This is a genomic window from Pseudomonas sp. SK, assembly GCF_012975065.1.
Classification (GTDB): domain Bacteria; phylum Pseudomonadota; class Gammaproteobacteria; order Pseudomonadales; family Pseudomonadaceae; genus Aquipseudomonas; species Aquipseudomonas anuradhapurensis.
Genome location: NZ_CP051857.1, coordinates 516162 through 631504, shown reverse-complemented (window position 1 = coordinate 631504; position 115343 = coordinate 516162). Strand labels below are relative to the sequence as shown.

At 62.1% G+C, this 115343-nt stretch carries 105 protein-coding genes, 1 tRNA gene and 2 pseudogenes (2 of these 108 cut by a window edge); 15 read left to right on the top strand and 93 right to left on the bottom strand.

Annotation, left to right across the window (positions count from 1 at the left end; genetic code table 11):
* The 9 genes from HG549_RS02830 to nrdR form a co-directional block, all read right to left on the bottom strand.
* On the bottom strand, nucleotides 1–625 hold the 5' portion of the coding sequence (locus HG549_RS02830) for an ABC transporter substrate-binding protein (RefSeq protein WP_170034014.1). It extends 92 nt beyond the left edge of the window; the window shows 625 of its 717 coding nt (coding positions 1–625); it begins with the start codon at nucleotides 623–625; its stop codon lies beyond the left edge, outside the window.
* Nucleotides 626–657: 32 nt separating this feature from the next.
* Nucleotides 658–1161 carry a phosphatidylglycerophosphatase A gene (locus HG549_RS02825; RefSeq protein WP_170028059.1) on the bottom strand — a complete coding sequence of 168 codons (504 nt, stop codon included), beginning with the start codon at nucleotides 1159–1161 and terminating at the stop codon, nucleotides 658–660.
* Nucleotides 1158–2126 carry a thiamine-phosphate kinase gene (thiL, locus tag HG549_RS02820; protein ID WP_170028058.1) on the bottom strand — a complete coding sequence of 323 codons (969 nt, stop codon included), beginning with the start codon at nucleotides 2124–2126 and terminating at the stop codon, nucleotides 1158–1160. The genes HG549_RS02825 and thiL overlap by 4 nt, the downstream gene beginning before the upstream one ends.
* A gap of 18 nt (nucleotides 2127–2144) precedes the next feature.
* Nucleotides 2145–2645, bottom strand: a complete 501-nt coding sequence (gene nusB, locus HG549_RS02815; RefSeq protein ID WP_170028057.1) for a transcription antitermination factor NusB — start codon at nucleotides 2643–2645, stop codon at nucleotides 2145–2147.
* Nucleotides 2642–3118, bottom strand: coding sequence for a 6,7-dimethyl-8-ribityllumazine synthase (gene ribE, locus HG549_RS02810; protein ID WP_003255395.1), 477 nt, complete (start codon nucleotides 3116–3118; stop codon nucleotides 2642–2644). Before ribE ends, nusB begins: the two co-directional genes overlap by 4 nt.
* A 92-nt stretch (nucleotides 3119–3210) precedes the next feature.
* The gene (gene ribBA, locus HG549_RS02805; RefSeq protein ID WP_170028056.1) at nucleotides 3211–4302 is read right to left on the bottom strand and encodes a bifunctional 3,4-dihydroxy-2-butanone-4-phosphate synthase/GTP cyclohydrolase II; all 1092 of its coding nucleotides are present in this window, start codon (nucleotides 4300–4302) and stop codon (nucleotides 3211–3213) included.
* Nucleotides 4303–4320: 18 nt separating this feature from the next.
* Nucleotides 4321–4986, bottom strand: coding sequence for a riboflavin synthase (locus HG549_RS02800; RefSeq protein WP_170028055.1), 666 nt, complete (start codon nucleotides 4984–4986; stop codon nucleotides 4321–4323).
* A gap of 42 nt (nucleotides 4987–5028) precedes the next feature.
* Nucleotides 5029–6159, bottom strand: coding sequence for a bifunctional diaminohydroxyphosphoribosylaminopyrimidine deaminase/5-amino-6-(5-phosphoribosylamino)uracil reductase RibD (gene ribD / locus HG549_RS02795; protein ID WP_170028054.1), 1131 nt, complete (start codon nucleotides 6157–6159; stop codon nucleotides 5029–5031).
* Nucleotides 6160–6161: 2 nt separating this feature from the next.
* Entirely contained in the window at nucleotides 6162–6626 is a 465-nt protein-coding gene (gene nrdR / locus HG549_RS02790; protein WP_003255402.1) for a transcriptional regulator NrdR, read from the bottom strand.
* Nucleotides 6627–6732: 106 nt separating this feature from the next.
* Between nrdR and HG549_RS02785 the strand changes: the two genes are divergently transcribed.
* The 3 genes from HG549_RS02785 to trxA are packed head-to-tail and all read left to right on the top strand — an operon-like array spanning nucleotide 6733 to nucleotide 8749.
* The gene (locus HG549_RS02785) at nucleotides 6733–7185 is read left to right on the top strand and encodes a YbaY family lipoprotein (RefSeq protein ID WP_170028053.1); all 453 of its coding nucleotides are present in this window, start codon (nucleotides 6733–6735) and stop codon (nucleotides 7183–7185) included.
* On the top strand, nucleotides 7186–7845 hold the full coding sequence (locus tag HG549_RS02780; protein ID WP_170028052.1) for a methyltransferase: 660 nt from the start codon (nucleotides 7186–7188) through the stop codon (nucleotides 7843–7845).
* Nucleotides 7846–7876: 31 nt separating this feature from the next.
* Entirely contained in the window at nucleotides 7877–8749 is an 873-nt protein-coding gene (gene trxA, locus HG549_RS02775; RefSeq protein ID WP_170028051.1) for a thioredoxin, read from the top strand.
* A gap of 137 nt (nucleotides 8750–8886) precedes the next feature.
* On the opposite strand, the gene HG549_RS02770 is transcribed toward trxA, so the two are convergent.
* Entirely contained in the window at nucleotides 8887–9228 is a 342-nt protein-coding gene (locus HG549_RS02770) for a hypothetical protein (protein WP_170028050.1), read from the bottom strand.
* Between the two features lie 129 nt (nucleotides 9229–9357).
* Between HG549_RS02770 and HG549_RS02765 the strand changes: the two genes are divergently transcribed.
* The 5 genes from HG549_RS02765 to HG549_RS02745 all read left to right on the top strand — a co-directional run bounded on the left by HG549_RS02765 (nucleotide 9358) and on the right by HG549_RS02745 (nucleotide 13280).
* Nucleotides 9358–9936, top strand: a complete 579-nt coding sequence (locus tag HG549_RS02765; RefSeq protein WP_170028049.1) for a DUF2796 domain-containing protein — start codon at nucleotides 9358–9360, stop codon at nucleotides 9934–9936.
* Complete coding sequence (locus tag HG549_RS02760) at nucleotides 9937–10647, top strand: ABC transporter ATP-binding protein (protein WP_170028048.1); 711 nt, start codon at nucleotides 9937–9939, stop codon at nucleotides 10645–10647.
* Nucleotides 10647–11912 (top strand): ABC transporter permease, encoded by a 1266-nt coding sequence (locus HG549_RS02755; protein ID WP_170028047.1) that lies wholly within the window; start codon nucleotides 10647–10649, stop codon nucleotides 11910–11912. Before HG549_RS02760 ends, HG549_RS02755 begins: the two co-directional genes overlap by 1 nt.
* Before the next feature lie 8 nt (nucleotides 11913–11920).
* Nucleotides 11921–12487 (top strand): DUF3299 domain-containing protein, encoded by a 567-nt coding sequence (locus tag HG549_RS02750; protein WP_256666050.1) that lies wholly within the window; start codon nucleotides 11921–11923, stop codon nucleotides 12485–12487.
* Nucleotides 12488–12596: 109 nt separating this feature from the next.
* Complete coding sequence (locus HG549_RS02745; protein ID WP_170028046.1) at nucleotides 12597–13280, top strand: OmpW family protein; 684 nt, start codon at nucleotides 12597–12599, stop codon at nucleotides 13278–13280.
* Here the strand turns inward: HG549_RS02745 and HG549_RS02740 are convergent.
* Nucleotides 13268–14473: an MFS transporter gene (locus HG549_RS02740; RefSeq protein WP_170028045.1), complete on the bottom strand. Its 1206-nt coding sequence runs from the start codon at nucleotides 14471–14473 to the stop codon at nucleotides 13268–13270. The genes HG549_RS02745 and HG549_RS02740 overlap by 13 nt on opposite strands.
* 103 nt (nucleotides 14474–14576) lie before the next feature.
* Between HG549_RS02740 and HG549_RS02735 the strand changes: the two genes are divergently transcribed.
* A complete protein-coding gene (locus HG549_RS02735) occupies nucleotides 14577–15020 on the top strand; it encodes a helix-turn-helix domain-containing protein (RefSeq protein ID WP_170028044.1) in 444 nt (147 codons plus the stop codon).
* Nucleotides 15021–15168: 148 nt separating this feature from the next.
* Here the strand turns inward: HG549_RS02735 and HG549_RS02730 are convergent, their stop codons facing one another.
* Nucleotides 15169–16101 carry an NAD-dependent epimerase/dehydratase family protein gene (locus HG549_RS02730; RefSeq protein ID WP_170028043.1) on the bottom strand — a complete coding sequence of 311 codons (933 nt, stop codon included), beginning with the start codon at nucleotides 16099–16101 and terminating at the stop codon, nucleotides 15169–15171.
* Nucleotides 16094–16978, bottom strand: a complete 885-nt coding sequence (locus tag HG549_RS02725) for a sugar nucleotide-binding protein (protein ID WP_170028042.1) — start codon at nucleotides 16976–16978, stop codon at nucleotides 16094–16096. Before HG549_RS02725 ends, HG549_RS02730 begins: the two co-directional genes overlap by 8 nt.
* Before the next feature lie 335 nt (nucleotides 16979–17313).
* Here HG549_RS02725 and HG549_RS02720 point away from each other — a divergent pair, with 335 nt between their 5' ends.
* Nucleotides 17314–18159: an alpha/beta hydrolase gene (locus tag HG549_RS02720; protein ID WP_170028041.1), complete on the top strand. Its 846-nt coding sequence runs from the start codon at nucleotides 17314–17316 to the stop codon at nucleotides 18157–18159.
* 11 nt (nucleotides 18160–18170) lie between these two features.
* Here the strand turns inward: HG549_RS02720 and HG549_RS02715 are convergent, their stop codons facing one another.
* Nucleotides 18171–18980 (bottom strand): helix-turn-helix transcriptional regulator, encoded by an 810-nt coding sequence (locus HG549_RS02715; protein WP_170028040.1) that lies wholly within the window; start codon nucleotides 18978–18980, stop codon nucleotides 18171–18173.
* Between the two features lie 179 nt (nucleotides 18981–19159).
* On the opposite strand from HG549_RS02715, the gene HG549_RS02710 reads away from it, so the two are divergent.
* A complete protein-coding gene (locus HG549_RS02710) occupies nucleotides 19160–20602 on the top strand; it encodes a sodium:alanine symporter family protein (RefSeq protein WP_170028039.1) in 1443 nt (480 codons plus the stop codon).
* 72 nt (nucleotides 20603–20674) lie between these two features.
* Nucleotides 20675–21661 carry an asparaginase gene (locus HG549_RS02705; RefSeq protein ID WP_372241537.1) on the top strand — a complete coding sequence of 329 codons (987 nt, stop codon included), beginning with the start codon at nucleotides 20675–20677 and terminating at the stop codon, nucleotides 21659–21661.
* 185 nt (nucleotides 21662–21846) lie between these two features.
* Here HG549_RS02705 and HG549_RS02700 read toward each other — a convergent pair.
* From HG549_RS02700 to HG549_RS02625, 16 genes and pseudogenes are all read right to left on the bottom strand, one after another.
* Nucleotides 21847–21942: transfer RNA gene (locus HG549_RS02700), tRNA-Sec, on the bottom strand.
* A 6-nt stretch (nucleotides 21943–21948) separates the two neighbouring features.
* A complete protein-coding gene (gene selB, locus HG549_RS02695) occupies nucleotides 21949–23871 on the bottom strand; it encodes a selenocysteine-specific translation elongation factor (RefSeq protein WP_170028037.1) in 1923 nt (640 codons plus the stop codon).
* Nucleotides 23868–25295, bottom strand: coding sequence for an L-seryl-tRNA(Sec) selenium transferase (gene selA / locus HG549_RS02690; RefSeq protein ID WP_170028036.1), 1428 nt, complete (start codon nucleotides 25293–25295; stop codon nucleotides 23868–23870). Before selA ends, selB begins: the two co-directional genes overlap by 4 nt.
* 145 nt (nucleotides 25296–25440) lie before the next feature.
* A complete protein-coding gene (fdhE, locus tag HG549_RS02685) occupies nucleotides 25441–26361 on the bottom strand; it encodes a formate dehydrogenase accessory protein FdhE (protein ID WP_170028035.1) in 921 nt (306 codons plus the stop codon).
* 4 nt (nucleotides 26362–26365) lie between these two features.
* A complete protein-coding gene (locus HG549_RS02680) occupies nucleotides 26366–27022 on the bottom strand; it encodes a formate dehydrogenase subunit gamma (protein ID WP_170028034.1) in 657 nt (218 codons plus the stop codon).
* On the bottom strand, nucleotides 27019–27969 hold the full coding sequence (gene fdxH, locus HG549_RS02675; protein WP_170028033.1) for a formate dehydrogenase subunit beta: 951 nt from the start codon (nucleotides 27967–27969) through the stop codon (nucleotides 27019–27021). The genes HG549_RS02680 and fdxH overlap by 4 nt, the downstream gene beginning before the upstream one ends.
* Nucleotides 27969–31037, bottom strand: a complete 3069-nt coding sequence (fdnG, locus tag HG549_RS02670) for a formate dehydrogenase-N subunit alpha (RefSeq protein WP_170028032.1) — start codon at nucleotides 31035–31037, stop codon at nucleotides 27969–27971. The genes fdxH and fdnG overlap by 1 nt, the downstream gene beginning before the upstream one ends.
* Nucleotides 31038–31236: 199 nt before the next feature.
* Complete coding sequence (locus tag HG549_RS02665; RefSeq protein ID WP_170028031.1) at nucleotides 31237–31500, bottom strand: PAAR domain-containing protein; 264 nt, start codon at nucleotides 31498–31500, stop codon at nucleotides 31237–31239.
* A 149-nt stretch (nucleotides 31501–31649) separates the two neighbouring features.
* Nucleotides 31650–32027, bottom strand: coding sequence for a DUF2750 domain-containing protein (locus HG549_RS02660; protein ID WP_218576022.1), 378 nt, complete (start codon nucleotides 32025–32027; stop codon nucleotides 31650–31652).
* Nucleotides 32028–32269: 242 nt separating this feature from the next.
* A complete protein-coding gene (locus tag HG549_RS02655; protein WP_170028029.1) occupies nucleotides 32270–32662 on the bottom strand; it encodes a hypothetical protein in 393 nt (130 codons plus the stop codon).
* Nucleotides 32663–32754: 92 nt separating this feature from the next.
* A pseudogene (locus HG549_RS02650) lies at nucleotides 32755–33118 on the bottom strand (hypothetical protein); the annotation flags it as partial.
* A 141-nt stretch (nucleotides 33119–33259) separates the two neighbouring features.
* Nucleotides 33260–33712 carry a hypothetical protein gene (locus HG549_RS02645; RefSeq protein WP_170028027.1) on the bottom strand — a complete coding sequence of 151 codons (453 nt, stop codon included), beginning with the start codon at nucleotides 33710–33712 and terminating at the stop codon, nucleotides 33260–33262.
* A 671-nt stretch (nucleotides 33713–34383) separates the two neighbouring features.
* Nucleotides 34384–34710, bottom strand: coding sequence for a hypothetical protein (locus HG549_RS02640; protein ID WP_170028026.1), 327 nt, complete (start codon nucleotides 34708–34710; stop codon nucleotides 34384–34386).
* The gene (locus HG549_RS02635) at nucleotides 34710–39392 is read right to left on the bottom strand and encodes an RHS repeat-associated core domain-containing protein (protein ID WP_256666049.1); all 4683 of its coding nucleotides are present in this window, start codon (nucleotides 39390–39392) and stop codon (nucleotides 34710–34712) included. The genes HG549_RS02640 and HG549_RS02635 overlap by 1 nt, the downstream gene beginning before the upstream one ends.
* Nucleotides 39389–42409 (bottom strand): type VI secretion system tip protein VgrG, encoded by a 3021-nt coding sequence (locus tag HG549_RS02630; RefSeq protein WP_170028025.1) that lies wholly within the window; start codon nucleotides 42407–42409, stop codon nucleotides 39389–39391. Before HG549_RS02630 ends, HG549_RS02635 begins: the two co-directional genes overlap by 4 nt.
* Before the next feature lie 270 nt (nucleotides 42410–42679).
* On the bottom strand, nucleotides 42680–43198 hold the full coding sequence (locus HG549_RS02625; RefSeq protein ID WP_011531920.1) for an Hcp family type VI secretion system effector: 519 nt from the start codon (nucleotides 43196–43198) through the stop codon (nucleotides 42680–42682).
* A 494-nt stretch (nucleotides 43199–43692) separates the two neighbouring features.
* On the opposite strand from HG549_RS02625, the gene HG549_RS02620 reads away from it, so the two are divergent.
* Complete coding sequence (locus tag HG549_RS02620; protein WP_170028024.1) at nucleotides 43693–45324, top strand: hypothetical protein; 1632 nt, start codon at nucleotides 43693–43695, stop codon at nucleotides 45322–45324.
* 377 nt (nucleotides 45325–45701) lie between these two features.
* On the opposite strand, the gene HG549_RS02615 is transcribed toward HG549_RS02620, so the two are convergent.
* From HG549_RS02615 to HG549_RS02500, 24 genes and pseudogenes are all read right to left on the bottom strand, one after another.
* Nucleotides 45702–46124, bottom strand: a complete 423-nt coding sequence (locus HG549_RS02615) for a hypothetical protein (protein ID WP_170028023.1) — start codon at nucleotides 46122–46124, stop codon at nucleotides 45702–45704.
* 383 nt (nucleotides 46125–46507) lie between these two features.
* Nucleotides 46508–47146: pseudogene (locus HG549_RS02610) on the bottom strand (RHS repeat-associated core domain-containing protein); the annotation flags it as partial.
* Between the two features lie 217 nt (nucleotides 47147–47363).
* Nucleotides 47364–47711: an Imm50 family immunity protein gene (locus HG549_RS26170; RefSeq protein WP_170028022.1), complete on the bottom strand. Its 348-nt coding sequence runs from the start codon at nucleotides 47709–47711 to the stop codon at nucleotides 47364–47366.
* Nucleotides 47712–47761: 50 nt separating this feature from the next.
* Entirely contained in the window at nucleotides 47762–52447 is a 4686-nt protein-coding gene (locus HG549_RS02600; RefSeq protein WP_170028021.1) for an RHS repeat-associated core domain-containing protein, read from the bottom strand.
* Nucleotides 52444–55419 carry a type VI secretion system tip protein VgrG gene (locus HG549_RS02595; RefSeq protein ID WP_170028020.1) on the bottom strand — a complete coding sequence of 992 codons (2976 nt, stop codon included), beginning with the start codon at nucleotides 55417–55419 and terminating at the stop codon, nucleotides 52444–52446. The genes HG549_RS02600 and HG549_RS02595 overlap by 4 nt, the downstream gene beginning before the upstream one ends.
* A gap of 100 nt (nucleotides 55420–55519) precedes the next feature.
* Nucleotides 55520–56572 carry a serine/threonine-protein kinase gene (locus HG549_RS02590; RefSeq protein ID WP_170028019.1) on the bottom strand — a complete coding sequence of 351 codons (1053 nt, stop codon included), beginning with the start codon at nucleotides 56570–56572 and terminating at the stop codon, nucleotides 55520–55522.
* Nucleotides 56569–57297, bottom strand: coding sequence for a PP2C family serine/threonine-protein phosphatase (locus HG549_RS02585; protein ID WP_170028018.1), 729 nt, complete (start codon nucleotides 57295–57297; stop codon nucleotides 56569–56571). Before HG549_RS02585 ends, HG549_RS02590 begins: the two co-directional genes overlap by 4 nt.
* Nucleotides 57297–60812: a type VI secretion system membrane subunit TssM gene (tssM, locus tag HG549_RS02580; protein ID WP_170028017.1), complete on the bottom strand. Its 3516-nt coding sequence runs from the start codon at nucleotides 60810–60812 to the stop codon at nucleotides 57297–57299. The genes HG549_RS02585 and tssM overlap by 1 nt, the downstream gene beginning before the upstream one ends.
* Nucleotides 60813–60826: 14 nt before the next feature.
* Complete coding sequence (gene icmH, locus HG549_RS02575) at nucleotides 60827–61696, bottom strand: type IVB secretion system protein IcmH/DotU (protein WP_170028016.1); 870 nt, start codon at nucleotides 61694–61696, stop codon at nucleotides 60827–60829.
* Nucleotides 61697–61698: 2 nt separating this feature from the next.
* A complete protein-coding gene (gene tssK, locus HG549_RS02570; RefSeq protein ID WP_170028015.1) occupies nucleotides 61699–63030 on the bottom strand; it encodes a type VI secretion system baseplate subunit TssK in 1332 nt (443 codons plus the stop codon).
* Nucleotides 63027–63533 carry a type VI secretion system lipoprotein TssJ gene (tssJ, locus tag HG549_RS02565; protein ID WP_170028014.1) on the bottom strand — a complete coding sequence of 169 codons (507 nt, stop codon included), beginning with the start codon at nucleotides 63531–63533 and terminating at the stop codon, nucleotides 63027–63029. Before tssJ ends, tssK begins: the two co-directional genes overlap by 4 nt.
* 5 nt (nucleotides 63534–63538) lie before the next feature.
* The gene (tagH, locus tag HG549_RS02560) at nucleotides 63539–64720 is read right to left on the bottom strand and encodes a type VI secretion system-associated FHA domain protein TagH (RefSeq protein ID WP_170028013.1); all 1182 of its coding nucleotides are present in this window, start codon (nucleotides 64718–64720) and stop codon (nucleotides 63539–63541) included.
* A gap of 18 nt (nucleotides 64721–64738) precedes the next feature.
* Entirely contained in the window at nucleotides 64739–64879 is a 141-nt protein-coding gene (locus tag HG549_RS02555; protein WP_170028012.1) for a type VI secretion protein, read from the bottom strand.
* A gap of 83 nt (nucleotides 64880–64962) precedes the next feature.
* A complete protein-coding gene (locus tag HG549_RS02550; protein ID WP_170028011.1) occupies nucleotides 64963–66483 on the bottom strand; it encodes a sigma 54-interacting transcriptional regulator in 1521 nt (506 codons plus the stop codon).
* Nucleotides 66484–66493: 10 nt separating this feature from the next.
* Nucleotides 66494–69118, bottom strand: coding sequence for a type VI secretion system ATPase TssH (gene tssH, locus HG549_RS02545; protein ID WP_170028010.1), 2625 nt, complete (start codon nucleotides 69116–69118; stop codon nucleotides 66494–66496).
* A 6-nt stretch (nucleotides 69119–69124) separates the two neighbouring features.
* The gene (gene tssG / locus HG549_RS02540) at nucleotides 69125–70132 is read right to left on the bottom strand and encodes a type VI secretion system baseplate subunit TssG (RefSeq protein WP_170028009.1); all 1008 of its coding nucleotides are present in this window, start codon (nucleotides 70130–70132) and stop codon (nucleotides 69125–69127) included.
* Nucleotides 70096–71883: a type VI secretion system baseplate subunit TssF gene (gene tssF, locus HG549_RS02535; RefSeq protein WP_170028008.1), complete on the bottom strand. Its 1788-nt coding sequence runs from the start codon at nucleotides 71881–71883 to the stop codon at nucleotides 70096–70098. The genes tssG and tssF overlap by 37 nt, the downstream gene beginning before the upstream one ends.
* Nucleotides 71884–71968: 85 nt before the next feature.
* Nucleotides 71969–72385, bottom strand: a complete 417-nt coding sequence (gene tssE, locus HG549_RS02530; protein WP_170028007.1) for a type VI secretion system baseplate subunit TssE — start codon at nucleotides 72383–72385, stop codon at nucleotides 71969–71971.
* A 9-nt stretch (nucleotides 72386–72394) separates the two neighbouring features.
* Nucleotides 72395–73867 carry a type VI secretion system contractile sheath large subunit gene (gene tssC / locus HG549_RS02525; RefSeq protein ID WP_170028006.1) on the bottom strand — a complete coding sequence of 491 codons (1473 nt, stop codon included), beginning with the start codon at nucleotides 73865–73867 and terminating at the stop codon, nucleotides 72395–72397.
* 27 nt (nucleotides 73868–73894) lie between these two features.
* Entirely contained in the window at nucleotides 73895–74395 is a 501-nt protein-coding gene (tssB, locus tag HG549_RS02520) for a type VI secretion system contractile sheath small subunit (RefSeq protein ID WP_170028005.1), read from the bottom strand.
* 33 nt (nucleotides 74396–74428) lie between these two features.
* Entirely contained in the window at nucleotides 74429–75985 is a 1557-nt protein-coding gene (gene tssA, locus HG549_RS02515) for a type VI secretion system protein TssA (RefSeq protein WP_170028004.1), read from the bottom strand.
* A 331-nt stretch (nucleotides 75986–76316) separates the two neighbouring features.
* Complete coding sequence (locus HG549_RS02510) at nucleotides 76317–77078, bottom strand: SDR family NAD(P)-dependent oxidoreductase (protein ID WP_170028003.1); 762 nt, start codon at nucleotides 77076–77078, stop codon at nucleotides 76317–76319.
* Nucleotides 77079–77101: 23 nt separating this feature from the next.
* Nucleotides 77102–77887 carry a TSUP family transporter gene (locus HG549_RS02505; protein ID WP_170028002.1) on the bottom strand — a complete coding sequence of 262 codons (786 nt, stop codon included), beginning with the start codon at nucleotides 77885–77887 and terminating at the stop codon, nucleotides 77102–77104.
* A 31-nt stretch (nucleotides 77888–77918) separates the two neighbouring features.
* Nucleotides 77919–78944 carry a TauD/TfdA family dioxygenase gene (locus tag HG549_RS02500; protein ID WP_170028001.1) on the bottom strand — a complete coding sequence of 342 codons (1026 nt, stop codon included), beginning with the start codon at nucleotides 78942–78944 and terminating at the stop codon, nucleotides 77919–77921.
* A 413-nt stretch (nucleotides 78945–79357) separates the two neighbouring features.
* On the opposite strand from HG549_RS02500, the gene HG549_RS02495 reads away from it, so the two are divergent.
* Complete coding sequence (locus HG549_RS02495) at nucleotides 79358–80758, top strand: PLP-dependent aminotransferase family protein (protein WP_170028000.1); 1401 nt, start codon at nucleotides 79358–79360, stop codon at nucleotides 80756–80758.
* A gap of 222 nt (nucleotides 80759–80980) precedes the next feature.
* On the opposite strand, the gene HG549_RS02490 is transcribed toward HG549_RS02495, so the two are convergent.
* The 3 genes from HG549_RS02490 to HG549_RS02480 form a co-directional block, all read right to left on the bottom strand.
* Nucleotides 80981–81439: a hypothetical protein gene (locus HG549_RS02490; protein WP_170027999.1), complete on the bottom strand. Its 459-nt coding sequence runs from the start codon at nucleotides 81437–81439 to the stop codon at nucleotides 80981–80983.
* 183 nt (nucleotides 81440–81622) lie between these two features.
* A complete protein-coding gene (locus HG549_RS02485) occupies nucleotides 81623–82162 on the bottom strand; it encodes a single-stranded DNA-binding protein (protein ID WP_170027998.1) in 540 nt (179 codons plus the stop codon).
* A 9-nt stretch (nucleotides 82163–82171) separates the two neighbouring features.
* Nucleotides 82172–83566, bottom strand: a complete 1395-nt coding sequence (locus HG549_RS02480; RefSeq protein ID WP_170027997.1) for an MFS transporter — start codon at nucleotides 83564–83566, stop codon at nucleotides 82172–82174.
* Between the two features lie 129 nt (nucleotides 83567–83695).
* On the opposite strand from HG549_RS02480, the gene uvrA reads away from it, so the two are divergent.
* The gene (gene uvrA / locus HG549_RS02475; RefSeq protein WP_170027996.1) at nucleotides 83696–86530 is read left to right on the top strand and encodes an excinuclease ABC subunit UvrA; all 2835 of its coding nucleotides are present in this window, start codon (nucleotides 83696–83698) and stop codon (nucleotides 86528–86530) included.
* Nucleotides 86531–86666: 136 nt separating this feature from the next.
* Here the strand turns inward: uvrA and bfr are convergent, their stop codons facing one another.
* From bfr to rpoB, 36 genes are all read right to left on the bottom strand, one after another.
* On the bottom strand, nucleotides 86667–87131 hold the full coding sequence (gene bfr, locus HG549_RS02470; RefSeq protein ID WP_084857331.1) for a bacterioferritin: 465 nt from the start codon (nucleotides 87129–87131) through the stop codon (nucleotides 86667–86669).
* Between the two features lie 163 nt (nucleotides 87132–87294).
* Nucleotides 87295–88734, bottom strand: coding sequence for a catalase (locus HG549_RS02465; protein ID WP_170027995.1), 1440 nt, complete (start codon nucleotides 88732–88734; stop codon nucleotides 87295–87297).
* Between the two features lie 172 nt (nucleotides 88735–88906).
* Nucleotides 88907–89293: a 50S ribosomal protein L17 gene (rplQ, locus tag HG549_RS02460; RefSeq protein ID WP_003255451.1), complete on the bottom strand. Its 387-nt coding sequence runs from the start codon at nucleotides 89291–89293 to the stop codon at nucleotides 88907–88909.
* A gap of 42 nt (nucleotides 89294–89335) precedes the next feature.
* The gene (gene rpoA / locus HG549_RS02455; protein WP_003255452.1) at nucleotides 89336–90337 is read right to left on the bottom strand and encodes a DNA-directed RNA polymerase subunit alpha; all 1002 of its coding nucleotides are present in this window, start codon (nucleotides 90335–90337) and stop codon (nucleotides 89336–89338) included.
* 22 nt (nucleotides 90338–90359) lie between these two features.
* Nucleotides 90360–90980: a 30S ribosomal protein S4 gene (rpsD, locus tag HG549_RS02450; protein WP_087503320.1), complete on the bottom strand. Its 621-nt coding sequence runs from the start codon at nucleotides 90978–90980 to the stop codon at nucleotides 90360–90362.
* Between the two features lie 15 nt (nucleotides 90981–90995).
* Nucleotides 90996–91385 carry a 30S ribosomal protein S11 gene (rpsK, locus tag HG549_RS02445; protein ID WP_003255454.1) on the bottom strand — a complete coding sequence of 130 codons (390 nt, stop codon included), beginning with the start codon at nucleotides 91383–91385 and terminating at the stop codon, nucleotides 90996–90998.
* Between the two features lie 18 nt (nucleotides 91386–91403).
* Entirely contained in the window at nucleotides 91404–91760 is a 357-nt protein-coding gene (gene rpsM / locus HG549_RS02440) for a 30S ribosomal protein S13 (protein ID WP_003257112.1), read from the bottom strand.
* 131 nt (nucleotides 91761–91891) lie between these two features.
* Nucleotides 91892–92008: a 50S ribosomal protein L36 gene (gene rpmJ / locus HG549_RS02435; protein ID WP_002555468.1), complete on the bottom strand. Its 117-nt coding sequence runs from the start codon at nucleotides 92006–92008 to the stop codon at nucleotides 91892–91894.
* Nucleotides 92009–92036: 28 nt separating this feature from the next.
* Nucleotides 92037–93368, bottom strand: coding sequence for a preprotein translocase subunit SecY (gene secY / locus HG549_RS02430; RefSeq protein ID WP_003257108.1), 1332 nt, complete (start codon nucleotides 93366–93368; stop codon nucleotides 92037–92039).
* The gene (rplO, locus tag HG549_RS02425) at nucleotides 93369–93803 is read right to left on the bottom strand and encodes a 50S ribosomal protein L15 (RefSeq protein ID WP_170027994.1); all 435 of its coding nucleotides are present in this window, start codon (nucleotides 93801–93803) and stop codon (nucleotides 93369–93371) included.
* Nucleotides 93804–93806: 3 nt separating this feature from the next.
* A complete protein-coding gene (gene rpmD, locus HG549_RS02420; protein ID WP_028690238.1) occupies nucleotides 93807–93983 on the bottom strand; it encodes a 50S ribosomal protein L30 in 177 nt (58 codons plus the stop codon).
* A 2-nt stretch (nucleotides 93984–93985) separates the two neighbouring features.
* Nucleotides 93986–94486 (bottom strand): 30S ribosomal protein S5, encoded by a 501-nt coding sequence (gene rpsE, locus HG549_RS02415; RefSeq protein ID WP_003255465.1) that lies wholly within the window; start codon nucleotides 94484–94486, stop codon nucleotides 93986–93988.
* 3 nt (nucleotides 94487–94489) lie between these two features.
* On the bottom strand, nucleotides 94490–94840 hold the full coding sequence (gene rplR, locus HG549_RS02410) for a 50S ribosomal protein L18 (RefSeq protein ID WP_009397496.1): 351 nt from the start codon (nucleotides 94838–94840) through the stop codon (nucleotides 94490–94492).
* Nucleotides 94841–94850: 10 nt separating this feature from the next.
* Complete coding sequence (gene rplF, locus HG549_RS02405; protein WP_170027993.1) at nucleotides 94851–95384, bottom strand: 50S ribosomal protein L6; 534 nt, start codon at nucleotides 95382–95384, stop codon at nucleotides 94851–94853.
* Nucleotides 95385–95396: 12 nt separating this feature from the next.
* Complete coding sequence (rpsH, locus tag HG549_RS02400; protein WP_009681971.1) at nucleotides 95397–95789, bottom strand: 30S ribosomal protein S8; 393 nt, start codon at nucleotides 95787–95789, stop codon at nucleotides 95397–95399.
* 209 nt (nucleotides 95790–95998) lie between these two features.
* Nucleotides 95999–96304, bottom strand: coding sequence for a 30S ribosomal protein S14 (gene rpsN, locus HG549_RS02395; RefSeq protein ID WP_003255472.1), 306 nt, complete (start codon nucleotides 96302–96304; stop codon nucleotides 95999–96001).
* Nucleotides 96305–96317: 13 nt separating this feature from the next.
* Nucleotides 96318–96857 (bottom strand): 50S ribosomal protein L5, encoded by a 540-nt coding sequence (gene rplE / locus HG549_RS02390; RefSeq protein ID WP_003257095.1) that lies wholly within the window; start codon nucleotides 96855–96857, stop codon nucleotides 96318–96320.
* Between the two features lie 20 nt (nucleotides 96858–96877).
* The gene (gene rplX / locus HG549_RS02385; RefSeq protein ID WP_013970637.1) at nucleotides 96878–97192 is read right to left on the bottom strand and encodes a 50S ribosomal protein L24; all 315 of its coding nucleotides are present in this window, start codon (nucleotides 97190–97192) and stop codon (nucleotides 96878–96880) included.
* Between the two features lie 11 nt (nucleotides 97193–97203).
* The gene (gene rplN / locus HG549_RS02380; protein WP_003243907.1) at nucleotides 97204–97572 is read right to left on the bottom strand and encodes a 50S ribosomal protein L14; all 369 of its coding nucleotides are present in this window, start codon (nucleotides 97570–97572) and stop codon (nucleotides 97204–97206) included.
* A 23-nt stretch (nucleotides 97573–97595) separates the two neighbouring features.
* Nucleotides 97596–97862 (bottom strand): 30S ribosomal protein S17, encoded by a 267-nt coding sequence (rpsQ, locus tag HG549_RS02375; protein ID WP_008089812.1) that lies wholly within the window; start codon nucleotides 97860–97862, stop codon nucleotides 97596–97598.
* 2 nt (nucleotides 97863–97864) lie between these two features.
* Complete coding sequence (rpmC, locus tag HG549_RS02370) at nucleotides 97865–98056, bottom strand: 50S ribosomal protein L29 (protein WP_002555481.1); 192 nt, start codon at nucleotides 98054–98056, stop codon at nucleotides 97865–97867.
* Complete coding sequence (rplP, locus tag HG549_RS02365; protein WP_003255479.1) at nucleotides 98056–98469, bottom strand: 50S ribosomal protein L16; 414 nt, start codon at nucleotides 98467–98469, stop codon at nucleotides 98056–98058. The genes rpmC and rplP overlap by 1 nt, the downstream gene beginning before the upstream one ends.
* Before the next feature lie 12 nt (nucleotides 98470–98481).
* Nucleotides 98482–99168 (bottom strand): 30S ribosomal protein S3, encoded by a 687-nt coding sequence (gene rpsC / locus HG549_RS02360; RefSeq protein WP_003255481.1) that lies wholly within the window; start codon nucleotides 99166–99168, stop codon nucleotides 98482–98484.
* Between the two features lie 13 nt (nucleotides 99169–99181).
* On the bottom strand, nucleotides 99182–99514 hold the full coding sequence (gene rplV, locus HG549_RS02355) for a 50S ribosomal protein L22 (protein ID WP_003103908.1): 333 nt from the start codon (nucleotides 99512–99514) through the stop codon (nucleotides 99182–99184).
* Nucleotides 99515–99525: 11 nt separating this feature from the next.
* Nucleotides 99526–99801: a 30S ribosomal protein S19 gene (gene rpsS / locus HG549_RS02350; protein WP_003255482.1), complete on the bottom strand. Its 276-nt coding sequence runs from the start codon at nucleotides 99799–99801 to the stop codon at nucleotides 99526–99528.
* 16 nt (nucleotides 99802–99817) lie between these two features.
* Nucleotides 99818–100642, bottom strand: coding sequence for a 50S ribosomal protein L2 (gene rplB, locus HG549_RS02345; protein WP_170027992.1), 825 nt, complete (start codon nucleotides 100640–100642; stop codon nucleotides 99818–99820).
* 14 nt (nucleotides 100643–100656) lie between these two features.
* The gene (rplW, locus tag HG549_RS02340; RefSeq protein ID WP_003255484.1) at nucleotides 100657–100956 is read right to left on the bottom strand and encodes a 50S ribosomal protein L23; all 300 of its coding nucleotides are present in this window, start codon (nucleotides 100954–100956) and stop codon (nucleotides 100657–100659) included.
* Nucleotides 100953–101555, bottom strand: a complete 603-nt coding sequence (rplD, locus tag HG549_RS02335; protein WP_008089819.1) for a 50S ribosomal protein L4 — start codon at nucleotides 101553–101555, stop codon at nucleotides 100953–100955. Before rplD ends, rplW begins: the two co-directional genes overlap by 4 nt.
* 12 nt (nucleotides 101556–101567) lie before the next feature.
* On the bottom strand, nucleotides 101568–102203 hold the full coding sequence (rplC, locus tag HG549_RS02330) for a 50S ribosomal protein L3 (RefSeq protein WP_003257089.1): 636 nt from the start codon (nucleotides 102201–102203) through the stop codon (nucleotides 101568–101570).
* A gap of 80 nt (nucleotides 102204–102283) precedes the next feature.
* The gene (gene rpsJ / locus HG549_RS02325; protein WP_003186070.1) at nucleotides 102284–102595 is read right to left on the bottom strand and encodes a 30S ribosomal protein S10; all 312 of its coding nucleotides are present in this window, start codon (nucleotides 102593–102595) and stop codon (nucleotides 102284–102286) included.
* 141 nt (nucleotides 102596–102736) lie between these two features.
* Nucleotides 102737–103930, bottom strand: coding sequence for an elongation factor Tu (gene tuf, locus HG549_RS02320; RefSeq protein WP_170027986.1), 1194 nt, complete (start codon nucleotides 103928–103930; stop codon nucleotides 102737–102739).
* Nucleotides 103931–103957: 27 nt separating this feature from the next.
* Nucleotides 103958–106105: an elongation factor G gene (fusA, locus tag HG549_RS02315; protein ID WP_170027991.1), complete on the bottom strand. Its 2148-nt coding sequence runs from the start codon at nucleotides 106103–106105 to the stop codon at nucleotides 103958–103960.
* A 30-nt stretch (nucleotides 106106–106135) separates the two neighbouring features.
* The gene (rpsG, locus tag HG549_RS02310; RefSeq protein WP_003246741.1) at nucleotides 106136–106606 is read right to left on the bottom strand and encodes a 30S ribosomal protein S7; all 471 of its coding nucleotides are present in this window, start codon (nucleotides 106604–106606) and stop codon (nucleotides 106136–106138) included.
* A gap of 106 nt (nucleotides 106607–106712) precedes the next feature.
* Nucleotides 106713–107084, bottom strand: a complete 372-nt coding sequence (rpsL, locus tag HG549_RS02305) for a 30S ribosomal protein S12 (RefSeq protein ID WP_003257088.1) — start codon at nucleotides 107082–107084, stop codon at nucleotides 106713–106715.
* Between the two features lie 211 nt (nucleotides 107085–107295).
* The gene (gene rpoC / locus HG549_RS02300; protein WP_170027990.1) at nucleotides 107296–111495 is read right to left on the bottom strand and encodes a DNA-directed RNA polymerase subunit beta'; all 4200 of its coding nucleotides are present in this window, start codon (nucleotides 111493–111495) and stop codon (nucleotides 107296–107298) included.
* A 64-nt stretch (nucleotides 111496–111559) separates the two neighbouring features.
* Nucleotides 111560–115343: the 3' portion of a DNA-directed RNA polymerase subunit beta gene (gene rpoB, locus HG549_RS02295; RefSeq protein ID WP_170027989.1), read on the bottom strand. Its footprint extends 290 nt past the window's final position; only the last 3784 of its 4074 coding nucleotides appear in the window; its start codon lies off the right edge, out of view; it ends in the stop codon at nucleotides 111560–111562.

Below are 115343 nucleotides of genomic sequence, written 5' to 3'. Positions count from 1 at the left end.
TGCGCTTGTCGAACAGCTCACGCAGGGCCTTGGCCTTGTCGCTGCGGGCAAAAGCCAGGTACAGCGGCAGTTCGGCGATGTGGGTGCGGCGGAAACGCTCGGGCTGGGAAGCCCGGCCGAGCACGTTATCGACTTCCGCCGCCGCATCGATGTAGAAGTCCACCCGGTCATGTTCGAGCATCGGCAGAATGCTTTCGCGGCGCTGCACTTCGCGGGAATCCTGAATATTGGGCAGGTAGCTGCCGAAGTCGTAGCCACGCACCCAGGCCAGACGGTACTGGCCTATGGTCTCCAGGGTAGGTACGGGCTTGCTGGCCAGGCCCAGGGCGTAGATGTGGTCCATGTCGAAGTGCCAACGCGGATACAGGTTGTCGGCGTTCTCTTCCTTGTAAGACCCCACCCAGGCATCCGCCTCGCCGCGTTTGACCAGCCCGACCGCCCGGCTATAGGGCACGCTCTGGGCTAGCACCTTGACCCCGGCCGGCTCGAACACCTTGCGCAGCACATCCCAGGCCACCCCGGTACCGTCGGCGTTGGTGTAGTCGAGCCACTGCTCGCTGACCAGGTGAATTTGAGCGGGTACGCGCTCGGCAGCCGCTAGCCACGGCGGAAAGCTGAGCAGCATGGCCAGCAGCAGCGTCGGCAACCGCCGGCGAATCAGGCAACCGCCCACACCAGCACCTGCATGCCCAGCCAGGCGAACACACCGGCCAGGATATCGTCGAGCATGATCCCGACACCACCGTGCACGTGGCGGTCGACCCAGCGGATCGGCCACGGCTTGAGGATGTCGAAGAAGCGGAACATCAGGAACCCTGCCAGCAGCCACTGCCAGCCTTCCGGCACCAGCCAGAGGGTTATCCACATGCCGACGATTTCGTCCCAGACGATGCCTTCATGGTCATGCACACGCAGGTCAGTGGCAACCTTGCCGCACAGCCAGAAGCCGAACAGCATGCTCACGCCGAGCAGCAGCCAGTAGCCCCAGTCGGGCAGCATCTGCCACAGCGGGATGAACGGGATGGCGACCAGCGAGCCCCAGGTACCCGGGGCCTTGGGCAAGGTGCCGGAGCCGAAACCAAAGGCAATGAAGTGCCATGGGTTGCGCCAGACCGAGGGCGGAACGAACTCCGCAGGCACCTGGTTGGGGTGATCGGTCACGGTGTCTCCCTGAAATGTTGGTATCCGCGTTGTGCGGGGGTGATGTCCCGGCCCTGCGCATCGCGCAAGGTCACGCCCTGCCCTTCGACCACACGGCCAATGACATGCACTTCGATGAAACCCAGGCCCGTCAGCGGCGCAAGTGCTTCACGCGGCAGGGTAAAGGCCAGCACGTAGTCATCGCCGCCGCTAAGCGCCGCCTGCAGTGCGGCCTCACGACCCAGTAGTGCCTCCACCTCAGCAGACACTGGTACCTGGGCCAGGTTCACCTCGAGGGCGACCCCGGATGCCTTGGCGATATGGCCACAATCGGCAAGCAGGCCGTCGGAGATATCCAGCGCAGCCGTAGCGCGGCCTCGCAGCCAGGTGCCGAGGGTCAACTGCGGCATCGGCGCCCAGTAATGGCGCAGCAGCGGCTTGGCCTGCTCGGCAGGCGCCTGTCGCTCACCCAGCACCAGCGGCAACGCACCGGCGGCCTTGCCCAGCGAACCGCCCACGCACAGCAGGTCGCCAGGCCTTGCGCCACTGCGGCGCAAGGCCTGGCCGACGGGCACACGGCCGAATACGGTCACGGTGATGCTCAACGGGCCACGGGTGGTGTCACCGCCGATCAGGCTCATGCGGCAGCGATGGGCCATGCGGCTGAGGCCGTTGGCGTATGCCTCGAGCCAGTCGGGGCCGACCTCGGGCAAGGTCAGCGCAAGGGTGAAGCCTATGGCCGTCGCGCCCATGGCCGCCAGGTCACTGGCCGCCACGGCCAACGACCGCTGGCCCAGCAGAAGCGGATCGCACACTGCAGGGAAATGCACGCCGGCCACCAGGGTGTCGGTGGACACCGCCAGTTGCTCGCCAGGGGGAAGGTCCAGCAGGGCACAGTCGTCGCCGATACCCAGCGCCACGCCCTTGCCACCTTGCGCACAAGGCGCGGCGGCGAAGTAATGGTTGATCAGTTCGAACTCACCCATGGGCTAGCGGCGCCAGGATCAGCGCTTGTTCGCCTTGACTTCTGCTTCGCGCAGGTTCGGCGCCAGCTTGTCCAGCACACCGTTGACGAACTTGTGGCCGTCGGTGGCACCGAACACCTTGGCCAGCTCGACACCCTCGTTGATCACCACGCGGTAGGGTACGTCGACGCGCTTGATGAACTCCCAGGTGGACAGGCGCAGCACGGCCAGCTCGACCGGGTCGAGCTCTTCCAGCGGCAGGTCGAGGCATGGCTTCAGGGCGCTGTCGATTTCGCTCTTGATCGCCGGGACCCCATGCAGGATCTCGCGGAAATAGGCGCCATCGACATCGGAAAAATCGTTATCGACCCGGAACTGCGCTTCGATCTCGTTCAGCGAATGCTGCGCCATGTGCCACTGGTACAGCGCCTGGGTCGCGAGCTTGCGGGCTTCGCGGCGCTTGGCGCTCTTCGACGGCTTGCCGGCATCCGCAGGTTTTGGATCGCGCGGGTTGAAACGATCGCTTTCGTCGCTAATCACTTGGCCTCCAACTGCGCCAGCAGGCTGACCATTTCCAGAGCGGACAGGGCAGCTTCAGCACCTTTGTTACCGGCCTTGGTGCCGGAACGCTCGATGGCTTGCTCGATGGAGTCGACGGTCAGCACGCCGAAGGCCACCGGAACACCGAACTCCATGGACACCTGGGCCAGGCCCTTGGTGCATTCGCCCGCTACGTATTCGAAGTGCGGGGTACCGCCACGGATCACTGCGCCCAGGGCGATGATCGCGTCATAGGCACCTTGCTGGGCGACTTTCTGTGCCACCAGCGGGATTTCGAACGCGCCCGGGGCACGGATAATGGTGATGTCGCTTTCGCTGACACCGTGGCGTACCAGGGCATCAACGGCACCGCTTACCAGGCTTTCGACTACGAAGCTGTTGAAGCGGCCAACCACCAAAGCATAGCGACCTTTGGGGGCGATGAAGGTACCTTCGATGGTCTTCAGGGTCATTCCGATATTCTCATCTTCAAGAGCGAGGCCGCTTGCTGGCGGCCTCGACAGGGGTATGGACTCGAGCTGGAGGGCGCAAATGCCGCCTCAAGTCACTCGGAGGGCACGTATTCTACAACTTCCAGATCGAATCCGGATATCGCGTTGAACTTCATCGGCGAACTCATCAGGCGCATCTTGCGCACACCCAGGTCACGCAGGATCTGCGAACCGGCACCCACGGTGCTGTAGGTGGTCGGCGCCTTGACCGGCGCTTCGCCTGCGCTTTCGCGGATGTGCGCCAGCAGTACGTCGCCGTCCAGCGGGTGGCCCAGCAGCAGTACCACGCCGCTGCCAGCCTCGGCCACCGCGGCCATTGCGGCGCGCAGGCTCCAGCGGCCCGGCTGCTTGACCAGCAGCAGGTCGCGCAGCGGGTCCATGTTGTGCACGCGCACCAGGGTCGGCTCTTCGGCGCAGATCTTGCCCAGGGTCAGCGCCATGTGCACGTCGCCTTCGACCGCGTCACGGTAGGTGACCAGGTTGAATTCGCCCAGCTCGCTCTCGATCAGTTGCTCGGAAACGCGCTGCACGGTGCGCTCGTGGATCATGCGGTAGTGGATCAAGTCGGCGATGGTACCGATCTTCAGGCCATGTTCGGCGGCAAACACCTCCAGCTCGGCGCGGCGCGACATGGTGCCGTCGTCGTTCATCACCTCGCAGATCACCCCGCTCGGCTCGAAACCGGCCATGCGCGCCAGGTCGCAGGCCGCCTCGGTATGGCCGGCGCGGGCCAGGGTGCCGCCGGGCTGGGCCATCAGCGGGAAGATGTGGCCAGGGCTGACGATGTCTTCGGCCTTGGCATCCTTGGCGGCGGCGGCCTGCACGGTACGTGCACGGTCGGCGGCGGAAATGCCGGTGGTGACGCCTTCGGCGGCTTCGATCGACACGGTGAACTTGGTGCCGAAGCCGGAGCCGTTGCGCGGCGCCATCAGCGGCAGCTTCAGCGTTTCGCAACGCTCGCGGGTCATCGGCATGCAGATCAGGCCGCGGGCGTGCTTGGCCATGAAGTTGATGTGCTCAGGCTGGCAGCACTCGGCGGCCATGATGATGTCGCCTTCGTTTTCACGATCTTCGTCATCCATGAGGATGACCATTTTGCCCTGGCGGATGTCTTCGACCAGTTCTTCGATGCTGTTGAGCGCCACGCGGCACCCCCTTCTCAATCAGGATTTCAAGAAGCCGTTGGCGGCCAGGAAGCTTTCGGTAATGCCACTGCCCTTGCTCGGTTCGGCGGCCTTGTCACCCAGCAGCAAACGCTCCAGGTAACGGGCCAGCAAGTCGACCTCAAGGTTTACCCGACGCCCTGCACGGTAGTCGGCCATGATGGTTTCGGACAGGGTGTGCGGGACAATGGTCAGCTCGAACTCGGCGCCATTGACCTCGTTGACCGTCAGGCTGGTGCCGTCGACGGTGATCGAACCCTTGTGGGCGATGTACTTGGCCAGTTCCTTCGGTGCACGCACACGGAACTGGATGGCGCGGGCGTTATCGCTGCGCGAGATGATTTCGCCAACCCCGTCGACGTGGCCGCTGACCAGGTGCCCGCCCAGGCGGGTGGTGGGGGTCAGGGCCTTTTCCAGGTTGACCTTGCTGCCGCTCTTGAGGTCGATGAAAGCGGTGCGCTTGAGGGTCTCGACGCTGACGTCGGCCCAGAAGCCGTCGCCCGGCAATTCGACGGCCGTCAGGCACACGCCATTGACGGCGATGCTGTCGCCGAGCTTGACGTCAGCCAGGTCGAGCTTGCCGGTTTCGACGTAGACGCGCACGTCCCCCCCCTTGGGGGTCAGGCTGCGGATGGTGCCGATGGATTCGATGATGCCGGTGAACATTGGGTCTTCCTCAAAAACGGTTTGCGCAGGGCAAGCCGGGCATTATACGCCGGGCGCCGGCAGGGGTACGGCCGTGACCCGCCAGTCATCGCCCACTGCGCGCATTCCGGTAATTTTCAGCCGCGGCGCTTCGCTCATCTTGTCCATTGGCCAGTCCAGCAGCGGGCGGGCATGGCAGCCGAGGAAGGTGCCGGCGACGAACAACTGGTACTCGTCGATCAGGCCCTGCCGGGCAAAGGCACCGACCAGGCCGGCCCCGGCTTCCAGCAGGATTTCGTTGACGCCACGGGCGGCCAGGGCCTGCAGCAGCGCGGGCAAGTCGACCTGGCCATTATTGCCCGGCAGGCTGAGCAGTTCGTGGCCGGCAGCGGCATAGCGCGGGTCATCCGCGACAGCGCACACCACCAGCGCCGGGCCGGCCTGGAAGAACGGTGCATCCAGCGGCAGGCGCAGGCGGCCATCGACCAGCACGCGCAGCGGTGCACGGCTGAGCGCCAGGGCGGTGGCTTCGGCATCCAGGCCCAGCTCGGCACCGCGTACGGTCATGCGCGCATGGTCGGCCAGTACGCTGGCGGCGCTGGTCAGTACCACGCTGGAGCGGGCGCGCAGGCGCTGCACGGCAGAACGGGCGGCCGGGCCGGTGATCCACTGGCTTTCACCGCTGGCCATGGCCGTGCGCCCGTCCAGGCTCATCGCCAGTTTGGCGCGAACGAACGGCAGGCCATGCTCCATGCGCTTGAGAAAGCCCGGGTTGAGCGCGCGGGCCTCGCCCTCGAGCACCCCGCTGGCCACTTCGATGCCGGCCTCGGCCAGGCGTCGCAGGCCTTGCCCTGCCACTTGCGGGTTAGGGTCCTGCATGGCGGCGACCACCCGCGCCACGCCGGCCTTGACCAACGCTTCGGCGCACGGCGGTGTGCGCCCATGGTGGCTGCACGGCTCCAGGGTGACGTAGGCACAGGCACCCCGGGCACGTTCACCGGCCTGGCGCAGGGCATGCACTTCGGCGTGCGGCTCGCCGGCACGCACGTGCCAGCCCTCGCCGACCACTTCGCCATCGCGCACGATCACGCAGCCGACACGCGGGTTCGGATGAGTGCTGTACAGGCCCTTGCGCGCCAGCTGCAGCGCGCGGGCCATGTAGTGGGCATCAAGGATGGCAGTCTGGCTGGGCATGGTCACTCTTTGGCCGGCTCACGCGCCAGACGGTCGATTTCTTCGCGGAACTCGTCGAGGTCCTGGAAGCGCCGGTAAACCGAGGCAAAACGGATGTAGGCCACTTCGTCGAGCTTGCGCAGCTCGGCCATGACCATTTCACCCACCACCAGCGACTTGACTTCACGCTCGCCGGTGGCGCGCAGGCGGCTCTTGATGTGGGCAAGCGCGGCTTCCAGGCGCTCGACGCTGACCGGGCGCTTTTCCAGTGCCCGTTGCATGCCGGCGCGCAGTTTTTCTTCGTCGAAAGGCTGGCGCGTGCCGTCCTGCTTGATCAGCCGGGGCAGCACCAGTTCGGCCGTTTCGAAGGTGGTGAAGCGCTCGCCACAGGCCACGCATTCGCGGCGGCGGCGCACCTGCTCGCCCTCGGCAACGAGGCGAGAGTCGATGACCTTGGTGTCGTTGGCACCGCAAAAGGGACAGTGCATGGTGGCAGGCAACAAAAAAAGGGAGGGCCATGGTAGCGCATCCCACTGGCAAGACAAGCCAAAGGGGTTAACATCCATGGGAAATCTGCCCGTGAAGGACAACCCCATGCACTACCGAGCGCTCGTCGTGCTGTGCGCCGCCGCCTTGCTCGCCGCCTGTGGCAGCGACAGGCCGAAGCCCGATACCCCTGCGGCGCCCACGCCGGCCCGGGTGGCCAAACCGGCCAACGTACCGGGCCCGCTGCCAGCCTATCAGCGCGAGCTGAGCGGCACCTTGCTGGAAATCCCGGCCGGGGCCGAGGTCGAACTGGCCTTGCTGGTCATCGACGAGCGCGACCGCCCGCAGCGCCTGCTGGCCAGCAGCAACCTGACCGGCACCGGCCAGGCCCTGCCCTACCAGCTGCGCTTCAACCCCGAGGCCTTCCCCGCCGGTGCCCGGGTCGAACTGCGCGGCCGCGCCAGCCGCTCCGGGCAACTGATCCTGCACCTGCCGCCCGTGCGTATTACCCAGGCCCAGACCCAGGCCACCGGCCCGCTGCGTTTCGAGAAGGCGCCATAAGTGGCGCCGCTTGCCCTGCAACAGGCGCTCAGCAGCCTGATCGGCGAAGCGCGCCTGGTCGTCAGCGAGCTGCCCGGCTGCGAGCTGAAGCTGTGGCTGGTCGATGATCAGAACATGGACCGCGCCTTCAGCAGCGAAGAGACCCGGCGTATTCTCGAAGACCCGCCCTACTGGAGCTTCTGCTGGGCCAGCGGCCTGGCCATGGCCCGTTACCTGGCCGAGCGCCCGCAGTGGGTAGCTGGCAAGCGCGTGCTGGACTTTGGCGCCGGCTCCGGTATCGCCGGCATTGCCGCCGCCCGCGCCGGTGCGCTGGAGGTGGTGGCCTGCGACCTCGACCCGCTGGCCCTCGATGCCTGCCGGGCGAATGCCGCGCTGAACGGGGTGGAGCTGGGTTACAGCAGCGATTTCTTCGCCGAAGACGACCGCTTCGACCTGATTCTGGTCGCCGATGTGCTGTATGACCGCGCCAACCTGCCGCTGCTGGACGCCTTCCTCGACCGCGGCCGCCAGGCGCTGGTGGCCGACTCGCGGGTGCGCGACTTCAGCCACCCGCTCTACCAGCAACTGGGGGTGCTCGAAGCCCTGACCCTGCCGGACCTGGCCGAGCCACACGAATTCCGCCGGGTCAGCCTGTACCACGCCAGCCGCGACACCTTATAGTGGTGCCATTGATGAGTTTGCGAGAGTCGCGATGAGCCAAGACACGCCGTACATTTTCGACGCCACCGATGCCACCTTCCAGCAGCTGGTGATCGAGAACTCCTTCCACAAGCCGGTACTGGTCGACTTCTGGGCCGAGTGGTGCGCGCCCTGCAAGGCGCTGATGCCGCTGCTGGCGAAGATCGCCGAGGGCTACCAGGGCGAGCTGCTGCTGGCCAAGATCAACTGCGACGTGGAGCAACAGGTGGTTGCCCAGTTCGGCATCCGCAGCCTGCCGACCGTGGTGCTGTTCAAGGATGGCCAGCCGGTGGACGGTTTTGCCGGTGCCCAGCCGGAGTCGGCGATCCGCGCCATGCTCGAGCCGCATGTGCAGCTGCCTGCCGCACCTACCGCCTCGCCGCTGGAGCAGGCCAAGGCGCTATTCGCCGAAAGCCGCTTTGCCGAGGCCGAGGCGCTGCTGCAGGCATTGCTCGGAGAGGACAACAGCAATGCCGAGGCGTTGATCCTGTACGCTCGCTGCCTGGCCGAACGCGGTGAGCTGGGTGAAGCCCAGGTGGTGCTGGACGCGGTCAAGACCGACGAGCACAAGGCTGCATTGGCCGGTGCCAAGGCCCAGCTGACTTTCCTGCGCCAGGCCGCCAGCCTGCCGGAAGTGGCTGACCTGAAGAGCCGCCTGGCGCAGAACCCGCAGGATGACGAGGCCGCCTACCAGCTGAGCGTGCAGCAGCTGGCGCGCCAGCAGTATGAGGCGGCGCTGGAGGGGTTGCTGAAGCTGTTCCAGCGCAACCGTGGTTATGAAAACGGCTTGCCACAAAAGGCGATGCTGCAGGTGTTCGAGTTGCTCGGTGGCGACCACCCGCTGGTCAGCGTGTACCGTCGCAAGCTTTCGGCGGCAATGTTCTAAGCATGTTGGGGTTGCTTTGCGGCCCATCGCGACACAAGGCCGCTCCTACAGGGACGGCCTACGCAGATGATTCGCCGCACACTTGCAGGGGCGTGGTCGCGATGGGCTGCAAAGCAGCCCCGAATTCCCGAAAAACCTCACCCCACCCAGTGATAAACCGGCGCATCCACGCCACTTTCCACCTTAACCTCGCTGCTGTGCCGCAAGCGCACCAGCAGCCGTTTACCTGCTGCCGTACTCCCGGCCAACCCTTCCAGGCGGTCGAGCAACTCCGGCCCGCTCATCTGCCCCGCCAGGCGCAACACGTCGCGCGCCGCCGTCCATTGCCCGTCATCCTGGCGCGGCGGTGCCACCGTTGCCGCCGCAGCCGTCTGCGCCAGCGCCGGCTCCTCTTGGCGCCGCAGTTGCGCCCACTCTTCTGGCGCCAGCTCGATGGTCAGGTCCACCGGCCAGTCACCGATCTGTCCACGAATTCTCATGATGCATTCCTTGAACCCAGGTCAATGCAACCATGCTACCCGAACATGAAACCTGCGCCACGCAGGCTGGCAGCGCGCAGAAAAGTTGTTATAACATAACCACATCTTCCAGCCGTCCCGGAGTCGTCCATGCGCCGCCTGCTGCTCGCCCTGCCCTTCGCCTTGTTACCACTGGCCGTGGCCCAAGCCCACGACGATGACCACGATCATGACCACGCCCACGGCACCCTTGGGGCCCACGAGCATGGCGTGGCCAGGCTCAATGCCGTGATCGATGGCAACACCCTTGAACTGGAGCTGGACAGCCCGGCCATGAACCTGGTCGGTTTCGAACACGCCGCCAGCAGCGATGCCGACAAAGCCAAGGTCGCGGCAGTGCGTCAGCAACTCGAACAGCCGCTGAAACTGTTCGGCCTGGCGGCTGCCGCCGGTTGCAAGGAAGACCAGCAAGAGCTGGAAAGCCCGCTGTTCGGTGACGCCCCGAAAGCCGACGACGAAGGCGATGAACATGACCACGAGCACTCGCACAGCGACATCGGCGCCCATTACCAGCTGACTTGCGCCAGCCCGGACAAACTGGCGCAACTGGACCTCGCGCCGCTGTTCAAGGCCTTCCCGGCCACGCAGAAAATCAACGTGCAGCTGATCGGCCGCAACGGCCAGAAGGGCGTGGAAGCCACGCCGGCCAAGGCAGCGGTCGCGTTCTGAATGCGCCAGCCGTTGATCGAACTGCATGACCTGGTGTTCGCCTGGCCAGGCCAGCCAGCGCTGCTGGACATACCGGCGTTCCACCTGGAAGCTGGCGAGGCCCTGTTCCTCAAGGGCCCCAGCGGCAGCGGCAAAACCACCTTGCTCGGTTTGCTGGGTGGGGTGAATGTGCCAGCCGAGGGCCGCATCCAGTTGCTCGGCCAGGACCTCGGCAGCCTGGGCCAAGGCGCCCGTGACCGCTTCCGGGTTGACCACACCGGCTATATCTTCCAGCAGTTCAACCTGCTGCCATTCCTCTCGGTACGTGAGAACGTCGAGCTGCCCTGCCGCTTCTCGCGCAGCCGCAAGGCCCGTGCCGAGCAGCGCCATGGCAGTGTCGACCAGGCGGCCAGCACGTTGCTGGCCCATCTTGGCCTGGGCGACCCGATGCTGCTCGCCCGCCGCGCCGACAGCCTGTCGATCGGCCAGCAGCAACGGGTGGCCGCCGCCCGCGCGCTGATCGGCCAGCCCGAGCTGGTGATCGCCGACGAACCGACCTCGGCGCTGGACGCCGACACCCGCGAAGCCTTCATCCGCCTGCTGTTCGATGAATGCCGCGCCGCCGGTGCCAGCCTGCTGTTCGTCAGCCATGACCAGAGCCTGGCGCCGCTGTTCGACCGCCACCTGTCGCTGGCCGAACTCAACCGTGCCGCCAAGCCCCGGGAGGCCTGATGTACCTGCTTCGCCTTGCCTTGGCCAGCCTGGCCAACCGCCGCTTCACCGCGTTGCTCACCGCCTTTGCCATCGCCCTCTCGGTATGCCTGTTGCTGGCCGTGGAGCGGGTGCGTACCGAGGCCCGCGCCAGCTTCGCCAGCACCATCAGCGGCACCGACCTGATCGTCGGTGCCCGCTCCGGCTCGGTGAACCTGCTGCTGTACTCGGTGTTTCGCATCGGCAACGCCACCAACAACATCCGCTGGGACAGCTACCAGCACTACGCCAAGGACCCGCGGGTGAAATGGGCCATCCCCATCTCGCTGGGCGACTCGCACCGTGGCTATCGGGTAATGGGCACCACCGCTGACTACTTCAGCCATTACCAGTACGGCCGTCGCCAGCACCTGGAGCTCAGCCAGGGCCGCGCATTTGCCGATGACCCGTTCGAGGTGGTACTGGGTGCCGAAGTGGCTGATGCGTTGCACTACAAGCTTGGCGACAAGCTGGTACTGGCCCATGGCGTGGCCGCGGTCAGCCTGGTCAAGCACGACGACAAACCGTTCACCGTGGTCGGCGTGCTCAAGCGCACCGGCACGCCGGTTGACCGTACCCTGCATATCAGCCTGGGCGGCATGGAAGCCATCCACATCGACTGGCACAACGGCGTACCAGCCCGTGGTGCCGGGCGCATCAGCGCCGAGCAAGCACGCACGATGGACCTGCAACCTGCCGCCATCACTGCATTCATGCTTGGCCTGAACAACAAGATCGCCACCTTCAGCCTGCAGCGGGAGATCAACGAATACCGCAACGAGCCATTGCTGGCGATCCTGCCCGGGGTGGCCCTGCAGGAATTGTGGAGCCTGATGGGGACTGCCGAGCAGGCGTTGTTCGTGGTGTCGCTGTTCGTCGTGCTGACCGGTTTGATCGGCATGCTCACGGCGATCCTCACCAGCCTGAACGAGCGTCGGCGGGAAATGGCGATCTTGCGCTCGGTTGGTGCCAGGCCGTGGCACATCGCCGGGCTGCTGGTGCTGGAGGCCCTGTCGCTGGCAGCGGTCGGGATCGTCGCCGGGCTTGGCTTGCTGTATGCCGGTATCGCCCTGGCGCAGGGCTATGTGCAGGCCAACTATGGTTTATACCTGCCGCTGGCCCTGCCCAGTGCCCATGAGTGGACATTGCTGGCTATCATCCTGGGGGCTGCGCTGCTGATGGGCAGCGTGCCGGCGTGGCGGGCCTATCGGCAGTCGCTGGCCGATGGCCTGTCGATACATTTGTGAGAGCCGTAATGATCCGAAACCTCACGGCCTTGTTCGCGGGCACGCCCGCGAAGAAGCCGGCACTGCACACACTGCTGATGCTGCTGCTGACAGTCGCAATGCCGCTGTGGGCCGCCGAACCGCGCGAGCTGGACTGGCCTTCGCTGATCCCCGAAGGCGCCCCGGTCATCCCGCCGCAACTCGCGCCGCTGCACGACATGTCGCAGCTCGGCAACGCGCTGTCCGCCGAATCGGCACCTGCGGCGCGCCAGCAGGCCCCCGATGCACCGGTGGTAAAAAGCCTCGACGGCCAGCAGATCAAGCTGCCCGGCTACATCGTGCCGCTGGAGGTAAGCGAAGAAGGCCGCACCACCGAGTTCCTGCTGGTCCCCTACTACGGCGCGTGCATTCATGTGCCGCCGCCGCCGTCGAACCAGATCGTACACATCTTCAGCGAAATGGGCGTGCGCATCGAAGACCTCTACCAGCCTTACTGGATCGAGGGAAAGCTGCAGGTTAGAGCCTCCACCAGCGAACTGGCGGATGCCGGCTACCAGATGGAAGCCGAGAAAATATACGCTTATGAGCTGAAGTGAGAACTGTTTCGAATTCGTGACGACGCTTCTTTGAGCTGGGTCAAACTTTCTGTTCAAACGCATCCGTACCATTGGGCCACTCGATTACTCACGTCCTCTGGGAGCTTCCATGAACAAGACCTTGCTCGGCGCCTCACTCGTGGCCCTTGCGCTCGCCGCACCCGCCGCCCACGCCTATCAGGCAGGCGATATGATCCTGCGCGCCGGCGCCATCACCACCGCTCCCAACGAAAGCAGTGGCGACCTCAAGTTTGATGGCAACAAGGTTTCGGGTACCAAGGCTACCCTGGACAGCGACACCCAGCTGGGCCTGACCTTCGCCTACATGCTCACCGACCACGTCGGCCTGGAGCTGCTGGCTGCCACCCCGTTCAAGCACACCGTCGGCGTCAAGGGCCTGGGCGGCGGCCTGGATGGCAAGCTGGCAGACATCAAGCAACTGCCACCGACCCTGTCGCTGCAGTACTACCCGATGGAGCCCAGCTCCAAATTCCAGCCGTATGCTGGCGTGGGCATCAACTACACCCTGTTCTTCGATGAAGACCTCAGCAGCGCTCGCAAGCAGCAGGGCTTCAGCAACCTGAAACTGCAGGATTCGGTCGGTATCGCCGGCCAGCTGGGCATGGACTACATGCTCACCGACAACCTGCTGGTCAACGCCGCGGTCTGGTACGTCGACATCGACACCAAAGCCACCGTCGACGGCCCATCCGCCCTGGGCTTCAGCAAGACCAAGGTCGACGTCGACGTCGACCCATGGGTGTACATGGTCGGCCTTGGCTACAAGTTCTGACCCGAACACTGCAGGGCGGCTTCGGCCGCCCTCGCCCGTCGTAGCCACAGCCAATACCCCAGCGCGAGCGTGCTGATGGCCATGCCCAGGCCACACACCGCAGCCCACCCCCAATGGGCAAACACCCAGCTCGCCAGCACCGCCCCCAGCCCACTGCCCAGCGAATAGCAACCCATGTAGGCGCCGATCAAGCGGCTGGCCATAGCGCTGCGCCCAGCCAGCAACAGGCTCTGGTTGGTGACATGCACCGCCTGCACGGCAACATCCAGCATCAGCACACCCAACACGAACAGCGTCAGCGACTGCCCGACCAAGGCCGTTGGCAGCCACGACAGTGTCAGCAGGGCCAGCGCCACCCCGGTGGTGCGCTCCCCCAGCCCCTGGTCGGCCAGGCGGCCAGCGCGCGCTGCCGCCAGCGTGCCGGCCACACCGGCGATACCGAACAGGCCGATCTCGGTGTGGCTCAGTGCCAATGGCGCGGCACTCAGGGGCATGACCATGGCGCTCCACAGCACGCTGAACGCGGCGAAGATCAACACACCGAACATTCCGCGCTGGCGTAGCAGCCGGTCATGCCGATACAAGCTGAACTGGGCCACGATCAGCGCTCGGTAGCCAGACCGCAGCGCCACCGGCGGCGCCGAAGGCAAGCTGCGCCACAGCACCAGGGCCAGCACCAGCAGCAGCCCTGCGGCTATAAGGTACACACTGCGCCACCCGGCCAGATCGGCAAGCCCGCCCGAGGCCAACCGCGCCAGCAATATCCCCAGCACTACCCCACTGGTGACCGTGCCCACGGCTTGCCCTTGCTGGCCGGCTGCGGCAAGGCTCGCGGCATGCGCCACCATGACCTGCACCATGACCGCCATCAGCCCGGTAATGGCCAGCGCCAGCAACAGCAGCGGCCAGTTGGGAGCCAGGCTTACACCGACCAATGCCAAGGCCGAGAACATTAGCTGCCCAAGCAACAAGCGCTTGCGGTCGATCAGGTCGGCCAATGGCACGATCATCAGCAGCCCCAGCGCGTAGCCCGCCTGCGTTGCGCCAACGACCCAACCGATTCGCTGCTGCGCCACGCCCAGGTCGTTGGCCATCGATTCGAGCAACGGCTGGGCGAAATACACGGTCGCCACGGCCATGGCGCTGGTAATGGCGAGCAGCAGTGTTGTCCAGCGTGTCAGCACAGGGGGCATAGGATGGGTCTCGCCAATCTGGTTTCGAATTGAAACCACATGCTGGCTTTCTAGCAAATGTGGTTTTAATCTGCAACCAGACGATCAGGACAGGTTGGCCACAATGCTCGATGAAAATAACGCACGCTGCCCGGTGGCACGGGCCCTGGCGGTGCTGGGTGATCGCTGGGCGCTGATGATTCTGCGCGATGCCTTCGATGGCCTGCGGCGCTTCAGTGAATTCCAGAAAAACCTGGGATTGGCGAAGAACATCCTTGCGTCACGCCTGAAGCTGCTGGTGGAGAGCGGGCTGCTGACACTGCAACCGGCATCGGATGGCAGTGCCTACAAGGAGTACGTGCTGACCGAAAAAGGCCGATCAGTGTTTCCGGTGGTGGTCGGCTTGAGGCAATGGGGCGAGCGGTTTCTGTTCGAACCCGGTGAGGCGCGTTCGGCGTTGGTGGAGGGTGTTACCGGGCAGGCGCTGGAGATATTGCAGGTTCGAAGCCGCGATGGGCGAGTGCTGGCGGCCGAGGATTGCCAGCGCAAAGTGGTGCAGCATCCGTGATTATCGGGGGCTGCTGCGCAGCCCATCGCGACGCAAGGCCGCTCCTACAGGCGCGTGCGGGGCCGAGGGGCACGCAAGCCGAAGTTTCGCGCTCGCGGTAGGAGCGGCCTTGCGTCGCGATAGGGGCGCATAGCGCCCCCGGAGATGTTCAGCCCTTACCCAGAAGCCGCGCCAAGCCCTCGACGATCGGCGTCGCCTGCGGGAAGTCGAAGCGCGCCAGCAAGCGCTGGTTATCCGCCCGCGAATGGCGAATGTCACCCGAACGCGCCGCCGCGTAGCTGATCGGCGGCAAGCTTCCGACCACCGTCTTCAGCGCCGCCAGCAACTGGTTCAGCGAGGTGGCCTGGTTGAGGCCGATGTTCACCGCGCCCTCCTCGACCTGGGCCTGCTCCAGCGCCTGCACCATCACCTGTACCAGGTCACCCACGTAGAGGAAGTCCCGCGTCTGCTCGCCGTCGCCGAACACCGTGATCGGCAAGCCCTGCACCGCGCGCTCGGAAAAGATGCTGATCACTCCGGAGTAAGGCGAGGACGGGTCCTGACGCGGCCCGAAGATATTGAAGAAGCGGAACACCACCGGCTCCAGGCCATGCTGGCGACGGTAGAAGTCCAGGTACTGCTCACTGGCCAGCTTGTCCACGGCATAGGGCGTCAGCGGCGCCTTGGGGGTGTCTTCGGCAATCGATTCGCCTTCGCCATTGTTGCCATATACCGCTGCGCTGGAGGCGAACAACACCCGGCGCAGGCCGTGCACGCGCATGGCTTCGCAGACGTTGAGGGTGCCGATGAAATTGCTCTGGTGGGTCCGCACCGGGTCCTCGACCGAGGCCTGCACCGAGGCCACCGCTGCCAGGTGTACCACGGCACCGCAGCCGGCCGCCGCCTGGGTCACCAGCGCGGCATCGGCAACATCGCCTTCGATCAGCTGCAGCCGTGGGTGATCGACCTGCAGGTTGTCGCGCCGGCCGGTGGAGAAGTCGTCGAGAATGCGTACGGCGTAGCCTTTGTCCAACAACGCATCGCACAGGTGGGAGCCAATGAAGCCGGCACCGCCGGTGATCAGGATGGGGGCGTCAGCCATGGCGGTAGAACCGGTCCAGTAGGGGCGGCAAGCCAGCGCGCCAGGCACGCGGCTTGATGCCGAAGGTGTGAAGGATTTTCTTGCAGGCCAGCACGGCGTGCTGCGGCTCTTCGCTGGCATCCGGCCGCGCGGCATGTGCCTGTGGCGTCGGCGCCTGTACCGCCAGCTGGCGATAATGGCCGGCCTCGGCGAGGATCGCCTGGCCCAGCGCCAGCGGCGTGGTCGCCTCGTTGCCGGCGTAATGGTAGGTGCCCCACAGCGGCGCATTGCAATCCAGCTGCTTGAGCACCGACAGGATGACCCGGGCGGCATCGTCGACCGGTGTCGGGTTGCCGCGCCGGTCATCGGCCAGCAGCAATTCCTGCGGTTGCTCGGCGCGGGTCAGGAAGCGGCCCAGGGCGCCGTCGATGCTTTCATCGAGCAACCAGCCAAAGCGCAGCAGCACATGTTGCGGGCAAGCCGCACGCACGCTCTGTTCGATGCGCCACAGTGCCTGGCCGCGCAGGCCCAGCGGCACCGGTTCGTCCTTTTCGCTATAGGCCGTGGCCCGCGAACCATCGAATACCCGGTAGCTGGAAGGCTGCACCAGGGTGATCTGGTGGTGCTGGCACAGTTCTGCCAGGCGCTCCACCGCCCGCTCCTGCAGGGCCAGGCGTTGCTCGCTGACCGTCTCGGCCTGGAACCAGTCGAAGTAGTAGGCCAGGTTGACCAGCGCATCGGGCCGATGGTCATCGAGCAACTGGGTAAGGCTGGCCGGGGTCCAGCCATTTTCGGGCGGGCGCGGCGCCAGGAAAGCGATGTCCTCCTCGGCCCCAAGACGAATCAGCGCTTGCCCGAGGGCATTGCCACCACCCAACAGCATTAGGCGCATACGCATAGAGTCAGCAGATCCGGAGAGGTTGATCAAGGGAAAGGGGTCATTTTGCGGTTTCCCGCCCGGGAAGTCCAACACCGGGCCTGTTCACTGCCACAGCGTGGGTAATTCCAGTCAAAAACCGCCACAGGCAGCAATCCCCTGCAACGGAGCAGGAATGAGCTGACTTCCACGCCACAGCAAAACTGCATTGAATAACTGGCTCGCCACTTGCCAGCCAGGCGTTTCACACTTTGCCTTCAATCCAAAAGCAAAGGACAATCGCGCGAGGTAACGATATCGACTAGCCTGTTCTGCGTGACCGTGGCACCGATCATTGGCTCTTCCAGAAAACTACCATGCACTTCCAAAAGAGTTCTTCTCAACGGCTGCAATGGCAGTTCGACGAGCCCGCACCGGGTACAGAATTATTCATCGATGAAGTTTTTGGAAACTACCAGCAACAGGCGCGGTTGCTGGTACCTGATGTCGAGCGCGCAGCCCCAGCATTCGTCCTGGGAGGCGCGCGCTCCGACTTTACCCGGCTCAACCCCCTGCTCTACCGCCTGCAAGCCGCAGGCGTTGGTTCACTTACCGGTAATCTGTCAGGCCATAGCCTCGCCGCCGAGCCAGGCGCAGTATGGCCATCATTGGCGACCAACCTTGATGAAGCACTGCGCTTCCACGCGCATATTGCACCGCGATGTCGAACGCTCATAGGCCATAGTCTTGGCGCGGCAATCACGCTCAAGCTTGCAGCGAAGATGCCTCAAGTGGACAAAATCGTACTGATCTGCCCGGCAGTCTATCCAGACCAAGCCCACCATGCGCCGTTCGGCCCGGCATTTACAGCAGCCATCAGCCAGCCTTTTGGTTTTCTGCTGAGCGACAGCTATGCCTTCCTCAACCAGTTTCAAGGGAAGGTAATGTTGGTGATCGGCGAGTACGACGGCCTCAATTCACAGAAATTCGGCAAAACACCCGGAACCAGCGCTGGCAACCTGTGGCTTGCCGGCACTGAACGCTACAGCCCGATCCCGGAAGAAGTTACCCTCGCCTTGATCAGGGCCGTTTCACCGTCGCGTTTGCAATGCCTGTTTCTGACAGACTGCGACCATGGCATCGCGGCGCATCTGCGCAGTACACCAGCCATCGCAGACCAGGTGGCCGATGCGGTAGCCACGTTCATCCTCGACACTGCTTGAGGCGTTGAGCGTTACTCGATCTCGAACAGGCTGTTACGCAACGGCCGCTCACTCAACCGCTCACGTATATCGTCATCTATACGCGGATCATCCGGCTGGTACAGTTTCACCTGGCGGAAGATGCTGGCGCGATTGATCTGCTCGCCCAGGTACTCCCACACCACCCGGGTGCACGCCGGGTTGCGCCGGTCACCACTGGATACGCCCGCCTTCAAGCCGTTAAGGCGAGTGATGCGGCTTTTGAAACTGGGGATGAGGATGGTGTGGCTCATCTCATTGAAGGTCAGCGACTCGTAGTCGACCAGGAACATCCGGTCCTGCAGCTGGAACGCCGCGCCCAGGTAACGGCAACGCACCTCGGCATGGTGGTCGATGGTGCTGGAGCGCTCCTGGCGCTCCTCACGCTCGAACAGGAAACGCCCACGCTCCTCCCACAAGTGCACCAGCGACACCAGGACGGTGCCCGGCACCGACAGGCAGTTGGAATACTCCAGGTAATAGCCGCAATAGCGCGACAGGTTGCCGCCGTGATCGTGCAACGGGCGGAACAGCTCGCTGATCGGGTCGCCAGGTTGTTCCACCAACGCAGGTGCGCGGGCTCCGATCAGCTGGCTGAACTGCTCGGGCGGCAAATTCAGCTCGTATTCTTCGACGCCGAAGAAATCGCTGATGCGCTTGAGGTTGAAAGCCGTCGGACGGCTCTGCCCGCTCAGGTACTTGTTGAACTGGGCGCGATTGATCGAGAGCTGGCGGCAAACTTCGGAGATAGAGCGGTAATGACTGCAGGCAAATTTGAGGTTGGTAGCGAAATTATCGCTCATGACACGGAACCCAGGTGACGCGAATGACGCCAGTGTAGCAGCAATTCGCACCAAATTGGAGCAACCCGCGAAATTGTAACCGCTCTTGTCATAGCCAACCATGCGCGCCAACGAATAGCGGTGTGCCTGCCATCCGCTGGTCATTCCACACGAACAATAAGAATCGAGGTCATTTTCCAATGCTCGAAGTACTCAACGATTTCCTCTCGGGGAAACTGCTCATCGTGCTGATCGTGGGGCTGGGTAGCTACTTCACCATCCGTTCCCGGTTCGTCCAGTTCCGTCACTTCGCTCACATGTTCAGTGTGTTCAAAGAATCGCTGCGTGGCCAGGCAGGCCAGCTGAGCTCGTTCCAGGCCCTGATGCTGAGCCTGGCCGGCCGTGTTGGCGCCGGTAACATCGCCGGTGTCGGTATTGCCGTGACCCTGGGTGGCCCAGGCGCGGTGTTCTGGATGTGGGTTACCGCACTGGTAGGCATGTCCAGCAGCTTCTTCGAATGCACCCTGGCCCAGGTCTACAAGCGCGCCGACGGCGACGGCCTGTACCGTGGCGGCCCGGCCTACTACATCGAGCACGGCCTGAAACTGAAAAGCATGGCCATCGTGTTCTCGATCCTGCTGCTGGTCACCTACGGCTTCGCCTTCATCGGCCTGCAGTCGTACACCGTGACCCACTCGCTGCAGAACGCCTTCGCCTTCGACCCCAAGCACACCGGCATCGTCCTCGCCGTGCTGCTGGCCATCACCTTCATCGGCGGCATCAAGCGCATCGCCGCGGTGTCGGACCTGCTGGTACCGGTCAAGACCCTGGCCTACATCGGCGTGACCCTGTACGTGATCGGTACCCAGATCGAGCACGTGCCAGCCATGCTGGAAACCATCTTCAAGAGCGCCTTCGGCCTCGACCCGGCGTTTGGCGGCCTGCTCGGCAGTGCCATCGTCATGGGCGTGAAGCGTGGCGTGTTCGCCAACGAAGCGGGCCTGGGCAGTGCGCCGAACGTCGCCGCCGTGGCTGCGGTGAAACACCCGGGTGCCCAGGGCGTGGTCCAGGCCTTCAGCGTGTTCCTCGACACCTTCGTGATCTGCACCTGCACCGCCCTGCTGATCCTGCTGTCGGGCTTCTACACCCCAGGCTTCGAAGGTGACGGCATCGTCCTGACCCAGAACTCGCTGGCCGCCGTGGTCGGTGACTGGGGCCGCGTGTTCGTCAGCGTTGCACTGTCGCTGTTCGTCTTCACCTGCATCCTCTACAACTACTACCTGGGCGAGAACAGCCTGCAGTTCCTCAGCCGCAACCGCGTGGTGCTGATGGTGTTCCGCGGCCTGGTGCTGGCGCTGGTGGTATGGGGTTCGCTGCAAGACCTGTCGACCGTGTTCGCTTTCGCCGACATCACCATGACCTGCCTGGCATTCGTCAACCTGGTGGCCCTGGCCCTGCTGTTCAAGGTCGGCCTGCGAGTCATGCGCGACTACGACGAACAGCGCAAGGCGGGTGTCGACCAGCCGGTGTTCGATTCGGCCAAATTCGCCGACCTCGACCTGGACCGCAACGCCTGGCCTGCCAATCCGCAGGTGGAAAGCGCCACTGACAAAGCAGTTGGCCAAGCGCAAACCCAGCGCTGATATCCTGGCCTGCCAAGCCGCCCCATCCGCGGGCGGCTTTTCTTTTTCCGCTCACCGCTACGGATGCTTTCCATGCGTGCAGTAAAGAATCTCCTCGTACTTTATACCGGGGGCACCATCGGCATGCTCGAAACCCCCGAAGGCCTGGCGCCGGCAGGTGGTTTCGAAGCGCGGATGCGCGAGCATTTCGCCTTGATGGCCGATGCGCCGAAGGTAAATTGGGCCCTGCAGGAAATGAACCCGCTGCTCGACAGCGCCAACATGCAACAGCACAACTGGCTGGCGATGCGCGATGCCATCGTCGCAGCCGTGGACGCTGGCCACGACGGTGTGCTGGTACTGCACGGCACCGACAGCCTGGCCTACAGTGCTGCTGCCTTGTCGTTCCTGTTGCTGGGCCTGCCGGTGCCGGTGCTGCTGACCGGCTCGATGCTGCCGGCAGGTGCGGCTGGCAGCGATGCCTGGGATAACCTGTGTGGCGCGCTGCGCCAGTTCGAACACGGCCTGCAGGATGGCGTGCAGTTGTACTTCCACGGCCAGTTGTTGCATGGCTGCCGCGCATCGAAGCAGCGCAGCGAGGCCTTCGATGCCTTTGCCGCGCTGCCGCGTCATCGCGACGGCGAGCGGGCGGCGGCGATTCCCGCCGAGCTGGGTTACCGCCACCCGCGCCAGGCGGTCAACCTGGCCGTAATGCCGGTGTTCCCAGGCCTGCAGGCCTGCCATCTGCAAGCCGTGCTGGACAGTGGCGTGCAAGGCTTGCTGCTGGAGTGCTATGGCAGTGGTACCGGGCCGTCGGACGACCAGGCACTGCTGGATGTGCTGAGCGCGGCGCGCCAGCGCGGCGTGTTGCTGGCGGCGATCAGCCAGTGCCCAGAGGGCTCGGTGGTGTTCGATACCTATGCGGCCGGTAACCGCTTGCGCGGGGCCGGGCTGGTCAGCGGTGGCGGCATGACCCGCGAGGCAGCCCTGGGCAAGATGCTGGCGCTGCTGGGCGCGGGGTTGGACGTGGATGCAGCCGAACAGTGGTTCGCGCTGGATCTGTGTGGGGAGCGGGCTTAGGTTCTTCCTTCGCTGCCGCTTCGCGGATAAATCCGCTCCTACGGGGGCTGGACAAGCCTCAATGGCCGTGAAGCCCCTTGTGGGTGTGGGTAACCCCAACCCGCAGGACGGTACCGGTCTCAGGGCTATGTAGCCTTTGTGGGAGCGGTTTTAGCCGTTAAAGGGCCCTGACAGGCAACGGAAAATGGCGGAAGGCAGCGGGAGTCGAACCTGCCCGGGAACGGCTGCCGTCCCCAACCGGGTTTGAAGCCCGGCCGCGCCACCGGGCGCGATTGCCTTCCTTGAACTCAGTGCCTGGCCTGCTGTTGGGCCAGGGCGCTGTCGGCGCGAATGTGACGCTGATCGGCCACCCTCCGGGTCAGGCCAATGCGGTCGAAATACTCCAGAATCTGCACACTGCGTTTACGACCGATGCCCAACATATCGCGAAACGCGGCAACCTGCACTATCGGCGTTTCCCTGGCCTGCCCCAGCAGCAGCTCTGCCATGCGCCGTAGCGTCGCCTCGGGGTAGAACAGGTCGCGCACCACCTGGTGCACCAGGCCCAGCCGGGCCAGCTTGCGCAGCAACAGGCGCACATCGGCTTCGGCACAATTTTCTTCGCTCGCCAGTGTCCTGACCCACGGCGGATCGTATTGCCCGGCCAGCAACCTGGGCTGCAAGCGGGCCCACAATGCACTGTCGGCTTCGCTCAGCTGCACCTTGTGCTCCGGCAGGTGCAGCCAGGGGCCGCTGCTGGCGATGGCGCCCTCATCGAGCAGCTCTTCCACCAGGCTGACGAAAGCGGGCCGTTCCAGCGGCAACGCGGCAAAACGGCGCAGGCGATCACGGTCCGGGCCCAGCTGGTCGGGCTCCTGCTCGTGGAACAGCGCCAACTGCCCCAGCACCAGGCGCTTGAGCGCCTGCCACTGGTCACTGGCAAACAGCAATTGACCCTGCCGGGTGGCTACCACCCGCGCATCATCTGGCAACTGCCAGGTATCGCGCAGGCGGTTGAACTGCCGCTCCAGGCGCTGCGGGTCGATGCCTCCCGGGGCGCTGGCGAGCAGAGCCGGCAGGGCCTGCTCCAGGTCCTCGGCATCGCGCAGCACTTGTAACTGGCGCAGGCGCTGTTCGCTGCGGCGCTGACGGCTTGGCGCAAACGGGTCGAGTACCCTGCCACCGCCCAAGGTACGCTGGGCGCGCTGGTCGCGCAGTACCAGGCGGTCGCTGTGCACCGCTTGCAGCGGCGCGTTGAGCAGCAACTGGGCGAACATGCGCTGGCCCGCCAGCAGGGTTTCCCCTTCGAGCAATGCCACCCGGGCGGTGACATCCTGGGTACCGAGGTGCACGTGCACGGCGCTGAAATGTTCAAAGGTGCGGGTTTCGCCCGGCAACAGGTTCAGCTCGATATCGACCCGCATGCTGGGCGTATGCAGCCACTCGGGCACCAGCCAGTCACCTCGATGCAGCTGCTCTACCGCCAAGCGTTCGGCAGCAATGTTCAGTGCCACCCGCTGGCCCGCTTCGGCGACCAGTGCGGCCTGGTTCTGTGCATGCAGGCCGCGCACCCGCACCGGCTTGCCAGCCTTGCCCAGCAGCAAGGTTTCGCCGGCACTGACTCGCCCGGCCAGCGCGGTGCCGGTCACCACCACACCCGCGCCGGTAACGGCGAAGGCACGGTCGACGGCCAGGCGGAAACCGCCGCGGGTACTGCGCTGGCGCACTTGCTGTTGCGCCGCCAGCAGGGCCTGGCGCAGGGCATCGACGCCTTCGCCGGTGACGCTCGACAACGGAAATTGCCGCGCCCCGGCATAGGGCCCCGGCGCCAACAGTGCATCGACCTGCGCCTGCACTTCGGCCAGGCGCGCCGGCTCAACCCGGTCGCATTTGCTGATCGCCACCAGGGCCTGGGGAATACCCAGCAGTTCGATGATGGCCAGGTGCTCGCGAGTCTGCGGCATCACCCCATCGTCGGCAGCCACTACCAGCAGCACCAGGTCGATGCCATGGGCGCCGGCCAGCATGTTGTGAATGAAGCGCTCATGGCCCGGCACGTCGATGAAGCCGGTCAGCGCGGCCCCTTCGGACAGCGCCGCATAGCGGTAGCCAAGATCGATGGTCATGCCACGGGCGCGCTCTTCCTGGCGCTGGTCCCCGGCCTGGCCGGTCAGGGCCTGCAGCAATGCGGTCTTGCCATGGTCGATGTGGCCGGCGGTTCCTACGATCACTGCACCGGCCCCAGTTGCAGGGCAGGCAACTGCGCCAGCCACTGGGCTTCGTCATCCAGCTGGCGCAGGTCCAGCCACAGGGCATCGTCGTCGATACGGCCGAGCACCGGCACCGGCAGGGCACGCAGGGCCCGCTCCAGCACATGCAGGCTGCGCCCACGCAGCTTCTTCGACACCTGTGGGCGCAGGCACAGCGCTGCGCTTGGCAGGCGCGCTACCGGTTGGCTGCCGCTGCCGATCATGCCCAGTGCCGGCGCCACGCTGACCTGCCATTGCTCACCGAGGCAAGCCTTCAGCTCAGGCGCCAGGCGCTCGGCCTGGGCCTGGATGTCGGCCTGGTTGCGGGTCAGCAGGCGCAGGCTGGGCAGGCGTTCGGCCAGGCGGTCGGGGTTGCGGTACAGCGCCAGCACCGCTTCGAGGGCCGCGAGGGTGATCTTGTCGACACGCAGCGCGCGCTTGAGCGGGTTCTTCTTGATCCTGGCGATCAGCGCCTTGCGACCGACGATGATCCCGGCTTGCGGCCCGCCCAGCAGCTTGTCGCCACTGAAGGTGACGATATCGGCGCCGTCGGCGAGGGCCTGGCGCACGGTCGGCTCGGCAGGCAGGCCCCAGCGGGTCAGGTCGAGCAGGCTGCCGCTGCCCAGGTCTTCAAGCAACGGCAAGTCATGCTGGTGGGCGATGCGCGCCAGCTCGGCGGTGGGCACCTGGGTGGTGAAACCCTGGATGCTGTAGTTGCTGCAATGCACCCGCATCAGCAAGCCGGTGCGCGGATTGATGGCGGCCTCGTAGTCGCGGGCGTGGGTGCGGTTGGTGGTGCCGACCTCGTGCAGCTTCACGCCGGCGCGAGCCATGATGTCGGGAATACGGAAAGCACCGCCGATCTCGATCAGTTCGCCACGGGAGATGATGCCCTCCTTGCGCGTGCCCAGGCTGTTGAGCGCCAGCAGCACGGCGGCGGCATTGTTGTTGACCACGGTGACGGCTTCGGCGCCGGTCAGCTCGCGGATCAGACCTTCGATCAGGTCGTCGCGGTCGCCGCGCTTGCCGGTGGCCAGGTCGAATTCGAGGTTGAGCGGGTAGCGGGCGGCGGTCTGCATGGCCTCGATGGCTTCCTCCGGCAGCAGGGCGCGGCCAAGGTTGGTGTGCAGTACGGTGCCGGTGAGGTTGAAGACGCGCCGGACCTGGCTGCGCTGCTGGTGGGCCAGGCGTTCGCCGGCGCGGCCCAGCAGAACCTCGGCGGCGAGCTCGGCGGCGCTGAGCTGGCCGTTGCGGGCGGGGTCACGCAGGTCGTCGAGCAGTTGGCGCAGGGTGGCCAGCACGGCGTCGCGGCCGTAGCGGTCGATCAGCGGCAGGCAGGCCGGGTGGCGCAGCAGGGTATCGATGGAGGGCAGGCGTGGGGTGTCGCTGGCGAGGCTGGAGGGCATGCGGTACTACCTTGGACTATTCCGTTGTCTGTTCTGGCCTCTTCGCGGGCGGGCCCGCTCCCACAAAGGTTCTGCGCAGGCCTATGTGGGAGCGGGCATACCCGCGAAGAGGGCGACTCGGTCTTACAGTGTAGACACTTAGCCACTATCCGGGCGCGAGCATCAAGTTCGGTGCCAGGCGATGAAAGCCCTCCTCGTCCAGGCGGATATCCAGCGCCAGGCTGGCCAGGTCGTCGGCCAGGGGCTCGGCAGCCGCATCGTTTTCCAGGTAGTTGTGCTTCAGGTAGCTTTTGCACGCGGGGCAGCACTCGGCCCGCAACGGCGCCTTGCCCGGGGCATGGCGATCGTCGTCGAGGCTGGTGTAGCGCAAGTCCTTGCTCGACTCGCAATACACGCACTTGACCCGCACCACATGCCATTCACAGGCACACAGCGAACAGGCCAGGTAGCGCAGGCCATTGTGCTTGCCACGGTTGCGCACCACCCCGGCCATGGCTGGTGAACCACAGGCCGGGCACTGCGCCAGGCCGCCGGCCGGCTTGAGTTCGGGCGCGGGCAGTGCCAGCAGCCAGCTGGCCCAGGCCGCCTGCAACGCGGCGCCGAGAAATGGCACCAACCCCGCAGGCACGGCATCGTACTGGCCGGCAAGCAAGGCGATGCCCCAGCCCTTGCGTTGATCGTCGCCACTGCCACGCAGGGCTTGCAGCGCCTCCCCCAACGGACCGCTGGTGTCAGCGTCGAGGTACCCAAGCAAGGCGTGCAACCAGGCCAGCCACGGCCCTTCGCGTACCAGGCTGTCTGCCGCCAGCGGCGGCAAGCCATGACTTATACACAGGCGCTGACGCTGCTCGGCCACCGGCATATCACCGGGTGGGTTATCCACAAGCTGCTGTTGGATGCGACACAAGCGGGCCGCCAGTTTCAGGTAATCGCCAAGGGCATTGCCTTCGGCCAGCTGTTCCAGGCGCGCGGCGCGCAGCTCGAACAGGTTGGCCGGGGGCAGGTGCAGAAACGGCGGCATCACCGCCGATGCTTCGATCTGCCCGGGTTCGAGTATCGTGCTCAAGCGCTCATCCTTCTTTCCGTCCGTGGCTGCCCGGGGTCTTGTCGCCGGTCACTTCGCGGTACCACAATTCATGGTGCTTGCGCGCCCAGGCGCGGCTGACCCGGCCATGCAGCATGGCGCCGACCGAGCCCTTGATCCAGATGCCGGCGTAGATGTGCACGATGATACTGAGGATCAGCACGAACGCCGCCAGGGCATGCAGCAAGGTGGCCAGGCGAATGGCGCCTATGTCGAAGTACTGGCTGAACCAGGCACGCCAGATCACCACACCGCTGACCAACAGGATCAGCATGCACACCAGCAAGGTCCAGAACAGCAGCTTCTGGCCGGCGTTGTACTTGCCGATCGGCGGTACGCCCTCCTCCTGGTTCAGCATGACCCGATCGATCCGACGCAGCCATAGGCGATCGTTGGCGCTGATGAAGTTCGCCCGCCAGAACCGCAGCACCAGGCCAAGGAAGAACACGAACATGGCCACGCCCAGGAACGGGTGGAGGATACGCGTCCATGGCCCGCCACCGAACAAATGGCTGAGCCAGAACAGTGCCGGATGGAACAGCGCCAGCCCGGACAACCCGGCAAGGACGAACAGGATCGCGACGACCCAGTGGTTGCTGCGTTCGTTGGCGTTGTAGCGCAGGATGGGTTTGTGGTCGTTCATGGTCGCTGCTCCTCCTGGCCACCGGGCCGGGTCGGGTCATAGACATGCACCGACGGGTCCACCTGATGCACGCTTTCGTCGGGCGCTGCCGGGTGCTCGTCGTCCTCCACGCGCTGTGGCCCGACACGTACATAGTGGAAGAACCCGGCCAGCACCGCCGCGCCCATGGCCAGCAGCGCCAGCGGCTTGGTAATGCCCTTCCACAGCCCTACCAGCGGGCTGATCACCGGCTGGTCCGGCAGGCCGGCGTACAGCTTCGGCGTGTCGGCATGGTGCAGCACATACATCACGTGGGTACCGCCGACGCCGTCCGGGTCATACAACCCGGCCTTGTCGTAGCCCCGCGACTGCAGGTCGACGATGCGCTCGGCGGCATGCACCTTCATCTCGTCCTTGCTGCCGAACACGATCGCCCCGGTCGGGCAGGTTTTCACACAGGCCGGCTCCAGGCCCACGGTCACCCGGTCGGAACACAGGGTGCATTTGTATGCCTTGTGGTCCTTCTGCGAGATCCGCGGGATGTTGAACGGGCAGCCGGTGATGCAGTAGCCGCAGCCGATGCAGTGGTCCTGGTTGAAATCGACGATGCCGTTGGCGTGCTTGATGATCGCGCCCGGGCTCGGGCAGGCCTTCAGGCACCCTGGCTCGGCGCAATGCATGCAGCCGTCCTTGCGGATCAGCCACTCCAGGTTGCCGTCGTCGCGCTCGTGCTCGGTGAAGCGCATCAGGGTCCAGGTTTCGGCAGTGAGGTCCTGGGGGTTATCGTAGGTGCCGTGGTTGTGGCCGACCTCGTCACGCAGTTCGTTCCACTCCGAACACGCCACCTGGCAGGCCTTGCAGCCGATGCACTTGGTGGTGTCGATCAGCTTGGCGACTTCCTGCTGCTGGCGTACCGAAGGCGGTACGGTGGTGGTGGCCGAGCGGGCGATGATGTCTTGGCTGGCCATCAGAGTTTCTCCACTTTGACGAGGAACGACTTGGACTCCGGCGTCTGCGTGTTGCCGTCACCGAGGAACGGCACCAGGGTGTTGGTCAGGTAGCCGTGCCGGGTGGTACCGGTGAAGCCCCAATGCAACGGGATGCCGATCTGGTGCACGGTCTGGTTGTTGACCTGGAGCGGACGGATCCGCTTGGTCACCACCGCCACCGCCTCGATGTGCCCGCGCTTGCTCGACACCCGCACCCGGTCGCCGGCCTTGATGCCCTTCTCGTTGGCCAGCACCTCGCCGATCTCGACGAACTGCTCGGGCTGGGCGATGGCGTTGAGCCGGCAGTGCTTGCTCCAGAAGTGGAAGTGCTCGGTCAACCGGTAGGTGGTCGCCGCATACGGGAACTCCTCGTGCTTGCCGAGGGTGTCCCACACCGAATCGAAGATCCGCCCGGCCGGGTTGCTGGTGGCCTTCTTGTTCTGCGGGTGCAGCGGGTTGATGCCAATCGGCGTCTCGAACGGCTCGTAGTGCTCGGGGAACGGCCCTTCGGCCATCTTGTCGATGGCGAAGAACCGGGCCACCCCCTCGGGGTTCATGATGAACGGGTTCATCCCCGCCTCGGGTGGCGAGTCGACCTTGAAGTCGGGCACGTCGGTGCCGGTCCAGGCCTTGCCGTTCCACCATACCAGGCGCTTCTTCTCGGCGTCCCACGGCTTGCCTTGCGGGTCGCTGGAGGCACGGTTGTAGAGGATGCGGCGGTTGGCCGGCCAGGCCCAGGCCCAGTTCTGCACCTGGTGCATGCCGTACGGGTCGCTGTTGTCGCGGCGAGCCATCTGGTTGCCCTGCTCGGTCCAGCAGCCGGCGAAGATCCAGCAGCCGGACGCGGTGCTGCCGTCGTCCTTCAACTGGCCGAAGCCGGCCAGCTGCTGGCCGGCCTTGATCACTGCGCCGGTCGGGTCGGTGACGTCGGTCACTGCCCAGCCGTTCATCTCCCTGGCCAGTTCCTCCGGGGACGGCTCTGCGGGAATCTTGTATGGCCAGCTGATGTTCATCAGCGCGTCCGGGTAGGCGCCGCCCTCGGCCTGGTAGCGTTGGCGCAGGCGCAGGAACAGCTCGCTCATGATGTGCACGTCGGTGCGGGTCTCGCCCGGGCCGTCGGCGCCCTTCCAGTGCCACTGCAGCCAGCGGCTGCTGTTGACCAGCGAGCCGTCTTCCTCGGCGAAGCAGGTGGTGGGCAGGCGGATCACTTCGGTCTGGATATTGGCCGTGTCGACGTCGTTGAACGGCCCGGCATTGCGCCAGAACTCCGAGGTCTCGGTGGCCAGCGGGTCCATGATCACCAGCCACTTGAGCTTGCCCAGGGCCGCGGTCACACGGTTCTTGTCCGGCAGCGCGGCAATCGGGTTGAAGCCCTGGCACATGTAGCCGTTGACCTTGCCCTGGCCCATCATCTCGAACATGCGCAGCACGTCGTAGGCTGGCACGTCGAGCTTGGGCAGCCAGTCGTAGCCCCAGTTGTTTTCTGCCGTGGCATTGGCGCCGTACCAGGCCTTCATCAGGCTGACGTGGAACTTGCCGTAGTTCTGCCAGTACGACAACTGGCCTGGGCGCAGTGGCTTGGAGGCGCGCTTGTCGATATAGGCGGCGTAGTCCTGCTCGGCATCGCCGGGCAGGGTCAGGTAACCCGGCAGCGAGTTGGACAGCAGGCCGAGGTCGGTCAGGCCCTGGATGTTGGAGTGCCCGCGCAAGGCGTTGACCCCACCACCCGGCATGCCGACGTTGCCCAGCAGCAACTGGACCATCGCCGCACTGCGAATGATCTGCGCGCCGATCGAGTGCTGCGTCCAGCCGAGGGCGTAGAGGATCGTCATGGTCTTGCCCGGTACCGAGCAGGTGGCGATCTCTTCCCAGATCTTCAGCATGGCGTCCTGCGGCATGCCACAGGTCATGCTGGCCAGTTCCGGGGTGTAGCGGCTGTAGTGCTGCTTCATCAGCTGGAACACGCAACGCGGGTGCTGCAGGGTCGGGTCGACCTTGGCAAAACCATCCTCACCCAGCTCGTAGCCCCAGCCGGACTTGTCGGCATACACGCGCTTGGCTTCGTCGTAGCCGCTGAACAGCCCGTCCTCGAAGCCATAGGTTTGCTTGACGATGAACGACACGTCGGTGTAGTTGCGCACGTATTCGTGCTGGATCTTGTCGTTGCTCAGCAGGTAGTTGATCAGCCCGCCCATGAACGCGATGTCGGTGCCGGTGCGGATTGGCGCGTAGTAGTCCGCCACCGAAGCGGTACGGGTAAAGCGTGGGTCGACCACGATCAGCCGCGCCTTGTTGTGGGCCTTGGCCTCGGTCACCCATTTGAAGCCGCACGGATGCGCTTCTGCTGCGTTGCCACCCATCACCAGGACCAGATTCGCGTTGGCGATATCGGACCAATGGTTGGTCATGGCGCCACGGCCGTACGTCGGGGCAAGACTTGCCACCGTCGGGCCATGTCAGACACGTGCCTGGTTATCGAACCCCAGCATGCCTGTTGCGCGGATGACCTTGTGGGTCAGGTAGCCCGCCTCGCTGGAGGCGGCAGAAGCAGCGAGAAAACCGGTGGTGAGCCAGCGGTTTACCGTTTGCCCCTGGGCGTTCTTCTCGATGAAGTTGGCATCGCGGTCCTGCTTCATCAGCTCGGCGACGCGGTCGAGCGCCTCGTCCCAGCTGACCCGCACCCACTCCTTGCTGCCCGGCTTGCGTACCTCGGGGTACTGCAGGCGGCTCGGGCTGTGGATGAAGTCCAGCAGGCCGGCGCCTTTCGGGCAGAGGGTGCCGCGGTTGACCGGGTGGTCGGCGTCACCTTCGATATGGATGATGTTCTGTTTGACGTTCTTGCCCGCATCACCCTGGCTGTACATGATCAGGCCGCAGCCGACCGAGCAGTAGGGGCAGGTGTTGCGGGTTTCTTTGGTGTGCGCCAACTTGAAGTGGCGCACCTGCTCGGCGAATGCCGGTGTCGGGGCCATGCCCAACGCCGCAAGGCTCGAGCCTCCAAGGCCGACGGCGGCGACCTTGAAGAATTGCCGACGGTTAAGATCCATCGTGCACTCCTGAACGGGTTCTCGGGCACCTGGCGTGCAGCCGGTGCCTCTAGGTCATCACGGTGGCGGTAGACAGATGCCGCCAACGGTTAAGCCTAGCCAAGAATCAGGGAAGTGTGATGACACAGATCATGGCACCAGCGAAGCGGGCGCCACATGCGCCAGGCGAGCGGTTTGTCAGGTACCGAACAACCCGGCCTCAGCTGGCGACGCCACTCTTCGGGCCGCTGGCGATCAGCGCCGCGCCACACGCGGTCTTGTGCCCATCGAGGGCGACAGGTGTACCGTCGACGCTGTAGGTGGCGCTGCCTTCGACGATGGGGAACACGCCCTTGCACAGTGGGCAGCTGACCATATGGCCAACCCCGGCGATAGGCTTGCCGTTGACGTTGGTGTTGCCGAAGGAGCCGAGCACCTTGCCACCGTGGGTGGTGGAATCGCCAAGGCGGATGATGTCTTTCATGGGGGAACTCCGTGTCTGAAGGGAGGCGTCGATGCCAGTGGGTGAAAGCCTAAAATAGTGGGGAGTCAAAGACCATAGGCAATTTGGGCGGGAGATTGGCTGGGCACAGAGGATGCCATGGGTCAGATGCGTATCAATTTCTGCTGGCTTTACTCGTATTTTTCAAGTTCCTCTCGCAAAGCAACCTCAAGAGCAAATGGAGAAATCAAAACCCCCGCATCTCCCGGCACAGGAAATACTTGACACAATCGAGAATCCAAATGCATACCCGCAAGCCACTTATATAAAAAGTCATCAATAGAAATTTTACGCGGCCAGAAATCACTCCATTCATCCGTCGCACAGCGCTTAGCAAACTCCTCCTCAGGCCAGAGCGGCACCAGTACGCTTCCTTCTAGGGCAGCAGTGGCCCACCCCTCATCATACAACCCCCAAACAACCTCAAAATCCGCAACTTTTCTTATAAAAAATTCAAACCTCTCCTCTGAGCTTAGAGACGATACATTTAGAACCTTTTTATCGTGCATTCTCAATACCTTCCTATCTTGTGCTGAGTTTTTGCGAAGGTCTGCATCTTGCAGTTTAGAGGCGATAGCAGAAGCGATCTTTCGCCTCGGTAGAATCGATCGCTGGATTTAAGCTACTTACCACCACCTCCAAGTCAGTATTGTCATTTTCAACCGCCCCGAAAGAAACGCTCCCCTCCCTCCAACTAAAACGCTGTTTAACGTTATCTGACCAGATATTGAACGGCTCATCTGAATTCGAGTCAAACACACAGTGATCGTCCTTTTTCAATAGCGTTCTTTAAAATGCAATAATCACTCTTCGCAAGCTTTAAACTTTTTATCTCGCCGACTATATCAATCGACCGAGATAGCGCATCGAATATCATATCAACCTGCTTGGCGCCGCTTGCATCCTTGAACTCATAAAAAGGAAGCTGTACGCGCACCTCAACAGTTTTTCGAACTTTGTGATAACGCTTAACTTCTGGATAGTGCTCCACCAATTCATCTGGCATCACGACAGAAATAAAAGTAATCTTCTCAGCGCCACACTCTAGAACGACACCATCTAACAGCCGCACCATAATCGGCTTTATTTTATTGCGCGCAACATACTCAGCATCACCCACAAGCGCATGCAATTCACTGGTCATCCCTATTAACATAACACCCTCTTAATAGTCACTCTTATTTAGAGGCGGTTTTTTCCGCCATTTGCATCCTTGTACTCTAAAATCTTTTTATGCAGGTTGCCGGCCGGGTCGAAGGCAAAGGTTTCGACACCGAGACGGCTGGTGGCTTGTAGCAGGCGGCCAACCGGTTCGTACCGATAGGCCAGGTGGCCACGACGGGTGTCGTGGATGTCGGTCAACTGGCCCACGGCGTCGTACTGGTACTGGCACTTGAGCAACGTGGACTTGCCGTCGTGGCTACCCAGCAACTGCTCTTGCAGGCGGCCAGCCGGGTCCCAGCTCTGGGCCTGCATCAGCTCCGCACAATCTCGCGGTGCAGGTCATCGCGCTCGCAGGCCAGCAGCTCGTGCTGGTCGAGGGTCATGCCCAGCACGAGGCCACTGCCGTATGTCAGCACGCTACCTTGTGACCAACCGGATTTTGCTCACCCCCGGAAGGCTCCGGCCACAGTCTGATGCGTTCGAGGATGACGTAGCAGCGACGTATGTTCTTGCCGTTAAAGAGGGGCGACGAACTACGTTAGAATTGCATATTTAAGCATGCAGATATCATGCACAACTAAACTCCCGCCTCATTCAATATTGCCTTAACCTCCGGGTACTCCGCCAAAAAATCATCACTCCGTAAGAAATTTCGTAGGACTGGATTTGATTGCGCAGCATCAATTATTGGCGCGACCCAATTGGCATCCCCGGTATTAAAAACCCGCCCAAGCAAAATCAACGGCCATTCTTTCTCACTCGATCTAGCCAGAAACCTTTCAAAACATTTCGAAAGTTCGCTAGCAAACTCTATAGGATCTGCCCCATCCAAGACTACTAACACCCTCTCCTGCACCCCATAATCATCAGCATTAGTGAATGTATCTAGTAGAACACCAACAGCCTCTTTATTGGTACGCCCTTGCACTTCATCGAGAAGTTCGAAAAAAATCCTACAGTCTACCTCAGACTCATAAGGATCAAGTGACTGTAGTTTCTGCTTCCACCTAGAAAGCTCTTGGTCATTCATTATCTTTTTTCACCAAACACCCTTGACACTTGGAGTAATCCAGCATTTCTTGCATAGCCACATTGTATTTTCTAGACTGCCCTATTCCGAAGCCACTCGGCGAGCATCTCGGATCTCCATTGCCATAGCTCCTCGCATGTTTTCAGAATTAATCATCTGCTGTACTCCGTTCAGCCTTCAACAAAACGCTTAAATCTGCTTCGCTCGCTTTAAGGCTTTCTACTTCTCGCTAACGGCAACATCGACCAGGCATAGAAACTTCATATACGACCCTTAATAAACGCTTTCATTTAAACATGGTCTGGCGCCGCCATTGGCTGCCTTATAGTCAACTATCTTCAGCCAGGCGTGAGCTGCCACTCTATGGGGAAAGGGCCCGGCAGGTTGAAGTCCGTGTGGATGACGAATTCCGAGCCGAGGGCGAAGCTGGTGTGGTGCTCGCTGGCCGGTGGCGGAGTCAGTCTCGGAATCGGGAGGAGGCCTATGAACCGTAGACTGCCCTGACTTGCGGTGAGCATAATCAGCTAATCACCGGCCATGTGCCAAGCTCAACGCCTTTACAATCTTCGTTGGTGCAGCGAGAAAATATCAATTTCCGCCAAAAACTTGGTAATCTTTGACGGAAATTGAAAGTTTGTTGGCACAAATGTAAGTTAAACCTAAAACTCAAGTCAGCGCCTTACCTCGGAAAGTGCCTTCTCAAGCATCTTCATATCCGGAGGATTTTTTTGAGACCCCTTCGAAGCCAACCACCGATGGATAGGATTCTTCGGCCCGCAAGCTATACTTTTACCTTCATCATTAAGTTCACTAAGCCTAATTGTCCTCTTGATAACCGCCCCTCTCTCATCTGTCACGCGGCATTTCAATAAACCGTTAGTCTCTAAAAAAATGAACAACCCTTCCAGTTTTCTGTTTACACTGACTTCCCACTCTGGGATATCCGTATAAGACTCAAGGATACTATCGATATCCCATACCACAAAATCTTCAGACATCACGCCCTCCTATGAACCTTTGACTTCCCTGACACCGGAATAATCTCTCGAGTTTCACGATCTCTGATATAACCACCGCCTGCTGCCAAAATCCTAGCTTCCTTAGCTTGCTGCTCAGTCTTATCTGCAGTCATGCTAGTAACTTCATATGTTGTTGCTGTGCCATTCTCAATAACAGCCGTATCCACTCTTCGACGCTCGCCAGTCAGTGGATCTTTTACAGATTGACCAGTTGCATCTCTCAAATAGCATTCACTCTGAATCGAAGCGTTCGGATGAGCTGCTTTAATCTCAGCATTAAATTCCCGGTGACGACGATCTCCTTCAACGGCGTTCTTGATCCGCTTCAGCCCCCACGGATCCACCCAATCAATCGGGTTCGGCACGTACTGATAGAGGTTTAAGCCACCCAGATAGCTGATCGGATCCTGGCTGACAAACCGCCCAACCCTCGGATCATAGTACCGATACCGGTTGTAGTGCAGCCCCGTCTCATGGTCGTGGTACTGGCCTTGGAAGCGAATCGGGTTGGTCAGGCCGACTTGCTTGGCCCATTCCGAGCGGGTTTCCTTGACCTCACCCCACGCCTTGTACTGCGCCGTCCACGCCACTTCACCATTGTGGTCGGTGAGTTCCATTGGCGTGCCCAGATGGTCACACTGATACCAGAGAATCGCATCGAATGCCTGCGGCTTGACCTCGGTGTGCCACAGCGGGTCCTGATCGAAATCGTATGCCCGATCGCTCCAGTCCGGCTGGCGCAGCAGGCGGATCGGGTTGTTTCGTTGCGCCTGGACCACTGGCACGAAGCTGCCCGGCTCATACAGGTAATGCACGGTGCGCCCGGTCTCGCCCTCACCCTGCGGCGGTGAGCTTTCCCAGGCAAGATTGTCCCCATCCCAGCCATACAAGGTGTAACCGCAACCCAGTTCGCGCTGGCGCTTGGCCCGCTGCATCTGGTTCCAACCGCTACCCGCCCGCGGATCATCCTGGTGGTGCGCGGTGGAGTGCTTGTGCAGACGGCGGCCCAGCGCGTCGTAGCTGTACACCACGCTGAGCTTGTCATCGTCGAAGCGCACCAAACGGTCGAACAGGTCCCAGCTGAGGCGCGCCTTTTCGCCGTTGTGCAGGCGATGGATCAGGTTGCCGCGTTCGTCGTACTGGTAGTGGGTCCCGGCGTATTCACGCAGCAGGTTGTCCATCAGCTTGTTGCGCCGCGGGTCGCTTTCCAGCGGGCGATTCAGCGCCTGGGCCTTGTCGTCCAGCAGGTTACCGGCCGGGTCGAAGGCGAAGGTCTCGACACCCAGGCGACTGGTGGCTTGCAGCAGGCGGCCAACCGGGTCGTACTGATAAGACAGGTGACCACGGCGGGTGTCGTGGATATCGGTCAGCTGGCCCACGGCATCGTACTGGTACTGGCGCTTGAGCAACGTGGACTTGCCATCGTGGCTACCCAGCAACTGCTCTTGCAGGCGGCCAGCCGGGTCCCAGCTCTGGGCTTGCATCAGCTGGTTGCCCTGATGCCGGACCACTTCACGGTGCAGGTCATCACGCTCATAGGCCAGCAGTTCATGCTGGTCGAGGGTCATGCCCAGCACGTGACCGCTGCCGTAGGTGAGCACGCTGACCTTGTGCCCGTCCGGGCGGATGGTCGCGACGCGGTTGTTGAGTACGTCGTACTCGTGCTGCCACACCGCGACCATCGGCACCTCGGTGCCGAGGTAGTACTGGTGCTCGCGGGTCAGGTTGCCCGCCTCGTCATGGAACCATTGCAACTTGCTGGCCGCGTTGATCGCCTGGATCAGGTTGCCGTTACCGTCGTAGGCGAAGGTCTCTTCCTGGCGCTGGTCACCCAGGCTGGCCACGCGAGAAGCGAGCCGGCCCACCGGGTCGAAGGTGATGTCGATGCGGCGCTGGCCGACCTGGGTACTTGCCAGCCGGCCCGTATCAGCATCGTACTGGTAACGCGTCACCAACCCGTCGAAGCCTTGCTCCTGCAGCAACCGCCCGACCGGGTCGTAGAGGAAGTCGGCCTTGCTCTCGTTCTCGTTCTCCAGGCCGATCAGGCGGCCGAGTTTGTCCCAGCGATAACGCAGCGTGTGTTCATTGGCATCCACCCGCTCGGCAAGCAGGCCCGCGCTGTTGTAGGCCCAGGTGGTGCAGCGGTCCAGCGCATCGGCATGGGCCAGCAGGCGGCCTTCGGCATCGCGCTCGAAGCGCTCTTCGGTGGCGTCCGGGTGAATGACTTTTGCCAGCTGGCCGGCCTTGTATTGGTAGACCGTCTTGTTGCCCGCCGCATCGGTGAACTGCACCAGCTGGCCGAAGTCGTCGTATTCCCATTGACTGGTCTTGCCCGAACAGTCGGTGTATGCGACCAGTTGATCCGCTGCGTTGTAGGCCAGCTTCTTCTCGTTGCCGTTGGCATCCTTGATCGCCTTGACCAGCCCGGAAGGCGTGTAGGCGAACTCGGTCTTGTTGCCCAGCGGGTCGGTGGTCTTGACCAGGTTGCCTTTCTTGTCGTAGTCACGCAGCCACAGGCCACCTTCGGCATCGCGGATCTTGATCGGGTGACGACGGTCGTCATAGGCGATGTGGACCTGACTGTGGTCAGCCCGGATATGACGGATGACGCTGCCTTGCTCGTCGTAGTCGTAACGGTCTTCGCTGCCATCGGCGTGCACATGGCGCACCACATTCTTGCGCTCGTCGCGGAAGATCCACTCCGAGCGCTCATCCGGATAGCGCACGCGGTACAGGTGGCCGAGGATGTCGTAGTAGTACCAGGTCTCCTGGCCGTGAGCGTCGGTGACGTAGGTCAGGCGAATGTTCTCGTCCCATTCCAGGCGGGTGTCGTAACTGCCGTCATCGGCCCATTCGCGAATGGCCTTGGCGTCGAAGGCGCTACCATCCCACTGCAGGTTCATGCCGCGACCGGTGCGGTCGGTGTAACGGGTAACCAGGTGATTCTGGTACTGGTAGTGCCAGGCAGCGCCGTGCTCATCCTGGGCCGCAACGAGGTCGCCCTGACTGTCGTAGTGGTAGGCGCACAGCTGACGCAGCGGCTGGCCGTCGCGCATTTCCCACAGGCCGGTGATCTGGCCGTGGTCATCGATCAAGGTGCCCAGGTGGCGCAATACGTCCTTCACATCGCCCTGGAAGGTGATGATGTCCGACAGCACCGGACGCCCCTCGTGATGATGCTCGTAGTGCAGCATGCAACCGGCATCGTTCTGCAGCAGGACCTTGCGCAGGTAATAGCGGTCGCCCACGCGCAGGTAATACTCCTTGCGCACGAAACCACGGCAGATCACCAGCTCATCGTCGCTGCTGCGTACCAGCAGCAGGTCCTCGATGGCGTTGAACTGCGACTTGCCGACCTTGGGCAACTCGAATTCATGGCTGCGGCCATCGAAGTCATGGAACAGCAGGCCGTTGCCCACCACGTCGATGCGGGTGGTGAATTCGGTGACCCAACGAGCCCCCAGGCAACCCTGGTCATACTCGGCCAGGCGGGAGTGATAGATGCGCTGCCAATCGATCGGGAATGCACCGGGCAGGCTGAAATCCGTATGGATGATGAATTCGGAACCCAGGGCGAAACTGATGCTGCGCCCGGTGGTGGACTTCGGCGTCGGCCTGGGGATCGGGCAGCCAGGCTCTACAGGGCTTGGTGTTTGAGTGGCCTTGGCCTGAGCACTGCTGACCGCCAACTCACCCTTGCCCTTCTCCCGCTGCACCTGCGTCACGGTCCCCGGCTTGCTCACCCCCGGCTGCCCATTCCTGTTGCGCTTGCGAAAGCCCTTCACCGCCCCGCTCAGTACATTCAGCATCCAGCCGATGCTCATCTGCGTGCCCGGGTCCGCCAGCTTGTTCAACTGCCGCGCCATCTCCGGCCCCAGCGCGCGCAGTTGCCCGGTGTTGGCCAGCACCTTGGTCTTGATCTGGTCCGGCAGCAGTTTGCTCGTGGCGCTGTTGGCCAGCCCCTTGCCGGCGGCCTTGTAGGCGTTGTGCACGGCACCGAAGATGTTGCTGAACGCCGCCTTCGGGTCGTTGAGCAGCTTGTCGGCGGCGGCGGACACCTGTTTGCCCGCCTTCGACAGGTCACCCTTGGCGTCCAGCTGGCCCAGGGCGACCTTCTCCAGCCCGGTGGCGATCTCGCTGGTCATCTTTATGCCCAACGCGCCGGCGTCGGCCAGGATGCCGGCGATCTTCGGCTGCGCCTTGGCCACGAAGTCGTCGATGGTGCCGGCGATGGTCGCGTTGAGGTGGCCGATCAGTACCTGGATCAGCGAATCGCCCAGCAGCATCTTGGCGCTGTTGCGCAGCTCCTGGCGCACCAGGAACAGGGTCGGGCGCAGGCTCATGCGCGCCGCGGCCATGGTCGGCGGTGCCGGCAGCACGCCGATCAGGTTGATGCCCAGGCTGACCCAGTCGAGCAGCTGGCGGTTCTTGCTCTTGACCAGCGTCACCACGTCGCCCAGGGCATCGACCAGGGCCATGATGTTGCCCACCACCGGCAAGGCGCCGGCCACGGTCTTGATCCGTTCGAGGGTGACGTAGCCGCCGCTGACCGACTGCAGCCAGGCGTCGAAGGCGGCGGCGCCACGGCCGACGTCCTTGGCGTCGATGGTGTTGAGCGGGGCGACGGCGACCTGGGGTTCGCGTTGTTTGGCGTCGGTCATGCCAGCACCTCATGGTTCAGCTTGGCCGGGTTAGCCGGGGCGCTGAGCTTGGGCAGGCTCGGCAGTTGCTTGAGGGCGCTGGCGGCCTTGAGCGTGGGCGCAGCGCCGGGCACCACGTTGCTGGCCAGCTGGGCCATGGCGCCGGTGTCGCCGCCGACGGCGGCATTGACCTGTTGCGCCTTGTGCAGTGCGGCCTGGCCGCTTTTCGCCAGTTGCATGCCGGTGCCGGCCAGGGCCTTGCCCTGTTCCAGCAGGCTGTTGCCGCCCGGGCCCATCAGGCCCTGGGCCATCGATTTACCTTGTGCCATCGCGTTCTGCATCAGTCCCTTGCCCTTGTCCATGCCTTGCTGTGTCAGTGCCAGGCCCTTGCCCAGCAGCCCGTCCTCGCCTTTGCCGGCGCTCAGCACCTCACCCACCACGGCCTGCTGGCCCGGGGCGATATCGTTGAAATCGGTCTTCGCCGGCCAGCTACCGGGGCCGAAGTGGCTGCCCTCGGCCCAGGTGTCGGCCGGGTCGAGACCGAAGTCGACCCACAGCGGGCCGGCGGCAGCGCCGCTGGCCTGGTTGAAACCGTTGCCGTCGAGCGTGCCCTTGATCGACTTGCCCAGCGCGTCGAGCACGTCGTAGTCGCCGGTCTTCACACCCTTGCTGTTGGCGTACTGGTACAGCAGCTCCAGGTCGCCCTTGCCGGGTTTCGGCGGTTCGGGGAAGGTGCCGGCCTTGCTGGCGGCGCCGATGTGCGCAAACTTCGCGGCATGGGCGGTGTAGTTGCCGCTGGTGACGTGGGTGATGCCGCCGGCGTTGTAGGTGGTGGCGCTGCCGCCGCCCTGGATCACCAGCTCGGTCTTGGCGGTGAGCACGATGCGCTCGGCGTTGGCGGTGATGTCGAGCTTGGCCAGCAGGTTGATGTTGTCTTTCAGGGCGCGGATGTCGATGTCGCCGGAGGCCGACACCAGTTTCCAGCCCAGGCTCTGCACGAACAGGCGCATGCCCTGGCTGGCACTGGCCAACAGGCGCTTGCCGATCGACAGGCTGGTATGCCCGGTGCTGCTCAGCGCCAAGTGGCTGCCGCTGGTGATGTGGTTCGGGCCAGGCGTGGTCAGGGCGATGCCGGCCGGGCTCGACAGCACCAGGTGAGGCTGGACGAACTCGGGGAACTCGTTGGCGCTCTGGTTGACCGGACCACTGCCGAGGATGCCCAGGTGCTGGGCGTGCAAGTCCTTGGCAACCTGATCCTGGTCGCCCGGTTCCTGGGCCTGCATCTGCTTGGCCAGTTCCGCCAGGCTGTCCTGCTGCTCGCTGGCAGTGGCCAGGCGTTCGGCGGTTTCGGGCAGGTCCTTGTGGTGCCGGGCTTCGTTCGGGCGCGGTTCGGTGGTGAGCAGCAGGCCGCCGGCGGCGCGCACGGCGCCGTGGCGATCAGTGCGCAGCTCGAAGCCCTCACCCCGTGGCGCGCCGCCGCTCGGCCGTGGGTGGGTCAGGTAGCCGAGGTTCAGGGCACTGGCGCCGTGGTCGCTGCGCAGGGCGATGCTGATCTCGCTGGTGGTGTCGTCGATGCGCAGTTCGTTGTTGCGGCTGCCCTTGTATTCCTTGCTCTTGATGGTGGCCAGGGTCTTCAGCTCGGGCAGCTTGTAGTGCGGCATGTTCACGCCGTGGTACAGGCAGCCGGTGATCAGCGGCTGGTCGGGGTCGCCTTCGAGGAAGCTGACCAGCACTTCCATGCCCACCCGTGGCAGCTGCAGGCTGGCAATGCCCTGCCCGGCCCAGCCGGAGGCCACACGCATCCAGATGCTGGACTTGTCGTCGGCCTGACCTTCGCGGTCCCAGAAGAACTGCACCTTGACCCGGCCATATTCGTCGCAATAGATCTCCTCACCCTCGGGGCCGCTGACCACGGCGCGCTGGGTGCCGAGGATGCGTGGCTTCGGGTGGTTCAGCGGCGGACGGTAGACCGCTTCCCAGGGGGTGGCGCTGAAGAAGTTGCGGTAGCCCTGCTGGAACCCGTCGAAACGCGGGTCGACGTCGCTGGTGATGGCTTCTTCCAGCACCTGCGGCTGGCGGCCCTGGTGGCGTACTTCGGTGAGCAACCACAGGTCGTTCCAGGCTGCATTCAGGTGCGCGGTCAGCGGCAGGAAGTGCCCACTGGCCAGCAGCGGCTGGTCGCTGCGGCCCTCGGCCAGGCGAAAGTCGCTGCGGTGGCGCTCCAGGGCGCGGGTGGCCAGGTGCTTGCCCCGGGCGCGGTCAAGGAAGCGCCCGGGGTAGTCGTAGTCTTCGAGCTCGGGCTCGGCGTGGCTGACCGACTCGCCCTCGAGCTGGATCAGCGGCTTCTTGAAGTCGTAGTCGCGGCGGGTGACGCTGCTGGTGCGGGTTTCCACGCGCAGGCCGAAGCGCTTGATCATCGGCGTGTCGGCGACCAGCCCGGCATCCTGCTGGTAGGCCACCGGCGCCAGCTTGGGGAACACCGTCTGGTCGTCGCCGAACACCAGCTGGTGGCCTTCGGCGCTGTGGCGGAAGTGGTAGTGGATGCCCTCTTCTTCACACAACCGCTGGATGAATTGCAGGTTGGACTCGTCGTACTGCACGCAGTACTCGCGGTCCGGGTAAACGGCGCCCAGCTGGAACTGGTAGGCGTTGGCGAGGATGCCATGCTCTTCCAGCACCTGGGCGATGATCTTCGGCACGTTCATGTGCTGGAACATGCGCTGGTTGATACGGTGGGCCAGGTAGGCCAGCTGCGGGCGCAGGGTCACCTGGTAGCGGGTCAGGCGCTTGCCCGCCTCGCCTTGCGCGGCGCGGTAGATCAGCCCATGCAGGCCGCGTCCGGCGTCGCCCAACTGAAGGAACGCGGGCTTGTGCAGCAGGCTCTCCAGGTCCAGCGAGGGACGTTCGCTGACCAGCTCCAGGTCGATGGCGTAGGGCTGGCTGATGGCTTCCTTGCCGTCGAAGGCGAGGACCTGGAAATCGTGCTCCAGGCCGTCGATGTGCAGGCTGAAATGGGTCTGGTTTGCGGCGGCAAACATCCTTGTCCCTCTTTCCTGGGGAGTGAAACGACCTCGAGGTAGCGCGCCGCTCACGCGGCGCATCGCGGATGAATCCACTCCTGCAGGCAGGCGGGCGGCGGCGCCAGCCGAAACATCGCGTCGGGCCGATCAGGCAGGCAACCAGGGCCTCACAGGTGCGGCACGTTGCAACCGATGCAGGAGCGGATTCATCCGCGATGCGCCGCGCGGGCGGCGCTCGATCTCATGGGCGATGCAACGCTGGCGTCGATCACCCAGAGACCCCGAGCCTTAGCCGGCGACCGGTGCGCGCCAGTCGTCAGAACCGGAAGTACCGGACACTTCGTGGGTCCAGGTGATCTTGCGGTAGGTGAAATACACGTCTTCCAGGTGGGTGAAGTGGGCGTTGGCCGGGTCCTGGCAGTTGTGCATGTAGTCCTTGATGTCGACGATGATCGCGTCTTCCAGGACGGTGGTGTAGTAGTGCTCCTGGGTGCCCTGGGCCGAGGTGCGGTACCACTTGATCTCGACCTTGGTCATGCGCTCGCCCGAGGTCAGGGCGGCCAGCAGCAGCGGCGAAGCCTTGTCGAAGACCTTGGTGATCTTCACCGGCTTGTGCACGCGCTGACCCGTCGGCTGGCCGGACTGTGGATCACGCGGGATGATCACTTCGTGTTCGAAGCCCTGGACCATGACCTGGTCTTCGTGACCTTCCTGGTAGGTGTTGCCTACCGAGTCGGCGGTGAACGCGCCAGCGGTGATCAGGCCTTGTTTTTCGCCGGTGACGGCCATGTAGGCGGGAGTTGCCATGAGTGATGCTCTCCATGCTTGAGAAAGTCGCCCGGTGGCAGGAAATTGCCAGGCGGGGGACATCTCCTTATACAAGCCCCGTGCCAGATATTTTTTATCCTTTTAAATCAATAGTTTAAAAATGCTACACACTCATTTGGATAGTTTTTCAGCTACCTGCTATCCAAAAGTTGCGCAACTTTTTGCGCAGTGCTGGCAAAAAGTTGCGCAGTTGGCTGTACATGGCGGCCGCTAAGGCCTGCGAGGAACTATCCACATACTTATCCACATTCAACTGCGCAACTTCTTGCGCAGTTGACTAGAGAGTCAAATATCCCTTGTTCCGTCTGCCGGAGCGCCGCATGAACGGACGCTGCCTCGCCACGGATATCAATATGCTACTATCGCGCCGTGTATCAGGACGCTACATCGTTTCGACAAGGAAAGCCGCGCGTGAATACCTTCGAGCCCACCTCGCCAAGCTCTGCCCGCACCTCCCTGCCGGACAACGCCTGATGATCGGCGCCCTGCTGCAACGCTCCAGCCATGGCCAGCAGTACACGCCGTGGCAGCGCCTGGCCCGGGCTCTCTGGGGGGGCGACCTGCCGTTGACCCGCGCCCAGGAATGTCGGCTTGCCGGGTTGATGCTGCTGCCGAGCCTGATCTACTTGCTGCTCGCCCTTGCCTATCTGGCACAACTGACCGACTTGCTCGGCAGCCTTGCACCGCATGTGCTGCTGCAGGGCTTCGCTCGCCAGGGCCAATGGCTGGGTGGCGTCGCCCTGGCCCTGCTCGTGCTCAGCTGTCTGCTGCGCAAGAGCCTGCGCCAGCAATGGCCGTTCGGGCGCACGCTGTTGTGGGCATTGATCACCTGCTCCAGCACCGTGTACCTGGGCTACCAGGCCCAACGCCTGCTGATGGACGGGCTGGTCGAGCAGGCCAGCCCAGAGCAACAGGCACAGGCGGCCATTGCTGTCCCGCTGATGAACCAGATGCTGCACCATGGTCTGCAGTTGGAGGACCAGCAGGGCACGAGTGAGCAACTACGTAGCCCCGAAGGTCGATGGCGGTTGGCTGAGCTGGCCCTGCGCCTGCCCGATATCACGCCCCTGGTACCTGTCGAAGGGCTGGCAGTGCAAACCCTTTTCGAACAGCTTGCCGACCAGCAGCGCGGCGGCCTGCAATACAACTACCAGCGCTACCGTACAGCCACTGAACGGCAGGAAGACCACTATCGGCAGTACCGTCGCGCCAGCCTGTTCTACGCCGGTGCCAGCAGCCGCCTGGCCATTCTCCAGCGTCAGGGCCAGGCCTGGACCGACTACCAGCGCCTGCTGAGCAAGCGGGGGCGCAATCTGAACCCCTGGAACCTGCCCGTCAGTGAGTGGCAACCCGTACGGCATGTGCTACGCGAGCAGATGAACGTGCCGGTCAATGATCTGTGGCACCCTGACGATCGCCGTGGGTTCAATCAGGCGGTGGCCAGCCAGGTACGGAGCGAGGCGCGCAACCGCTACGCCGAATCCATCCAGCAACGTATCAACGCCGGCTGGATCGAGCCAGGCCTCAAACGCCCGGCGTTCCTGGCCGTGGGCGCCATCCAGGCACAATGGCGTCAGGACCTGGCGCTGCCCTCGGGCATCACCCTGTACGCCTACCTGACCGAGGAAGCCTTCGAGCGCTCGGTGTACTTGCCGGCGCTGCAGCATGATGCGCGGGAGATGATCAAACAGCGCGTGGCGTCGACAAGCGACCTGTCCACCCTCGGCCGCGACAGTTACCGTGACCTGATCACGCCGGGCGTGATGATCCTGCTGATACTCTGCGGGCTGGCCGTGCATCTGTTCCGCACACTGTCCTACCTGCTACGCCTGGCGCTGCCGCAACCGCTGGGCCTGTACCTGAAGCTGCTGGGGCTGTATGTCCTGCTGCTGGCAAGCCTGTCGCTGGTCGCTGGCAAAACGAAGGTGACGACTGACGAGCTGCCGCAGGAGCGCGCGGAGGCCAACGGGATGATCCTGACCCTGGCGAGTGCGGCGCTGGACTGGGTTGCGCCACAACAGGCGTGGCTGTACGGCTTGGGTAGCAGGATTCGCGAAGATTGGCTGCAGGGTTATGGGTTTGTTGCTGGGCAACAAGACGACTAGGCAAAGGTGCAGGTTGTCCTTCAGCTTGTTGCGCCGTGGATCGGCTTCCAGCGGGCGGCTCAGTTCCTGGCTCTTCTGGTCCAGCAGGTTGCCGGCCGGGTCGAAGGCGAAGGTTTCCACGCCCAGGCGGCTGGTGGCCTTGAGCAGGCGCCCCACCGGGTCGTACTGGTACTCCAGCGGGCCACGGCGGCTGTCGTGGGGGTTGGTCAGCTGGCCAGCGGCGTCGCATCGATATTGCCGCTTGGGCAATAGAGACCTTGGCTACCCAACAGTTGCTTCTGCACCTCCCGCCTAGGTTCTAGGCTAGGTATACTTTAGGTATTTAGATAGCTTTTTTAAGCATAACTAATTCTCACTGCACCCAGTAGCATCGTGTTTCAGCCCCTCATATACGGCTCAAAATAACCGACCATAACCTCCCTAACCACCCTATAGTCCACTCCATCAGACTGAAGGACTTCGGCAAACCAACTTAGCTCATCTGCTAAACCATCCACATTCTTTTCATCAATCCCCAAAATCGACTCAGCAAGCCTAGCTTGGATCGCTATAGGACTTTTAAAGTCTCTTACTCTGTCTGTTCCAGAAAGTTCACACTTCCATTTCACCGCAAGCTCAGAACAGCTATCCGAACCAATTTTTCCGGAAACGTAGGCATCCAAAAACTCAATAGGATCTTGCAAATGATCAGCAAACTTATAGTCAATTGCCCTGAGAACCTTCAACATAAATCCTCTTAGCAAAACATTTGCATCATGCCCGTTTTCAGGCCACTTTATTTTGCCCATTGCAAAACTCATTCCCATTCGACCTCAAAATAGCTCATGATGTCCCTGCAGCTTTTGCATGCAGGCTTCGGTGTATTATGACCTTGGCCGGAATCCCCTACGTTAACCGCTTTTGCTTTTCCACCTGCAGGGTTAATTCCGTCTCCAATCGCTTTATCTAGGCACACAATTTCAGCACATCCTTCATGCCATTTTTCTTGGTTTGGCAAGGGTGTTCCCATTAGCGCCCCGGTTACAACAGAAGACTGTCTAACTTCTTGACCACTAACGCCAGTGTATACTCGATCTCCGATTCTTAGCTCAGCGGCCGCACCAGACTGTTTTCCTGACGCCAGCGCAGCATCTGCCGCAGCCTCTGCAGTTCTGTAGTTCCGACTACCAGCAGTTCCCTTTTTGCTGAGCCCTAGGGGATCAGTCCAAGATATCGTGTTAGGTGCGTAAATCCACAGATTCAGGCCGCCAGCATAGCCTATAGGATCCTGATTGATGAAGCGGCCTGGTCGCGGATCGTAATATCTATGCCGATTGTAATGCAGTCCCGTTTCGTGATCATGATATTGCCCCTGGAACCGAATCGGGTTACTTAGACCATACTGTTTCGACCAGTCCGAGCGCTCCTCTTTGACTTCACCCCACGCCTTGTACTGCCCGGCCCAAGTAACATTGCCCTGCTCATCGGTCAGCTCCATCGGCGTACCGAGATGGTCGCATTGGTACCAGGCAATTGCGTCAAACGCCTGCGGTTTCACCTCCGTATGCCACAGCGGATCCTGGTCAAAATCGTATTCTCGCTGGCTCCAGTCCGGTTGTTTATGCAAACGGATCGGGCTTTTACGCAGCGCCTGAGCAACCGGCACAAAGCTGCCCGGCTCGTACAGGTAATGCACGGTACGGCCAGTATCGCCATCATCCCTTGGCGGTGAGCTCTCCCAGGCCAGGGTGTCGCCATCCCAGCCGAACAGGGTAAATCCGCAGCTAAGTTCACGTTGGCGCTTGGCCCGTTGCAGCTGGTTCCAACCGGTGCCCGCTTCCGGCGAGGTTTATCGCCCCCTTATTAAAATTGTACGAGATACTCCCACAGTACGGTATGTAGAAATTCCTTCCAGCCGCCCTCCCAAACATTCCAAGACTTTATAGGAGTGAAACCCACACTGAAACGACCAGCCTCGCTCAATTTCCAAAAACAGTTTCAACTGGGAGCGTCAATCTCCACTACCTTTACGGCGATTACATATCTGACAACTGGCGAGCTCAACCCCATCTTAGATCATCGCGCGGAGTGATATCATCAATACTGACAAATTCAGACTCACAAAAAATTGAACCCTCGCCAGAAACAATATTAATACAAGCCCCTTCCTTTGAGCTTCTAATTTCCGGACAACAGCTAAACCCTATACACTCCAAGTTCGCCTGAAACTTTTTAACGCCCACAAAACGCAACGATATGGTCATTGAATTATAGCCTCTCCCATTCCACTTCTCGGGATGCTTCTCAGGTATACCTTTAACACAAAACAAAAACTTAACCACGAACCCTTCATGAACATACACCCCTAGCAATTCAGCGTCCGTTATATCTAAGGAACCGCCGAACATATGTACAACTTTATCTCTATTTAAAGCACACTCAATCCACATACAGAGCCTCATTTAAAATTGTAGTGCCCATGCGCACCAGAAGCAGTACTTGTATTTAATATTTCACCGGTCCCAGAATCAGTAGGCCTTACATTAAAATGTGGTTCTGCACCATGCAACGGGGTTGCCTTAGCGTGACCTAAACTATGCTCTTGGATCACCACCGCTGCGCCACTTTTGTTTTTATAGTGATACTGCCTAGTTTCTACTGGAACACCGGAAGCATCACGAACAAAGCCACCATTACCATCGCCCAACTCAACCCTACTGACTTTACAAGGTTGTTGACTATTAGGTATACCCATATCTCGCTTCGCTTGTCTAAATGCATCTCGGCGACTAGCACCGTCATATGTTGTTTTCTTATTCCGTGGACATTTTGTTAGTCCGAGCGGATCGATCCAGTTAAGCGGGTCAGGGGCAAAAGCGTAAAGATTGAGGCCTCCTGCATAACGGACCGGGTCCTGCCCGATAAATCGACCAGCTTGAGGATCGTAATATCGATACCGGTTGTAGTGTAGCCCCGTCTCATGATCGTGATACTGGCCTTGGAACCGAATCGGGTTGCCCAGCCCGTGTTGTCTGGCCCAGTCCGAGCGCTCCTCTTTGACTTCACCCCACGCCTTGTACTGCCCCGCCCAAGCAACATTGCCCTGCTCATCGGTCAGCTCCATCGGCGTACCGAGATGGTCGCACTGATACCAGGCAATCGCGTCAAACGCCTGCGGTTTCACCTCCGTATGCCACAGCGGATCCTGGTCAAAATCGTATTCGCGCTGGCTCCAGTCCGGTTGCTTGTGCAAGCGGATCGGGCTCTTGCGCAGCGCCTGAGCGACCGGCACGAAGCTGCCCGGCTCGTACAGGTAATGCACGGTACGGCCAGTATCGCCATCGTCCCTTGGCGGTGAGCTTTCCCAGGCCAGGGTGTCGCCATCCCAGCCAAACAGGGTAAATCCGCAGCCAAGTTCACGCTGGCGCTTGGCCCGTTGCAGCTGGTTCCACCCGGAGCCCGCTTCAGGCCTGTCCCAGAAATGCGCCACCGAGTGCTTGTGCAACCGTCGACCCAGGGCGTCGTAGCTGTAGTCCACCTTGAGCTTGTCGTCGTTGTACCCCGTTAGCCGATCGAACAGGTCCCAGCTGAAATGGGCATGGGAGCCGTTGTGCAGCCGATGAATCAGGTTGCCGCGTTCGTCGTACTTGTAATGGGTCCCGGCGTATTCGCGCAGCAGGTTGTCCATCAGCTTGTTGCGCCGTGGGTCGGCTTCCAGCGGGCGGTTCAGTTCCTGGCTCTTCTGGTCCAGCAGGTTGCCGGCCGGGTCGAAGGCGAAGGTTTCCACGCCCAGGCGGCTGGTGGCCTTGAGCAGGCGTCCCACCGGGTCGTACTGGTACTCCAGCGGGCCACGGCGGCTGTCGTGGATGTTGGTCAGCTGGCCAGCGGCGTCGTAGCGGTACTGGCGCTTGAGCAATGTGGACTGCCCATCATGGCTGCCGAGCAGTTGTTCCTGCAGACGCCCGACCGGGTCCCAGCCCTGGCTCTGCATCAGCTTGTTGCCTTGATGGCGCACCACTTCGCGGTGCAGGTCATCGCGCTCGTAGGCCAGCATCTCGTGCTGGTCGAGGGTCATGCCGAGCAGGTGGCCGCTGCCATAGGTCAACCAGCTGACCTTGTGGCCGTCCGGGCGGATCGTGCTGATCCGTTGGTTGAGCGCATCGTATTCGTGCTGCCACACCGCGACCATCGGCGTGCCGGTGGCCAGGTAATGCTGATGCTCACGGGTCAGGTTGCCCGCTTCATCGTGGAACCATTGCAGCTTGCTGGCGGCATTGACCGCCTGGATCAGCTTGCCGTTGCCGTCGTAGGCGAAGGTCTCGCTCTGGCTCTGCTCGCCCAGGCGGGCGGTGCGCTCGGCCAGGCGGCCCATGCGGTCGAAACGCAGTTCGATACGGCGCTGGCCGACCTGGGTGCTCGCCAAGCGTCCGCTGTGCGGGTCGTACTGGTAGCGGGTGACCAGGCCATCGAAACCCGTCTCTTGCAACAACCGGCCGACCGGGTCGTAGAGGAAGCTCGCCTTGCTCTCGTTTTCGTTTTCCAGCCCGATCAAACGCCCAAGCTTGTCCCAACGGTAGCGCAGGGTATGTTCCGCCGCATCGACGCGCTCGGCCAGCAGCCCGACAGCGTTATAGGACCAGGTGGTGCAGCGGTCGAGGGCGTCCACATGGGCCAGCAGACGGCCTTCTGCGTCGTAGTTGAAACGCTCCTCGGTCTTGTCCGGGTGGGTGACCTTGGCCAGTTGGCCAGCCTGGTATTCATAGGCGGTCTTGTTGCCCGCCGCATCGGTGAACTCGCTCAGTTGGCCGAAGGCGTTGTAGGCCCAGTGACTGGTCTTGCCGGAGCAGTCGGTGTACTCGAGCAACTGCCCGGCGTCGTTGTAGGCGAGTTTCTTCTCGTTGCCGATGGCATCCTTGATCGCCTTGACCAAGCCGGCCGGGGTGTAGGCGAACTCGGTCTTGTTGCCCAGCGGGTCGACGGTCTCGACCAGGTTGCCGCGCTCGTCGTAATCGCGCAGCCACTGCCCGCCTTCAGCATCGCCGATCTTGATCAGCTGGTCGTGCTCGTCATAGGCATAGTGCACCACGCTGTGGTCGGCGCGGATGTGCTCGAGCAGGTTGCTGCGCTCGTCGTAGGTGAAGCGGTCCTGGCTGCCGTCGGGGTGAACGTGGCGGATGATGTTCTTGCGCTCATCGCGGAACAGCCACTCGGAGTTACCGTCCGGATGCTGGATGCGGTAGGTGTAGCCGAGAATGTCGTAATAGTGCCTGGTCTGCTGGCCGTGGGCGTCGGTCACGGTGGTCAGGCGGATGTGCTTGTCCCATTGCAGGCGCGTTTCGAAGCTGCCGTCGTCGGCCCACTCGCGGATGGCCTTGGCATGCGCCCCCGAGCCGTCCCATTCGAGGTTGAAGCCGCGCTGGGTGCGGTCGGTGTAGCGCGTCACCAAGTGATGCTGGTACTGGTAGTGCCAGGCGGCGCCGTGCTCGTCCTGGGCGGCGATCAGGTCGCCCTGGTCGTCGTAATGGTAGGCGCACAGCTGGCGCAGCGGCTTGCCGTCGACCACCTGCCACACGCCCTGGATATGCCCGTGGTCGTCGAGCAGCGTGCCCAGTTGCAAGTGCACCTTGCTCGGGTCGTTGTCCTCATAGGTGTTGATGTCGGACAACACCGGGCGGCCGTTGTAGTGATGCTCGTAATGCAGCATCGCGCCGGCACCGCTGCGCAGGACGATATGAACCAGATAGAACCGATCACCGACCCGCTCGTAGGTCTCACGGCGCTCCAGCCCACGCAGGAGGATGATCTGAGTGTCACTGGTACGCACCAGGCTCCGGTACTCGATCGGATCGTAGTGCGGCTTGCCCTGCCTGGGCAGCGGATACGGGTGGCTGCGGCCGTCGACGTCGTGGAATACCAGGCCGTCGTCGATCACGTCGATGCAGGTGCTGAACTCGGTCAGCCAACGGGCGCCCAGGCTGCTGTCGTCCAGCTCGGCCAGCCGTGAGTTGTAGGTCCGCGCCCAGGTGACCGGGAATGGCCCGGGCAGGCTGAAGTCGACGTGCTGCAGGGTTTCGCTGCCCAGGGCGAAGTTGATGTCGCGGGTGGTTCCTGGGCAGGGGCCGTTCTTGCAGCGATTGGCCGCGTTCCGGGGGGGTGCTTCCTCGCGCTGGGTTTCGAGCTTGCCTTGCGTGGCCTGGTGCCGCGCGGTGCTGGTGGCGTTGGGTTTGATGTTGGCGTTCACAAGCTGCGGATTGCGCTTGCGCCACAGCGCGACGCTACCGGCCAGGATCAGGCGCAACGCCTCGATCGAATGTGGGTTGCTGGCCGAACCCAGCTTGAGGATCTCGCTCTTGATGCGAGGCGCCAGCACGCGCAACCTGGCGACTTGCTGGTGGCCGTAGAGCTTGGCCTCGGCACTGATCGTCGCGCTGGCGGCCATGTTGGCCATGCCCTTGCCTGCGGCCTTGTAGGCACTCCAGGCGGCGTCGAAGATGTTGTCGATACTGGCCAGCGGATCGTGCAGCAGTTGCTCGGCCGCCTTGCTCGCCTTCTTGCCTGCCTCGCCGAGGTCCTTGCCGCTGTCGAGGTCGCCATCGATCAGGGCATCCAGGCCTTTGCAGATCTCGTTGAGAATTTCCTCGCCCTTGCCACCCGCTGCCGCCAGGGTTTCCTTGAGCTTGCCCTCGGCCTGGCTGACGAAGTCATCCAGGCTACCGATGATGTCGGCGTTCAGGTGCCCGGCAATGATCTCGATCAGCGCGTCGCCGAGGATCTGCTTGCCCTCCTGGCGCACCATGAACAACATCGGCCGCAGGCTCATGCGCGCGGCGGCCATGTTCGGTGGCACCGGCACTACGCCGATCAGGTTGATGCCCAGGCTGACCCAGTCCCACGGGTCCGGCTTGTCGCTCTCCGCCAGGGTGACGATGTCGCCCAAAGCGTCGATCAGGGCGATGATGTTACCCACCACCGGCAAGGCACCTGCGACGTTCTTGATGCGCTCGAGGGTGACATAGCCGTCGCTGATATCGCGCAGCCAGGCATCGAACACCGCCGCGCCACGGCCGACGTCTTCGATATGGATTTCGTTCAGGGGGACGATGGCGACTTCGCGGCCACCGGGTTGGGAAGTCTGTGTGGTCATGAAATCAGCTCGCCTGGCATCAGGTCAGTCAGGGTGTTGAGGTTCGGTGCCTTGAAGGCAGGGCGTTCGGGTAGCGCCGGCAGTTTTGGCAGGCTGGCCATGGCTCCCTGCACGGCGACACCGGCCCTGCTCGCAGCGCCCAGGGTGCTGGAGGCGGCGGGCAGTGCCGAACTGGCGACGCTGGCCAGCTGCGGCAGGCCGGCGACGCCGCCTTGGAGCGCACCTTGCACCTGCTGCACGGTGTGCATTGCAGCCTGCCCGGTCTTGAGCAGGCTGAGGCCGGTCTTGGCCGCGGCCATGCCGCTGCTGGCCAGTTGCTTGACCTTGGCCATCGCCGCGCCACTGCCATCAGGCGTGAGCGTGTCGATCATCGAATCGAGCATCGACGGCGTGCCCGCTTCGGTCGCCGCCAGCTTCGGCCAAGGCAGGCCCTTGACGAAGCTGCCGAGGCTCCAGGTGTCCACGGTGTCGAGGCCGAATTTCGCCGTGGCCGGCCCCGGCGCCGCGCCGGACACGGCATTGAAGCCCTGCCCGTCCAGCGTGCCCTTGAGCAGCGTGCCCAGGGCGTCGGTGACTTCGTAGTCGCCGGCCTGGATGCCCTTGCTGTTGGCGTACAGGTTGAACAGTTCCAGCGCGCCCTTGCCGGGCTTGGGCGGTTCGGGGAAGGCGCCGGCCTTGCTCGCCGCGCCGATATGGGCGAACTGCGCGGCGTGGGCGGTGTAGTTGGCGCTGGTGACGTGGGTGATGCCGCCGGCGTTGTAGGTGGTGGCACTGCCGCCGCCCTGCACCACCAGTTCGGTCTTGGCCTTGAGGATGATGCGGTCGGCGTTGGCGGTGATGTCGAGCTTGGCCAGCAGGTTGATGCTGTCCTTCAGCGCACGGAAGTCGATGTCGCCTGCAGCCGCCACCAGACGGAAACCGAGGCTCTGCACGAACAGGCGCATGCCCTGGCTGGCACTGGCCAACAGGCGCTTACCGATCGACAGGCTGGTATGCCCGGTGCTGCTCAGTGCCAGGTGGCTGCCGCTGGTGATGTGATTCGGGCCAGGCGTGGTCAGGGCGATGCCGGCCGGGCTCGACACCACCAGGTGCGGCTGGGTGAATTCGGCGAACTCGTTCTTGGTCAGGTCGCCTGGGCCACTGCCGAGGATACCTTGGTGCTGGGCGTGCAGGTCCTTGGCGACCTGATCCTGGTCGCCCGGTTCCTGGGCCTGCATCTGCTTGGCCAGCTGCGCCAGGCTGTCCTGCTGCTCGCTGGCGGTGGCCAGGCGTTCGGCGGTTTCGGGCAAGTCCTTGTGGTGCTTGGCTTCGTTCGGGCGCGGTTCGGTGGTGAGCAGCAGGCCGCCGGCGGCGCGCACGGCGCCGTGGCGATCGGTGCGCAGCTCGAAGCCCTCACCCCGTGGCGCGCCGCCGCTCGGCCGTGGGTGGGTCAGGTAGCCAAGGTTCAGGGCACTGGCGCCGTGGTCGCTGCGCAGGGCGATGCTGATCTCGCTGGTGGTGTCGTCGATGCGCAGTTCGTTGTTGCGGCTGCCCTTGTATTCCTTGCTCTTGATGGTGGCCAGGGTCTTCAGCTCGGGCAGCTTGTAGTGCGGCATGTTCACGCCGTGGTACAGGCAGCCGATCACCAGCGGCTGGTCGGGGTCGCCTTCGAGGAAGCTGACCAGCACTTCCATGCCCACCCGCGGCAGTTGCAGGCCGGCGATGCCCTGCCCGGCCCAGCTCGACGCCACGCGCATCCACACGCTGGATTTGTCATCGGCCTGGCCTTCGCGGTCCCAGAAGAACTGCACCTTGATCCGGCCATATTCGTCGCAGTAGATCTCTTCGCCTTCGGGGCCGCTGACCACCGCGCGCTGCTCGCCCAGCACCTTGGGCTTGGGGTGGTTCAGCGGCGGGCGATAGGGTTGCTCCCAGGGCGTGACCACGAAGACGTTGCGGTAGCCCTGCTGGAACCCGTCGAAACGCGGGTCGACGTCGCTGGTGATGGCTTCTTCCAGCACCTGCGGCTGGCGGCCCTGGTGGCGCACCTCGGTGAGCAGCCACAGGTCGTTCCACTGGGCGTTGGGGTGGCTGGCCAGGGTCAGGAAGTGCCCGCTGGCCAGCAGCGGCTGGTCGCTCTGGCCCTCGGCCTGGCGGTAGTCGCTGCGGTGGCGCTCCAGGGCGCGGGTAGCCAGGTGCTTGCCGCGCGAGCGGTCGAGGAAGCGACCGGGATAGTCGTAGTCTTCCAGGGCCGGCTCGGCGTGGCTGTCGGCGGCGCCTTCGAGCTGGATCAGCGGCTTCTTGAAGTCGTAGTCACGGCGGGTGACGCTGCTGGTGCGGGTTTCCACGCGCAGGCCGAAGCGCTTGATCATCGGCGTGTCGGCGACCAGCCCGGAGTCGTGCTGGAACTGTACGGGGGCCAGTTTCGGGAACACCGTCTGGTCGTCGCCGAACACCAGCTGGTGGCCTTCGGCGCTGTGGCGGAAGTGGTAGTGGATGCCCTCTTCTTCACACAACCGCTGGATGAATTGCAGGTTGGACTCGTCGTACTGCACGCAGTACTCGCGGTCCGGGTAAACGGCGCCCAGCTGGAACTGGTAGGCGTTGGCGAGGATGCCATGCTCTTCCAGCACCTGGGCGATGATCTTCGGCACGTTCATGTGCTGGAACATGCGCTGGTTGATACGGTGGGCCAGGTAGGCCAGCTGCGGGCGCAGGGTCACCTGGTAGCGGGTCAGGCGCTTGCCCGCCTCGCCTTGCGCGGCGCGGTAGATCAGCCCATGCAGGCCGCGTCCGGCGTCGCCCAACTGAAGGAACGCGGGCTTGTGCAGCAGGCTCTCCAGGTCCAGCGAGGGACGTTCGCTGACCAGCTCCAGGTCGATGGCGTAGGGCTGGCTGATGGCTTCCTTGCCGTCGAAGGCGAGGACCTGGAAATCGTGCTCCAGGCCGTCGATGTGCAGGCTGAAATGGGTCTGGTTTGCGGCGGCAAACATCCTTGTCCCTCATGTACGAAAGCGGTGGCAAAACGACCGTGACCTACGACGAACGCGGTAGCTCACGGCATGAGTCATCTCAGGTTGCGGACGCCGGCTTTCACCGGCGCCAGCTTGACCAGAACCCCTGCACGGCGAAGGCATCACGCAGTTGCGCGGCGCCGATGCTGCGTTGCTCGGGGTTGAAGGCCAGCGCCGCGCGCAGGGCTGTCCAGGCCTTGCCCGGCATGCCGGGCGGCGCTTTGGCCGGCAACTGCATGCCTTGGTCGCGCGCCTTCAGCGACGGCAGCCGTTCGAACGGGTGGCGCCCGGTGACCAGCTCATACAGCACGCAAGCCACCGCATAGAGGTCGCTTGCACTGCTGGGCGTGCCACCCTCGAACAGCTCGGGCGCAGCGTAGGCCGGGGTCCAGGCCTCGAACCGCCCATGGCTCAGGTGCGGCAGCCCCGCCAGTGGGCCGTCCAGGGCCATGCCCAGACCGAAATCGAACAGGCGCAGGCCATCGTCGCTGAGCATTACGTTGCTGGGCTTGAGGTCACCGTGCACCACCCCCTGGCCATGCACGCAGGCCAGGGCGTCGAGCAGCGGCACGGCAATTTCGCGCACCTGCGCCCAGCCCAGCCCCAGTGGCTGGTCGCACAGCAGACGGTCCAACGACGCGCCCTGCATCAGTTCCATGGTGATGAAACCGCGCTCGCTCTGCGGGTCGACGGCGAAGCCTTGCAGCCGCACCAGGTTGGGGTGGCGCAGGCGGCTGGTCAGGGCGTACTCGTTGAACAACAGGGCGTTGGCATCGGGCGCCGTGGCCAGCTGGTCGCTCATCAGCTTCACCGCCAGCAGCGGCTGCGGGTCACCGAAACGCTCCTGCAGCAGGTCGCGGGCCCGGTACACCAGGCCCATGCCGCCGGCCCCGAGCAGCCGCTCGAGGCGATAACGCCCGGCCAGCACGCCGGGAATCGGCGGTAATGGCGTCGCCGTTGTCGGCGGCTGCGCGGCAGCTTGCGCGCGCCCTTTGCCACGCCGTTTGCGCCGCGCCTTGCCGGTGCGAGCGGGCTCCGGCTCACTGGCCTGGGTAAAAGCGAAATAGGTCGGCTCGCTGCCCCGCTCAAGGGCATCGAGCACATCGAGTGCGTCGCCGCTGCCAAGGTTCATCGGTGGATCACCACTGCAGTCAGGTTGTCTTTGGCTGCACCGCGCAAGGCGGTGTCGAACAGGCGTTGCAGGGCCTCGCCGGGCGAGGCGAGGTCCAGGGCGTGGCCCAGGCCGCCACTTTCCAGGCCGTCGTAGAGGCCATCGCTGCACAACAGGAATACATCGCGCGGCTGAGCTTCGAACTCCAGCACCTCCAGGGTCAGGCTGGCGCTGGCGCCGACGGCACGGGTCAGGGCCCGGGCCGAAGGGTGCACGCGGGCCTGCTCGGCGCTCATCCGCTGCTGGTCGATCAATTGCTGCTGCAGCGAGTGATCGCGGGTCAGCTGGTACAGGCGCTGGCCGCGCCAGAGGTAGCAGCGGCTGTCGCCGGCCCACACGCAGGCGCCACGGCGGCCTTCGAGCAGCAGGGTCACCACGGTGCTGCCGACAATACGGGCCTTGCCCTCGACACTCACCGTCAGTTCCTGGCCTAGCCGCCGGTTGATCCAATGCAAGCACTGGCGCACGGCGACCACGCGTTCGTCGAAGCTGCTGCCGGCCGGCAGTTCGGCCAGGCTCTCGACGATCATCTGGCTGGCGAGATCGCCGGCCTGATGCCCGCCCATGCCGTCGGCGACCGCCCACAGGCCATGCTGCGGGCAGTCGAGAAAGGCGTCCTCGTTGCGCGCCCGGACCTTGCCCGGGTCGGTGCGCGCAGCGCTGCGCCAGGGGGTGGCTGGCAGCATCACAGCTCCCCTGGCAGGCGGAAGCCGCGCAGCACGCTCATGTCGAACGGGTTCGGCGCGCGCTGGCTGGTCAGCAGGTAGTTGGCACGCATGCCGCCGACATTGGCCTTGAGCACCATGGTGTCGCGGCCCTTGAGATACTCGGCCTGCATCAGGTCGAGCAGGCGGAACAGCGACCATGGCCCACCATTCTTCTCCAGCGCCATCGGACGGCCGTTGAGCTGCTCCAGGGTCAGGCTGCTGTTACCGTCCTGGGCATCGGTCGGCCACTTCAGGCTGGTGGAAACGATCGGGCCATGGCGGTAGTCGATCACCGAATCGCCGAAGCGGAACTCTGCGCGGCTCACCGATGGGTCAAGGGTGTACGGCTCAAGCTTGAACTGCACCTGTGGCTCGTCGGGGTTCTGCGCGAAGAAGCTCTGGCGGATGACCTGGGCAGCGCTCATCTGGTCGAGGAATGCCTTGGTCATCGGCAGGCTCTGGCCGTCCAGGCTGCGCAGGCGGTAGCTGCCCGGTTCACCGCTGACGAAAGGACGCATGTAGGTGTCGAAGAAGCGGTCCGCCACCCCCTGGGCCTTGAAGAAGTCGCGGAAATCGCTGATCGCCACGTCGCTGGTGCCATGCGCGTTGAACGGGTAGCGCGACTCGATGGCGCGGCCGTAGAAGCTGTACAGCTCGTTCTGGTAGCGCTGGTTCAGGTAGGTGTAGGTGTCGTTGAGCACCATGCGCCAGATGTCGTCGGACAGCAGGTTGAACCAGCCGGCCACCGGACGCGGCAGGCGCACGGTGCCGTTGCGCAGGCTGCTCAGGGCATCACGTTGCCCGGCCATGCGGGCCTTGGCCATCTGGTACGAGGCTTCCTCGGCCTGGTTGGAACGGGCCAGGCTGGCCAGTTGCTGCTGCAGGTCGTTCAGCGCCTGCAGGGTCGGCGCCAGGTCGGGGCCGGGGCCATTGTTGTCATCGAGCAGCCGGTGCAGGGGTTCGAAGCGCCGCTGCAGGGCCATGCGTGCGGTGTCCGGCAGCGGTTTCCTGGCGAGGGCGTCGCGGGCCTTGTCGGCCACGGCGCCAGCAACCGCCGCACCACCCTTGCCGAGTTTCTTGGTAGCGGCGGCCTCGACGGCCGGGTTGCCCTCGTCTGCGGCCTCGGCCAGTACCGGGAAGCGAGTGTTCTCGCGCACCTCGGTGAGCAACAGCAGCAGCGGCGAGTTGGCGGCGGTAAGCGCCGATAGCTGGTCGGCGCCTTCACCGGCATCGCTGAACGGAATAAGCCCGACCTGGTTGATGGCCTCGCCCCAGTAGTTGGCATAGTCACGGAAGTACAACTGCTCCAGTTCGACCATCAGCCGGCGCATATCCATGTCGCTGATGCCGCGGCCCTCGCCCAGCACCCAGTTGTCGCGCAGGATATCGTTGACCAGGTTGGTGCCCTGCACGGAAAAGTACTGCTGGTAGCCCTGCGAGGTGTAGAAGCCGGGGATCGGGTAGTCGATGCCGACGAACTGGCTGGCCTGCGGTCCGAGCTGCTGGCTCAGGCGGTACTCCGGCAAGCTGCGTGCCTGCTCGCGCAGCACACGATAGACCACGCTGGCCAGGGACTCGGCGCGCAGCACCTGGCGCGCCTGGGCTACCAGGGTGTCGTTGAGCGGGTAGCTGAATGACTGGTTCAGCAGGCGCTCGAAGTGCGCGTTCAACCCTTCCTGCGCGGCGGTGTTGCCGTTGTAGCGCTGCGACCAGCCGGCCGCCACCCAGTCCTTGAGCCAGGCCTGGTCGCGGCGCTCGGGCAGGCCCAGCATCAGGTAGGCGCGCAGGCTGTTGAGCAGGCGCTCGCGGTTTTTCAGGTTGCTGCGGATCTGCCCTTCAACCATCTGCGCTACCCGTGGCAGCAAGACGGTTTCCAGTTCACGCTGATAGGCAGGCTGCAGTACTTCATTGGCCGGGGCGCCCTGGTACAGGCCACCGCGCTGCAACCAGGAGACATCGCCACTGGCCGGGAACACCCGCGTGGCCTGCCAGGCGCTATCCAGGGGCTTGAGCGCGGCCAGCGCATCGTCGCGGGCTTCCAGGCCGGTGTGTTGGCGCTGCCACTGGCGGCCCAGGTCGCGCACCTGCTCCAGGCGCTCGTGGTTGCCGGAGAAGCTGCCGGCCCAGAGCACGCCGAACAGCGCCAGTGCACCCAGCGCACCGAGATAGACAACCCGCTGGCCCCAGTGGATGCGGCGGCGTTCGCGCTGGTCGAGCCCGGCCAGGTCGTACTCGGGGAAAATCACCCGGCTGAACAGCTGCAGGATGAACCGCGAGCGCCCCTGGGGCGCGGCGCGGCCGGCCGTGCCGGGGTGGTAGCCGTTGTCGCTGTCGACCCTTGGCGCCTGGTGCGGCGCGCTGGTGAGGTAGAAGCCGCGCAACTGGCTGGCGCGCTGGTAGCGGTTGCCGGTGAAGGCGGCGTCGACGAACAGGCACAGCTGATCGCCGATACGCCCCAGCTGGTGCGGGAAGTCGAGGATCCGCGCGCGGCGCTGAGTGTTGCGCTCGTGGTGCATACGCTGGGTGACCTGGTCACCCAGGCGTTGCAGCAGGCCCTGGAATTCCTTGGCCAGCAGCTCGGTGTCGGCGCCGTTCTGGCCCTTGCCGAAGGTAATGCCGAATACCTGCTCGTTCTCTTCACGCGACTGCTGGTCGAAGAAGGCGTCGAAGCCTTGCAGGCGGTCGGTCTTGCTCAGCACCAGGTACACCGGCACCTCGACATGCAGGCGCAGGCGCAGCTCCTGCAAGCGTGAACGGACCTTCTGCGCCAGCTCGTTCACTGCCGCTTCACCACCAAGCAGGGTGTCCAGCGGCACGGTGACCACCACACCGTTGAGCGGGCGGTTACGCCGGCGCAGGCGTAACTGGTCGAGCAGCACGCGCCAGGCATGGCCGTCGACTTCGCTGTCGGCCTGGTTGAGGAAACGCCCGGCGGTATCCACCAGCACGGCCTGTTCGGCGAAATAGAAATCGCAGAAGTCGCCGCTGGAGGGATCACGCGCAAGCTTGCGCTCCAGGGCGTTGATCGGGAATTCCAGGCCCGAGTGGTCGATCAGGCTGGTCTTGCCCGCGCCCTGCGGGCCGAGAACCAGGTACCAGGGCAAGTCGCGGCGCCAGCGCTCGCTGCGCCCGCCGTACAGGCTCGAGTGCTTGAGGGTGGACAAGGCATGCTTGAAACGGGCCTTGATCTCCTTGCCCTCCTCGTCCATGCGCTCTTCACGCTCCAGGCGTTCGCGACCGCCCTCGCTCTCGAACTGCTCCTGCTTGCGCTGGTTGGCGCGCCAGCTGGCAAACACCATCCACAGGCCCCACACCAGGAACAGTACGCTGATGGTCAGCAGCCGCGCGGCAGCGTCTTCCCAGAACTTGTTGTCGGCCACCGCCAGCAACGGCCCGGCGAACCACACCAGCAGGGCCAGGGCGAGCACCAGCAACAGGCTCCAGACCCAGGTCCGGGCGAGGAAGGCGCCCACTTTCTTGAAAAGAATCTTCATCACAAGTCCTTGTGTCACGACCGCGGCTGGGTCGCTGTCTGCTCGAGCGTCTGGAAGGGTTGCAGGACGGCCGTGCGCTGCTCACCCAGCACCCAGGCAAAACCGGAATACATCACCACCAGGGAAACCAGGGTGAACAGCGCCACGCTCCACCACGGCACGATGCGCACCGGGCTGTTGCGCTGCCGGTCCAACCCTTCCCAGCGCGGCGACAGCTCGCGCGGCACGTCGCCACGCAGCTGGCGAATCTGCCGGTACAGCGCGTCGCGGATGCCTTCGAGTTCGGACATGCCGCGATCGATGACCCGGTACTTGCCCTCGAAGCCCAGGGACAGGCACAGGTACATCAGTTCGAGCATCGCCAGGTGCTTGACCGGGTTCTTGGACATGCGGTCGAGCAGCGCGAAGAACTTCTCGCCACCGAAGGTCTCGTTGTGGAAGGCGCTTAGCAGGCTCATCTGCGACCACTGGCTCTCGTTGCCCCATGGCGTGGTGACCACCGCCTCGTCGACCACGGTGCACAGCAGGTAGCGGGCCACCGTGACCTGGCCGTTCTCCACGCCCTCGTAGTGGGTCCGAGCCTCGAACGCACGTATACAGGCGCTCAAGCGTTCCTTGAGGTTGGCCAGGTCTTCCGCGGTGTCGCTGTGCTTGAGCCGCACCACTTCCGAGAGCAGCTCGCCGGCGGCGGCCACCAACGGGTTGAGGCCGACGTTGAAGCTGCCGCTGGCCGGCAGGCGCGCCGAATAGACCATGCGCTGTTCCAGCGGCTCGGCTCGCGCCGTGCTGCCCAGGGCGGTCAGCGCCTGCCCTTCCGGTGCCGAGCCATCCTGGTTGTACAGGACGGTCTTGTCGTCCTGCGGGTGTTCCATGTCCTTGCTCATGCTCAGTTCCTGATGGCCCAGAATTTCAGTTCGAGATCGGAGAACTCACTGGTGACGTGGAACGCGAAGCCACCGGAACCGTCCATCTTGGCGCGGTCCGCAGCGTCGAGTTCGACGATGAAGTAGGTCTTGTTGGCGTGGAACGGGATCTGCCGCGGCGCCACCGGCAGCGGTTTGACCTTGAGCCCCGGCAGGTGCAGGTTGACCAGCTGGCGGATGCGCTCCACCGGGCCGACCTTCAGGTGCGACGGCAGGCGCTGGCGCAGCGCTTCGGACTCGCAGTTGGCGCTGGCGGCCAGCACGAACGAGGCGGTGGTGAGCAGGCCCGGGTCGTGCAACGGCGACACCAGGATGCCGTACTGGCGCTGCTGCAGTTCCAGCTCGATGGCGTGCTGCTCGAGCACCATCGACAGCACCTGGCGGATCGACTCCATCAGCTTGCGGAAGCTCGCCCCCTGGTCGCTGTGCTGGTAGCGCGCATCCAGGCGCGGGCGCTTGGTGTCACTGGAAAAGGTCGCCAGGTCGCCAAGCATGACCAGGAAGGTGCGGTACAGCTCCTCGGGGTGCACCTGCTCCAGGTTCAGGTAATGGCGCAACAGCAGCTCGGTGCGGTTGATCAGTTGCAGCATCATGAAGTCCCCGACCTCGGCGCCGCCGACCTTGCCGTTGGAGCGGATACGCTCGGCCAGGGTGTCGCCGCGCAGTGCCAGCATGCTGATGACTTCCTTCAGGCACGACAGCAGGTATACCGATGAGTGGGTGCGGATGAACGTCGGCACGAATTCCGGATCGAGGCTGATGACCCCGTCTGGCGAGGTATCGAGGATCTCGCAGACCTTCAGCTTGACGTAGGCCTGGTCGGTCTGTTGCTCGCCCAGCAGCAGGCGGAAGTCAGGGCGTGCGCAATTGATCTGGCTACTGTTGTCGTCACCGGCGTTGGAGTCGGATACCTCCACCTCGTAGGTGGTGTAGCGGGTCAGCACGTCGGATTGCTCGGGGCGGCGCGCCTCAATGTGGTTGCCAGTAACCAGCGGCAGGGCCATGAAGATCGGCGTCGCGCCGGTGTTGGGCGGCACGTCCAGGGCCAGTGGCTCGCTGCTGCCGTCGAGCTCGAACAGGCTGCCGTCGGGCAGGATGCCGGCGGCGCGGCTGATCACCAGCTTGCCCATGTTGAGGAACTGCAAGTCGATCTCGAGGTTGATGAAGCCCCAGGTATAGGTGCCCAGCAGCTGGGTACGGGTCTTCATCTGGCTGTCGTAGTAGCGGTCGTTGTGCTGGAAGTGCTGAGGACGCAGCAGCATCCCCTCCTGCCAGACTACCTTGTGCACGTTCATGGGCGCTCACCCGCTTGTGCCACGGATGGCACGCCATTATGGATACCCGCCTGGTCCAGGTAGAGGTTGACAACCACGCGCTCGCCAGCGCGGATCGCCTGCACCCGGCGCCAGTGCGCCTGGTCGAGGTCGCGGTAGGCAGCCAGGATGCCGACGAAGCGGCTGTCAGGGTCGATGCTCAACTTGAGGGCCAGGGTCTCGCCCGGACGCAGTTCATGCTCCTCGCTGGCCACCATGTCCTGGGACAGGGTTTCCTTGGGGCGCTGGTACAGGCTGAAGAAGTCGCTGCTCTCGAAAGCCACCGGATGCTTGAGTTCGAACAGCCGTACCACCACTGGCGACGGCCGGCCGTTGATGTCGAGGTTGAGCTGGTCGGTGGCAGCGAGCGTCAGATCCAGCTTGGTCATGTGCGAGTACGGCGACAAGGCACTGCAACCGGCCAGCCAGGACAGGGCGGCCAGGGCCCAGGTCGCCCTGAACACCATGCGGGTGATGCGAATCATGGAAGTCATCCTTGCGGGTCGTGATGAAGGGAAGCGATCAGGCGCACCTGCTCTTCGTAGGTTCGGGCGAAATCCTTGACCAGCAGGCGCTCGCTCCAGTCCTCGTTGGCCATCAGGGCCTGGTGATAGCGCGCGTAGGATTTCCAGCGGCTGCTGAACGGCCCCTTGCGGCCCTGGCGTTCGAACTGCAGGGTCAGTTGCTCCGGGGCAAAATGCTCCAAGGTGCTGCGCAGGGCCTGGCGGCTGGCGCCGAGCATGGCCACCTGGTGCGCCTGCAGGTCACGGAAGGCCTGGGCCACGGCGTGTTCACCGGCCAACTGGCCGCCGCGCCGTGGCTTGAGCAGCTCGTCCAGCGCCTGGTCGGCATCCGGCGAAGCCTTGATCGGGTTGCGGCTGGCGCCCTGCGGCGTAGTCAGCGCCAGGCGCAACTCGTTCTTCAGCTCGCTGCGGGTGCGCAGGCTCTGCTGCAGCCCCGCGACGCTCTGGCGCAGCAGCGCGGCAGCCTGCACCGCCAAGTCCTCGCGGGCCTGCTCGTCGAGCTCGTCGAGGGCCACGCCCAGGGCCGCGCCGAAGCGCTTCCAGAAGGCGTCGCCACGTGCTTCGCGCGGCGCCGGCACGGCCACCGGCTCTGGCGTCGGGGCGGGCACCAGGGTCGGTACGATCAGGTTCTCCTGGTCGATTGGCGCATAGTCGGCGCGCTGACGGGCCGGCGCCTCCGGCATGGCCATGGCCACCAGCTCGTCGATGGGCTGCAGGCGGGTTTCTTCCTTGTCCAGTGCGCTGATCGGGTCGAGTTCGAGGAACGCATCGTCGGGGATGATGTTGGCCCCCGGCATACCCAGGCTGACGTCCAGGCCGGGCTCGGGATCGATCAGGCGCGCGCGCACCTCGACATCGCCCATGCGGTACACCGCGCCCTGCTCGATCCGGTAGGCCTCGCCCTTGCGCAACTGCGCGCCGCTGCTGGCCAGGCGAATGCCGTTGCTGCTGATATCTGTGAGGAAGAATGTGCCGTTATCGAAGGACACCTGGGCATGGTGGCTGGACAGGTGGCGCTTGTCGTCCTCGATGCACCAGTGGCAATCCCTGGCCCGGCCGATATCGCCACCGGCGCGGCCAAAGGTTTTGCTTGGCGCGTCGGTGCAGCCGTGCTGGCGTTTGTCGAGCAGTTCGAAAACCAGTTCCATGGTCAGGGCTCCTTGCGCTCAGTTGTCACGGTTGAGGGCCTGGGGATCTCCCAGGGGGCGGTAGCTGTCGTCGTCGAACTTGTAGTTGCCAGCACACCCTGCCAGGGTGAAAGCGGTAACCAGGGCCAGCAACGTGGCCCGCCAGTGACGGTGAGGCATTGAAACGACTCCATGTTCGAATGAGGCATGCGCCGCCAGCGGCGAGCCCGGGTTGGAATAGGTAAGTGTCGGGGTCATGCCGGTCAGCCCTCGCAATCGCCGATCTGGATGTTCAGGCGCCCCAGCCGGTACAGCAGGGTTCGCCGTGGCAGGCCGAGTTCGCGGGCCGCCAGGGTCTGGTTGCCGTCGTGCTTGCGCAGGCAGTCGAGCAGCAGGCTGCGCTCGACCTTCTCCAGGCGCTCGCGCAGGTTCAGCTCGCTGTCCTGCGGCGCTGGCTCGGCCAGGCTCAAGGCGAAGTGCCCCACCTCCAGTTCGTCGCCCTCGCACAGCAGCACTGCGCGCTCCACCAAACCCTTGAGTTCACGCACATTGCCTGGGAAGGCATAGCTTTCCAGGTGCTCGAGGGCGGCCTGGGACCAGCCCACCGGGCTGCGCTGGAAGAAGGCACAGGCCTTGTCGCAGAAATGCCGGGCCAATGTGATGACGTCACCACTGCGCTGGCGCAGCGGTGGCAGCTCGATGGGGAACTGCGCCAGGCGGTAATAGAGGTCTTCGCGAAACAGGCCGTCGCTGACCATCTGCACCAGGTCACGGTGGGTGGCGGCGATGATGCGCACGTCGATCTTGTGGGTGACGTTGGAGCCCAGCGGGCGGATCTCGCCTTCCTGCAACACGCGCAGCAGCTTGGCCTGCAGGGCCAGGGGCATGTCACCGATCTCGTCGAGCAGCAAGGTGCCGCCGTCGGCGGCGTCGAACAGCCCGGAGCGGTCGCGGTCGGCACCGGTGAACGCCCCCTTGCGATAGCCGAACAGTTCGCTTTCCAGCAGGGTTTCGGGGAAGGCCGCGCAGTTCTGCACCACGAACGCGCCGGAACGGCGCGGGCCGTAATCGTGGATAGCGCGTGCCACGAGCTCCTTGCCGGTGCCTGTCTCGCCGCGCAACAGCACGGTACAGGGGCTGTGCAGGACCTTGCTGATCATCTGGCAGGTCTGGGCCATGGCCGCGCTCTGACCGATCAGGCCGTAGCGGTTGGCGGCGACCGGCGCACGGCTGGCCGCAGGCGGTGGTGCCAGTGGCTGGCGCAGGCGGCGCAGCAGTTGCAGGTGGCCGATGGCAAAGCCGCCCAACTGGCCGAGGGAGTCGGCGAAGGCTTGCAGACCGCCGCGTTCGCGGTTCACGCACAGCAACACGCCGACCACCTGCTGCTGCGCAGTCAGCAGCGGCACCGCCAGCAGTGCCTGCCAGGGGGTCGGCTGGCTCGGCAGGAAACAGGTGTCGAACAGGCTGGCAGAGAGGTCGGCGATGTTCACCACGCGGTTCTGGCACAGGGCGAACTGCAACAGCTGCTCGCCGTTGTAATCGGCCGGCAGGCTGGCGCAATCGGGTGCCAGCAACTGCCCGTCGAGCCAGGCGGCTTCCAGCCCGAGCCGGGTATGGGTCGAGTCGAGCAGGTACAGTTGCACCAGCGCGCAGCCGCTGAGCCCGGCCACAGCCTGCACCAGTGCCTGCAGCAGACACCGGTCGTCCGCCGCGCGGGCCAGCTCGGTGAAGGTGCCCAGCAGCGATTCGGCGTAGGCCAGCGGGTGGGGCACGTGCGTGAACATCACCCCCACCTCAGGCAAACTCGCAGATCACGCCGGCATCCCCATCGAGGGTGGCGTGCACGCGGCTGATCGCCTCGCCACTGGCCATGGCGTCGAGCAGGCGGTCGGCCACCTTGGGCAACACATGGGTGTCGATCAGGTGGTCGATCAGGCGCGCGCCACTTTCGCTCTGGCGGCAACGCTCGGCCAGGTGGTCCACCAGCGCCTGGCAGTGGCTGAACGCCAGTTGTCGACGCTGCAGGCGCTCGCCCAGGCGACCCAGCTTGATCTCGATCAGCTCGCGCAGCACCGGGCCGCCCACCGGGTAGTACGGCACCACGCGCATGCGCGCCAGCAGCGCCGGCTTGAAGTGACGGCTGAGCACCGGCCGGATGTGCTGTTCGAGCAAATCGGCATCAGGCCGCTCGCCGTTTTCACAAAGCGCGCTGATCTGCTCGCTGGCCAGGTTCGAGGTCATCAGGATCAGGGTGTTGCGAAAATCGATCTGGCGCCCTTCGCCATCGTTGGCCACGCCCTTGTCGAAGATCTGGTAGAACAGGTTGAGCACGTCCGGATCGGCCTTCTCCACCTCGTCCAGCAATACCACCGAGTAGGGCTTCTGGCGCACCGCCTCGGTGAGCATGCCGCCCTCGCCATAACCAACGTAGCCGGGCGGCGCGCCGATCAGGCGCGAGACGGTGTGCTTCTCCTGGAACTCGGACATGTTGATGGTGGTGATAAAGCGGTCGCCGCCGTACAGCAGGTCGGCCAGCGCCAGCGCGGTTTCGGTCTTGCCGACGCCGCTGGGGCCGACCAACAGGAATACCCCGACCGGCGCATCGGGCTTGTTCAGGCCGGCCGCCGTGGCGCGCATGGCGCGGTTCAGCGCGTGCACGGCCTGTTCCTGGCCGCGGATGCGGGCGCGCAGGTCGTCGGCGAAGCTGATCACCTTGGCATTGTGTTCACGTGCCAGCTGGCTCAGGGGGACACCCGTCCAGGCGCTGATTACCTCAGCCACCAGGCGCGGGCACACTTCAGCACTGACCAGGCGCTCTGCGGCTTGCGCATCGAGCAAGGCTTGATGGGTTTCGGCCAGGCGCTGCTGGAGCTGTTCGCGGCTCTCGCCGACCACGGCTTCCTCGCCCTCCTCCACATCGCCTTGCGCTGGCGCCTCGATGGGGGCATTGGCGACCTGCTGGCGCAGCTCCAGCACCTGTTCGGCCAGCTCGCGCTGACGGGCCCAGCGCGCGGCCAGTTGGGCCTCCTGTTGCCGGGCTTCGGCCAGGCGCTGCTCCAGGCGCTCGAAGGCTTCCTGATCGATTGGCAGCCCCGCCACAGCATCGCGCTGCAGGGCGTTGCGCTGGCGTTCCCCCTCGGCCAGTTCGGCACGCAAGCGCTCGAGGGCATCCGGCGCCGCAGCCAGGCTGATGCGCACGCGGGCGCAGGCAGTGTCGAGCACGTCGACGGCCTTGTCGGGCAATTGCCGGCCGGTCAGGTAACGCGCCGACAGCTCGGCAGCGGCGACTACCGCGTCGTCGCGCAGGTAGATGCCGTGGCTCTTCTCGTAGAGCTGGGCCAGGCCACGCAGGATGGTCACTGCCTCCGCTACGGTCGGTTCATGCAGTTGCACCGGCTGGAAGCGACGGGCAAGGGCCGGGTCCTTCTCGAAGTATTTCTTGTATTCGGCCCAGGTGGTTGCGGCAATGGTGCGCAGTTCGCCTCGCGCCAGCGCCGGCTTGAGCAGGTTGGCGGCATCCGAGCCACCGGCGGTGCCGCCCGCGCCGATTAGCGTATGGGCTTCGTCGATGAACAGGATGACCGGGCGCGGTGCGGCCTTGACCTCATCGATGACGCCCTTGAGGCGTCGTTCGAACTCGCCCTTGACGCTGGCCCCGGCCTGCAGCAGGCCCATGTCCAGAGCCAGCAGGTCGATGCCTTGCAGGGCCGGCGGCACTTCGCCGGCGACGATGCGTGCAGCCAGGCCTTCGACCACGGCGGTCTTGCCCACGCCCGCCTCGCCGACCACGATCGGGTTGTTCTTGCGGCGCCGGGCCAGGATATCGATCATCTGCCGGATCGACGCATCGCGGCACAGTACCGGGTCGAGTTTGCCGTCGCGGGCCTGCTGCGTGAGGTTGTGGGTGAAGCGCTGCAGCATCGACTCGCCCTGGGGCGCGCCGGCAGCCTTCGGCGCAGCTGGCGATTGCGACAGCGCGTAGCCTTTTAGGCGTTCGATATCCAGGCCGGCCAGCAGCTTGTGGTAGCGGCTGCCAGCATAGCGCAGTGGGTTGCGCAGCAGGCCGAGGATCAATGCGGCCTGGTCGACCTGGCTCTGGCCCAGTTCGAGGTTGGAGACCAGCAACGCATCCTGCAGCCATTGCACCAGCTCTGTCGCAAACACCGGGTTGCGAGTTGCGCTGTGCTCGACATTTGGCTGCAGCGCGGAGCGAAACTCGCCGGCGTCGACCGCGGCATCCTGCAGGGCACGCTGCAACAGGCTGTCGCTGCGTTCGAGCAACCCCAGCAGCAGGTCCTCCACCAGCACCTTGCTGCCACCACGGGCCACGCAGCGCTCGGCGGAGCGCTCCAGGTCACGGCGGCTGTCGGCGTCCAGGGCCTGGACGAGTTGTTGCAGGTCTACGTTGATCATGGCCATTGGTCCTTAATGAATTTTGCTTCCCAGGGTCACCACGCCATCGGCGCGTTCGCGACCCAGCCAACTGGTCCAGCCCAGGTGGCAGACATTCTGTTCACCGATACGCAGCTCGCGGATTTCTTCGCGGCGCAGCTCCAGGCGGATGTCGTAGTCGAGTGGGTCGCGCAGGGTGAAGCGCGTCAGCGCGCACAGCGGTTGGTAGCCGAAGCCGATCGGCAGGAATTCGTGAAAGCGCTGCCAGTCCAGTTCGGTGATGTGGATGCGGAACTTGCCGCTGCGGTCGCGCACGCGCTCGCCGAGCACGGCGTCCTCGCCCAGCAGGCTATTGGCCAGGCCCAGGCGGTTGCACTGTTCCTCGAGGATGTCCACGCGCCGCTCCAGGCATTGCTCGATGACCAGGTCGGCGTGCTTGAAGTAGTAGCGCAGCACGGCCTCGATCAGCGCTGCCGAGTGGGCACGCAGGCTGAGCACACCCAGGTACGGCAGCAGTCGCTTCCAGTTCAGTTCCTTGGCATGGCGAATCTGGTCGCCGCCCAGACCGATCAGGGCGAACAGGTGCGACGAGAATCCATCCAGGGCGCCGCTCTCGAAACTGGCGCGGTAGCGGTACTTGCGCCAGATCGGTAGCAACAGGCGTTGCAGGCGGTGGTGGAACAGGTCGAGGAACATCCGCGTGGGGTTGCCATCCTCGTTGTCGCCCAGCGCCTGCTCGCCATAGAACGCCGGCAGCGGCGAGCTGGAGCCGACCAGGCCGATCAGGTTGAAGCGCATGCGCGCGCGCAGCCGACCATGCTCATGGAAGAACTCGATGCGGTCGACGTCGCTGCCGGGAAAACCCAGGCTGGGGTTGGCCTGGAACTCCACCAAGTCATAGAGTTCCTCGTCCTCCAGGTATGGATAGGCCTCGCGCAGCTGCTCCAGCACCAGCAGCACGGCCTGGAATAGCGAGTACTCGCGGATGCTCCGGCTCAGCCGGCTTACAGCAGCGGTTGCAGGCCCATGCGTGGTGTCCATTGGTACACCTCCCCCTGTGTGCTTTTCACCCGCAACTCGTGGTACGAGTTGAGGCTGGCGTAGAGCGCGAAGAACTCATTGAGCACCGAGGCGAAGACGAACAGGTCGCCCTCGCCAATGTAGCCCTCCGGATCAATGGTCAGCTCGGTGCGCAGACCGCGCAGCGGCAAGCCGCGGTGCAGGCGGTCGACATGCTGGTGGCGGATCGACTTGAGCCCGCCAAGCAGGCGTCGGCTGACCTTTTCCGCGTGCTGGTCGTAGTAGCGCGGCAGGTCGTAGGTTTCGAGGATCACCTTGAGCGCGTCGACGTCGGCCAGCGACAGGTAGTTCAGCGACATGTTGCTGATCAGCTTCCACAGGAAGTCGCGGTTCAGCGGCGGCGCGTAGCTGGCGGTGACCGGCGTGATGTTGCGGAAGGAGAGAAACTCGGGCGTCTCCTCGCTGAGCATGCAGATGTCGCCGAGCTTGAGCCGGCGCGGCAGGTTCTGGTTGGTGCAGGTCAGCTCGATCGACAGCGTCTCGTGCGACTCGGCCTGGTGCACGCCAAAGCTCAGGTAGGTGTCCAGGCCGTCGTGCAACAGCGAGGAACGCTGGCGGATGCTGTAGTGCGGGCGATTCTCCGGCACGTCGAAGCTGGCGTCGTGTTCGAACGACTCGAACGGCACGTAATTCTGGTAACCCAGCCCGCCCGGGCTCCAACCGGTCACGCCGTCGACCGAGAACACCCCGCAGTGCTCGGGGTCGAGTTCTGCCGGGAGCAGCAGGTACTCGTCCTGCTTGCCGTCCAGGCGAATCGGCAGCGCATCATGCTTGAACAGGTTGGTGATCGGCGTGCAGTACAGCTTGACGTTGTCCAGGGTCGGGCGCAGCCGCTGGGCCTCGCCACGGCGGATGTCGAAACGCAGCTCGACGCCGTGCACTTGCTTGAGGGTTTCCTCCGGCAGGCTCTGCAGCACCTCCAGGCCACTGACGTCGACAAACAGGAACTTGTCCTGGAAGGCGAAGTACTCCTGCAGGAAGCGGTAGCCACGGAACGTGTTCAGCGGATAGGGAACCAGCGCTTCTTCCTCGGCGAAGCCCACTGGGTGCACCTTGGTCGCTGGCGCGCGCAGCAGCAGCGGCTCGCCCTTGACGTTGAGCATCGGCTTGCCGTGGCTGTCCAGCGGCATCAGCTCGACCCCGGCCAGGCTGCGCAGCAGGCTCAGGTAGAGCATCTGGCTGATGTAGCGCTCGCCGGCCAGGTGCAGGCGCAGCCTGGCGAGCTTCACGTCGCCGAGGTTGCCGTCGCAGTTCATCTCCAGGCGCAAGCTCAGCAGCGCGCCCTGGCCATTGAGCGAGTAGTTCAGCGCGCTAAGGCGCAGGGGCAGCACATCGGTCGGGTAGCAGGTGCGAAAGCGGCAGCGGACGCCATCGATCGGCTTGCCTTCCACCGGTGTGTCACGCGCCACCCGCAGGGCCGGCCCGGCCTGGCGCAGCGGGTCGAACTGGAGGATGCTGAAGGCCGGTAGCGGGCGCATGTAGTTAGGCCACAGCAGGTGCATCAACGAGTGGGTGAGCTCGGGCAGCTCGTCATCAAGCTTCTGCCGAAGGCGGCCGGTGAGGAAGGCAAAGCCCTCGAGCAGGCGCTCGACGTCCGGGTCGCGCCCAGCCTGGCCGAGGAATGGCGCCAGCGCCGGGCTGCGCTCGGCAAAGCGCCGCCCTAGCTGGCGCAGCGCTGTCAGCTCGCTTTGGTAGTAGTAGTTGAAGGACATCCGTCGTTCCGCCTGAATTCAGATCTCGAGTACCGCCAGTGACGCAGGGTTCGGGTAATCCAGGGCTATGGGAGGCGCGACATCGTTAGTCTCCTTGACTGACACTGACTTGCCCGCTGCCATCCAGGCGCGCGGCAAAACTGACAGAGCGCCTGATGCCGTCCACCTCAAGCTGGCCTTCGATACTGAAAGCCAGCTTGAGCTGATCGTGACCACGCGGCCTGGAAATCACCCGGACATCGGACAGGCGCGGCTCGTAGGCCTCAATGAAGTGCTCAATGGCCCGACGGGCCTGGCTGAGCGCATCATGAAGACTCAGGCGCATGTCGTTGAGGTCCGGCAACCCGTAGTCGGCAAGCGTTTGCACGCTGCCGGCCCGGGTGCTGAGCATCTTCGCCAGATGAGCAGCCACGGAAGCCATCGCGGCGTCTTCACGCCGCCAGTTGGCACGCTGGTCGGACTCGCCGCTCAAGCGTTCGAACAGGCTTCCGTAGCCACCCATCATCGACGCTTACTCCTTGTCCAGCTTGCCGACCAGCGACAGGGTGAAATCGGCGCCCATGTACTTGAAGTGCGGACGCACGTTCAGGCTGACGCGGTACCAGCCCGGCTCACCTTCCACATCGCTGACGATCACCTGGGCGGCGCGCAGGGGGCGACGGCCACGCACTTCGGCGCTCGGGTTCTCCTGGTCGGCCACGTACTGGCGGATCCACTTGTTCAGCTCCAGCTCCAGGTCGGTGCGTTCCTTCCAGGAGCCCAGCTGCTCGCGCTGCAGGACCTTGATGTAGTGGGCCAGGCGGTTGACGATCATCATGTACGGCAGCTGGGTGCCCAGCTTGTAGTTCAGCTCGGCGGTCTTGCCTTCGGCACTGATGCCGAAGAACTTCGGCTTCTGTGCCGAGTTGGCCGAGAAGAACGCCGCGTTGTCGCTGCCCTTGCGCATGGTCAGGGCGATGAAGCCCTCCTCGGCCAGCTCGTATTCGCGACGGTCCGACACCAGCACTTCGGTCGGGATCTTGGTCTCGATCTCGCCCATGCTCTCGAAGTGGTGCAGCGGCAGGTCTTCCACCGCGCCACCGCTCTGCGGGCCGATGATGTTCGGGCACCAGCGGAACTTGGCGAAGCTGTCGGTCAGTTTGGTACCGAAGGCATATGCGGTGTTGCCCCACAGGTAGTGCTCGTGACTGTTGGCCACGGTTTCCTTGTAGACGAACGACTTGACCGGGTTTTCTTCCGGATCGTACGGGTTGCGCAGCAGGAAGCGCGGTACGGTCAGGCCGATGTAGCGGGCGTCCTCGGACTCACGGAAGCTCTGCCACTTGGTGAACTGCGGCCCTTCGAAGTGATCCTTCAGGTCCTTGAGGTCCGGCAGGCCAGTGAAGCTTTCCAGGCCGAAGAATTTCGGGCCGGCAGCCGCAATGAACGGTGCGTGGGCCATGCAGGCGACGCTGGAGACGTACTGCATCAGCTTGACGTCCGGCGAGCTCGGCGACAGGTAGTAGTTGGCAATGACTGCGCCGACCGGCTGGCCACCGAACTGGCCGTACTCGGCGGTGTAGATGTGCTTGTACAGGCCGGCCTGCATCACTTCCGGCGAGTCTTCGAAGTCGTCCAGCAGGTCCTGCTTGGAGACGTTGAGAATCTCGATCTTGATGTTCTCGCGGAAGTTGGTGCGATCGACCAGCAGCTGCAGGCCTCGCCAGGCCGATTCCATGGCCTGGAAGTCCGGGTGGTGGAGGATCTCGTCCATCTGGCGGCTGAGCTTGGCGTCGATCTCGGCGATCATGCGATCGACCAGCGCCTTCTTGACCGGCTCCCCGTCGTTCTGCGGCTTGAGCAACTCTTCGATGAAGGCCGACACGCCGCGCTTGGCAATGTCGTAGGCTTCGTCGTCCGGCGTCAGGCGGGTTTCGGCAATGATACTGTCGAGAATGCTGAATTCGCTGTTCTCGGCGCTCTGTTGTTGTGCGGCGGTGCTCATGGCAATTAGCTTCCTTGACTAGGGGATTCAGGCGTCTGGCTGGGCGTTCAGGCCAAGCTCACCGAGCACACGCTCGCGCGACTCACTGTCAGCCAGCACGCCCTCGATGGCCTTGCGGAACGCCGGGGCATTGCCCAGCGGGCCCTTGAGGGCGACCAGCGCTTCACGCAGCTCCATCAGCTTCTTGAGCTCAGGCACCTGCTCGACCAGGCTGGCCGGGTTGAAGTCCTTCATGGTGTTGACGCGCAGGCTGACCGCCAGCTCTTCACCTTCAGTGCCTTCCTGCAGGCGGTTGGGCACGGCCAGGGTCATGCTCAGTTCCTGTTTGGCCAGTACCTCGTCGAAGTTCATTTTGTCGATGCTGATCGGCTTGCGGTCTTCGATCTTGCGATCGTCGGCGCGCAGCGTGTAGTCACCGATCGCCAGTAGTTTCAACGGCAGTTCAATCTCTTCCTGAGCCCCACCGGTGGCGGGTTTGAAGGTGACGTTGATGCGTTCCTTGGGTGCTACCGAGCCTTCTTTGGCCATTGGTTTTCTCCTTGAGGGTTATGGCCCTTGGGCCTATTCGAGTACGACTTCGAGATCGAGATGGCACAGTCGGCGGTAGATCTCGTCCTTGCGTTCGCGCACCACATGGTTCTGCGGCAGCAGCTCGCAACAGGTGTGCAGCAGGTGCAGCACCTGCAGCGACAGCTCGGGCTCCCAGGCATCCAGGCCGGACTGGCTCAGTTGCTGGTCGAGGGCTTCGAGCTGGGTCTTGGCCAGCTCGTACTTCTTGGCCGTGTAGCAGAGACGCGCCTGGCTCAATTGCCAGAAAAAACGCTCACGCCCTCCATGCGCGCCCTGCATCTGCTGCTTGAGATTCTGAACCGCACTCTTGAGGCCATCCTTGCGCAGGATTGGCAGCACTGCGTCCAAAGCCTCTTCCCAGGGCGCCTGGCGCATGCCTGGCTCGGCCACGGGCTGGGCCACAGCGGTTTGCAGATGGGGCATGACCTGGGCGGCGATCCAGGCGCGAGTCTGGGGGTCGGCGAAGGGCGTACCGTCGTGGAACTTCAGCTCGATGACGCCGGGCAAGCGTTGCAGCAATGAGGCGAAGTTCATCTCCACCTCGCGCATGCCAGCCTCGACGTTCAGGGCCTGGCAGCACTCCCAGACCATACGCTGGCCATCGAACCAGAACGGGGCCTTGGCCACGCTGTTCTCCAGTTCCACCAACAGGTCTGCGTAGTGCCCCTGTTCGAACCGCTCGTTGTAGCTCTTGAGCTTGTCGGCAGGCAGGCCGCGCAACGCGGTGACGTTTTCGGCGTTGCGCTCGGGCATCGCCTCGATGGGTAGCCACAGCAGCGTGCGGTTCAGGCGCAATGCACGCAGGTCGGTGGCTTTCTGCCGCTGCCACCAGATGCACAGCTGGCGGCCTTGCTCCTGTTGGGCGCGCAAGGCCTTGCTAGCGTCCTTTTCGTTCTCCACCGGTTCGCCCGGGGTGAACAGCTGAGTCGCCGCCTGCTTGACCTGGGCAACAATGGCACCCACCGCGCCGGGCTGTGGTTCGTTGCTGGCCGAGCGCTGGACCTGGCCCTTCAACGATCGGCAGATCGGCAACAGCAGCGGCGCATCATCGCCCAGCCGGGCCGACAGCGATGTTTCAAGCTCGCCGAGTTGCTCGACCATCTGCTGGAACAGCGGCAGCTGCTCCTTGATAGCAATGTCGGTGCCCAGCGCTTGTTCGAGGCGCGGCACCAACCAGCCAATGGCGGCGGCGCGGGTACGGGGCTTGGCGGGGTGGATATCGTCCCAATGGTGCTCGCACAGTTCGCGAAGCAGGCTGATACCTGCCAGGAGGCCGGCATAGGACTCACGCTGAAACAGCGCCCAGGTGAGCCAGGAAGCCACGCGCAGGTCCTTGGACTGGTCGCGCAGCAGCGCTTCACTGTTCTCGAGGATCTTCAGCCAGTCCAGCTGGCCGCTGGCATGGATCGACTGGGCGCGGCTGAGCTCGCCTTCGAGGGCTTCGAACTCTGTGGAAAAACGTACGTCCTGACCGCCGAATGAACCAGGCGAGACGGCACTCTTGCCCAGGTCAAGATAGCGCGCAATCAGTTTCGCAGCGTAAGACATCCATTTCTCTCAGTTTAAACTTGCAGGAAACTGGCTACTCAGATGCCTGAACCTGAAAGTTCTTTCTACTCAGCTCACAATCCGGTGAGCGGCTAATAAAACACATTAATAGCCTAATGCCACCAATAGCCATTTGCAATCAGCCATACAGGTGAAAACCAAGAGATTAATGGATGCCTAAGGGTTTCCCCGATGCCGCTAATGTTTACCCTTAGTAATTGAAACGGCACCTTGCGCTTTCAATATCTGCTTTAAATTTGGATAATTCACAAGTTGATCTTCCTTATATGTCGAGCAACTTCAGCTCGACATTTAAGTTGCCTGGATGCCATCAACAGTGCGGCAGGTTGCGCACCACATTCAGCGCGGCGCTGCTCTGGGCCACTGGCATGATCTCGACGGTATTGATGTTCACATGCCCCGGTTGCTCGGCAATCCATGCCACCGTGGCGGCAATGTCCTCGGGCAGAATGGCCTGTACGTCACGGTACAGGGCCTGCACGGCCTCCAGGTCACCATTGAGGCGCACCACCGAGAAATCAGTGCCCGAGCACAGCCCCGGCTCGATGTTGCTCACCCGCACCCGGGTACCGGCCAGGTCGGCACGCAGGTTGAGGCTGAACTGGCGGACGAAGGCCTTGCTGGCGCCATAGACGTTACCGCCTGGGTAGGGATAGGTGCCGGCGATGGAACCGATGTTGATGATCATGCCACTGTCGGCCTCGACCATCTGCGGCAGGATTTTGTGCGTGACCATGGCCAGGCCGGTGATGTTGGTGTCGATCATGCGCTGCCAGTTTTCCGCACTGCTGGCCTGGGCACGGTCTACGCCCAGCGCCAGCCCGGCGTTGTTGACCAGCAGGTCGATGTGCAGCGATGCGTCCTGAATCTGCGCCATCGCGGCCGCGATCGAGGCAGGGTCGGTGACGTCAAGCGCCAGCGGGATGAAGTTGACCCCCAGTTCGGCTTCCAGCGACTGCAATTTATCCATGCGCCGGGCACCGCCGATCACGCGATAGCCCTTGCCGACCAGCGTGCGGCAGATGGCACGGCCAAAGCCTGCGGAAGCGCCGGTTACGAATGCGGTTTTCATCAGTTGTCTCCTAATGGGATGGGTCAGGCCAGGTACTTCACGCCGAGGCTGGTGAACAGGCAGAGCATCGAGAACACCAGCGCCTTGCGCACCACTTCGTTCCCCTTGCGCAGGGCCAGTGCACTGCCCAGGTGATTACCCAGGATGTTGCAGGCCACCAGTGGTAGCGCCAGCAGGTAGACAACCTTGCCGGCCATGACAAAGGCCACCAGCGCACCGATGTTGGACGCGAAGTTGAAGGTCTTGGAGTTGGCCGAGCTGGAAACCAGGTCCATGCGCAGCAGGTAATGGAAGGCGATGATGAACATGCTGCCGGTACCAGGGCCGAAGAAGCCGTCATAGAAACCGATGGCCAGGCAGGTCAGCGGGACCACGGTGAACAGCATGCGCGACGACAGCTCGCGCTCCTCGACTGGGCGATCCTTCGGTGTGAGGAAGATGAGGATGCCGAACGGAATCAGCGCCAGGATGATCTTGCCTACGGTCTCCTGGGAGATCGACACGATCAGGTGCGCCCCCAGGTAGGCTCCGAGCAGCGAGAACGGCACGCCGACCAGCGCCACCTGCCAGACCATCCTGCTGTTGGCCAGGAAGTTGCGGATAGCAGCCAATGTGCCGAGGGTACTCACCAGTTTTTCCTGGCCGAGGGCCACTTGCGGTGGCATGCCGACCAGCAGGAAGCCCGGCACCAGGAACAACCCGCCGCCCCCGGCGATGCTGTCGACGAAGCCCGCGACAAAGGCGATTGCGCCGAGCATGAGGATGGCGAGTAACCAGTGTTCCGCCCAGAAAGCGCCTAACAGTTCCATAGCAATACTTCCATCGAGTCAGTAAAAGGGATCAGGAGAGAACTTCGTAGAGATGGTCGGCCCGGGCGAAATGCACGCGGCTCAGGTCGTTGACCGCGAACACGCGCAACAACCAGCGGTCGGCACCGTCGTTCTGCGGCTCGAAGCCATCGCGGGCGTGCAGCACGCGCTGGTTCTTGAACACCATGAAATCGCCTGGCAGCAGCAGGTGCGGCTCATCGAAGCGGCGGCTTTCCAGCACGCTGCGCAGGTTGCCCAAGGCCTGCTCGGCGCGCAGGTTGAGGCCGTGGGTGTTCTCGCTGTCGAAGCGGCACAACCACTCCCCTGTGTGGCCACGCGCCAGCACCGGCAGTTCGGCCGTACGACGACGGTTGCTGGCAAATGAGTCCGGGCGGCGGATTTCGAACTGCGGCAGGCAAAGCTCACGCACCGTCGATGGCGACAGCGCGGCGATCACCGCATCGAGGTTGACCAGGGTGGTGCTGATGCGCGGGTCGCAGCGCATGCCGAAGAAGGACAGGTACTCCGGGCAGCAGGACGCGGTACCGAGAGGTTCGCTGGAGAGCGGCAGGTCCGGGTTGTCCACATGGTAGGAAAAGCGCAGGCGCGAGCCATGTGAACTCTTGTGGCTGGACGAGCTGCGCGATGGAATGACATGGCGAAACAGACGGCCGTCATTCTCTCCCTCGTAGACGACCGGGTGGATCCCCATCAGGCTCTGCATGGTCAGGCTGACCAGGCAGGCGATAGGTGTGCTGCGCGGACTGAGCACCCCCGAATAGGGCGTGGGTGGAATATCACGGTCCCGTGGGCAGTTGCGCACGATCATGCTGGTGAGGTGCGGTGTTTCGACGAAACTGCGGATCTGTTGGCAAAGCGCGCTGCCCAGCACGTCCTCGGCCTGGTCCTTGAGTTGCGGATAGAGTTCCTTGCTCGCCTCGAAATCGAGCGGGGTATTGTTCAGCAGCGTTTGCCAGGCACTGGAGATGACCCAGGGCAGGCGGATCTCGAGGGAGGTCTGAGGCTCGGCCCCTTGTTGCAGGTGTGCGCTTTCCATTTCGAACTGGTATTCCATTGAGCAGGCGCGAAGCCGTTCGGTGTCGTTCCAAGCCGGGCAGAGGCGGCTTCAGACGTGGTTTTGTTAAGCCGTTCACAGCTGTGCGATGGCCAAGCAGGCGAGCCATCATGGTGCCTGCACATTGCATCGACTCAATCATTGTAATTTCAAAAATATCTTCGATTCAATTTATTTCTTTCAGAAGCAAATGACCGATTGAATCGACTCAATCAAGCTATTGATTTCAAAAGGTTTCTGTTTTTTCCTGTGGTGGACCTGCAACGCCTTTGCCTGGGGCGCGCCCTCCCCCTGCAACGTAATCGGTGCAATTTACCTACACAAAAACAGAATTACTCCCATTGAGGCTTTCGTGCTAGGCTTCCGCGCTATCGCATTTTCTGGGTGCCATTTCTATGTGGGTTCCTCACTACAGCGACCTGGCACAGCCGGTCTACCTGATGATCGCCGACGCCTTGGAGCAAGACATCGGCAGCGGCAGGCTTATGCCCGGCGAGCGCCTGCCGACACTCAAGGACTTGGCCGAGACCCTGAATGTCACCCCAGGCACCATCGGCCGAGCCTACGACGAAGCCGCCAAGCGTGGCCTGGTGGTAGGCGAAGTGGGGCGCGGCACCTTCGTGCTGCCGCAGCGGCCGGTGCAAAGCGCTGCCCCGGCACCAAGCGTCGCACCGCAGCCAGCACCCGCGGAGCGTCAAAGTGGCCAGATCGACCTTTCGATCATCAAGCCCAACGATGCCCACATGACCGACTGGCTGCGCGGCGCCATCAACGAACTGGCCGCGTCGCCCGGCCTGGCACAGGTGCTCGACTACGTCACCGAGGGCGGCCACGCCACCCACAAGCAAGCCGGTGCAAGCTGGATCCAGCGCTGGCTGCCAGAGGCACGCTGGCAACAGGTGGTGCTGACTTCAGGAGCCCAGCATGGCCTGCTGGTGGCCATCAGCAGCCTGTCGAAAAGCGACGATGTGGTGCTGTGCGAGTCGTTCTGCTACCCGGGCATCATCTCCCTGGCCCACAGCATGGGCCGTCGCCTGCGCGGCGTGGCCATGGACGAGCACGGCCTGATTCCCGAGGCATTGCGCGCAGCCTGCCTGGAGCACCGCCCGTCGCTGCTGGTGTGCGTGACCACCCACCAGAACCCGACCAACTCGATCATGCCCCATGCCCGGCGCCAGGCGATCGCCGAGATCGCCCGTGAGTTCGACCTTTTCATCGTCGATGACGATATCTATGGTTTCCTCGAGCCTGCTGCGGACTACCAGCCATTGGCTGCGTATGCACCCGAGCGCTCGGTGTATCTCACGAGCCTGTCCAAGAGTGTGCTGCCGGCACTGCGCATCGGTTACCTGTACGCCCCGCCGCAAACCCTTTCGCGGTTATCGTCGATGGTCCGCAGCAGCGTCTGGATGCCATCGCCACTGATGGCGCAACTGGCCAGCAACCTGATCAACAGCGGCATGGCCGACCAACTGGTGCGGGTTCAGCAGGACGAGGCAGCGGCGCGCCAGCAAATGGCCCGGGAGATCCTTGGCAAATACCAGATCCGCAGCCAACCCAACAGCTTCCACATCTGGCTGGAATTGCCCGAGCCATGGACCAGCGACGAATTCGCCAACCTGGCGCGCAACAACGGCGTCACGGTAGTCAGTGGCAGCCAGTTCCTGCCAGAACGCAGCCGTGCCACCTGCGGGGTGCGTATCGCCTTGATGGCCCCCAGCCGACAGGAACTGGGCTTTGCACTGACCAAGCTGGCAAGCCTGCTGGACTCGCCGGAGCCGCGGTTGTTTTATTGAATTGAACCGGTATGGGCTTGCCGCGTCATTTGCGGGTGCTTTGCGCCCCTTTCGCGACACGAGGCCGCCCCAACAGGCACTGACTGTTACACAACTGTATTTGTCGCCCAAATAAATGCCCAGAACGGTACCCGCCAAAAGAACGGCGGGCAGACCGTCGGGTAAGAGGCATTATTCAAACCAAGATGATTTGAACTAATAAGGTCCGGACATACTCACCGACTACGAGTTGAGAGACACATTGAAGTTGTCTCCTTCCAGGTGTCGTACGGAAACCTGGCCGCTAACATCTCGCCCCTCTTCCGTTACGAACTTGTAACGAGACAGAAGAAAATCCTCTGGATAAATAGTACCTTCATTCCGCTGCTTGCCGCCCCGTGCCATCATCAACCCGCCGGCCATTGCAACGAGACCGGAGTTCGCTTGTATGTATTGGAACAGGGTAGGGCCTGAAAACCGATCATAATAGATGACCTCAGGCCCCCATAACTTGATACCAACGCCCAGCGCCGACACTGCGAAACCAATGACTATTAGTAACCTGCCGTAAAACGCAGGGTCTCCAGCAGGTCCCTCAAGATGATCTGCATACATCTCCGAAAAACCGGAGACAGTATACTCTTGTGCATCTGACCTCAGGTCTACTTGACCTAATAAGCATTCCCCCTCACCGCTTTGCATGACCCACCTCATTACAAATGGTGGATACTAAGCGATCCAAGCAGCGAAAACTGCGCGCCACTAGAACTTCAGAAATCTCTGATACTCAAGGTTAGCTGTTCCTAAAGCCTCGGGTTCGCTCGAAAAAAAACCCAAGGCAACTGCCTTGGGCTTTTAGTCTTTCCAGCTGCTTAGCGGCTCTGATTAGAACGGAATATCGTCATCGAAGCTGTCGAAGTCAGCTGCCGGTTGCGGTGCCGGCTGTTGCGGCGCTGGGCGCTGCGGAGCCTGTTGCGGGCGCGGGGCCTGCTGGCGTGGGGCCTGGTTGTACTGCTGCTGGCCACCGCCATAGTTGCCGCCAGCTTGATTGTACGGGTCACCGCCCTGCTGCTGGCCCTGCGGACGACCGCCGAGCAGCTGCATGGTGCCGTTGATGTCGACGATGATCTCGGTGGTGTAGCGCTTGATACCGTCTTTTTCCCATTCACGGGTCTGCAGCTTGCCTTCGATGTAGCACTGCGAACCCTTGCGCAGGTACTCGCCGGCGATTTCGGCAACCTTGCCGAACAGCGACACACGGTGCCATTCGGTACGCTCGACCTTCTGGCCCGACTGCTTGTCGGTCCACTGCTCGCTGGTAGCCAGGCTCAGGTTGGTCACGGCGTTACCGTTGGGCAGGTAGCGGACTTCGGGATCCTGGCCACAGGTGCCGACCAGAATGACTTTGTTAACCCCACGGGCCATAACGTTCTCCTAGGCTTCGCACGCCGAAGAGGCCGGGTTCACCAGGCGCTCGAGGGTCGTACGGTCCAAAATTTTCGTATCCAGTTTGATATAGATGGCGGCTTCATCTGCCACCACAACGGCGTCGGTCACACCCGGCACGGCCATCAGGCGCTCGGTCAGGCCGGCTTCCCGGACTGCCTCTGGCGTCAGCGGCATGCGCAGGCTGGTCACATAGGGCGGCTCGTTCATGCGCAAGGCGACAACCAACCAGATGGCACACAGCACCGCACAACCGAGGAACACCATGTTCAGCCCGCCGTGCTGGAACAGCCAGCCGCCGAGGATTCCTCCCAGGGCAGCGCCGAGGAACTGGCTGGTGGAGTAAACCCCCATTGCCGTTCCCTTGCCACCTGCAGGCGACACCTTGCTCACCAGCGAAGGCAGCGATGCCTCCAGCAGGTTGAATGCAGTAAAGAATACCACGGTGCCAACCACCAGTCCGCGCAAACCGTCAGCCCACTCCCAGAAGTATATCTCCGTCAGCAGCAGGACACTCACCGCGCCGGCCAACACGCGTTTCATCTTGCGCTTCTTTTCGCCGTAGATGATGAACGGGACCATTGCAAAAAATGAGATGAACAACGCGGTCAGGTACACCCACCAGTGTTGCTCCTTGGGCAGGCCGCCACGCTCGACAAAGGCCAGTGGCAGCGCGACGAAGCTGGCCATGAGAATGGCATGCAGGATGAAAATGCCCGCGTCCAGGCGCAGAAGGTCCGGATGGCGCAGGGTCGGGCCGATAGCCTGGCGGGCCACGCCCGACTCGCGGTGCTGCAGGATGCTGTGGGTATTGGGCACGACAAAGGCAATCAGCAGGATACCCACCAGGGCGAGTCCTGCCGTGGCGAGGAACAATCCTGACAAACCAAAGGCACGTGTCAGTAATGGGCCGACGACCATGGCGACGGCAAACGACAGGCCGATGCTCATGCCGATCATGGCCATGGCCTTGGTCCGGTGCTGCTCGCGGGTAAGGTCGGACAGCAGCGCCATGACCGCAGCGGAAATCGCCCCGGCCCCCTGCAGGATACGCCCGGCGATCACCCCCCAGATGGAGTCGGCCTGGGCCGCCAGGACACTGCCCAGGGCAAAGATTATCAAACCCAGGTAAATCACCGGCCGGCGGCCGATGCGGTCGGAAATCATCCCGAACGGGATCTGCAATATCGCCTGGGTGAGGCCATAGGCACCAATGGCCAGGCCGATCAGTGCAGGGGTGGCACCGGCCAGGTCCATGCCGTAGGTGGCCAGCACCGGCAAGACCATGAACATGCCCAGCATACGAAAGGCAAAGACCAGGGCCAGGCCGCCAGCGGCGCGGGTTTCGCCGCCACTCATGCGCTCGTTGTGGGTGTCGTGCATGGATTAATCTCGTGTGAACCGGCGGCGATTCTATCAGTCCGACAGCTTGACGGCATCTACGCGACGCTTTGCCGCGTACTGGCAGCGCGCCGTATACTTCCTTGTTTATGCCCGCCGAGCGAGGCCGCAGTGGACAAGATCCTGATTCGTGGGGCACGCACCCACAACCTGAAAAACATCGACCTGACCCTGCCCCGGGACAAGCTGATCGTGATCACCGGCCTGTCCGGTTCGGGCAAGTCATCCCTGGCGTTCGACACCCTCTACGCCGAAGGCCAGCGGCGCTACGTGGAATCGCTCTCGGCCTATGCCCGGCAGTTCCTGTCGATGATGGAAAAGCCCGACGTCGACACCATCGAAGGCCTGTCGCCGGCCATCTCCATCGAGCAGAAGTCGACCTCGCACAACCCCCGTTCCACGGTCGGTACCATCACCGAAATCTACGACTACCTGCGCCTGTTGTATGCCCGCGTCGGTACCCCGCGCTGCCCGGACCACGATATTCCACTGGAGGCGCAAACGATCAGCCAGATGGTCGACCTGGTGCTGGAGCGCCCGGAAGGCAGCAAGCTGATGCTGCTGGCCCCGGTGGTTCGCGAGCGCAAGGGCGAACACCTGGCAGTATTCGACGAGCTGCGTGCGCAAGGCTTTGTCCGCGCACGCGTCAACGGCAAGCTCTACGAACTCGATGAGCTACCCAAGCTGGACAAGCAGAAAAAGCACAGCATCGATGTGGTAGTCGACCGCTTCAAGGTACGTGCCGACCTGCAACAGCGCCTGGCCGAGTCGTTCGAAACCGCGCTGAAACTGGCCGACGGCATCGCCCTGGTGGCGCCGATGGACGATGAACCGGGCGAAGAGACGATCTTCTCCGCACGCTTCGCCTGCCCGGTCTGTGGCCACGCCATCAGCGAGCTGGAGCCGAAGCTGTTCTCCTTCAACAACCCTGCCGGTGCCTGCCCGACTTGCGATGGCCTGGGGGTCAAGCAGTTCTTCGATACCAAGCGCCTGGTCAATGCCGAACTCACCCTGGCCGAAGGTGCGATCCGCGGCTGGGACCGGCGCAACGTGTACTACTTCCAGATGCTCGGTTCGCTGGCTGCGCATTATGGCTTCAGCCTGGAAGAGCCGTTCGGCGAGCTCTCGGCAGAACACCAGAAGGTGATCCTGCAGGGCAGCGGCAAGCAGAGTGTCGACTTCAAGTACCTCAACGACCGCGGCGACATCGTCAAGCGCTCGCACCCGTTCGAAGGCATCGTGCCGAACCTGGAGCGGCGCTACCGCGAAACCGAGTCGGCCACCGTGCGTGAAGAGCTGGCCAAGTTCCTCGGCACCCAGCCCTGCCCGGATTGCCGCGGTACTCGCCTGCGCCGCGAAGCGCGCCATGTGTGGGTGGGTGAGAAGACCCTGCCGGCGGTGACCAACCTGCCGATCGGTGAAGCCAGCAACTATTTCGGCGCCCTGACCCTGACCGGTCGCCGTGGCGAAATCGCCGCGAAGATCCTCAAGGAAATCTGCGAGCGCCTGCAGTTCCTGGTCAACGTCGGCCTCGACTACCTCACCCTCGACCGCAGCGCCGATACCCTGTCCGGTGGCGAGGCACAGCGTATTCGCCTGGCCAGCCAGATCGGCGCCGGCCTGGTGGGGGTGATGTACATCCTCGACGAACCGTCCATCGGCCTTCACCAACGCGACAACGACCGTCTGCTGGCCACCCTCAATCACCTGCGCGACCTGGGCAATACAGTGATCGTGGTGGAACACGACGAGGACGCCATCCGCCTGGCCGACTACGTCGTGGACATCGGCCCCGGTGCCGGCGTACATGGCGGCAAGATCGTCGCCGAGGGCACGCCACAGGAAGTCATGGCCCACCCCGACTCGCTGACCGGCAAGTACCTGTCCGGGCGCAAGAAGATCGTCGTGCCAGCCAAGCGCACGCCGCGCAACAAGAAGCTGCAACTCAAGCTCAAGGGCGCGCGTGGCAACAACCTGCAGAACGTCGACCTGGAAATTCCGATCGGCCTGCTGACCTGCGTGACCGGGGTGTCCGGTTCGGGCAAGTCGACGCTCATCAACAACACGCTGTTCCCGCTGGCCGCCACCGCCCTGAATGGTGCGAGCAGCCTGGAGGCTGCGCCACACAGCAGCATGGATGGCCTGCAGCACCTGGACAAGGTAGTGGATATCGATCAGAGCCCGATCGGCCGCACTCCTCGTTCGAACCCGGCAACCTATACCGGCATCTTCACGCCTATCCGCGAGCTGTTCTCCGGCGTTCCGGAATCACGCTCGCGCGGTTATGGCCCCGGGCGGTTCTCGTTCAACGTCAAGGGCGGCCGTTGCGAGGCCTGCCAGGGCGATGGCCTAATCAAGGTGGAGATGCACTTCCTGCCGGACATCTACGTGCCGTGCGACGTGTGCAAGAGCAAGCGCTACAACCGCGAAACGCTGGAGATCAAGTACAAGGGCAAGAACATCCACGAAGTGCTGGAAATGACCATCGAGGATGCCCGCGAGTTCTTCGACGCAGTACCAGCGCTTGCGCGCAAGCTACAGACGTTGATGGACGTGGGGCTGTCCTACATCAAGCTGGGGCAGTCGGCGACTACGTTGTCGGGTGGCGAGGCACAGCGGGTGAAACTGTCGCGCGAGCTGTCCAAGCGTGATACCGGCAAGACCCTGTACATTCTCGACGAGCCGACCACAGGCCTGCACTTTGCCGATATCCAGCAGTTGCTGGACGTGCTGCATCGCCTGCGCGACCACGGCAATACCGTTGTGGTGATCGAGCACAACCTGGATGTGATCAAGACTGCGGACTGGCTGGTGGACCTTGGGCCGGAGGGTGGCTCGAAAGGTGGACAGATCATTGCCTGTGGCACACCGGAAGAACTCAGCGAGATGAAGCAGTCCTATACCGGGCATTACCTGAAACCGCTTCTGGAGCGGGATCGCGCTTGAGGCAAATGGGGCGCTTTGCGCCCCTGTCGACACAAGGCCGCTCCTGCAGCCGACCGCATTATCCTCGGATAAATGCGGTCGGCTGCAGGAGCGGCCTTGTGTCGCGAAGGGCTGCAAAGCAGCCCCCAGCATCCTTTTACATCTGCGACTGCAGGTAGTTCTCGAGGCCAATGGCCTTGATAAGCCCCTGCTGCTTCTCCAGCCAATAGGTGTGGTCTTCTTCGGTGTCAGCCAGCTGCGCGCGCAAGATGTCACGGCTGACGTAATCCTTGTGCAGCTCACACAGTTCGATACCTTTGCATAACGCGGCACGCACCTTGTACTCGAGCTTGAGATCAGCTTCGATCATTTCCGGCACGGTGCTGCCCACTTCCAGGTCGTCCGCGCGCATGTCAGGTGTACCTTCGAGCATGAGGATACGACGCATCAGGGCATCGGCGTGCTGCGTCTCCTCTTCCATCTCGTGGTTGATGCGCTCGTAGAGCTTGGACAGGCCCCAATCTTCATACATACGCGAGTGAATGAAGTACTGGTCGCGCGCAGCCAGTTCGCCCTTCAACAGCGTGACGAGGTAGTTGATTACGTCCGGGTGGCCTTGCATCGCCCTGCTTCTCCATGTGAAAACGTCTATTGCCCATAGTGTGAACCAGCTTTTGCTTGCGGTCACTGAAAAATGCGCAATAAGAAGCAAAAAAAGCCCTCAACAGTAGTGATATTCATTGAAAAACCGCCCAAATGAGGGCGGTTCTTCTTATCACTTCGACTTAGGCGAGATCGATGCCCAAAGCCTTGGCAACCCCTTCGCCGTAGGCCGGATCGGCCTTGAAGAAGTAATGCAGCTGGCGCTGGACCACGTCTTGGCTTACACCTGCCATGGCTCCCGCGATGTTGTTGATCAACAGGGCTTTCTGCTCATCATTCATCAAGCGGAACAGCGCACCGGCATGGCTGTAGTAATCGCTGTCTTCGCGATGATTGTAACGGTCCGCCGCCCCTTCCAACGCCAGCGCGGGCTCAGCATGACGTGGTGACTGCTTCGGCGCGTTGCCATAGCTGTTGGGCTCATAGTTGGGCGCGCTACCGTACGTACCGCTGGCCATGGAGCCATCGCGCTGATAGCTGTTAACCGGGCAACGTGGCGCGTTAACCGGCAACTGCTGGTGGTTGGTACCCACCCGGTAGCGGTGCGCATCAGCGTAGGCGAACACCCGACCTTGCAGCATGCGGTCCGGCGACAGACCGACACCTGGCACCATGTTGCTTGGGCCAAATGCAGCCTGCTCGACCTCAGCGAAGTAGTTCAGCGGGTTGCGGTTGAGTTCAAGCACACCCACCTCGATCAGCGGGTAGTCCTTCTGCGACCAGGTCTTGGTGACGTCGAAGGGGTTCTCGTCGCGGTTGGCTGCCTCGGCTTCACTCATTACCTGAATGCATACGGTCCAGCGTGGATAGTCGCCGCGCTCGATCGCTTCGAAGAGATCGCGCTGAGCGTAGTCCGGATCGCTACCGGCCAGGCGTGCAGCATCCGCCGGGGCGAGGTTCTTGATGCCTTGCTGAGTCTTGAAGTGCCATTTGACCCAGGTACGTTGCCCCTCGGCATTGATCAGGCTGTAGGTATGGCTGCCAAAGCCGTGCATGTGGCGGTAGCCGTCCGGAATGCCGCGGTCCGAGAACAGGATAGTGACCTGGTGCAGCGCCTCGGGGGAGTGCGACCAGAAGTCCCACATCATCTGCGCATTTTTCAGGTTGGTTTGCGGGTGGCGCTTCTGCGTGTGGATGAAGTCAGGGAACTTCAGCGGGTCGCGGATGAAAAACACCGGCGTGTTGTTGCCCACAATGTCCCAGTTGCCTTCTTCGGTGTAGAACTTCACGGCAAAGCCGCGCGGATCGCGTTCGGTGTCGGCCGAACCACGCTCGCCACCCACGGTGGAAAAGCGCAGGAACGTCTCGGTTTGCTTGCCGATCTGCTCAAACAGCTTGGCACTGGTGTAAGCCGTGATATCGCGCGTGACGGTAAAGGTACCGTAGGCACCCGAGCCCTTGGCGTGGACGCGGCGCTCAGGGATGTTCTCGCGGTTGAAATGGGCAAGCTTCTCGATCAGGTGGAAGTCGTCGAGCAGCAACGGGCCGCGTGGGCCGGCGGAACGGGAATTCTGGTTATCGGCTACAGGGGCACCGCTGGCGGTGGTGAGAATCTTGCTCATGGGCTCTCCTTATCGGTCTACAAGCGCCGGCTGATCGGCTGTGGAGAGAGTATTGACGAGCAAGGTTACAAGAACAAATTCATTACATGACTTGTATCAATAGAAATAAACAATACATCCAGAAACAAAAAACCGGGCACTAGGCCCGGTTCTTTGTAGCAGACAGAACGTCTTACTCAGCAGCTTCTACAGCACCGCCGACCGGACGATCAACCAGCTCGACGTACGCCATAGGCGCGTTGTCGCCAGCGCGGAAACCGCACTTCAGGATGCGCAGGTAGCCGCCCTGACGGGTGGCGTAACGCTTGCCCAGGTCGTTGAACAGCTTGCCAACAGCGGACTTCGAACGGGTACGGTCGAAGGCCAGACGGCGGTTAGCTACGCTGTCTTCCTTGGCCAGGGTGATCAGCGGCTCGGCAACGCGGCGCAGTTCCTTGGCTTTCGGCAGGGTGGTTTTGATCAGCTCGTGCTCGATCAGCGACACTGCCATGTTCTGGAACATAGCCTTGCGGTGAGAGCTGGTACGGCTCAGGTGACGTCCACTTTTACGATGACGCATGATTCATTCCTTACCAAACACTACGTTCGGTGATTACGACGATCAGGCGGTCGCCTTGTCGTCTTTCTTAAGACTTGCAGGCGGCCAGTTGTCGAGGCGCATGCCGAGAGACAGACCACGAGAGGCCAGCACGTCCTTGATTTCAGTCAGGGACTTCTTGCCCAGGTTAGGAGTCTTCAACAGCTCTACTTCGGTACGCTGAATCAGGTCGCCGATGTAGTAGATGTTCTCCGCCTTGAGGCAGTTGGCCGAACGTACAGTCAGTTCCAGGTCGTCAACCGGACGCAGCAGGATCGGATCGATCTCGTCTTCCTGCTCGACTACGACAGGCTCGCTGTCACCTTTGAGGTCGACGAACGCGGCCAGCTGCTGTTGCAGGATGGTCGCAGCGCGGCGGATAGCCTCTTCAGGATCCAGGGTGCCGTTGGTTTCCAGATCAATGACCAGCTTGTCCAGGTTGGTACGCTGTTCAACACGGGCGTTCTCGACCACATAGGCGATACGACGCACCGGGCTGAACGAAGCGTCCAGCTGCAGACGGCCAATGCTACGGCTTTCGTCTTCGTCGGTTTGACGGGAGTCGGCCGGCTCGTAACCACGACCACGAGCTACGGTGAGCTTCATGTTCAGGGCGCCGTTCGACGCCAGGTTCGCGATTACGTGATCGGGGTTGACGATCTCGACATCGTGATCCAGCTGAATATCGGCAGCGGTAACCACCCCCGAACCCTTTTTCGACAAGGTCAGCGTAACTTCGTCACGACCGTGCAGCTTGATAGCCAGGCCTTTCAGGTTCAACAGGATTTCAATGACGTCTTCCTGTACACCTTCGATCGCGGAGTACTCGTGGAGTACGCCATCGATCTCGGCCTCGACTACTGCACAGCCAGGCATGGAGGACAACAGGATGCGGCGCAGCGCGTTGCCCAGGGTATGGCCGAAACCACGCTCGAGAGGCTCGAGCGTGATCTTGGCGCGGGTCGGACTGACTACCTGCACATCAATGTGGCGGGGAGTCAGGAACTCATTTACCGAAATCTGCATGGATGCACCTATTTTCTAGCCCTTACTTGGAGTAGAGCTCGACAATCAGGTTCTCGTTGATGTCGGCAGACAGGTCGCTGCGAGCAGGAACGTTCTTGAAAACGCCCGACTTTTTAGCAGCATCCACATCAACCCACTCAACGCGGCCACGCTGGGCGCACAGTTCAAGGGCTTGAACAATGCGCAGCTGGTTCGACGACTTCTCGCGAACCGCGACCACGTCACCCGGACGAACTTGGTAGGATGGAATGTTCACAGTCTTACCGTTGACGCTGATCGCTTTGTGCGAAACCAGCTGACGGGATTCGGCGCGAGTCGAACCGAAGCCCATACGGTAGACGACGTTATCCAGACGGCACTCGAGCAGTTGCAGCAGGTTCTCACCGGTTGCGCCTTTTTTCGAGGCTGCAGCCTGGTAGTAACCGCGGAACTGACGCTCCAGAACACCGTAGATACGACGAACTTTTTGCTTCTCGCGCAGCTGGGTACCGTAGTCGGACTGACGGCCACGGCGCTGGCCGTGGATACCTGGGGCTGCTTCGATGTTGCACTTCGATTCCAGAGCGCGAACGCCGCTCTTCAGGAACAGGTCAGTGCCTTCACGGCGAGACAGTTTGCATTTTGGACCAATGTAACGTGCCATTTATCTGTCTCCTGATTACACGCGACGCTTCTTCGGCGGACGGCACCCGTTGTGCGGGATTGGCGTCACGTCGGTGATGCTGGCGATCTTGTAGCCGCAGCTGTTCAGTGCACGAACGGCGGACTCACGACCTGGACCTGGACCCTTGACGTTCACGTCGAGGTTCTTCAGACCGTATTCCAGCGCAGCTTGACCAGCACGCTCAGCAGCGATCTGGGCTGCGAACGGGGTGGATTTGCGCGAACCACGGAAACCCGAACCACCGGAGGTCGCCCAGGACAAAGCGTTGCCCTGACGGTCGGTGATGGTCACGATGGTGTTGTTGAAAGAGGCATGGATGTGGGCGATGCCATCAACCACTGTCTTTTTGACTTTCTTACGAGGACGAGCAGCAGGTTTTGCCATGTCTATATTCCTGGGCGATTACTTGCGGATCGGCTTACGCGGGCCCTTACGGGTGCGTGCGTTGGTCTTGGTGCGCTGACCGCGAACCGGCAGACCTTTACGATGACGCAGGCCGCGGTAGCAACCCAGGTCCATCAAGCGCTTGATCTTCATGTTGATGTCACGACGCAGGTCACCTTCGGTGGTGAACTTCGCGACTTCGCCACGCAGGGTTTCGATTTGCTCGTCGCTCAGATCCTTGATCTTAGCGGCTGGGTTTACACCAGCGTCTGCACAGATCTTCTGTGCAGTAGTGCGACCGACACCATAGATGTAGGTCAGCGAGATAACAGCATGCTTGTTATCTGGAATGTTGACGCCTGCAATACGGGCCATTCAGTGGGACTCCAATTGACAGCTACCTACGCCCCGGAAGCCAAGAAATAGGGCGCGAGATAATATCGCTGTAGAAACGAATAATCAACCCAGCAGCACACTAGCTGCTGGGTTTGAAGCGCAGATCACACTCAGCCTTGGCGCTGTTTGTGACGCGGTTCCGCGCTGCAGATCACTCGTACGACGCCTTCGCGACGGATGATCTTGCAGTTACGGCACAGCTTTTTCACCGATGCACGAACTTTCATTACCGACTCCTCGAACCTTAGGGGCGTATCAGCGCAGCAGACCGCTGCCACCGTAGCCTTTCAGGTTGGCTTTCTTCATCAGGGATTCGTACTGGTGCGAAACGAGGTGCGATTGTACTTGGGACATGAAGTCCATCACAACCACTACCACAATCAGCAACGAGGTCCCGCCAAGGTAGAACGGCACATTTGCTGCCACCACCAGGAACTGGGGCAGAAGGCAGACGGCCATCATGTAAAGAGCACCGAACATGGTCAGACGGGTCAGAACGCCATCAATGTAGCGTGCCGACTGCTCACCAGGACGGATACCCGGAATAAAGGCACCGGACTTCTTCAGGTTTTCCGCTACGTCTTTCGGGTTGAACATCAGCGCTGTGTAGAAGAAGCAGAAGAAAATGATCCCTGCACTAAACAGCAGAATGTTCAACGGCTGACCAGGAGCGATCGACTGCGAGATGTCCTGCAGCCAGCCCATACCTTCGGACTGACCGAACCAGGCACCCAGCGAAGCCGGGAACAGCAGAATGCTGCTCGCGAAAATGGCCGGGATAACCCCCGCCATGTTCACCTTCAGCGGCAGGTGGCTGGTCTGCGCAGCGAAGACCTTGCGGCCCTGCTGACGCTTGGCGTAGTGAACGGCGATACGACGCTGACCACGCTCAATGAACACCACGAAGCCGATAATCGCTACTGCCAGCAAACCGATAGCGACCAGGGCGAAAATGTTGATATCGCCTGTGCGTGCAGACTCGAAAGACTGCCCGATTGCTCTCGGAAGACCGGCAACGATACCTGCGAAGATCAACATCGAGATACCGTTGCCCACACCGCGCTCGGTGATCTGCTCGCCCAGCCACATCATGAACATCGCGCCTGCCACGAAGGTGGAGACGGCGACGACATGGAAGCCCAGACCTACAGAAAACGCCACGCCCTGGTTGGCCAGGCCAATGGACATGCCAATGGCTTGGACCAGTGCCAGGATAACGGTGCCGTAGCGGGTGTACTGGCTGATCTTGCGACGGCCAGCTTCACCTTCCTTCTTCAACTGCTCCAGTTGCGGGCTGACCGCCGTCATCAGCTGCATGATGATCGATGCCGAGATGTACGGCATGATCCCCAGTGCAAAGATGCTCATGCGCTCGAGCGCGCCACCGGAAAACATGTTGAACAAGCTAAGAATGGTCCCCTCATTCTGCCGAAACAGATCCGCCAGACGGTCTGGATTGATGCCAGGAACCGGGATATGCGCACCTATCCGATAGACGATGATCGCCATGAACAGAAAGCGCAGACGAGCCCAGAGTTCCGACATCCCGCCCTTACCGAGCGAAGAGAGAGCACCTTGCTTAGCCATTTATTCCTCGAACTTGCCGCCAGCTGCTTCGATAGCCGCACGCGCACCCTTGGTGGCTGCGATACCCTTGATGGTGACTGCGCGAGTGACTTCGCCAGACAGCATGATTTTCACGCGCTGTACGTTCTGGCCGATCACGTTGGCATCCTTCAGGGATTGCACGGAGATCACGTCGCCTTCCACCTTGGCCAGCTCGGACAGACGCACTTCGGCGCGGTCCATGGCTTTCAGGGAAACGAAGCCGAATTTCGGCAGACGACGGTGCAGCGGCTGTTGACCGCCTTCGAAGCCCGGAGCGATGGTGCCACCGGAACGGGAGGTCTGACCTTTGTGACCACGGCCACCAGTCTTGCCCAAACCGCTACCGATACCACGACCCGGACGATGCTTCTCGCGACGGGAACCCGGCGCTGGACTCAGATCATTGAGTTTCATCGATTAACCCTCGACCTTCAGCATGTAGTAAGCCTTGTTGATCATCCCGCGGTTCTCGGGAGTATCCTGGACTTCTACAGTGTGACCGATGCGACGCAGACCCAGGCCTTTAACGCACAGTTTGTGGTTAGGCAGACGGCCGGCAGTGCTCTTGATCAGCGTTACTTTTACGGTTGCCATGATCAGAAGATCTCCTCAACGCTCTTGCCGCGCTTGGCAGCAATGGATTCAGGAGATTGCATGGCTTTCAGACCCTTGAAGGTGGCGTAAACCACGTTCACAGGGTTGGTCGAACCGTAGCACTTGGCCAGAACGTTCTGAACACCAGCAACTTCCAGGACAGCACGCATTGCGCCACCGGCGATGATACCGGTACCTTCCGAGGCAGGCTGCATGTAAACCTTCGAGGCGCCGTGGGCAGCCTTGGTGGCGTACTGCAGGGTGGTGCCCTTCAGGTCAACCTGGATCATGTTGCGGCGAGCAGCTTCCATAGCCTTCTGGATCGCAGCAGGTACTTCGCGCGACTTGCCACGGCCGAAGCCAACACGACCTTTGCCATCACCTACCACGGTCAGCGCGGTGAAGGTGAAGATACGGCCGCCTTTTACGGTTTTGGCAACGCGGTTAACTTGAACCAGCTTCTCGATGTAGCCTTCGTCGCGCTTTTGATCGTTATTTGCCATAACTTAGAACTCCAGCCCGCCTTCACGAGCAGCATCAGCCAGCGCCTTGACGCGGCCGTGGTACTTGAAGCCGGAACGGTCAAAGGCAACTTGAGATACACCGGCGGCTTTCGCACGCTCAGCTACCAGCTTGCCAACCTTAGTGGCCGCGTCGATGTTGCCAGTGGCGCCATCACGCAGTTCTTTGTCCAAGGTCGAGGCGCTTGCCAGAACCTTGCTGCCGTCGGCCGAAATGACCTGGGCGTAGATGTGCTGCGAGGAGCGGAACACGCACAGGCGCACGACTTCGAGTTCGTGCATCTTGAGGCGTGCTTTGCGAGCGCGACGCAGTCGAGTAACTTTTTTGTCGGTCATTTGCTAGGCCCTACTTCTTCTTGGCTTCTTTACGACGGACTACTTCGTCCGCGTAACGCACACCCTTGCCTTTGTAAGGCTCTGGCGGACGGAAGTCGCGGATTTCAGCGGCCACCTGACCCACCAGCTGCTTGTCGATACCCTTGATCAGGATGTCGGTCTGGCTTGGGGTTTCAGCGGTGATACCGGCTGGCAGTTCGTAGTCCACTGGGTGCGAGAAGCCCAGAGCCAGGTTCAGGACGGTGCCCTTGGCCTGTGCCTTGTAACCAACACCGATCAGCTGGAGCTTGCGCTCGAAGCCTTGGCTTACGCCCTGGACCATGTTGTTCACCAGAGCGCGGGTGGTACCGGCCATGGCGCGAGCTTGCTGGTCACCGTTGCGAGCAGCGAAACGCAGCTCACCAGCTTCTTCGGTAACTTCAACAGACGAGTGAACGTTCAGTTCGAGAGTGCCTTTGGCACCCTTCACCGAAAGCTGCTGGCCGGCGAATTTGACTTCGACGCCTGCTGGCAGCTTAACGGGGTTCTTAGCGACGCGAGACATGCCTATCTCCCCTTAGAACACTGTGCACAGAACTTCGCCGCCGACACCGGCAGCGCGCGCAGCGCGATCAGTCATCACACCTTTGTTGGTGGAGACGATAGACACGCCCAGGCCGCCACGTACTTTCGGCAGCTCTGCGACGGACTTGTACTGGCGCAGGCCTGGACGGCTGGAGCGCTTCAGTTCCTCGATGACCGGACGGCCTTCGAAGTACTTCAGTTCGATCGACAGGGAAGGCTTGGCCTCACCAGTTACCTGGTAGCCAGCGATGTAACCTTCGTCCTTCAGAACTTTGGCAACCGCGACCTTCAGGGTGGAGGAAGGCATGCTTACGACGGACTTTTCAGCCATCTGGGCATTACGGATGCGAGTTAGCATGTCCGCTAACGGGTCCTGCATACTCATGGGCTAGATGCTCCTGATACAAGAATTATTAGCCTTGCGGCTATCACAACCACCCGAGCAGGCAGGGCAAAAAACCCAGGCTCAGGTGAGCCGGTCATTCTAGACACAAGGCAGAAACGAAACAAGCCCCATATAGGGGCTTGTTTGTTGGCGAGGTCACCGGCGGTCGGAAGATTACTCCCCTTCCACCGGGATCACACCGGCAGCGATTACCAGGAGGCCTTGACCAGACCCGGTACGTCACCGCGCATTGCAGCTTGACGCAGCATGTTACGGCCCAGGCCGAACTTACGGTATACACCGTGAGGACGACCGGTCAGGCGGCAACGGTTGCGCAGGCGCGAGGCGCTAGCGTCACGTGGCTGCTTCTGCAGAGCGACAACGGCAGCGAAACGCTCTTCAGGAGAGGCGTTCAGGTTGACGATGGTCGCTTTCAGCTCAGCACGCTTCTTAGCGAACTTGGCTACCGTGAGCTGACGCTTCAGCTCGCGGTTTTTCATGCTCTTCTTGGCCATTTTCCTACTCCAATCAGTTGCGGAACGGGAACTTGAAAGCACGCAGCAGAGCGCGGCCTTCGTCGTCCGAACGAGCAGTGGTGGTCAGGGTGATGTCCAAACCGCGCAGAGCATCGATCTTGTCGTAGTCGATTTCCGGGAAGATGATCTGCTCTTTCACGCCCATGCTGTAGTTGCCACGGCCATCGAAGGACTTGGCATTCAGGCCGCGGAAGTCGCGTACCCGAGGCAGGGAGATCGCCAGCAGGCGGTCCAGGAATTCGTACATCTTGTCGCGACGCAGGGTCACCTTGACGCCGATCGGCCAGCCCTCACGGACTTTGAAGCCCGCGATGGATTTACGAGCGAAAGTCACGACCGGCTTTTGACCGGTGATCTTTTCCAGGTCGGCAACAGCGTGCTCGATGACTTTCTTGTCGCCGATCGCTTCGCCCAGACCCATGTTCAGGGTGATCTTGGTAACGCGCGGAACTTCCATCACGTTCGACAGCTTAAGTTCTTCCTTAAGCTTAGGAGCGATTTCGTTCCGGTAAATCTCTTTCAGTCGTGCCATGGTCTTCTACCTAGCAGTGTTCAAGCATCAACCGCTTTTTGGGTCGACTTGAAGACACGAATTTTTTTACCGTCTTCTACTTTGAAACCAACGCGGTCAGCCTTGTTGGTTTCACCGTTGAAGATGGCAACGTTGGAAGCGTGCAGAGGCGCTTCTTTCTCGACGATACCGCCCTGTACGCCCGCCATCGGGTTAGGCTTGGTATGACGCTTGACCAGGTTCACACCACCAACAACCAGACGGTTGTCAGCCAGAACCTTCAGCACCTTACCGCGCTTACCCTTGTCTTTGCCGGCGATCACGATGATCTCGTCGTCACGACGAATCTTTTGCATGTCGGATCTCCTTACAGCACTTCAGGGGCGAGCGAGACGATCTTCATGAACTTCTCGGAACGAAGCTCACGGGTCACTGGCCCGAAGATGCGAGTGCCGATCGGCTCTTGCTTGTTGTTCAGCAGAACAGCAGCGTTGCCGTCGAAACGAATGATGGAACCGTCGGCGCGACGAACACCGTGACGGGTGCGGACGACAACAGCGGTCATCACCTGGCCTTTCTTGACCTTGCCGCGCGGAATTGCTTCCTTGACGGTTACTTTGATGATGTCACCGATGCCGGCGTAACGGCGGTGCGAACCGCCGAGTACCTTGATGCACATGACGCGACGAGCGCCGCTGTTATCGGCCACATCGAGCATGGATTGAGTCTGAATCATAAAATTTCTCCGACCCTTAGCCCTTAGACTTCAACAGCGCGTTCGAGGACTTCAACCAGTGCCCAGGACTTGGTCTTGGCCAGCGGACGGGTTTCACGGATGGAAACCTTGTCGCCGATTTTGCACTGGTTGGATTCGTCGTGCGCGTGCAGCTTAGTCGAACGCTTAACGTATTTACCGTAGATCGGGTGCTTGACGCGACGCTCGATCAGAACGGTGATGGTCTTGTCCATTTTGTCGCTGACGACACGGCCAGTCAGCGTACGGACGGTTTTTTCAGCTTCAGCCATGATCACTTACCTGCCTGCTGGTTGAGCACAGTTTTCACGCGAGCGATGTCACGCTTAACTTGCGAGAGCAGGTGCGACTGCCCCAACTGGCCAGTTGCTTTCTGCATACGCAGATTGAACTGGTCGCGCAGCAAGCCGAGCAGTTGCTCATTCAGTTGCTGTGCCGATTTTTCACGAAGTTCATTCGCTTTCATCACATCACCGTCCGCTTAACAAAGGAGGTGGCGAGAGGCAGCTTTGCAGCAGCCAGGGCGAAAGCTTCGCGCGCCAGCTCTTCAGAAACACCTTCGATTTCATACAGGACTTTGCCTGGCTGAATCTGGGCAACCCAGTATTCCACGGAGCCCTTACCTTTACCCATACGAACCTCGAGAGGCTTCTTGGAGATCGGCTTGTCCGGGAACACACGGATCCAGATCTTGCCGCCACGTTTAACGTGACGGGTCAGCGCACGACGTGCGGACTCGATCTGGCGAGCGGTGAGGCGACCGCGAGCAACAGCTTTCAGGGCGAACTCGCCGAAGCTGACTTTGCTACCGCGCAGTGCCAGACCACGGTTGTGGCCAGTCATCTGCTTGCGGAATTTTGTACGCTTTGGTTGCAACATTTGGCGTACCCCTTACTTAGCAGCTTTTTTACGAGGCGCTGGTGCTTGTGGTTTCAGTTCTTCTTGGCGACCACCAATCACTTCGCCTTTGAAGATCCAAACCTTCACACCGATCACACCGTAAGTGGTGTGAGCTTCGTAGGTGTTGTAGTCGATATCGGCACGCAGGGTGTGCAGAGGCACACGACCTTCGCGATACCACTCGGTACGAGCAATCTCAGCACCGCCGAGACGACCGCTCACCTGGATCTTGATGCCCTTGGCACCAATACGCATGGCGTTCTGTACGGCGCGCTTCATGGCGCGACGGAACATTACGCGGCGTTCCAGCTGCTGAGCTACGCTCTGCGCAACCAGCATGGCGTCGAGTTCCGGCTTGCGGATCTCTTCGATGTTGATGTGCACAGGCACACCCATCTGCTTGGTCAGGTCCTGACGCAGCTTCTCGACATCTTCACCTTTCTTACCGATAACGATACCGGGACGAGCGGTGTGGATGGTGATGCGTGCAGTTTGAGCCGGACGATGAATATCGATACGGCTTACGGACGCGCTTTTTAGTTTGTCCTGGAGGTACTCACGCGTTTTCAGATCCTTCAACAGGTAATCTGCGTAAGTAGCACCGTCTGCGTACCAGACGGAGGTGTGCTCCTTGACGATTCCCAGGCGAATGCCAGTGGGATGTACTTTCTGACCCATCTGATCGACTCCGTTACTTGTCCGCAACCTTGACAGTGATATGGCAAGACCGCTTGACGATGCGATCAGCACGGCCCTTGGCACGTGGCATGATGCGCTTCAGCGAACGCCCTTCGTTGACGAAGACGGTGGAGACCTTCAGGTCATCAACGTCTGCGCCTTCGTTGTGTTCGGCGTTGGCTACGGCCGACTCGAGGACTTTCTTCATGATTTCAGCGGCTTTTTTGCTGCTGAAGGCCAACAGGTTGAGCGCTTCGCCCACCTTCTTCCCGCGGATCTGGTCGGCGACCAAGCGGGCTTTCTGGGCGGAGATGCGAGCGCCCGACAACTTAGCGGCTACTTCCATTTCCTTACCCCTTAACGCTTGGCTTTCTTGTCAGCCACGTGCCCGCGGTAGGTGCGGGTACCGGCGAACTCGCCCAGTTTGTGGCCGACCATGTCTTCGTTCACCAGAACTGGGACATGTTGACGACCGTTGTGTACCGCGATGGTCAGACCGACCATTTGTGGCAGGATCATCGAACGGCGCGACCAGGTTTTAACTGGCTTGCGATCGTTCTTCTCCACCGCCACTTCGACCTTCTTCAGCAGGTGAAGATCGATAAAAGGACCTTTTTTCAGAGAACGTGGCACTGTCGTATCCCTCTAGTTACTTGCGACGACGGACGATCATGTTGTCGGTACGCTTATTACCACGGGTCTTCGCACCCTTGGTTGGGAAGCCCCATGGCGATACCGGATGACGACCACCGGAGGTACGACCTTCACCACCACCGTGTGGGTGGTCAACCGGGTTCATGGCAACACCACGAACGGTTGGGCGAACGCCGCGCCAGCGTTTGGCACCAGCTTTACCCAGCGAACGCAGGCTGTGCTCGGAGTTCGAGACTTCGCCCAGGGTCGCACGGCACTCAGCCAGGACTTTACGCATTTCACCAGAGCGCAGACGCAGGGTCACGTAGACACCTTCGCGAGCGATCAGCTGAGCCGAAGCACCAGCGGAACGAGCGATCTGAGCACCTTTACCCGGCTTCAGTTCGATGCCGTGAACGGTGCTACCTACTGGAATGTTGCGCAGCTGCAGGGAGTTACCGGCCTTGATTGGGGCCAGGGCACCTGCGATCAGCTGGTCGCCAGCGCTCACGCCTTTAGGGGCGATGATGTAGCGACGCTCACCGTCTGCGTAGCACAGCAGGGCGATGTGAGCAGTACGGTTCGGGTCGTATTCGATACGCTCGACAGTGGCTGGAATGCCATCTTTGTCGTTGCGACGGAAGTCGACCAGACGGTAATGCTGCTTATGACCACCACCAACGTGACGAGTGGTGATGCGGCCATTGTTGTTACGACCACCAGACTTCGATTTCTTCTCGATCAGCGGTGCGTGAGGAGCGCCTTTGTGCAGCTCCTGGTTGACCACCTTGACCACGAAACGGCGGCCAGGGGAAGTCGGTTTGCATTTAACGATTGCCATGATGCACCCCTTCCTTACTCAGCACTGCTGCTGAAATCGAGATCTTGGCCTGGCTGAAGGGAGACGATCGCCTTCTTCCAGTCATTACGCTTGCCCAGACCACGTGCGGTACGCTTGGTTTTACCCAGAACGTTAACAGTCGACACGTTTTCAACTTTTACGTTGAACAGGCCTTCGACAGCTTTCTTGATTTCCAGCTTGGTTGCATCGGTAGCAACCTTGAATACGAACTGGCCTTTTTTCTCAGCCAGAACGGTAGCCTTCTCGGAAACGTGCGGGCCAAGGAGGACTTTAAATACGCGTTCCTGGTTCATCCCAGCAGCTCCTCGAATTTCTTCACGGCCGAGACAGTGATCAACACTTTCTCGTATGCGATCAGACTGACCGGGTCGGAACCTTGTACGTCGCGTACATCGACGTGCGGCAGGTTGCGAGCAGCCAGGTACAGGTTCTGATCAACAGCGTCGGAAACGATCAGTACGTCGTTCAGACCCATGCCGTTCAGCTTGTTCAGCAGATCTTTGGTTTTCGGTGCTTCGACAGCGAAGTCCTGAACCACGACCAGACGGTCGCTACGCACCAGCTCAGCGAGGATGGAGCGCAGGGCTGCGCGGTACATCTTCTTGTTGAGCTTTTGCGAGTGATCTTGAGGGCGAGCTGCGAAGGTAACACCACCGCCACGCCAGATCGGACCACGAGTGGTACCAGCACGAGCACGGCCAGTACCCTTCTGACGCCATGGGCGCTTACCGCCACCAGCCACGTCGGAACGGGTCTTTTGCTGCTTGGTGCCCTGACGGCCGCCGGCCATGTAGGCCACGACTGCTTGGTGTACCAGCGTCTCGTTGAATTCGCCACCGAAAGTCAGTTCGGAAACTTCGATCGCCTGAGCGTCATTTACATTGAGTTGCATGTCAGTTTCCCCTTAACCGCGAGCCTTGACAGCTGGACGTACAACCACGTCGCCGCCAGTAGCGCCTGGAACGGCACCCTTGACCAGCAGCAGGTTGCGTTCAGCGTCTACGCGAACTACTTCCAGGGACTGAACAGTCACGCGCTCGGCGCCCATGTGACCGGACATTTTCTTGCCCTTGAACACACGACCAGGAGTCTGGCACTGGCCGATGGAACCTGGGACACGGTGCGACACGGAGTTACCGTGGGTGTTGTCCTGGCCACGGAAGTTCCAGCGCTTGATGGTACCGGCGAAGCCTTTACCTTTGGACTGACCAGTAACGTCTACCAGCTGGCCTGCAGTGAAGAGTTCAGCTTTGATCAGATCGCCAGCCTGGAAATCGCCTTCTTCAAGACGGAACTCCCAGACACCGCGACCAGCGGCAACGTTGGCCTTGGCGAAGTGGCCTGCCTGAGCGGCAGTCACACGCGAAGCACGACGCTCGCCGACAGTGACTTGCACTGCACGGTAGCCATCGGTTTCTTCAGTTTTGAACTGGGTGACGCGATTCGGCTCGATCTCGATGACCGTGACCGGAATGGAGACACCTTCTTCGGTGAAAATGCGGGTCATACCGCACTTGCGACCGATTACACCAATAGTCATGTTGTAAACCTCATGAGTGTACGGGGCTTTCACCCGCTATGGCCGCCCATTTCAGAGCGTTACACGACCAGACCGAAGTCTTAGCCGAGGCTGATCTGTACTTCCACACCTGCCGCCAGATCAAGCTTCATCAGCGCGTCAACGGTTTTATCCGTTGGCTGGACGATGTCCAGAACACGCTTATGAGTGCGGATCTCGTACTGGTCACGCGCGTCTTTGTTGACGTGCGGGGAAACCAGAACGGTGAAACGCTCTTTGCGGGTAGGCAGTGGAATTGGACCACGCACTTGTGCACCAGTACGTTTCGCGGTTTCCACGATTTCCTGGGTGGATTGGTCGATCAGGCGATGGTCGAAAGCCTTCAACCTGATACGGATTTGCTGATTTTGCATTGGATTTCAGACTCCAGGCTGTTCCCAACGGACGCACTACGCCCGCTAAAAGGAGGCGTGATTCTATAGACGCCCCCATTTAGTGTCAACCCAATAAAAAAAACCCCCGCTGAGCGGGGGTTTTTTCAATCGGTCGAGTGATTACTCGATGATTTTGGCTACGACGCCGGCGCCGACGGTACGACCGCCTTCACGGATAGCGAAGCGCAGACCGTCTTCCATTGCGATGGTCTTGATCAGGGTGACAGTCATCTGGATGTTGTCACCTGGCATTACCATTTCAACGCCTTCCGGCAGTTCGCAGTTACCGGTCACGTCAGTGGTACGGAAGTAGAACTGAGGACGGTAGCCTTTGAAGAACGGAGTGTGACGGCCGCCTTCTTCCTTCGACAGAACGTAGACTTCTGCGGTGAACTTGGTGTGCGGCTTGACCGAACCTGGCTTGACCAGAACCTGACCACGCTCAACTTCGTCACGCTTGGTACCACGCAGCAGAACGCCGCAGTTCTCGCCAGCGCGGCCTTCGTCCAGCAGCTTGCGGAACATTTCAACACCGGTGCAGGTGGTGTTGGTGGTTGGGCGCAGGCCAACGATTTCCAGCGGATCCTGAACGCGGACGATACCACGCTCGATACGACCGGTAACAACGGTACCACGACCCGAGATCGAGAATACGTCTTCGATCGGCATCAGGAACGGCTGGTCAACGGCACGGATTGGCTCAGGGATGTAGGCATCCAGAGTTTCTACCAGCTTCTTGACAGCGGTAGTACCCATTTCGTTGTCGTCTTTGCCTTCCAGCGCCATACGAGCCGAACCGATGATGATCGGGGTGTCGTCGCCTGGGAAGTCGTAGGTGGACAGCAGGTCGCGAACTTCCATCTCGACCAGTTCCAGCAGCTCAGCGTCGTCTACCAGGTCAGCCTTGTTCAGGAAGACCACGATGTACGGAACGCCTACCTGACGGGACAGCAGGATGTGCTCACGGGTTTGTGGCATCGGACCATCGGCGGCCGAGCAAACCAGGATCGCGCCGTCCATCTGGGCAGCACCGGTGATCATGTTCTTCACGTAGTCAGCGTGACCTGGGCAGTCAACGTGAGCGTAGTGACGAATGTTCGAGTTGTACTCGACGTGAGCGGTGTTGATGGTGATACCGCGCGCTTTTTCTTCCGGAGCCGAGTCGATCTTGTCGAACTCAACGACTGCCGAACCGAATACTTCGGAGCAGACGCGAGTCAGAGCTGCGGTCAGAGTGGTCTTACCGTGGTCAACGTGGCCGATGGTGCCGACGTTAACGTGGGGAAGGGAACGATCAAATTTTTCTTTAGCCACGACAGTGAACCTCTTGCCTAAAGGGGATTAGCCTTGTTTTTTAACGAGTGCTTCGACGATGTTCGACGGAGCTTCGGCGTATTTGGAGAATTCCATGGAGTAGCTTGCGCGACCCTGAGACATGGAACGAACGTCGGTTGCGTAACCGAACATCTCTCCGAGCGGTACTTCAGCGCGGACGACGCGGCCAGAGACCGACTCATCCATACCCTGGACCAGACCACGACGACGGTTCAGGTCACCCATCACGTCACCCAGGTAGTCTTCCGGGGTTACAACTTCGACCTTCATGATCGGCTCGAGGACCACGCCACCACCCTTCTGGGCCAGTTGCTTGGTAGCCATCGAAGCAGCGATTTTGAACGCCATTTCGTTGGAGTCGACGTCGTGGTACGAACCGTCGAATACCGCGGCCTTCAGGCCGATCAGAGGATAACCGGCAACAACGCCGTTTTTCATCTGTTCTTCGATACCCTTCTGGATCGCAGGGATGTATTCCTTAGGAATCACACCGCCAACGACTTCGTTGGAGAACACCAGACCTTCGGTGATGTTGCCCTTGTCGTCCTGATCCGGCTCCGAGAAACGGATCCAGCAGTGACCGAACTGACCACGACCGCCCGACTGACGAACGAACTTGCCTTCGATCTCGACGTTGGACTTGGTGATCTTCTCGCGGTACGAAACCTGCGGCTTGCCGATGTTGGCCTCGACGTTGAACTCGCGCTTCATGCGGTCAACGAGGATGTCCAGGTGCAGCTCACCCATACCGGAGATGATGGTCTGACCAGTTTCTTCGTCGGTCTTGACGCGGAACGACGGGTCTTCCTGGGCCAGCTTGCCCAGTGCGATACCCATCTTCTCCTGGTCGGCCTTGGTTTTCGGCTCTACGGAGAGCGAAATCACAGGCTCCGGGAAGTCCATACGCTCGAGGATGATCGGCTTGTCGGCGTTGCACAGGGTGTCACCGGTGGTGACGTCCTTCATGCCGATCAGAGCAGCGATATCGCCTGCACGTACTTCCTTGATCTCTTCACGCTGGTTGGCGTGCATCTGCACCATACGACCAACGCGCTCTTTCTTGCCCTTGACCGAGTTGATGACGGAGTCACCGGAGGTCAGGAAGCCCGAGTAAACGCGAACGAAGGTCAGAGTACCAACGAACGGGTCGGTGGCAATCTTGAACGCCAGGGCCGAGAACGGCTCGTTGTCGTCAGCGTGACGCTCATCGAACTGCTCAGGCTTGACTTCGTCCTTCGGCACGTCGATCAGGTCAGGGTGGATACCCTTGATCGCCGGGATTTCGGTCGGAGCAGGCAGGTAGTCGATGACGGCGTCGAGAACCAGGGGAACGCCCTTGTTCTTGAACGACGAACCGCAGACAGCCGGAACGATCTCGCTGGCCAGGGTGCGCGCACGCAGGCCTGCCTTGATCTCTTCGACGGTCAGCTCACCTTCTTCAAGGTACTTGTTCATCAGCTCTTCGCTGGCTTCGGCGGCGGCTTCAACCATGTTGTTGCGCCATTCGTTAGCCAGGTCGACCATATCCGCAGGAATTTCTTCCTCGCGGTAGGTGGTGCCCTTGTCGTCTTCGTTCCAGTAGATGGCTTTCATCTTGATCAGGTCGACCTGACCCTGGAAGTCGTCTTCTGCACCGATAGCCAGCTGGACCGGAACCGGGGTGTGACCCAGGCGGTTCTTGATCTGGCCGACAACGCGCAGGAAGTTGGCACCGGCACGGTCCATCTTGTTCACGTAGACAACACGTGGAACGCCGTACTTGTTGGCCTGACGCCATACGGTTTCGGACTGCGGCTCAACGCCGGAGGTACCGCAGAACACAACGACCGCGCCGTCGAGTACACGCAGCGAACGCTCTACTTCAATGGTGAAGTCAACGTGGCCGGGGGTATCGATGACGTTTACGCGGTAGTTGTCATACTGACCACGGGAACCTTTCCAGAAGGTGGTAACGGCAGCGGAGGTAATGGTGATACCGCGCTCCTGCTCCTGCACCATCCAGTCGGTGGTCGCGGCGCCGTCGTGCACCTCGCCCATCTTGTGGCTCAGACCTGTGTAGAACAGGATCCGCTCGGTAGTGGTAGTCTTGCCCGCGTCAACGTGGGCGCAAATACCGATGTTACGGTAGCGGTTAATTGCTGTAGTACGAGCCATAAAGCCCTCGCAAAATGATTGATGCTTGAATTAGAAGCGGTAGTGCGAGAACGCTTTGTTGGCTTCGGCCATACGGTGCACGTCTTCACGCTTCTTGACTGCAGCACCCTTGCCTTCAGCAGCATCCAGCAGTTCGCCGGCCAGGCGCAGGGCCATCGACTTCTCGCCGCGCTTGCGGGCGTAGTCTACGAGCCAGCGCATTGCCAGAGCGTTACGACGGGATGGACGAACTTCAACCGGAACCTGGTAAGTGGCACCGCCGACACGGCGGGACTTAACTTCGACCAGCGGAGCGATGGCGTCGAGAGCTTTCTCGAAGATTTCCAGGGGGTCGCTGTTCTTGCGTGCTTTGACGGTATCCAGGGCACCGTAAACGATGCGCTCGGCTACGGCCTTCTTGCCGCTTTCCATCACGTGGTTCATGAACTTGGCGAGAATCTGGGATCCGTACTTCGGATCGTCAAGGATCTCACGTTTTGCTGCTACACGACGTCTTGGCATGATAAGCCCTCAAACGGTCTTCAGGTTAGCCCGGGACCAGGTCTCTCGACCCCTGCCCGACCTTACTCTTATCGACTCAAATAAATGGATGTCTGCAAACGGCCGATTACTTCGGACGCTTGGTACCGTACTTCGAACGACCCTGGTTACGGCCTTTAACGCCCGAAGTATCCAGAGAGCCGCGAACGGTGTGGTAACGAACACCTGGCAAGTCTTTTACACGGCCGCCACGGATCAGGACGACACTGTGCTCTTGCAGGTTGTGGCCTTCACCACCGATGTACGAGGAAACCTCGAAACCGTTGGTCAGACGCACACGGCATACTTTACGCAGTGCCGAGTTAGGTTTTTTCGGCGTGGTGGTGTACACACGGGTGCACACGCCACGACGCTGCGGGCAGTTCTGCAGCGCAGGTACGTCGGATTTCTCGACGGTACGCTTACGCGGCTGACGTACCAGCTGGTTGATAGTTGCCATCTACTAGCTCCACTGATTGTCTTGCGACGCTATTGTCTTGCAAGAAAGCCAAAAATTGGCGAGACGGAGCCTCACCAAATTTAAGGGTACAAAAGTCTAAAGAGGATCTTGCACCCAGTCAAGACGAGGCCCCGGCCCTCCCCGCCCGGTCATCGGCAACAATTGATGTCACCGATGGCCTTGCGAGATGCGCCGGGGCCCTGCCCTGTACTTAGTTACCGCTGGAGTTCAGCGCTTCGGTCAGTGCGGCTTCTACCTCACTGGCGCTCACACGCAGCGGCTTGTCGGCGTCACGGCGGCGCTTGCGCTCGCTGTGGTAGGCCAGACCAGTACCGGCCGGGATCAGACGACCCACGACCACGTTCTCTTTCAGGCCGCGCAGGTAGTCGCGCTTGCCGGTTACCGCCGCTTCGGTCAGTACGCGGGTGGTTTCCTGGAAGGAAGCCGCGGAGATGAACGACTCGGTCGACAGCGAGGCCTTGGTGATACCCAGCAGCACGCGGGTGAACTTGGAGACGAACTTGTCCTCGGCGGCGAGACGCTCGTTCTCTACCAGCACCTGGGTCAGTTCCATCTGGTCGCCCTTGATGAAGCTGGAATCGCCCGACTCGGTGATCTCGACCTTGCGCAGCATCTGACGCAGGATGGTCTCGATGTGCTTGTCGTTGATCTTCACGCCCTGCAGACGGTAAACGTCCTGGATCTCGTTGACGATGTACTTCGCCAGCGCGCTCACACCCAGCAGGCGCAGGATGTCGTGCGGATCGCTCGGGCCGTCGGAGATAACTTCGCCGCGGTTTACCTGTTCGCCTTCGAAGACGTTCAGGTGACGCCACTTCGGAATCAGCTCTTCGTACGGCTCGCTGCCATCGGTCGGGGTAATGACCAGGCGACGCTTGCCCTTGGTCTCTTTACCGAATGCGATGGTGCCGCTGACTTCAGCCAGAATCGAGGCTTCTTTCGGACGGCGCGCTTCGAACAGGTCGGCAACGCGCGGCAGACCACCGGTGATGTCACGGGTCTTCGACGTTTCTTGCGGGATACGCGCGATAACGTCACCAACACCGATCTGCGCACCGTCAGCCACACCGACAAGGGCGTTGGCCGGCAGGAAGTACTGGGCAGGTACGTCGGTACCTGGCAGGTACAGGTCCTTGCCAGAAGCGTCGACCATCTTGATTGCCGGACGGATTTCCTTACCAGCGGCAGGGCGATCCTTGACGTCCAGGACTTCAATGTTGGTCAAACCGGTCAGTTCGTCGGTCTGACGCTTGATGGTGATGCCTTCTTCCATGCCCACGAAGGTCACGGTACCTTTCAGCTCGGTAACGATCGGGTGGGTGTGCGGGTCCCACTTGGCGACGATGGCGCCAGCTTCGACCTTTTCACCTTCCTTGACCGAGATCACCGCACCGTAAGGCAGCTTGTAGCGCTCACGCTCACGGCCGAATTCGTCGGCAATGGCCAGTTCGCCCGAACGCGACACGGCAACCAGGTTGCCATCGGCACGCTCTACCTGCTTGAGGTTGTGCAGACGGACCATACCGCCGTTCTTCACCTGGACGCTGTCGGCAGCCGAGGTACGGCTTGCAGCACCACCGATGTGGAACGTACGCATGGTCAGCTGGGTACCCGGCTCACCGATCGACTGGGCAGCGATAACGCCGACAGCTTCACCGATGTTCACCTGGTGACCGCGAGCCAGGTCACGACCGTAGCACTTGGCGCAGATGCCGTAGCGGGTTTCACAGTTGATCGGCGAACGCACGACCACTTCGTCGATGCTGTTCAGCTCGATGAACTCGACCCACTTCTCGTCGACCAGGGTACCGGCCGGAACGATGACGTCCTCGGTGCCTGGCTTGAACACGTCACGGGCGATGACACGACCCAGTACACGCTCACCCAGCGGCTCTACAACGTCGCCGCCTTCGATGTGCGGGGTCATCAGCAGGCCCTGGTCGGTGCCGCAGTCGATCTCGGTAACCACCAGATCCTGGGCAACGTCTACCAGACGACGAGTCAGGTAACCGGAGTTCGCAGTCTTCAGTGCGGTATCCGCCAGACCCTTACGAGCACCATGGGTCGAAATGAAGTACTGCAGAACGCTCAGGCCTTCACGGAAGTTCGCCGTGATCGGCGTCTCGATGATCGAGCCGTCCGGCTTGGCCATCAGGCCACGCATACCGGCCAGCTGACGGATCTGGGCCGCGGAACCCCGCGCACCGGAGTCAGCCATCATGTACATCGAGTTGAAGGACTCTTGCTCGACTTCCTTGCCTTCGCGGTCGATGACCTTCTCTTTCGAGAGGTTGGCCATCATCGCCTTGGACACTTCGTCGTTCGCCTTCGACCACAAGTCGATGACCTTGTTGTACTTCTCGCCCTGGGTTACCAGGCCGGAGGCGTACTGGCTCTCGATTTCCTTCACTTCGTCGGTAGCGGTACCGATGATGCGGGCTTTCTCGTCCGGGATAACGAAGTCGTTAACACCGATGGAAACGCCGGAAATGGTCGAGTAAGCGAAACCGGTGTACATCAGCTGGTCAGCGAAGATAACGGTCTCTTTCAGACCAACCACGCGGTAGCACTGGTTGATCAGCTTGGAGATCGCCTTCTTCTTCATCGGCTGGTTGACCACGTCGTACGGCAGGCCTGCCGGTACAACCTGGAACAGCAGCGCACGGCCGACAGTGGTGTCGACGATGCGGGTGTTCTTGACCACGGAACCGTCACGCTCTTTCACGGTTTCGTTGATACGAACCTTGATTTTCGCGTGCAGGGCAGCCTCGCCGGCGCGGAATACGCGGTCGACTTCCTGCAGGTCGGCGAACACGCGACCTTCGCCCTTGGCGTTGATGGCTTCGCGGGTCATGTAGTACAGACCCAGTACAACGTCCTGCGACGGAACGATGATTGGCTCACCGTTGGCTGGCGACAGGATGTTGTTGGTCGACATCATCAGCGCGCGCGCTTCGAGCTGGGCTTCCAGGGTCAGCGGCACGTGAACGGCCATCTGGTCACCGTCGAAGTCGGCGTTGTACGCGGCACAGACCAGCGGGTGCAGCTGGATAGCCTTGCCTTCGATCAGAACCGGCTCAAAGGCCTGGATACCCAGGCGGTGCAGGGTTGGTGCACGGTTGAGCAGTACGGGGTGTTCGCGGATCACCTCGGCGAGCACGTCCCAAACCTCTGGCAGCTCGCGCTCGACCATCTTCTTGGCAGCCTTGATGGTGGTCGCCAGACCACGCATTTCCAGCTTGCCGAAAATGAACGGCTTGAACAGCTCGAGGGCCATCTTCTTCGGCAGACCGCACTGGTGCAGACGCAGGGTCGGGCCTACGGTAATTACCGAACGGCCAGAGTAGTCCACACGCTTACCGAGCAGGTTCTGACGGAAGCGACCTTGCTTACCTTTGATCATGTCGGCCAGGGACTTCAGCGGACGCTTGTTCGAGCCAGTGATGGCGCGACCGCGACGGCCGTTGTCCAGCAGGGCGTCGACCGCTTCCTGCAGCATGCGCTTTTCGTTGCGCACGATGATGTCCGGCGCCGACAGATCGAGCAGGCGCTTCAGACGGTTGTTACGGTTGATCACCCGACGATACAGGTCGTTCAGGTCGGAAGTCGCGAAGCGGCCACCATCCAGCGGCACCAGCGGACGCAGGTCCGGCGGCAGCACTGGCAGGACGGTCAGTACCATCCACTCAGGCAGGTTGCCCGAGCCCTGGAACGCTTCCATCAGCTTCAGGCGCTTGGACAGCTTCTTGATCTTGGTTTCCGAGTTGGTCTGCGGAATCTCTTCACGCAGGCGGCCGATCTCGTGCTCCAGGTCGATAGCGTGCAGCAGCTCGCGGACAGCCTCGGCACCCATGCGGGCGTCGAAGTCGTCACCGAACTCTTCCAGCGCTTCGAAATACTGCTCGTCGTTCAGCAGCTGGCCCTTTTCCAGGGTGGTCATGCCCGGGTCGATAACCACGTAGCTCTCGAAGTAGAGCACGCGCTCGATATCGCGCAGGGTCATGTCCATCAGCAGGCCGATACGGGACGGCAGCGACTTCAGGAACCAGATGTGGGCAACCGGCGAGGCCAGTTCGATGTGCGCCATGCGCTCACGACGAACCTTGGCCAGGGCAACTTCAACGCCGCACTTCTCGCAGATCACGCCGCGGTGCTTGAGGCGCTTGTACTTGCCGCACAGGCACTCGTAGTCCTTGACTGGGCCAAAGATCTTGGCGCAGAACAGGCCGTCACGCTCAGGCTTGAACGTACGGTAGTTGATGGTTTCCGGCTTCTTAACTTCACCGAACGACCACGAACGGATCATTTCAGGCGACGCCAGACCGATGCGGATGGCGTCGAACTCTTCGACTTGACCCTGGTTTTTCAGCAAATTCAGTAGGTCTTTCAAGGCCTTTCCTCCTGGCGGAGCAGGGAGCGGGCACTACCTGCCCCACTCCCCTTCGCGTCACGTGTTATTCGGTTTCCAGATCGATATCGATACCGAGCGAACGGATCTCTTTGATCAACACGTTGAAGGACTCGGGCATGCCCGGCTCCATACGGTGATCGCCATCCACGATGTTCTTGTACATCTTGGTACGGCCGTTCACGTCGTCCGACTTCACTGTGAGCATTTCTTGCAGGGTGTATGCCGCGCCGTATGCTTCCAGCGCCCACACTTCCATCTCCCCGAAACGCTGACCACCGAACTGCGCCTTACCACCCAGCGGCTGCTGGGTGACCAGGCTATAGGAACCAGTGGAACGCGCGTGCATCTTGTCGTCCACCAAGTGGTTCAGCTTGAGCATGTACATGTAACCAACGGTCACAGGACGCTCGAACTTGTTGCCGGTACGGCCATCGAACAGCACCATCTGGCCGCTCTCTGGCAGGTCGGCCAGCTTCAGCATGGCCTTGATCTCGCGCTCCTTGGCACCATCGAAGACCGGGGTAGCCATCGGCACGCCCTTCTTCAGGTTGTTGGCCAGGGCCATGATCTCTTCGTCGGTGAACTCGTCCAGGTTTTCCTGGCGACCACCGATCTCGTTGTAGACCTCGGTCAGGAACACGCGCAGTTCAGCGGCCTTGCGCTGTTCTTCGATCATGCGGTCGATCTTCTCGCCCAGACCCTTGGCCGCCAGGCCCAGGTGGGTTTCGAGGATCTGACCGACGTTCATACGCGAAGGTACGCCCAGCGGGTTCAGTACGACGTCGACCGGAGTACCGTTGGCGTCGTGCGGCATGTCTTCGACCGGCATGATCACCGAGACCACACCCTTGTTACCGTGACGACCGGCCATCTTGTCACCCGGCTGGATGCGACGGCGGATTGCCAGGTAAACCTTGACGATCTTCAGTACGCCCGGCGCCAGGTCATCGCCCTGCTGCAGCTTGCGCTTCTTGTCTTCGAACTTGTCGTCCAGCAGACGGCGACGGTCGACGATGTACTGCTGAGCCTTTTCCAGCTGCTCGTTCAGTGCATCTTCAGCCATGCGCAGTTTGAACCACTGGCCGTGCTCCAGACCGTCCAGCACTTCGTCAGTGATCACGGTGCCTTTCTTCAGGCCCGCACCACCGTCGACCACCTGGCCGTTCAGGGCAGAACGCAGACGCTCGAAGGTTGCACCTTCGACGATGCGGAACTCTTCGTTGAGGTCCTTGCGGATCTCGTCCAGCTGCATCTTCTCGATGGCCAGGGCGCGGCTGTCGCGCTCGACGCCGTCACGGGTGAAGACCTGTACGTCAATGACGGTACCTTTGGTGCCGGTTGGCACGCGCAGGGAGGTGTCCTTAACGTCGCTGGCTTTCTCGCCGAAGATTGCGCGCAGCAGTTTTTCTTCCGGAGTCAGCTGGGTTTCGCCTTTTGGCGTAACCTTGCCGACCAGGATGTCGCCAGCGCCGACTTCGGCACCCACGTAGACGATACCGGCTTCGTCCAGCTTGTTCAGTGCGGCCTCACCCACGTTCGGGATGTCCGCAGTGATTTCCTCTGGGCCAAGCTTGGTGTCACGCGCCACACAGGTCAGTTCCTGGATGTGGATGGTGGTGAAGCGGTCTTCCTGAACCACACGCTCGGAGAGGCAGATGGAGTCTTCGAAGTTGAAGCCGTTCCACGCCATGAACGCGATGCGCATGTTCTGACCCAGTGCCAGTTCACCCATGTCGGTGGACGGGCCGTCGGCCATGATGTCGCCACGCTGAACCTTGTCACCCTTGCTCACCAGCGGACGCTGGTTGATGCAGGTGTTCTGGTTCGAACGGGTGTACTTGGTCAGGTTGTAGATGTCTACACCGGCTTCGCCGGTTTCCACTTCGTCGTCGGCAACGCGGACAACGATACGGCTGGCGTCGACCGAGTCGATCACACCACCGCGGCGAGCAACCACGCAGACACCGGAGTCACGGGCAACGTTGCGCTCCATGCCGGTACCTACCAGCGGCTTGTCGGCGCGCAGGGTCGGTACAGCCTGACGCTGCATGTTCGAACCCATCAACGCACGGTTGGCGTCGTCGTGCTCGAGGAACGGAATCAGCGACGCAGCGACCGAAACAACCTGCTTCGGCGAAACGTCCATCAAGGTGACGTCTTCCGGCGCCTTGACGGTGAATTCGTTCAGGTGACGAACCGCTACCAGCTCATCGATCAGTTGCTTCTTCTCGTTCATCGCGGCCGAAGCCTGGGCGATGACGTGATCCGCTTCTTCAATGGCCGACAGGAACACGATGTCGTCGCTGACCACGCCTTCCTTCACCACGCGGTACGGGCTTTCCAGGAAGCCGTACTGGTTGGTGCGGGCATAGGCTGCCAGGGAGTTGATCAGACCGATGTTCGGACCTTCAGGGGTCTCGATCGGGCACACGCGGCCGTAGTGGGTCGGGTGTACGTCACGGACTTCGAAGCCGGCACGCTCACGGGTCAGACCACCTGGGCCGAGTGCGGAGACGCGGCGCTTGTGGGTGATCTCGGAGAGCGGGTTGTTCTGGTCCATGAACTGGGACAGCTGGCTGGAACCGAAGAACTCTTTCACCGCCGCCGCAACCGGCTTGGCGTTGATCAGGTCTTGCGGCATCAGGCCTTCGCTTTCCGCCATCGACAGGCGTTCCTTGACCGCGCGCTCGACACGCACCAGGCCAACGCGGAACTGGTTTTCGGCCATTTCGCCGACGCAACGCACGCGACGGTTACCCAGGTGGTCGATGTCGTCGACGATGCCTTTGCCGTTACGGATGTCGACCAGGGTCTTCAGAACCTCGACGATATCTTCCTTGCTCAGCACGCCCGAACCTTCGATCTCGGTACGACCGATACGACGGTTGAACTTCATGCGGCCAACGGCGGACAGGTCGTAACGCTCGGCGCTGAAGAACAGGTTGTTGAACAGGGTCTCGGCGGCATCCTTGGTTGGCGGCTCGCCAGGACGCATCATGCGATAGATCTCGACCAGGGCTTCCAGCTGGTTGCTGGTGGTGTCGATCTTCAGAGTGTCGGAGATGAACGGACCGCAATCGATGTCGTTGGTGTACAGGGTCTCGATACGGACAACCTGTGCCTTGGCGACCTTGATCAGCAACTCGGTGGTCATCTCGGTGTTGCATTCGGCCAGGATTTCACCGGTAGCCGGGTGCACGATGGCCTTGGCAGTGGTGCGACCCAGGACGTATTCCATCGGGACGTCCAGCTGCTTGACGCCAGCCTTCTCGAGCTGGTTGATGTGGCGCGCGGTAATACGGCGGCCCTGCTCGACAATGACCTTGCCGGTTTCGTCATGGATGTCCATGACGGCAACTTCACCACGCAGACGCTGCGGCACCAGTTCCAGGCTGAGTTTCTCGCCGGAAATGTGGAAGACGTTGGTGGTGTAGAAGGTATTCAGCACTTCTTCAGTGCTGTAGCCCAGGGCGCGCAGCAGCACCGAAGCCGGCAGTTTGCGGCGACGGTCGATACGCACGAACACGCAGTCCTTCGGGTCGAACTCGAAGTCCAGCCAGGAACCGCGGTAAGGGATGATGCGAGCGGAGTACAGCAGCTTGCCGGAGCTGTGCGTCTTGCCACGGTCGTGGTCGAAGAACACACCAGGCGAACGGTGCAGCTGGGAAACGATCACACGCTCGGTACCGTTGATAACGAAGGTACCGTTTTCAGTCATCAGGGGGATTTCACCCATGTAGACTTCTTGCTCTTTGATGTCCTTGATCGCTTTGTTCGACGATTCCTTGTCGAAAATGATCAGGCGCACCTTGACCCGCAGTGGGACC

Coding starts and splice junctions, on each gene's coding strand:
- thiL (WP_170028058.1), bottom strand. CDS start 2,126: ATGGGTGAGTTCGAACTGATCAACCATTACTTCGCCGCCGCGCCTTGT.
- ribE (WP_003255395.1), bottom strand. CDS start 3,118: ATGACCCTGAAGACCATCGAAGGTACCTTCATCGCCCCCAAAGGTCGC.
- HG549_RS02800 (WP_170028055.1), bottom strand. CDS start 4,986: ATGTTCACCGGCATCATCGAATCCATCGGCACCATCCGCAGCCTGACC.
- ribD (WP_170028054.1), bottom strand. CDS start 6,159: ATGCCCAGCCAGACTGCCATCCTTGATGCCCACTACATGGCCCGCGCG.
- nrdR (WP_003255402.1), bottom strand. CDS start 6,626: ATGCACTGTCCCTTTTGCGGTGCCAACGACACCAAGGTCATCGACTCT.
- HG549_RS02785 (WP_170028053.1), top strand. CDS start 6,733: ATGCACTACCGAGCGCTCGTCGTGCTGTGCGCCGCCGCCTTGCTCGCC.
- trxA (WP_170028051.1), top strand. CDS start 7,877: ATGAGCCAAGACACGCCGTACATTTTCGACGCCACCGATGCCACCTTC.
- HG549_RS02770 (WP_170028050.1), bottom strand. CDS start 9,228: ATGAGAATTCGTGGACAGATCGGTGACTGGCCGGTGGACCTGACCATC.
- HG549_RS02765 (WP_170028049.1), top strand. CDS start 9,358: ATGCGCCGCCTGCTGCTCGCCCTGCCCTTCGCCTTGTTACCACTGGCC.
- HG549_RS02760 (WP_170028048.1), top strand. CDS start 9,937: ATGCGCCAGCCGTTGATCGAACTGCATGACCTGGTGTTCGCCTGGCCA.
- HG549_RS02755 (WP_170028047.1), top strand. CDS start 10,647: ATGTACCTGCTTCGCCTTGCCTTGGCCAGCCTGGCCAACCGCCGCTTC.
- HG549_RS02750 (WP_256666050.1), top strand. CDS start 11,921: ATGATCCGAAACCTCACGGCCTTGTTCGCGGGCACGCCCGCGAAGAAG.
- HG549_RS02745 (WP_170028046.1), top strand. CDS start 12,597: ATGAACAAGACCTTGCTCGGCGCCTCACTCGTGGCCCTTGCGCTCGCC.
- HG549_RS02740 (WP_170028045.1), bottom strand. CDS start 14,473: ATGCCCCCTGTGCTGACACGCTGGACAACACTGCTGCTCGCCATTACC.
- HG549_RS02735 (WP_170028044.1), top strand. CDS start 14,577: ATGCTCGATGAAAATAACGCACGCTGCCCGGTGGCACGGGCCCTGGCG.
- HG549_RS02730 (WP_170028043.1), bottom strand. CDS start 16,101: ATGGCTGACGCCCCCATCCTGATCACCGGCGGTGCCGGCTTCATTGGC.
- HG549_RS02725 (WP_170028042.1), bottom strand. CDS start 16,978: ATGCGTATGCGCCTAATGCTGTTGGGTGGTGGCAATGCCCTCGGGCAA.
- HG549_RS02720 (WP_170028041.1), top strand. CDS start 17,314: ATGCACTTCCAAAAGAGTTCTTCTCAACGGCTGCAATGGCAGTTCGAC.
- HG549_RS02715 (WP_170028040.1), bottom strand. CDS start 18,980: ATGAGCGATAATTTCGCTACCAACCTCAAATTTGCCTGCAGTCATTAC.
- HG549_RS02710 (WP_170028039.1), top strand. CDS start 19,160: ATGCTCGAAGTACTCAACGATTTCCTCTCGGGGAAACTGCTCATCGTG.
- HG549_RS02705 (WP_372241537.1), top strand. CDS start 20,675: ATGCGTGCAGTAAAGAATCTCCTCGTACTTTATACCGGGGGCACCATC.
- selA (WP_170028036.1), bottom strand. CDS start 25,295: ATGCCCTCCAGCCTCGCCAGCGACACCCCACGCCTGCCCTCCATCGAT.
- HG549_RS02680 (WP_170028034.1), bottom strand. CDS start 27,022: ATGAACGACCACAAACCCATCCTGCGCTACAACGCCAACGAACGCAGC.
- fdxH (WP_170028033.1), bottom strand. CDS start 27,969: ATGGCCAGCCAAGACATCATCGCCCGCTCGGCCACCACCACCGTACCG.
- HG549_RS02665 (WP_170028031.1), bottom strand. CDS start 31,500: ATGAAAGACATCATCCGCCTTGGCGATTCCACCACCCACGGTGGCAAG.
- HG549_RS02660 (WP_218576022.1), bottom strand. CDS start 32,027: ATGCACGATAAAAAGGTTCTAAATGTATCGTCTCTAAGCTCAGAGGAG.
- HG549_RS02655 (WP_170028029.1), bottom strand. CDS start 32,662: ATGACCAGTGAATTGCATGCGCTTGTGGGTGATGCTGAGTATGTTGCG.
- HG549_RS02645 (WP_170028027.1), bottom strand. CDS start 33,712: ATGAATGACCAAGAGCTTTCTAGGTGGAAGCAGAAACTACAGTCACTT.
- HG549_RS02640 (WP_170028026.1), bottom strand. CDS start 34,710: ATGTCTGAAGATTTTGTGGTATGGGATATCGATAGTATCCTTGAGTCT.
- HG549_RS02635 (WP_256666049.1), bottom strand. CDS start 39,392: ATGACCGACGCCAAACAACGCGAACCCCAGGTCGCCGTCGCCCCGCTC.
- HG549_RS02630 (WP_170028025.1), bottom strand. CDS start 42,409: ATGTTTGCCGCCGCAAACCAGACCCATTTCAGCCTGCACATCGACGGC.
- HG549_RS02625 (WP_011531920.1), bottom strand. CDS start 43,198: ATGGCAACTCCCGCCTACATGGCCGTCACCGGCGAAAAACAAGGCCTG.
- HG549_RS02620 (WP_170028024.1), top strand. CDS start 43,693: ATGATCGGCGCCCTGCTGCAACGCTCCAGCCATGGCCAGCAGTACACG.
- HG549_RS02615 (WP_170028023.1), bottom strand. CDS start 46,124: ATGAGTTTTGCAATGGGCAAAATAAAGTGGCCTGAAAACGGGCATGAT.
- HG549_RS26170 (WP_170028022.1), bottom strand. CDS start 47,711: ATGTTCGGCGGTTCCTTAGATATAACGGACGCTGAATTGCTAGGGGTG.
- HG549_RS02600 (WP_170028021.1), bottom strand. CDS start 52,447: ATGACCACACAGACTTCCCAACCCGGTGGCCGCGAAGTCGCCATCGTC.
- HG549_RS02595 (WP_170028020.1), bottom strand. CDS start 55,419: ATGTTTGCCGCCGCAAACCAGACCCATTTCAGCCTGCACATCGACGGC.
- HG549_RS02590 (WP_170028019.1), bottom strand. CDS start 56,572: ATGAACCTTGGCAGCGGCGACGCACTCGATGTGCTCGATGCCCTTGAG.
- HG549_RS02585 (WP_170028018.1), bottom strand. CDS start 57,297: ATGCTGCCAGCCACCCCCTGGCGCAGCGCTGCGCGCACCGACCCGGGC.
- tssM (WP_170028017.1), bottom strand. CDS start 60,812: ATGAAGATTCTTTTCAAGAAAGTGGGCGCCTTCCTCGCCCGGACCTGG.
- icmH (WP_170028016.1), bottom strand. CDS start 61,696: ATGAGCAAGGACATGGAACACCCGCAGGACGACAAGACCGTCCTGTAC.
- tssK (WP_170028015.1), bottom strand. CDS start 63,030: ATGAACGTGCACAAGGTAGTCTGGCAGGAGGGGATGCTGCTGCGTCCT.
- tssJ (WP_170028014.1), bottom strand. CDS start 63,533: ATGATTCGCATCACCCGCATGGTGTTCAGGGCGACCTGGGCCCTGGCC.
- tagH (WP_170028013.1), bottom strand. CDS start 64,720: ATGGAACTGGTTTTCGAACTGCTCGACAAACGCCAGCACGGCTGCACC.
- HG549_RS02555 (WP_170028012.1), bottom strand. CDS start 64,879: ATGCCTCACCGTCACTGGCGGGCCACGTTGCTGGCCCTGGTTACCGCT.
- HG549_RS02550 (WP_170028011.1), bottom strand. CDS start 66,483: ATGTTCACGCACGTGCCCCACCCGCTGGCCTACGCCGAATCGCTGCTG.
- tssH (WP_170028010.1), bottom strand. CDS start 69,118: ATGGCCATGATCAACGTAGACCTGCAACAACTCGTCCAGGCCCTGGAC.
- tssG (WP_170028009.1), bottom strand. CDS start 70,132: ATGGACACCACGCATGGGCCTGCAACCGCTGCTGTAAGCCGGCTGAGC.
- tssF (WP_170028008.1), bottom strand. CDS start 71,883: ATGTCCTTCAACTACTACTACCAAAGCGAGCTGACAGCGCTGCGCCAG.
- tssE (WP_170028007.1), bottom strand. CDS start 72,385: ATGGGTGGCTACGGAAGCCTGTTCGAACGCTTGAGCGGCGAGTCCGAC.
- tssC (WP_170028006.1), bottom strand. CDS start 73,867: ATGAGCACCGCCGCACAACAACAGAGCGCCGAGAACAGCGAATTCAGC.
- tssB (WP_170028005.1), bottom strand. CDS start 74,395: ATGGCCAAAGAAGGCTCGGTAGCACCCAAGGAACGCATCAACGTCACC.
- tssA (WP_170028004.1), bottom strand. CDS start 75,985: ATGTCTTACGCTGCGAAACTGATTGCGCGCTATCTTGACCTGGGCAAG.
- HG549_RS02510 (WP_170028003.1), bottom strand. CDS start 77,078: ATGAAAACCGCATTCGTAACCGGCGCTTCCGCAGGCTTTGGCCGTGCC.
- HG549_RS02505 (WP_170028002.1), bottom strand. CDS start 77,887: ATGGAACTGTTAGGCGCTTTCTGGGCGGAACACTGGTTACTCGCCATC.
- HG549_RS02500 (WP_170028001.1), bottom strand. CDS start 78,944: ATGGAAAGCGCACACCTGCAACAAGGGGCCGAGCCTCAGACCTCCCTC.
- HG549_RS02495 (WP_170028000.1), top strand. CDS start 79,358: ATGTGGGTTCCTCACTACAGCGACCTGGCACAGCCGGTCTACCTGATG.
- HG549_RS02490 (WP_170027999.1), bottom strand. CDS start 81,439: ATGCAAAGCGGTGAGGGGGAATGCTTATTAGGTCAAGTAGACCTGAGG.
- HG549_RS02485 (WP_170027998.1), bottom strand. CDS start 82,162: ATGGCCCGTGGGGTTAACAAAGTCATTCTGGTCGGCACCTGTGGCCAG.
- HG549_RS02480 (WP_170027997.1), bottom strand. CDS start 83,566: ATGCACGACACCCACAACGAGCGCATGAGTGGCGGCGAAACCCGCGCC.
- bfr (WP_084857331.1), bottom strand. CDS start 87,131: ATGCAAGGCCACCCGGACGTAATCAACTACCTCGTCACGCTGTTGAAG.
- HG549_RS02465 (WP_170027995.1), bottom strand. CDS start 88,734: ATGAGCAAGATTCTCACCACCGCCAGCGGTGCCCCTGTAGCCGATAAC.
- rplQ (WP_003255451.1), bottom strand. CDS start 89,293: ATGCGTCATCGTAAAAGTGGACGTCACCTGAGCCGTACCAGCTCTCAC.
- rpoA (WP_003255452.1), bottom strand. CDS start 90,337: ATGCAGATTTCGGTAAATGAGTTCCTGACTCCCCGCCACATTGATGTG.
- rpsD (WP_087503320.1), bottom strand. CDS start 90,980: ATGGCACGTTACATTGGTCCAAAATGCAAACTGTCTCGCCGTGAAGGC.
- rpsK (WP_003255454.1), bottom strand. CDS start 91,385: ATGGCAAAACCTGCTGCTCGTCCTCGTAAGAAAGTCAAAAAGACAGTG.
- rpsM (WP_003257112.1), bottom strand. CDS start 91,760: ATGGCCCGTATTGCAGGCGTCAACATTCCAGATAACAAGCATGCTGTT.
- rpmJ (WP_002555468.1), bottom strand. CDS start 92,008: ATGAAAGTTCGTGCATCGGTGAAAAAGCTGTGCCGTAACTGCAAGATC.
- secY (WP_003257108.1), bottom strand. CDS start 93,368: ATGGCTAAGCAAGGTGCTCTCTCTTCGCTCGGTAAGGGCGGGATGTCG.
- rplO (WP_170027994.1), bottom strand. CDS start 93,803: ATGAAACTCAATGATCTGAGTCCAGCGCCGGGTTCCCGTCGCGAGAAG.
- rpmD (WP_028690238.1), bottom strand. CDS start 93,983: ATGGCAACCGTAAAAGTAACGCTGATCAAGAGCACTGCCGGCCGTCTG.
- rpsE (WP_003255465.1), bottom strand. CDS start 94,486: ATGGCAAATAACGATCAAAAGCGCGACGAAGGCTACATCGAGAAGCTG.
- rplR (WP_009397496.1), bottom strand. CDS start 94,840: ATGACCGACAAAAAAGTTACTCGACTGCGTCGCGCTCGCAAAGCACGC.
- rplF (WP_170027993.1), bottom strand. CDS start 95,384: ATGTCTCGCGTCGCTAAGAACCCCGTTAAGCTGCCAGCAGGCGTCGAA.
- rpsH (WP_009681971.1), bottom strand. CDS start 95,789: ATGAGTATGCAGGACCCGTTAGCGGACATGCTAACTCGCATCCGTAAT.
- rpsN (WP_003255472.1), bottom strand. CDS start 96,304: ATGGCCAAGAAGAGCATGAAAAACCGCGAGCTGAAGCGTCAGCTCACG.
- rplE (WP_003257095.1), bottom strand. CDS start 96,857: ATGGCACGACTGAAAGAGATTTACCGGAACGAAATCGCTCCTAAGCTT.
- rplX (WP_013970637.1), bottom strand. CDS start 97,192: ATGCAAAAGATTCGTCGTGACGACGAGATCATCGTGATCGCCGGCAAA.
- rplN (WP_003243907.1), bottom strand. CDS start 97,572: ATGATTCAGACTCAATCCATGCTCGATGTGGCCGATAACAGCGGCGCT.
- rpsQ (WP_008089812.1), bottom strand. CDS start 97,862: ATGGCTGAAGCTGAAAAAACCGTCCGTACGCTGACTGGCCGTGTCGTC.
- rpmC (WP_002555481.1), bottom strand. CDS start 98,056: ATGAAAGCGAATGAACTTCGTGAAAAATCGGCACAGCAACTGAATGAG.
- rplP (WP_003255479.1), bottom strand. CDS start 98,469: ATGTTGCAACCAAAGCGTACAAAATTCCGCAAGCAGATGACTGGCCAC.
- rpsC (WP_003255481.1), bottom strand. CDS start 99,168: ATGGGTCAGAAAGTACATCCCACTGGCATTCGCCTGGGAATCGTCAAG.
- rplV (WP_003103908.1), bottom strand. CDS start 99,514: ATGGAAGTAGCCGCTAAGTTGTCGGGCGCTCGCATCTCCGCCCAGAAA.
- rplB (WP_170027992.1), bottom strand. CDS start 100,642: ATGGCAATCGTTAAATGCAAACCGACTTCCCCTGGCCGCCGTTTCGTG.
- rplW (WP_003255484.1), bottom strand. CDS start 100,956: ATGAACCAGGAACGCGTATTTAAAGTCCTCCTTGGCCCGCACGTTTCC.
- rplD (WP_008089819.1), bottom strand. CDS start 101,555: ATGCAACTCAATGTAAATGACGCTCAGGCGATCGAAGTTTCCGAACTG.
- rplC (WP_003257089.1), bottom strand. CDS start 102,203: ATGACTATTGGTGTAATCGGTCGCAAGTGCGGTATGACCCGCATTTTC.
- rpsJ (WP_003186070.1), bottom strand. CDS start 102,595: ATGCAAAATCAGCAAATCCGTATCAGGTTGAAGGCTTTCGACCATCGC.
- fusA (WP_170027991.1), bottom strand. CDS start 106,105: ATGGCTCGTACTACAGCAATTAACCGCTACCGTAACATCGGTATTTGC.
- rpsG (WP_003246741.1), bottom strand. CDS start 106,606: ATGCCAAGACGTCGTGTAGCAGCAAAACGTGAGATCCTTGACGATCCG.
- rpsL (WP_003257088.1), bottom strand. CDS start 107,084: ATGGCAACTATCAACCAGCTGGTACGTCAGCCGCGTAAGCGTACCGTC.